99 protein-coding genes (2 of these 99 cut by a window edge) are annotated in these 115343 nt (G+C 63.3%); 46 read left to right on the top strand and 53 right to left on the bottom strand.

What is annotated here, in order from left to right; translation table 11 throughout:
* Positions 1-219 carry the start of a single-stranded-DNA-specific exonuclease RecJ gene (gene recJ / locus AC1RL5_RS07600; RefSeq protein WP_072451195.1) on the bottom strand. Its footprint begins 1491 nt before the window's first position, so 219 of the gene's 1710 nt are visible here — the first part of the coding sequence; its start codon is at positions 217-219; the stop codon falls past the left edge of the window.
* Between the two features lie 57 nt (positions 220-276).
* A complete protein-coding gene (locus AC1RL5_RS07595; protein ID WP_011059467.1) occupies positions 277-819 on the bottom strand; it encodes a YaeQ family protein in 543 nt (180 codons plus the stop codon).
* 219 nt (positions 820-1038) lie between these two features.
* Between AC1RL5_RS07595 and AC1RL5_RS07590 the strand changes: the two genes are divergently transcribed.
* Both AC1RL5_RS07590 and AC1RL5_RS07585 read left to right on the top strand, forming a co-directional pair.
* The gene (locus AC1RL5_RS07590) at positions 1039-2775 is read left to right on the top strand and encodes a hypothetical protein (protein ID WP_207239835.1); all 1737 of its coding nucleotides are present in this window, start codon (positions 1039-1041) and stop codon (positions 2773-2775) included.
* Positions 2776-2843: 68 nt separating this feature from the next.
* Positions 2844-4562, top strand: coding sequence for a tetratricopeptide repeat protein (locus AC1RL5_RS07585; protein WP_093404502.1), 1719 nt, complete (start codon positions 2844-2846; stop codon positions 4560-4562).
* 29 nt (positions 4563-4591) lie between these two features.
* On the opposite strand, the gene AC1RL5_RS07580 is transcribed toward AC1RL5_RS07585, so the two are convergent.
* The 6 genes from AC1RL5_RS07580 to bacA form a co-directional block, all read right to left on the bottom strand.
* A complete protein-coding gene (locus AC1RL5_RS07580; RefSeq protein ID WP_011059464.1) occupies positions 4592-5281 on the bottom strand; it encodes a phospholipase D-like domain-containing protein in 690 nt (229 codons plus the stop codon).
* A gap of 36 nt (positions 5282-5317) precedes the next feature.
* On the bottom strand, positions 5318-10465 hold the full coding sequence (locus AC1RL5_RS07575) for a DNA repair ATPase (RefSeq protein ID WP_072451198.1): 5148 nt from the start codon (positions 10463-10465) through the stop codon (positions 5318-5320).
* Positions 10466-10641: 176 nt separating this feature from the next.
* The gene (locus AC1RL5_RS07570) at positions 10642-12717 is read right to left on the bottom strand and encodes a flotillin family protein (RefSeq protein ID WP_011059462.1); all 2076 of its coding nucleotides are present in this window, start codon (positions 12715-12717) and stop codon (positions 10642-10644) included.
* Between the two features lie 37 nt (positions 12718-12754).
* Positions 12755-13396, bottom strand: a complete 642-nt coding sequence (locus AC1RL5_RS07565; RefSeq protein ID WP_011059461.1) for an OB-fold-containig protein — start codon at positions 13394-13396, stop codon at positions 12755-12757.
* A 66-nt stretch (positions 13397-13462) separates the two neighbouring features.
* Entirely contained in the window at positions 13463-14158 is a 696-nt protein-coding gene (locus tag AC1RL5_RS07560; protein ID WP_123577482.1) for a PspA/IM30 family protein, read from the bottom strand.
* Between the two features lie 15 nt (positions 14159-14173).
* Positions 14174-14794, bottom strand: coding sequence for a biofilm formation regulator BacA (gene bacA / locus AC1RL5_RS07555; RefSeq protein ID WP_011059459.1), 621 nt, complete (start codon positions 14792-14794; stop codon positions 14174-14176).
* A 320-nt stretch (positions 14795-15114) separates the two neighbouring features.
* On the opposite strand from bacA, the gene AC1RL5_RS07550 reads away from it, so the two are divergent.
* A complete protein-coding gene (locus tag AC1RL5_RS07550) occupies positions 15115-16314 on the top strand; it encodes a CaiB/BaiF CoA transferase family protein (RefSeq protein WP_093404520.1) in 1200 nt (399 codons plus the stop codon).
* Between the two features lie 76 nt (positions 16315-16390).
* Positions 16391-17242, top strand: a complete 852-nt coding sequence (locus AC1RL5_RS07545) for a TIGR02285 family protein (RefSeq protein ID WP_065364568.1) — start codon at positions 16391-16393, stop codon at positions 17240-17242.
* Between the two features lie 168 nt (positions 17243-17410).
* Here the strand turns inward: AC1RL5_RS07545 and AC1RL5_RS07540 are convergent, their stop codons facing one another.
* Positions 17411-17698, bottom strand: a complete 288-nt coding sequence (locus tag AC1RL5_RS07540; protein ID WP_011059456.1) for a DUF3509 domain-containing protein — start codon at positions 17696-17698, stop codon at positions 17411-17413.
* A 208-nt stretch (positions 17699-17906) separates the two neighbouring features.
* Between AC1RL5_RS07540 and AC1RL5_RS07535 the strand changes: the two genes are divergently transcribed.
* The gene (locus AC1RL5_RS07535) at positions 17907-18569 is read left to right on the top strand and encodes a response regulator (RefSeq protein WP_093404523.1); all 663 of its coding nucleotides are present in this window, start codon (positions 17907-17909) and stop codon (positions 18567-18569) included.
* On the opposite strand, the gene AC1RL5_RS07530 is transcribed toward AC1RL5_RS07535, so the two are convergent.
* The 6 genes from AC1RL5_RS07530 to xerD all read right to left on the bottom strand — a co-directional run bounded on the left by AC1RL5_RS07530 (position 18566) and on the right by xerD (position 28352).
* Positions 18566-19825 (bottom strand): EAL domain-containing response regulator, encoded by a 1260-nt coding sequence (locus tag AC1RL5_RS07530; RefSeq protein WP_072451201.1) that lies wholly within the window; start codon positions 19823-19825, stop codon positions 18566-18568. The two genes, AC1RL5_RS07535 and AC1RL5_RS07530, sit on opposite strands and share 4 nt — an antisense overlap.
* A gap of 90 nt (positions 19826-19915) precedes the next feature.
* A complete protein-coding gene (locus AC1RL5_RS07525) occupies positions 19916-23518 on the bottom strand; it encodes an ATP-binding protein (RefSeq protein WP_207239833.1) in 3603 nt (1200 codons plus the stop codon).
* Positions 23519-23618: 100 nt separating this feature from the next.
* Positions 23619-25028, bottom strand: a complete 1410-nt coding sequence (gene thrC, locus AC1RL5_RS07520) for a threonine synthase (RefSeq protein WP_011059452.1) — start codon at positions 25026-25028, stop codon at positions 23619-23621.
* Positions 25029-25135: 107 nt separating this feature from the next.
* Complete coding sequence (locus tag AC1RL5_RS07515) at positions 25136-26440, bottom strand: homoserine dehydrogenase (RefSeq protein WP_011059451.1); 1305 nt, start codon at positions 26438-26440, stop codon at positions 25136-25138.
* Between the two features lie 134 nt (positions 26441-26574).
* Positions 26575-27306 carry a thioredoxin fold domain-containing protein gene (locus AC1RL5_RS07510; RefSeq protein ID WP_011059450.1) on the bottom strand — a complete coding sequence of 244 codons (732 nt, stop codon included), beginning with the start codon at positions 27304-27306 and terminating at the stop codon, positions 26575-26577.
* Between the two features lie 149 nt (positions 27307-27455).
* Positions 27456-28352: a site-specific tyrosine recombinase XerD gene (gene xerD / locus AC1RL5_RS07505; protein ID WP_011059449.1), complete on the bottom strand. Its 897-nt coding sequence runs from the start codon at positions 28350-28352 to the stop codon at positions 27456-27458.
* Between the two features lie 107 nt (positions 28353-28459).
* Here xerD and AC1RL5_RS07500 point away from each other — a divergent pair, with 107 nt between their 5' ends.
* The gene (locus AC1RL5_RS07500) at positions 28460-30262 is read left to right on the top strand and encodes a cation:proton antiporter (RefSeq protein WP_065364573.1); all 1803 of its coding nucleotides are present in this window, start codon (positions 28460-28462) and stop codon (positions 30260-30262) included.
* A gap of 69 nt (positions 30263-30331) precedes the next feature.
* On the opposite strand, the gene AC1RL5_RS07495 is transcribed toward AC1RL5_RS07500, so the two are convergent.
* A complete protein-coding gene (locus AC1RL5_RS07495) occupies positions 30332-30745 on the bottom strand; it encodes an acyl-CoA thioesterase (protein ID WP_019094772.1) in 414 nt (137 codons plus the stop codon).
* Between the two features lie 324 nt (positions 30746-31069).
* On the opposite strand from AC1RL5_RS07495, the gene AC1RL5_RS07490 reads away from it, so the two are divergent.
* The gene (locus tag AC1RL5_RS07490) at positions 31070-33196 is read left to right on the top strand and encodes a DUF4132 domain-containing protein (RefSeq protein WP_492589208.1); all 2127 of its coding nucleotides are present in this window, start codon (positions 31070-31072) and stop codon (positions 33194-33196) included.
* A gap of 58 nt (positions 33197-33254) precedes the next feature.
* Here AC1RL5_RS07490 and rplS read toward each other — a convergent pair whose 3' ends face one another.
* From rplS to ffh, 5 genes are all read right to left on the bottom strand, one after another.
* On the bottom strand, positions 33255-33605 hold the full coding sequence (gene rplS, locus AC1RL5_RS07485) for a 50S ribosomal protein L19 (protein WP_009047143.1): 351 nt from the start codon (positions 33603-33605) through the stop codon (positions 33255-33257).
* A 45-nt stretch (positions 33606-33650) separates the two neighbouring features.
* Positions 33651-34424, bottom strand: coding sequence for a tRNA (guanosine(37)-N1)-methyltransferase TrmD (gene trmD / locus AC1RL5_RS07480; RefSeq protein ID WP_019094770.1), 774 nt, complete (start codon positions 34422-34424; stop codon positions 33651-33653).
* Positions 34406-34942 (bottom strand): ribosome maturation factor RimM, encoded by a 537-nt coding sequence (gene rimM / locus AC1RL5_RS07475; protein ID WP_011059444.1) that lies wholly within the window; start codon positions 34940-34942, stop codon positions 34406-34408. The genes trmD and rimM overlap by 19 nt, the downstream gene beginning before the upstream one ends.
* A gap of 5 nt (positions 34943-34947) precedes the next feature.
* Complete coding sequence (gene rpsP / locus AC1RL5_RS07470; RefSeq protein ID WP_007927680.1) at positions 34948-35199, bottom strand: 30S ribosomal protein S16; 252 nt, start codon at positions 35197-35199, stop codon at positions 34948-34950.
* 251 nt (positions 35200-35450) lie between these two features.
* On the bottom strand, positions 35451-36827 hold the full coding sequence (gene ffh / locus AC1RL5_RS07465; RefSeq protein ID WP_072443096.1) for a signal recognition particle protein: 1377 nt from the start codon (positions 36825-36827) through the stop codon (positions 35451-35453).
* A gap of 209 nt (positions 36828-37036) precedes the next feature.
* Between ffh and AC1RL5_RS07460 the strand changes: the two genes are divergently transcribed.
* The 3 genes from AC1RL5_RS07460 to AC1RL5_RS07450 all read left to right on the top strand — a co-directional run bounded on the left by AC1RL5_RS07460 (position 37037) and on the right by AC1RL5_RS07450 (position 40695).
* Entirely contained in the window at positions 37037-37849 is an 813-nt protein-coding gene (locus AC1RL5_RS07460; protein WP_011059442.1) for a cytochrome C assembly family protein, read from the top strand.
* A 9-nt stretch (positions 37850-37858) separates the two neighbouring features.
* Positions 37859-39088 carry a transporter associated domain-containing protein gene (locus AC1RL5_RS07455; protein ID WP_492589206.1) on the top strand — a complete coding sequence of 410 codons (1230 nt, stop codon included), beginning with the start codon at positions 37859-37861 and terminating at the stop codon, positions 39086-39088.
* A 290-nt stretch (positions 39089-39378) separates the two neighbouring features.
* Positions 39379-40695 (top strand): MFS transporter, encoded by a 1317-nt coding sequence (locus AC1RL5_RS07450; RefSeq protein ID WP_011059440.1) that lies wholly within the window; start codon positions 39379-39381, stop codon positions 40693-40695.
* A 77-nt stretch (positions 40696-40772) separates the two neighbouring features.
* Here AC1RL5_RS07450 and purT read toward each other — a convergent pair whose 3' ends face one another.
* The 5 genes from purT to AC1RL5_RS07425 all read right to left on the bottom strand — a co-directional run bounded on the left by purT (position 40773) and on the right by AC1RL5_RS07425 (position 44040).
* Positions 40773-41954 carry a formate-dependent phosphoribosylglycinamide formyltransferase gene (purT, locus tag AC1RL5_RS07445; protein WP_011059439.1) on the bottom strand — a complete coding sequence of 394 codons (1182 nt, stop codon included), beginning with the start codon at positions 41952-41954 and terminating at the stop codon, positions 40773-40775.
* Between the two features lie 93 nt (positions 41955-42047).
* Entirely contained in the window at positions 42048-42515 is a 468-nt protein-coding gene (locus tag AC1RL5_RS07440; RefSeq protein ID WP_015634275.1) for a hypothetical protein, read from the bottom strand.
* Positions 42516-42647: 132 nt separating this feature from the next.
* On the bottom strand, positions 42648-42863 hold the full coding sequence (locus tag AC1RL5_RS07435; RefSeq protein ID WP_011059437.1) for a DUF1289 domain-containing protein: 216 nt from the start codon (positions 42861-42863) through the stop codon (positions 42648-42650).
* The gene (locus AC1RL5_RS07430) at positions 42860-43384 is read right to left on the bottom strand and encodes a gamma carbonic anhydrase family protein (protein ID WP_011059436.1); all 525 of its coding nucleotides are present in this window, start codon (positions 43382-43384) and stop codon (positions 42860-42862) included. Before AC1RL5_RS07430 ends, AC1RL5_RS07435 begins: the two co-directional genes overlap by 4 nt.
* 56 nt (positions 43385-43440) lie before the next feature.
* A complete protein-coding gene (locus AC1RL5_RS07425; RefSeq protein ID WP_011059435.1) occupies positions 43441-44040 on the bottom strand; it encodes a CoA pyrophosphatase in 600 nt (199 codons plus the stop codon).
* 147 nt (positions 44041-44187) lie between these two features.
* Between AC1RL5_RS07425 and AC1RL5_RS07420 the strand changes: the two genes are divergently transcribed.
* The 7 genes from AC1RL5_RS07420 (at position 44188) to nagE (ending at position 52713) form a co-directional block, all read left to right on the top strand.
* Positions 44188-44739 carry an NUDIX hydrolase gene (locus tag AC1RL5_RS07420; protein ID WP_011059434.1) on the top strand — a complete coding sequence of 184 codons (552 nt, stop codon included), beginning with the start codon at positions 44188-44190 and terminating at the stop codon, positions 44737-44739.
* Between the two features lie 48 nt (positions 44740-44787).
* The gene (locus AC1RL5_RS07415; RefSeq protein WP_011059433.1) at positions 44788-45291 is read left to right on the top strand and encodes a L,D-transpeptidase family protein; all 504 of its coding nucleotides are present in this window, start codon (positions 44788-44790) and stop codon (positions 45289-45291) included.
* Between the two features lie 275 nt (positions 45292-45566).
* The gene (locus AC1RL5_RS07410) at positions 45567-46298 is read left to right on the top strand and encodes a GntR family transcriptional regulator (RefSeq protein WP_011059432.1); all 732 of its coding nucleotides are present in this window, start codon (positions 45567-45569) and stop codon (positions 46296-46298) included.
* 27 nt (positions 46299-46325) lie between these two features.
* The gene (nagA, locus tag AC1RL5_RS07405; protein ID WP_072443088.1) at positions 46326-47432 is read left to right on the top strand and encodes an N-acetylglucosamine-6-phosphate deacetylase; all 1107 of its coding nucleotides are present in this window, start codon (positions 46326-46328) and stop codon (positions 47430-47432) included.
* Positions 47413-48435 carry an SIS domain-containing protein gene (locus tag AC1RL5_RS07400; RefSeq protein WP_103289925.1) on the top strand — a complete coding sequence of 341 codons (1023 nt, stop codon included), beginning with the start codon at positions 47413-47415 and terminating at the stop codon, positions 48433-48435. The genes nagA and AC1RL5_RS07400 overlap by 20 nt, the downstream gene beginning before the upstream one ends.
* A gap of 26 nt (positions 48436-48461) precedes the next feature.
* Positions 48462-50984 carry a phosphoenolpyruvate--protein phosphotransferase gene (gene ptsP / locus AC1RL5_RS07395; protein ID WP_072451206.1) on the top strand — a complete coding sequence of 841 codons (2523 nt, stop codon included), beginning with the start codon at positions 48462-48464 and terminating at the stop codon, positions 50982-50984.
* Positions 50985-51006: 22 nt separating this feature from the next.
* Positions 51007-52713, top strand: a complete 1707-nt coding sequence (gene nagE, locus AC1RL5_RS07390; protein ID WP_072451207.1) for an N-acetylglucosamine-specific PTS transporter subunit IIBC — start codon at positions 51007-51009, stop codon at positions 52711-52713.
* Positions 52714-52836: 123 nt separating this feature from the next.
* Here the strand turns inward: nagE and AC1RL5_RS07385 are convergent, their stop codons facing one another.
* Both AC1RL5_RS07385 and purL read right to left on the bottom strand, forming a co-directional pair.
* A complete protein-coding gene (locus AC1RL5_RS07385) occupies positions 52837-53148 on the bottom strand; it encodes a YqfO family protein (protein WP_015634269.1) in 312 nt (103 codons plus the stop codon).
* A 5-nt stretch (positions 53149-53153) separates the two neighbouring features.
* A complete protein-coding gene (purL, locus tag AC1RL5_RS07380) occupies positions 53154-57050 on the bottom strand; it encodes a phosphoribosylformylglycinamidine synthase (protein ID WP_011059426.1) in 3897 nt (1298 codons plus the stop codon).
* Positions 57051-57337: 287 nt separating this feature from the next.
* Between purL and mltF the strand changes: the two genes are divergently transcribed.
* A complete protein-coding gene (gene mltF / locus AC1RL5_RS07375; RefSeq protein ID WP_011059425.1) occupies positions 57338-58798 on the top strand; it encodes a membrane-bound lytic murein transglycosylase MltF in 1461 nt (486 codons plus the stop codon).
* A gap of 66 nt (positions 58799-58864) precedes the next feature.
* Here the strand turns inward: mltF and pdxJ are convergent, their stop codons facing one another.
* From pdxJ to lptF, 8 genes are all read right to left on the bottom strand, one after another.
* Positions 58865-59611, bottom strand: a complete 747-nt coding sequence (gene pdxJ / locus AC1RL5_RS07370; protein ID WP_011059424.1) for a pyridoxine 5'-phosphate synthase — start codon at positions 59609-59611, stop codon at positions 58865-58867.
* Between the two features lie 49 nt (positions 59612-59660).
* Positions 59661-60350: a DNA repair protein RecO gene (gene recO / locus AC1RL5_RS07365; RefSeq protein WP_011059423.1), complete on the bottom strand. Its 690-nt coding sequence runs from the start codon at positions 60348-60350 to the stop codon at positions 59661-59663.
* Between the two features lie 118 nt (positions 60351-60468).
* On the bottom strand, positions 60469-61371 hold the full coding sequence (gene era / locus AC1RL5_RS07360; RefSeq protein ID WP_019094760.1) for a GTPase Era: 903 nt from the start codon (positions 61369-61371) through the stop codon (positions 60469-60471).
* The gene (gene rnc / locus AC1RL5_RS07355) at positions 61364-62053 is read right to left on the bottom strand and encodes a ribonuclease III (RefSeq protein ID WP_011059421.1); all 690 of its coding nucleotides are present in this window, start codon (positions 62051-62053) and stop codon (positions 61364-61366) included. The genes era and rnc overlap by 8 nt, the downstream gene beginning before the upstream one ends.
* Before the next feature lie 216 nt (positions 62054-62269).
* Positions 62270-63124, bottom strand: a complete 855-nt coding sequence (lepB, locus tag AC1RL5_RS07350; RefSeq protein WP_011059420.1) for a signal peptidase I — start codon at positions 63122-63124, stop codon at positions 62270-62272.
* Positions 63125-63129: 5 nt separating this feature from the next.
* Positions 63130-64929, bottom strand: coding sequence for a translation elongation factor 4 (gene lepA / locus AC1RL5_RS07345; RefSeq protein WP_011059419.1), 1800 nt, complete (start codon positions 64927-64929; stop codon positions 63130-63132).
* Positions 64930-65097: 168 nt separating this feature from the next.
* A complete protein-coding gene (lptG, locus tag AC1RL5_RS07340) occupies positions 65098-66159 on the bottom strand; it encodes an LPS export ABC transporter permease LptG (protein WP_011059418.1) in 1062 nt (353 codons plus the stop codon).
* Entirely contained in the window at positions 66152-67270 is a 1119-nt protein-coding gene (gene lptF, locus AC1RL5_RS07335; protein WP_072443082.1) for an LPS export ABC transporter permease LptF, read from the bottom strand. The genes lptG and lptF overlap by 8 nt, the downstream gene beginning before the upstream one ends.
* A 306-nt stretch (positions 67271-67576) precedes the next feature.
* Between lptF and AC1RL5_RS07330 the strand changes: the two genes are divergently transcribed.
* The 5 genes from AC1RL5_RS07330 (at position 67577) to rlmF (ending at position 74227) form a co-directional block, all read left to right on the top strand.
* Positions 67577-69067 (top strand): leucyl aminopeptidase, encoded by a 1491-nt coding sequence (locus AC1RL5_RS07330; protein ID WP_065364580.1) that lies wholly within the window; start codon positions 67577-67579, stop codon positions 69065-69067.
* Between the two features lie 60 nt (positions 69068-69127).
* Positions 69128-69556, top strand: a complete 429-nt coding sequence (locus tag AC1RL5_RS07325; protein ID WP_015634262.1) for a DNA polymerase III subunit chi — start codon at positions 69128-69130, stop codon at positions 69554-69556.
* Between the two features lie 7 nt (positions 69557-69563).
* Positions 69564-70031 carry a DNA polymerase III subunit chi gene (locus AC1RL5_RS07320; protein WP_093404567.1) on the top strand — a complete coding sequence of 156 codons (468 nt, stop codon included), beginning with the start codon at positions 69564-69566 and terminating at the stop codon, positions 70029-70031.
* A gap of 119 nt (positions 70032-70150) precedes the next feature.
* The gene (locus AC1RL5_RS07315; protein ID WP_093404571.1) at positions 70151-72997 is read left to right on the top strand and encodes a valine--tRNA ligase; all 2847 of its coding nucleotides are present in this window, start codon (positions 70151-70153) and stop codon (positions 72995-72997) included.
* A 204-nt stretch (positions 72998-73201) separates the two neighbouring features.
* A complete protein-coding gene (gene rlmF, locus AC1RL5_RS07310) occupies positions 73202-74227 on the top strand; it encodes a 23S rRNA (adenine(1618)-N(6))-methyltransferase RlmF (RefSeq protein ID WP_492589204.1) in 1026 nt (341 codons plus the stop codon).
* Positions 74228-74321: 94 nt separating this feature from the next.
* Here rlmF and AC1RL5_RS07305 read toward each other — a convergent pair whose 3' ends face one another.
* Positions 74322-74603 (bottom strand): HU family DNA-binding protein, encoded by a 282-nt coding sequence (locus tag AC1RL5_RS07305; RefSeq protein WP_003440137.1) that lies wholly within the window; start codon positions 74601-74603, stop codon positions 74322-74324.
* Between the two features lie 394 nt (positions 74604-74997).
* Between AC1RL5_RS07305 and yejK the strand changes: the two genes are divergently transcribed.
* A complete protein-coding gene (yejK, locus tag AC1RL5_RS07300; protein WP_015634258.1) occupies positions 74998-76002 on the top strand; it encodes a nucleoid-associated protein YejK in 1005 nt (334 codons plus the stop codon).
* Positions 76002-76355, top strand: a complete 354-nt coding sequence (locus AC1RL5_RS07295) for a glutaredoxin family protein (RefSeq protein ID WP_011059410.1) — start codon at positions 76002-76004, stop codon at positions 76353-76355. The genes yejK and AC1RL5_RS07295 overlap by 1 nt, the downstream gene beginning before the upstream one ends.
* Before the next feature lie 79 nt (positions 76356-76434).
* On the opposite strand, the gene AC1RL5_RS07290 is transcribed toward AC1RL5_RS07295, so the two are convergent.
* From AC1RL5_RS07290 to AC1RL5_RS07270, 5 genes are all read right to left on the bottom strand, one after another.
* Positions 76435-77370 (bottom strand): glutathione S-transferase family protein, encoded by a 936-nt coding sequence (locus tag AC1RL5_RS07290; RefSeq protein WP_015634257.1) that lies wholly within the window; start codon positions 77368-77370, stop codon positions 76435-76437.
* 87 nt (positions 77371-77457) lie between these two features.
* Positions 77458-77778: a GIY-YIG nuclease family protein gene (locus tag AC1RL5_RS07285; protein WP_011059408.1), complete on the bottom strand. Its 321-nt coding sequence runs from the start codon at positions 77776-77778 to the stop codon at positions 77458-77460.
* A gap of 54 nt (positions 77779-77832) precedes the next feature.
* Positions 77833-78303, bottom strand: a complete 471-nt coding sequence (locus tag AC1RL5_RS07280; RefSeq protein ID WP_011059407.1) for a nuclear transport factor 2 family protein — start codon at positions 78301-78303, stop codon at positions 77833-77835.
* 99 nt (positions 78304-78402) lie between these two features.
* On the bottom strand, positions 78403-79695 hold the full coding sequence (locus tag AC1RL5_RS07275; protein ID WP_492589202.1) for a CynX/NimT family MFS transporter: 1293 nt from the start codon (positions 79693-79695) through the stop codon (positions 78403-78405).
* Positions 79696-79708: 13 nt separating this feature from the next.
* Positions 79709-80368 carry a FadR/GntR family transcriptional regulator gene (locus AC1RL5_RS07270; RefSeq protein WP_065364583.1) on the bottom strand — a complete coding sequence of 220 codons (660 nt, stop codon included), beginning with the start codon at positions 80366-80368 and terminating at the stop codon, positions 79709-79711.
* Between the two features lie 165 nt (positions 80369-80533).
* Here AC1RL5_RS07270 and AC1RL5_RS07265 point away from each other — a divergent pair, with 165 nt between their 5' ends.
* Positions 80534-80845, top strand: coding sequence for a type II toxin-antitoxin system MqsR family toxin (locus AC1RL5_RS07265; RefSeq protein ID WP_072451212.1), 312 nt, complete (start codon positions 80534-80536; stop codon positions 80843-80845).
* The gene (locus AC1RL5_RS07260) at positions 80842-81324 is read left to right on the top strand and encodes a type II toxin-antitoxin system MqsA family antitoxin (RefSeq protein WP_072443073.1); all 483 of its coding nucleotides are present in this window, start codon (positions 80842-80844) and stop codon (positions 81322-81324) included. The genes AC1RL5_RS07265 and AC1RL5_RS07260 overlap by 4 nt, the downstream gene beginning before the upstream one ends.
* A gap of 65 nt (positions 81325-81389) precedes the next feature.
* Here AC1RL5_RS07260 and AC1RL5_RS07255 read toward each other — a convergent pair whose 3' ends face one another.
* From AC1RL5_RS07255 to AC1RL5_RS07240, 4 genes are all read right to left on the bottom strand, one after another.
* Positions 81390-82154 (bottom strand): amino acid ABC transporter ATP-binding protein, encoded by a 765-nt coding sequence (locus AC1RL5_RS07255; RefSeq protein WP_011059402.1) that lies wholly within the window; start codon positions 82152-82154, stop codon positions 81390-81392.
* Positions 82155-82164: 10 nt separating this feature from the next.
* Positions 82165-83262, bottom strand: a complete 1098-nt coding sequence (locus AC1RL5_RS07250; RefSeq protein WP_011059401.1) for an amino acid ABC transporter permease — start codon at positions 83260-83262, stop codon at positions 82165-82167.
* A 10-nt stretch (positions 83263-83272) separates the two neighbouring features.
* Positions 83273-84454 carry an amino acid ABC transporter permease gene (locus AC1RL5_RS07245; RefSeq protein WP_011059400.1) on the bottom strand — a complete coding sequence of 394 codons (1182 nt, stop codon included), beginning with the start codon at positions 84452-84454 and terminating at the stop codon, positions 83273-83275.
* A gap of 65 nt (positions 84455-84519) precedes the next feature.
* Positions 84520-85548, bottom strand: coding sequence for an amino acid ABC transporter substrate-binding protein (locus AC1RL5_RS07240; RefSeq protein WP_011059399.1), 1029 nt, complete (start codon positions 85546-85548; stop codon positions 84520-84522).
* A gap of 476 nt (positions 85549-86024) precedes the next feature.
* On the opposite strand from AC1RL5_RS07240, the gene AC1RL5_RS07235 reads away from it, so the two are divergent.
* The 5 genes from AC1RL5_RS07235 (at position 86025) to AC1RL5_RS07215 (ending at position 91245) form a co-directional block, all read left to right on the top strand.
* Positions 86025-86681 carry an alpha/beta hydrolase gene (locus tag AC1RL5_RS07235; RefSeq protein WP_011059398.1) on the top strand — a complete coding sequence of 219 codons (657 nt, stop codon included), beginning with the start codon at positions 86025-86027 and terminating at the stop codon, positions 86679-86681.
* A gap of 97 nt (positions 86682-86778) precedes the next feature.
* Positions 86779-88275, top strand: coding sequence for an ATP-dependent RNA helicase RhlB (rhlB, locus tag AC1RL5_RS07230; protein WP_015634252.1), 1497 nt, complete (start codon positions 86779-86781; stop codon positions 88273-88275).
* 140 nt (positions 88276-88415) lie between these two features.
* Positions 88416-89369, top strand: a complete 954-nt coding sequence (locus AC1RL5_RS07225; protein WP_072443071.1) for an ornithine cyclodeaminase family protein — start codon at positions 88416-88418, stop codon at positions 89367-89369.
* Between the two features lie 33 nt (positions 89370-89402).
* Positions 89403-90542 carry an NAD(P)/FAD-dependent oxidoreductase gene (locus tag AC1RL5_RS07220; protein ID WP_145712681.1) on the top strand — a complete coding sequence of 380 codons (1140 nt, stop codon included), beginning with the start codon at positions 89403-89405 and terminating at the stop codon, positions 90540-90542.
* Positions 90543-90615: 73 nt separating this feature from the next.
* Positions 90616-91245 (top strand): helix-turn-helix transcriptional regulator, encoded by a 630-nt coding sequence (locus AC1RL5_RS07215; RefSeq protein WP_011059395.1) that lies wholly within the window; start codon positions 90616-90618, stop codon positions 91243-91245.
* Between the two features lie 94 nt (positions 91246-91339).
* Here AC1RL5_RS07215 and AC1RL5_RS07210 read toward each other — a convergent pair whose 3' ends face one another.
* From AC1RL5_RS07210 to moaC, 4 genes are all read right to left on the bottom strand, one after another.
* Positions 91340-92116, bottom strand: a complete 777-nt coding sequence (locus AC1RL5_RS07210; protein WP_019094752.1) for an ABC transporter substrate-binding protein — start codon at positions 92114-92116, stop codon at positions 91340-91342.
* Between the two features lie 218 nt (positions 92117-92334).
* The gene (gene moaE, locus AC1RL5_RS07205) at positions 92335-92787 is read right to left on the bottom strand and encodes a molybdopterin synthase catalytic subunit MoaE (protein ID WP_015634248.1); all 453 of its coding nucleotides are present in this window, start codon (positions 92785-92787) and stop codon (positions 92335-92337) included.
* Between the two features lies 1 nt (position 92788).
* Complete coding sequence (locus tag AC1RL5_RS07200) at positions 92789-93031, bottom strand: MoaD/ThiS family protein (RefSeq protein ID WP_011059392.1); 243 nt, start codon at positions 93029-93031, stop codon at positions 92789-92791.
* Complete coding sequence (moaC, locus tag AC1RL5_RS07195; protein WP_492589200.1) at positions 93028-93501, bottom strand: cyclic pyranopterin monophosphate synthase MoaC; 474 nt, start codon at positions 93499-93501, stop codon at positions 93028-93030. The genes AC1RL5_RS07200 and moaC overlap by 4 nt, the downstream gene beginning before the upstream one ends.
* Positions 93502-93681: 180 nt before the next feature.
* Between moaC and AC1RL5_RS07190 the strand changes: the two genes are divergently transcribed.
* Positions 93682-94128 (top strand): DMT family transporter, encoded by a 447-nt coding sequence (locus AC1RL5_RS07190; RefSeq protein ID WP_093404592.1) that lies wholly within the window; start codon positions 93682-93684, stop codon positions 94126-94128.
* 9 nt (positions 94129-94137) lie between these two features.
* Here AC1RL5_RS07190 and AC1RL5_RS07185 read toward each other — a convergent pair whose 3' ends face one another.
* The 3 genes from AC1RL5_RS07185 to AC1RL5_RS07175 all read right to left on the bottom strand — a co-directional run bounded on the left by AC1RL5_RS07185 (position 94138) and on the right by AC1RL5_RS07175 (position 98035).
* Positions 94138-95055: a LysR substrate-binding domain-containing protein gene (locus tag AC1RL5_RS07185; protein WP_492589198.1), complete on the bottom strand. Its 918-nt coding sequence runs from the start codon at positions 95053-95055 to the stop codon at positions 94138-94140.
* Positions 95056-95169: 114 nt separating this feature from the next.
* Positions 95170-96564 (bottom strand): PhoH family protein, encoded by a 1395-nt coding sequence (locus AC1RL5_RS07180; protein ID WP_011059380.1) that lies wholly within the window; start codon positions 96562-96564, stop codon positions 95170-95172.
* A 346-nt stretch (positions 96565-96910) separates the two neighbouring features.
* Positions 96911-98035, bottom strand: a complete 1125-nt coding sequence (locus tag AC1RL5_RS07175; protein WP_103407899.1) for a polysaccharide deacetylase family protein — start codon at positions 98033-98035, stop codon at positions 96911-96913.
* 211 nt (positions 98036-98246) lie between these two features.
* Between AC1RL5_RS07175 and yaaA the strand changes: the two genes are divergently transcribed.
* The 13 genes from yaaA to AC1RL5_RS07110 form a co-directional block, all read left to right on the top strand.
* Entirely contained in the window at positions 98247-99026 is a 780-nt protein-coding gene (yaaA, locus tag AC1RL5_RS07170) for a peroxide stress protein YaaA (RefSeq protein WP_011059378.1), read from the top strand.
* An 813-nt stretch (positions 99027-99839) separates the two neighbouring features.
* A complete protein-coding gene (locus tag AC1RL5_RS07165) occupies positions 99840-101156 on the top strand; it encodes a nucleotide sugar dehydrogenase (protein WP_072451219.1) in 1317 nt (438 codons plus the stop codon).
* Between the two features lie 142 nt (positions 101157-101298).
* The gene (gene alg8 / locus AC1RL5_RS07160; protein WP_072451220.1) at positions 101299-102780 is read left to right on the top strand and encodes a mannuronan synthase; all 1482 of its coding nucleotides are present in this window, start codon (positions 101299-101301) and stop codon (positions 102778-102780) included.
* 35 nt (positions 102781-102815) lie between these two features.
* Entirely contained in the window at positions 102816-103985 is a 1170-nt protein-coding gene (locus AC1RL5_RS07155) for an alginate biosynthesis protein Alg44 (RefSeq protein WP_011059375.1), read from the top strand.
* 83 nt (positions 103986-104068) lie between these two features.
* A complete protein-coding gene (gene algK / locus AC1RL5_RS07150) occupies positions 104069-105508 on the top strand; it encodes an alginate biosynthesis TPR repeat lipoprotein AlgK (protein ID WP_492589276.1) in 1440 nt (479 codons plus the stop codon).
* A 143-nt stretch (positions 105509-105651) separates the two neighbouring features.
* Positions 105652-107109: an alginate export family protein gene (locus AC1RL5_RS07145; protein WP_072451360.1), complete on the top strand. Its 1458-nt coding sequence runs from the start codon at positions 105652-105654 to the stop codon at positions 107107-107109.
* Positions 107110-107135: 26 nt separating this feature from the next.
* The gene (gene algG, locus AC1RL5_RS07140) at positions 107136-108725 is read left to right on the top strand and encodes a mannuronan 5-epimerase AlgG (RefSeq protein ID WP_011059372.1); all 1590 of its coding nucleotides are present in this window, start codon (positions 107136-107138) and stop codon (positions 108723-108725) included.
* A gap of 11 nt (positions 108726-108736) precedes the next feature.
* Positions 108737-110197 (top strand): alginate O-acetyltransferase, encoded by a 1461-nt coding sequence (locus AC1RL5_RS07135; protein ID WP_093405059.1) that lies wholly within the window; start codon positions 108737-108739, stop codon positions 110195-110197.
* Between the two features lie 8 nt (positions 110198-110205).
* Positions 110206-111330 carry a mannuronate-specific alginate lyase gene (locus tag AC1RL5_RS07130; protein ID WP_072451221.1) on the top strand — a complete coding sequence of 375 codons (1125 nt, stop codon included), beginning with the start codon at positions 110206-110208 and terminating at the stop codon, positions 111328-111330.
* Between the two features lie 210 nt (positions 111331-111540).
* Positions 111541-113106: an MBOAT family O-acyltransferase gene (locus tag AC1RL5_RS07125; RefSeq protein ID WP_053149125.1), complete on the top strand. Its 1566-nt coding sequence runs from the start codon at positions 111541-111543 to the stop codon at positions 113104-113106.
* Positions 113107-113117: 11 nt separating this feature from the next.
* On the top strand, positions 113118-114293 hold the full coding sequence (locus AC1RL5_RS07120) for an alginate O-acetyltransferase (RefSeq protein WP_492589196.1): 1176 nt from the start codon (positions 113118-113120) through the stop codon (positions 114291-114293).
* A gap of 15 nt (positions 114294-114308) precedes the next feature.
* Complete coding sequence (locus tag AC1RL5_RS07115; protein ID WP_011059367.1) at positions 114309-114977, top strand: alginate O-acetyltransferase AlgF; 669 nt, start codon at positions 114309-114311, stop codon at positions 114975-114977.
* 192 nt (positions 114978-115169) lie between these two features.
* Positions 115170-115343 carry the start of a mannose-1-phosphate guanylyltransferase/mannose-6-phosphate isomerase gene (locus AC1RL5_RS07110; RefSeq protein ID WP_072451225.1) on the top strand. Its footprint extends 1278 nt past the window's final position, so the window shows 174 of its 1452 coding nt (coding positions 1-174); it begins with the start codon at positions 115170-115172; the stop codon falls past the right edge of the window.

The following is a 115343-nucleotide window of genomic DNA, read 5'->3' as shown; positions in this document are numbered from 1 at the left end:
GACGATGAGGATGCGCTGGCGCTGGTCCAGGGCGGTCACCAGCAGGTCCACCGCGGCATCGATGCCCTTGAGCTGCTGATACGGGATCAGCCGCGCCAGGCTCTTGTCCAGCTCCTCCACCGACTGCACGCCACGGGCGGCGTAGAGGCGGGTCAGCAGCGGCGGCAGATCGCCGAGAAAGGGCAAGACGGCGGGCAACTCACGGGGTTCGATACGCATGGGCTAACAGCAACTTCTCTGGGGGGACGGTGGATCGTTCAGGGGCAGAGCGGGCGATCAGCCGCGCTCGCCCAGCAGCCATTCCAGCTGCACTTCGTGCTGGCCGCGATCATCGGTGACGAAGATCGTGCCTTCGCTGATCATCACGTCCCACTTGATGACACGCGGCATGTCCTTGGCCAGGGTCTCGAGGACTTCCTGGGGCACGCCGGCGATGTTGAGGTTCTTCAGGTTCTTCACCGCGTCCAGCACCCGGGTCTGCCAGACCCGCAGGCTGCCGTAGGCCAGAAGGCTGGTGCGCTCGGTGCGGCGCGAGCACCAGGTCAGGCGATCGGCGTCCGGCTGGCCGACTTCGATCCAGTGCAGGACGCGGTCATCCAGGCTCTTTTCCCACAGGGCGGGTTCATCCACGTCCGACAGACCCCGACCGAACGACAGGTGCTCGTTGTACCAGAAGGCGTAGGCCAGCAACCGTACGGTCATGCGCTCTTCGGTTTCCGAAGGGTGACGGGCGATGGTCTGCTTGACGCTTTCATAGACCCCACGATCGAGGTCGGTCAGGTTCAGTTCGAATTTGTAGGTGGTGGACGGCTGGGCCATGTGCGGGCTTCTTGAATGTGCGAAAAGGCGGCAAGTCTAACCCGAAACCCGCCGCCCTGCCCGACCGCTGACCGGGCCGCCCCTGTCCTGGATGACATCCGCTGAAACGCATTGGCTGGGTAAAGTCGGTTGCCAGCCCGTGACCATGGCTTTATAACCCCGCGCAAACCGGCTGACGCGCACCGCGCCAGAGCCGCTGTTCAATAGAAAAGGACGTCCATGACCCTCTTTGTCATCCTGCTCGTCATCGTGCTGCTGTTCATCGCACTGATCCTGTACTTGCGCCAGAAATCCGCCGACCAGCAGCAATACCTGGAACAGACCGGCAACCTCACCGCCCAGATCAATCAGACCCTGCTGATGAGCAAGGCCGAGCCGCAACTGGCCCTAGAACTGGCGCTGCAACTGCCAGAGGGCGAGGCGCAGCAGTTGGCCCTGCAACTGGTGGCCAGCGAGCTCTATGTGGCTGGGCACAAGGCCCAGGCCACGGCGATCTACCAGCAACTGCCGCCTCACGCTCGGGAATACGTGCTCAATACCCTGATTGAAACGCTGCTCGACAGCCAGGATACCCAGGCCTGCCTGGAGCTCCTGGAGCACTGGGGCGAATCCCTGCCCAGCTGGCCGCTGCTGCAGGTGCCAATCCTCCAGGCCCGCGGTGAACAGGCGCGCGCCCTGGCCCTGATCGGCGAGCTCGGCGACCCGAAAAACCCTGCGGCCCATGAACGCCAGAGCATCGGCAATCTGCTGATGCTGTCGCGCCTGCAATTTCAGGCGGGCATGCAAGACGCCGCGCTGATCAGCCTCGAACAGGCCTGGGCGAGCTTCCAGCAACCCGGGCAGGAGCGCTATCACACTGTGCTGCGCAGCCTTTTCGACGCCTTCGCCACCCAAGGGCATGCCGAGCGGATTCTGGCCCACTCGGCCGAACTGCCGGCCGAGGAACAGGTGCAGGCGCTGATCGCGCTGTTCGATGCCGGCCAGGTGGAGCCGGCCTTCAGCTTGCTGGCCGACAACGGCACCCTCTACTCCTCGACCTACAGCGACCTGATGGACTCGGCCCTGAAACGCCAGACAACCGAAACCGCCCTGCGCCTGCTGGACCTGACCCCCGAGATGCACCAGCACAGCGTGCTGCTGCAACTGCTCAGCCATCTGGCGGCCCAGGGCCAGACCGCCGAAGCCGAGGCCCTGCTGCAGGCGCGAGCCAGCCACGAGTCGCAGCGTCCGGGGCTGATGCTCAACCTCTGCGATGAGTTGCACCAGGCGCAGCCGCAATGGACCACAGCCCTGCTGGCCCAGGCCCTGCACCTGATCGACGGCTACAAGAATGAACATGAGTTCTACAACAGCTTGCGCATGCAGGCCCTGCAAACCCAGCTACTGATGCAAAGCCACCTGCCAGCTCATCGCCGGGACAGCTGGCTGGTGCGCAGCAGCATCGAGGAAATGCACCGTCTGCGCCAGCAGATGCCCGTTGACGAGCAATTGCTGCATCTGTGCGACCAGGCCAAGCTGCTGCACGCCCTGGACCAGACCGCCCAGGCCAGGTCCCTGCTGGAGCAGGCGGTGCAGCTACTGGATGGCGAGCCGCTGCCGGATGTGGATGAGATGGACGCCCGCTTCTACCTGGAGGACATCGCCAGCGCCTACCTGAACATCGACGATGTACAACAGGCCCAGGCCCTGCAGGACCGGCTCAACGCCGAGGATTCGGGCAGTCGCATCCTGGAAGAGGAACTGCTGCTCAACCATATCCAGCATCAGCGTTACGCCCAGGCCATCGAGGGCCTGAACCTGGGCATCCTGCTCAGCGACAAGAAGCCCCTGTCGCTGCTGTACCAGGACCTGGAAGACCTGCAGCAGCGTGCCCCCGAACGTGCCGGCGAGCTGAAACAGCAACTGATGGCGCGCATTGCCAACGGCCAGATCTGGCTCAGTTCCCAGACCAACTGACGCCCCCGGTTGCGCGCCCTTGGCGGGGCGCGTCACCGGCCAACAGCCGCACCCGAGGAAGATTCATCATGGAAGTACTTGTCATCCTGCTGCTGATTACCGGCGTGATAACGCTGCTGGTGGTCTATGCCAACAAGCGCAGCGCCGGCAATGACCTGGGCATCACCCTGGACGAGGCGGCGCAGATCAATCGCGCGGCGCACCTGAGCGCCATCGAACCGCAAGTGGGCCTGCAACTGGCCCAACGCCTGACGGGCAAAGCCCGGCAACTGGGGCTGTTCCAGATGCCCGCAGCGCTGTACCGACAGGGGCACCCGGAACAGGCCCTGGAAGTACTGGCCGAGCTGGATGAAACCTACCAGCCCATGGCACTGAACCAGTTGCTCGAAACCCTGCTCGACAACGATGGCCCGCAGGCTGTGCTGGGCTTGCTGGAGCGCCTGCATCAACCCCTGCCGTCAGCGCCCTTGCTGCGCATCCCGCTGCTGCTGGCCAAGGGTGAACACGAGCAGGCCCGCGCCTTGCTGGTGACCTTCGGCGTCAACCAGCTGAGCCCGGACTCCCCCGGCGAGCACCGGCAGTTGGCTGCCCTGCAACGCAGCTTGGGCCTGGCCGACGAGGCTGCCATCAGCATCGGCCTGGCCTGGCAACTGCTGCTCAAACAGCCGGTCAACGAACTGGACCCACACGAGATAGAGCAGACCCTGCGCGAGTACCGTGCCCAGGGGCAGGATGCGCAGTTCCCGGCCATGGCCGCGCAATTACCCGGATCGGCTCGGATCATCGTCGTAACCTTGCTCATGGAAACCGGGGAATTCGAGGCCGGGTTCGAACTGCTGGCGCAGGCCCCCGAGCCCGAGGACTACTTCGGCTACCCGCCGCTGCTCAAACTGATACTGGACGCCAACCGCCCGGATCTGGCTCCACGGCTGATCGCCCAGATGCCGGAAAGCTACGCCAGCGATCTACTGCTGAGCCTGTTGAACTGGCATGTCGGGCGCAACGAAATGGCCAAGGCCGAGGCGGCCCTGCAGGCCTGCGCCGTTTCGCCCTCGCAGCGTATCTGGTGCCTGGTCTGCCTGTGGGGCACCTACGTCGAGGAACACTCGCAATGGTGCGCCCATCTGCTGGAACAAGCCTTGCTGACCCTGGAAACCCTGCGTGGCGATGAGCAATGGCCATGGTTGCGCCTGCTGATCCTGGAAACCCAACTACGGGTGCAGGCCGACCTGCCGCGCCTGCGCCGCGACAGCTGGCTGATCCGCAACAATCTGGAGGAAATGGCGCGCCTCAACACCCAGCTCGAATACGCCGATCGACCGATGAAACTGGCCTTGCAGGCCAAGCTGCTGCACGACCTGGAGCAGACCCGGCAAGCCGGTGAACTGCTGGACCAGGCCGTGCAAGCCCTCGACGACAGTCAGAATGCGCCTCTGGATCCAGCGGAAAAAAACTTCTTCCTGGAACAGCTGGCGCTGAGCTACGTCTACATCGACGACCAGGCAAAGGCTGTCGAACTGAAAGCTCGCCTGGAGCAGCAGGCGGCCTACACCCACCAGTTGAGCCAGGCCATGGTGCTCAAGCACATTCACGAGCAACGCTTCGACGAGGCGATTGCCGGGCTGGAACCGAGCAACCTGTTTATCGGCGAAAACCCGGTGCAACAGTTGCACCAGGCCCTGGAAACCCTGCGCCAGAGCGCCCCGGAAAAAGCCCAAGGGCTGTGCCAGAAGTTGATCGACCACCTGGCCGCCGAGAGCGCCTGGGGCCAGCCGAACGCCGCCTGAGGCAGCGTCAAGGCCCGCCGCTGCACGCCTTAACGCGGCGCGTAGCGGCTCCAGAGTTCGTTGAACTCCTTGAGATAACTGGCCACCAGTTGCGGGTGGTCGATCACCAGCAGGTTTTCCTCATTGCCGGTGGTGGCGCTGCGGGTCCAGTTGAAGCTGCCATTGAGCAGGGTCCGGCCATCGAATACGGCGAACTTGTGGTGCATGTGGAACGGCGTGTCGTCGATCCGCACCGGCACCCCGGCCTCGCGCAGCGCGGCGATGTCGCTGCCGACATCGAACTGCTTTTCACTGTCGCTGATCACCCGCACGGCCACACCACGCTGGTGGCAGGCGCGAATTTCGTCGCTCAGTTGATCGTCGGAAATGGTGAACACGCAGATATCCACCGAGATTCGGGCCTGGCGGCACAGGTCGCGGATCTTGCGCCGGCAGTCTTCGCCGGGGCTGAAGTGGGCGCTGGCCATGTCCCGCACCGGGGCGCTGTTGGCGTCCAGGGTCTTGATCACTTGTTCCAGCCACTTCAACGCCGGCAGCACATTGACGCTGTCCGCCAGCGCCAGCTCGCGCACCAGGTCAAAGGCACGGTTACGCATGTAGCGCACCTGGTCCTGGCCCAGTTCGCTGCCCAGTTGACGCAGCTCGTCCCGCTCTTCGTTGCTCAGTTTCAGGTCCAGCACGCTGTCGCGCAGTTGCTGGTCCAGGTGGGCAAAATCCATGTCGTGATCCTTGGCTGTTCGCCGGCAAGCCGGCTCCTACGGTTGGGAGTCCTTGAGGGTCGGAACCTCGCCGTTACTGAGCATCTGGCTCAGTTCGTCGAGGCGCGTGGCAATGTCGCCAATGCGCTGGTGGCTGTGCAGGTCGACATCGATCTTCTTGTGCATGACCTTGAGCAGCGGCAGGAAACTCTGCTCCAGGTGCTCGGAGAGGTTCTCCAGCACTTCACGCATGCCTTGCTGCGGCGCGGGCCGGGCCAGGCCGCGCACGCCTTCCACCAGATCGTTGAGCTGTGCCACGACGCGGGTGCCGACATCGCTGTCGCTGCCGCCCATGGAGCGGTTGCGCACGAAGTCGCGCTTGATCTGGGTCCAGCGTTCGCTCTGCTCCGGGGTCTGGTTACCGCGCAGCTCGGCGAGCTTGAGCAGGTTTTCCTCGGCGCCGGTGGTCAGCAACTGGGATTCGCCCTGGTAGTGGTCGGCCAAGAGTTGCAGGAGCTCGGCGTCGTTCATTACCGCCGAGATCTTCTCGGCCATCTTGTTCATGTTGCGGTAGCTGCCCTGCAACTTGAACGGCGGCTCGCTGCGGTACTGGTCGGCCTGGGCCGCGCTGGCGATGTACTGCTGGTTGACCCGCAGCACCACGTCGCGCACCTGCATCAGGCGTTGCAGGGTGGTGGTGATTTCGTTGATCTCGGCACCGCTGTAGCTGTGGCTCAGTTCGTTGCTGGAGAAGGCCTTGCCCTCGGCCTTGGCGACGAAGCGGTAGACGTCCGCCATGTCGCGGGTGGCCAATGGCGCCAGCACCGGGTTGGAGGTCAGGCCGTTCTCGATGTAACTCAGGGCGAAGGCGTCCTGCATCCCCCCCAGGGTGTCGCCGAGGTTATAGATGTCGGCCCGGTTGGCCAGCATGTCGGGGATCTTGAACACTTCGCCGGACTCGGTGTACGGGTTGCCCGACATCACCACGCAGAACTTCTTGCCGCGCATGTCGTAGGTCTTGGTGCGGCCTTTCCACACGCCTTCGATGCGCCGGGTGCCGTCGCACAGCGAGATGAACTTCTGCAGGAATTCCGGGTGGGTGTGCTGGATGTCGTCGACATAGAGCATCACGTTGTTGCCCATCTCCAGGGCCAGGTTGAGCTTCTCCAGCTCCTGGCGCGAAGTGGCGTCCGGCGCCTGGGCCGGGTCCAGGGAACGAACCTGGTGCCCCAGGGCCGGGCCGTTGATCTTCATGAAGATCAGGCCCAGGCGGTGCGCCACGTACTCCATCAGGGTGGTCTTGCCGTAGCCCGGTGGCGAAATCAGCATCAACAGGCCCATCAGGTCGGTGCGCTTGTTCTCGCCCACGGTGCCCATCTGCTTGGCCAGGTTATCGCCGATAAAGCCCAGGTACACGTCGTTGATCAGCTTGTTGCGCACGAACGAGCTCAGCGGCCGCGGCTTGAATTCGCTCAGACGCAGGGCCGAGCGCTCGCGGCTGATGATGCCCTGGCGCAGCGCCTGGTAACGCTGCAGGCCGGGCAGGAACTGTTCGCGGTGGGCCCGCAGGCGGGCAAAGAAACCGTCCACGGTGAGGGACAGGCTGCGCTCCTGGATGCGCGGGTGTTCGCCCATCAGGTTGCCGACACTGAAACGCAGGTCGACTTCGGTGATGCGCTTGGCAAAGTCTTCCCGCAGCAGCAACAGGGCCACCGCCTCGGGCACGTAGTCGGCCCACTCGGCGAACTCGCCCTCGGCGCACAGGGCCGAGAGCCAGTTCTCGGTCAGCGCCCACTGCGCAGCGGGCCGCTCCACCAGCCGCGCCAGGGCCTGCTGGTAGTCGTCCCACATCCGTGCGCCCTGCAGACGCAGGGTCAGGGCTTCCTGCAGTTGCTTGGCGTATTTGCTGAAAGTGAACTCGATGCGCTCCGCCGCCAGTTCCTGCACCAGGTACTCGGCGGCTTCCGGCAACAGTTCGGCCGGCAGGCTGAAGGCCTGCTGCTGGCGCCAGTCCTGCAGCGCCAGGAAGATTTCTTCCTGCAACTGCAGCAAGCCTTCACGACGCCCGAACAGTTGCTGGATATGCCGGCTGGTACGGGCACGTTCCACCCATTGCCGGGGTTGCGGCTGTTCCTGCTGGCGATCCCAGTAGAGGGTGGCGAAGGCCCGCGCCGCCGCGCCGAAACGCAGCAGGCCGGCGCTGTCGCGCAGGGGCAGCAGTTGCAGGAGGATCGCTGCGGCGTCGTGGTCGTGGATGCCCTTCTCGTAGCCTTCCTTGTAGCGCGGCGCGGCAAAGTCGCGGATCACCCGCGCCAGTTCTTCAGGGTGCGCCAGCAAGGGTTTCAGGCTTTCCAGGCTCAGGCCTTCCTCGCCGCGGTCGGCAGCGTCCAGCACCTGCCCGGCGAGGTATTCGGCGCGGTACAACTGGGCCGATTCCGACTCCAGGGCCACCTGCCAGAAGTCCCGCAGGGCCTCCAGCTCGGGGTCGCGCAGGGGTTCGAGGAAATCCGTGCCGGTGAGGTGCAGGTGCAGTTCGTCGCCCCGCGGCATCAGGGTCAGGTCCAGCTCCTGGGTGTTGACGCTGAAGCGGTGGCGCGGCCCCAGCTTGATGACGTTGCCGCCCTCTTCGAACAGCTCGGTCTTGTCGCGCAGGGCACGCACGGCCTGGTCCCGGGCGCCCTTGAGGCGCGACTCGACATCGTCGGCCTTGACGCTGTCCTTGAGCTCGCGCAGGCGCTCGGCCAGCTCCCGCAGCTTGAGGATCAGCGGGTCGGCGGCGAAGAACGCATTGAGCTCTTCGGCCTGGGTGAACTTGGCGGTGCGCCGGCCGAGGCTATCGAGAATCCGCCGCGCGGCATCCAGCAGGCCCTGGGCCTTGCGCTGGCGCTCGTCGAGCAGCGATTGCTTGTGGGCCTCGAAGGTTTCCAGCAACTCCTCGCGCTTGCCGAGGATGTCGCCGAGGAACTGTTCGTGATCGCCAAATCGACTCTCCAGCTCCTCAAGCTGCACCAGCAAGCGCGACAGTTGCTCATCGCAACGCTCGGGGTCCTGGGCCTGGGCCAGGGCATTGGTGATGCCCTGGCTGAAGAGTTTGAACTGGGCCCCGAACTGGGCCACGGTCTCGGTCGAGCCCAGAGCCTTGCGCCGCTGTTCGGCACGGGCCTTGGCCTGGTTCAGGCGGGCGTAGATCTGCGAGATGGATTCGATGATGCGGGTGCGCTGGGTGGCGTCGTCGATCTGTAGCGAGGCCATCAGGCTCGACAACATGTCCAGATCACCGGCCATGGCTTGCAGGGCGCCCAGGGGCTCGCTGAGCTGGGCCACGGTTTCGGCTTTCTGCGCCTGGGCGTCCAGGGTTTCCAGCTGGGTTACGAAAGGCTGCAAGGCCTGATCGCTGGCGAGGAAGGTCGCAGTGCCGGCGGCGGTGCGCTCCTGAGCCTTGAGCAGCTCGGCTTCCATGGCGTCGATGCGCGCCACGTCGATGTAGCGGTAGTCGCGAATGGTCAGCAGCAGCCCGCGCTGGGCGGTGATGCCGTTCAGCGCATCGACGAAGCTTTGCACCTGATCCCAGCTGTCCACCAGCAGGCTGTCCAGCAGGGCTTTCTGCTTGGCCTCGGCGGCCACCATGGCCTGGTCCGACTGGCGACGGATGCTTTCGACTTTTTCGTATTCGTCGAGCACCAGCTCCGAGGTGGAGGCCACTTCCCGCAGCAGCGGCGCCAGGCCGTCCAGCTCGTCGCTGCCCAGCCAGTGGTACACATCGAACAGGCGCCGGGTGTTCTGGCACAGCAGCGAGTAGCGCTGCACCGACACCGCCGGGGTGTCGATCTCGCGGCACAGGTCGTAGAGGTCGGAAACGCTGCGCACCAGTTCGGCGTTGCCGATGCGCCCGAGGAAACCGCTGCGGGTCGGCTGCCGCGCGGCGTACTCCTCGGTGAAGAACGGTGTCTGCCAGACCTGCATCGGATGGACCCGGGTCGGCTCGTCGCCCTCGGCGGCGAAGATCACCATGCGCCCGTCTTCCAGGCGCGCGTAGCCGTGGCCGAACAGCGGGTTCTGCAACTGGCGGTTGATCATGTTGTAGGTCAGCAGCACCGAGCGGCCCTGCTCCGGGTGGTAGAAGATGTACTGCACATCTTCACCGTTGGGCGAGCGCACCGAGCGCTTGTAGCGCATGCCCTCCATGGACTGCTCGAAGGTCTTGTACTCGCCGCTTTGCAGGTAGTAGCCGCCGGGGAAGATGATCCCGTGGTCCTCCGGCAACTGCACACAGGCCAGGCCGATGGCGTCGATGCGCTCCACCTGGCGGGTCAGGCTGTTGAACACCAGGTAGCGCCACTGCTCTTCGCGGTACGGCAGGACCTTGAGCAGGATCAGGCTGCCCAGGCGGGCGAATTCGATCTGCGAGTCGTCCAGGGACTGGGTCTTGTCCAGCACCTCTTCGCGGTAGATGCCCAGGCCCGATTCGGTGTTGTTCTCGACCTTGATCGTCAGGTCGCCGCCGATGGTCTCGACGAACACCGTGTCGAGGATGTTCAGGTGCGGAAAGCGGCCTTCGACCACCATCTCGCGGGTGGCTTTCTTCCATTCGAAATCGAAGGGTGCCGGCAGGGCGATATCCCGCTCGCCCCGGTTGTCGATGTAACGGACATCACGCCCGTCCACCGAGATCGACCAGCGGAACACCCGCACATCGGTGACCCGCTCGCCGATCTGGAAACTTGCCAGCAGCTTGCCGTCACGGATCGCCAGTTGCAGCAGGCGGGTGTTCTTGTAATAGGTATAAAGCTCGTTGAAATCGTTGAGGAAGCCCTGGGCCGCCAAAAAGCTGCCTTCCAGGGGCACGGGCTCGGCTTCATAGCCTTCGCCCTCTTCCACCAGCCGGTAGAGGGAAAACACGTCAGCGACGCTGGTTTCCTTCTTCAGGCCGATAAAGACGTTGTAGCCGAACAGCAGGCAGTCGCCGACCTGGACGATGTCCCGGGCGATGCAGTTGTTCTCGGTACGGATGCGCACCCGCCCGACCACTTCCATGCGGCTGTTGCCGAACTCGTCGAGACGCCTCTGGTTGAGGTCGTCAGTGGTGGCCCGCAGGCGCTGGCCCTGGTCCAGCAGGCGCTTGTGCAGCACCTCATAGGCGCCGCCTTCGGCGACGGCCTTATCCAATACGTCCTGTGGGGGAGTTGCGACTTGAGCGTCCGACATCGTGGCCTTCCTGGATCTACGGCGGTATGCAAAAAAGCGGGCTCCTCAAACCTGGAGCCCGGCACCTGAAACCAGCCAGCTGAAACCCGCCGCCTGACACCTGCCCTGCAGCCGTCGATAAAAACGACGGCTACAGGATCAGGCGAGGGCTGGCGAATCAGCTGTGGTCAGGCATTTCAGGCTTCGGCAGACGGAGCGTCGGCCTTGCGCGTAACGGCAGCGGCGGCCAGCTCAGCGGCTACGGCCGGAGCGCCCTTGCCATTGAGCAGGCGTGCCAGCACGTCCTGGACCACCGGGCTCTTGCCCACCACGCCCTCGATGGCCTTGCCCACCGACAGCGACTTGGCGAAGGAATTGAAGAAGTCGCCTTCGCCGCCGACGATCTCGATCTTGGCCTTGCTGAGGGCAGCCGACAGCACTTCGGCCTGGTCCTTGGCGATTTCCTTGTTGGCGGCGATGGCGGCCATCGCTTCCTCGAAGTTCTTCTCCAGTTGCATGCGGAACTCTTCGTGGGACCGCGCGCTGTCGCTGAGGGAGTCCAGGGCACCGAACTTCTTGCCCAGGCCTTCGGCCTCGGCGTTCAGGCGCTGCAGCAGCACTTCGGCTTCGGCCGAACCCAGGTCCTTGGTGGCCTTGGCCTTGGCCGCGCCCAACTGTTCTTCGCCACGGGCCTGGGCACCGAGCTTCTCTTCCATGACCTTGGCTTCTGCCAGGCCGTCCTTCTCTTTGGCAGCCGCCTGGGCTTCCATGATGCGGGCGTCGGCCAGGCCTTTTTCCTGCTCGCCACGGGCTTCGGCAATCAGCTGCTCGGTGCGTACGCGAGCCTGGGCCAGGCCTTCTTTTTCCTGGGCCGCTGCGGTGATTTCCAGCACCCGGGCATCGGCCAGGCCAGGCGCGGCGCGCTCGGCTTCCAGGCCTTCGGCCAGGCGTTTCTTGGCTTCGGCCTGCTTGGCCGCGGCTTCCAGTTCGGCCTGGGCCAGGTTGTTGATTTCCACGGCCTTGTGCTTGGAACGGGTCTCGTCGGCTTCGGCCTGCTTCACCTGGCGCACCAGGTCCTGCTCGGCTTCGGCCTGGGCCTGGATCACCACCACTTGCTTGGCGCGCTCGGCTTCGGAGACTTCGCGCACTTCCTTGATCCGCTCTTCCTCCTGGGCCACGGTCTTCTCCACCGCTACCCGCTCACGGATCACTGTGGCGATGTTCTTGCGCTGTTCTTCCAGAGCCTTTTCTTTCTCGATGCGTTGCAGTTCCACTTCACGCTCGCGGGCCACCACTTCCAGGTCCTTGGCGCGGGTGACTTTCTCGACTTCGATGACCACCGCACGCTGGCGGTTCTGCTGGGCCACTTCGACTTCGCGCTGATGGTTCTCGGTGCGCACGTCGATTTCCTGCTGGGACTGAATGCGTGCCTGTTCGGCCTTCAGACGCTCTTCTTCCTTGACCTTGGCAGTCTCGGCTTCCTCGCGAGCACGGATGGTTTCGATCTCGCGCTTCTGCCGGGCTTCGGCATCGGCCTGCTGGCGTTCGAGGGACAGCGAGGCTTCGCGGGTCTCGACGTTCTTCTTCTGGATCGCCAGTTCCTGGTTGCGCTCCAGTTCGTTGGTGATGACGTTCTGCGCCGCGGTCAGCTCGGTGATCTTGCGGATACCCTCGGCGTCGAGAATGTTGCTCGGGTCCAGGGAGTGCTTGGCGGTCTGCTCCAGGTAGTCGATGGCCACGTCTTCCAGCACATAGCCGTTGAGGTCGTTGCCGATGATCTCGATGATGCGGTCGCGGAAGTCCTGGCGGTTCTCGAACAGCTGGACGAAATCGAACTGCTTGCCCACGGTTTTCAGCGCTTCGGAGAACTTGGCGTTGAACAGTTCGTTGACCGCGGCGCGGTCAGAGGCACGGTCGACACCGATGGCCTTGGCCACCTTGAGCACGTCTTCCTGGGTTTCATTGACCCGCAGGTAGAAGGCCACGGTGATGTCGGCGCGCATGTTGTCGCGGCAGATCAGCCCGTCCTTGGCCCGACGGTCGACTTCCAGGGTGATCAGCGAGATGCGCATGAACTCCTTGAGGTGGATGACCGGGTACACCAGGGCACCGGTGAAATGCACCTTGGGGGTCGAGGACATGTCGTTGACAATCAACGCCGTGCCTTGGGGAACCTTGATATAGAAGGCCTTGAACAGGGCCAACAGGCCGAAGACCACCAGGACGACGAGGCCGATCCCGAGCAGGATGGGCAGCAGCGACGGTAAATTCATGCAATCAATCTCCTTTGATTCTTGAGGGAGCCCGGGCTCAGAGGCCGCGAAACTCGTCCTCTGTAATGACCCGATAGGCGTGTTGCGCCTCCAGATACTCCAGTAACACGACGCGATCGCCGCGTTTGAAAGCTCGTGCCTCATCGGCACGCACACGCAGGATCAGGCCCGCGCCGCCGTCCTCGAGCACGGCTTCGCCATGTTCCAGGGTGACTCTGCCGCTGCGTACCACAGCCGTCTGCCCCAGCACCGACTTGCTGCTGGTGGCCTCCATCTTGAGAAACAGCGGGCGCAGCGGACGACAGATCGTCGCGCTGATGGGCGCTGCCAGGAACAATGCGAGCACCGCCAGCAACAGGCCCAGGGGGTAGCGCAGCCAACCCAGGGGCAAGTGGCTGAGCACGTAGAGTTCGGCGAAATAGGTCAGGAACCAGCTGAAGAACATCAGCAGGGTCAGCACCAGGGTGACCGGCACCCCGTTGAGCTTGAACTTGATCAGTAGCCCGGCCAGGCCTTCGCCGGCGTGGGCACTGTCGAGCAGCGAGTCGGCCTCGAAGTCCAGCAGGTCGACTTCAAGCATGCCCATGGCCACCACGGCCCAGTAGATCACGGCCAGGCAGAGCATGAAGCTGAACAGCACTGTGGGGAACGACAACACTGTCTGCAGGAAGATTTCCATTGCTTTCCTATCCCTGAAAAAGCCGGGCAAGGCCAGGCGGCCCCGCCCCTACAACACAACGGTGAATCAGGACTTGCTACGGTCCTTGAGGCGCGCCAGCACACTGTCGGCGCTGGTGCTGCCGGCAACAATCCCGGCTTCACGCAGCTTGGCATCCAGGGCATCGTCCGGGCTGCTGGTATTGGCCAGCTCGGCCGCGGCGTCCATCTTTGCCGCGCGCTCGGCCTGCTTCTGCTTGATCCGCTCCAGGGACTCCACGGCGGTGTGCAGCTTGCTCTGGGAGCCGCCGTAGCGCTGGGCCACGGCCTGCTGGGCCTTCTGCACGCTTTCGGTGGCCTTGACGGTATCCACCTGTTGTTTCAAATGCTTGATATTGCCCTCGGCCTGGGTCACGGCCTTGCGCAACTGCGCGACGCTGGTGGCAAAACCATCGGCCTGCTCACGCTCCACGGCCAAGTCATTTTCCAGGTTGGCGATCTTTTGCGCCACTTCCTGGGCAAGGGTTTCGTTCCCCGCCTCCAGGGCCTTGAGGGCGTAGCTTTCATACTCGGCGACCTTGGCCGCGCTGCCGTTGGCGCGCTCGGCGGCGAGTTTCTGCCGGGCCATGATCTCGGCCAGGGCTTCCTTGGACTTGCGCAGCTCCTGATCGGCGTCGCGGATCTCCTGATCGAGAATCCTCAGGGCCTGGCTGTCCACCAGGGCCTCGCCCGCCTCATTGGCACCACCGCGCAGCGCGGTGAGCAGCTTGCTCCATACGTTCATGTGCATTCCTCCAGGTCAGGCCTGAGCCTTCAGGTAGCCTTCGTAGGCCTCGGTTGCCCTGATCACGTTGCTGGCCAGGGTTTCGATCTCGTAGAGCACGTTGGAGAGAATCGAGGTTGCGCTCAGGGCGCCGTACATCATGTAGTGGCGCTCACCGCCAAAACGGGTTTCCAGGCCGATGCTCGACAGCGGGAACAACTGGCGGCTGAGCAACACTTCCTCGTTGAACGCGGCCACATCGGTCACTTCGCTTTGCGGCCACAGCAGCGCCTCCACCAGGATCTGCTCGCCGGACAGGGCCACGAACAACGGCAGGTCGCCGTATTCGCGCATGGTCACGTGCAAGCTCGGCTCGGCACCCTCCAGCAGTTCAACGCTGGCTTCGCCACTGCTGAACAACTCGGTGGCTACCAGGGCCTGGCACAGCGATCGGGCATTCCAGATCTGCGGCATGCTCATTTCTCCATCCTTTTCCACAGGAGCCAGCCCTTCTGAGGGCTGACGCAGTTTGCGTTCAACCGCCAGCAACGCCTGGGCGTTCTCCGGCAGTATCCAGACTTCCTTTTTCACCAAGCCCTGATCACGCAGGCGCTGGCGGAATAAACGTTGGTAATGGGCTGAGGATTTGTTTTCCATGGCGCAGAGACTAAAACATCACATGTAAGGTTTTCAATTCATCACATGTAAAATTTACAGGCGACATTTGTAACAAGAAATATCAGGAAGATCGCTCGGCAAACAGCCGCAAGGCGTCCATCGCTGCATAGACCCTTTTACAGCTTTCGCAACTGCTCTTTTTTCAAGCGGCGTCATTAAACCCTGCCGCCCAATGGAATGAGAAGCACAATAATCCTTGGCCCGAGCGGGAAATAATCGGCAAAGGCAGGCGTCAGGCGCTGCCTTAATGGCGACCAATGGTCTAGGCTAGGCGGATTTTCCTGCCCAGCGGATGCCCCATGACCAGCCTCAGCAAGCCCCTCGCCGGATTGAAAGTGATAGAACTCGGCACCCTGATCGCCGGCCCTTTCGCCTCGCGCATCTGCGCCGAGTTCGGTGCCGAGGTGATCAAGGTCGAGTCACCCGATGGCGGCGATCCGCTGCGCAAGTGGCGCAAGCTGTATGAAGGCACCTCGCTGTGGTGGTTCGTCCAGGCACGCAACAAGAAGTCCCTGACCCTGAACCTCAAGCACCCGGAAGGCCTGGCGGTGCTCAAGCAACTGCTGGGCGAAGCGGACATCCTGATCGAGAACTTTCGCCCCGGCGTGCTGGAAAAACTCGGCCTGGGCTGGGACGTGCTGCACGCCCTGAACCCCAAACTGGTGATGGTGCGGCTATCGGGCTTTGGCCAGACCGGGCCGATGAAGGACCAGCCGGGCTTCGGCGCGGTGGGCGAATCCATGGGCGGCCTGCGCTACATCACCGGTTTCGAGGACCGCCCACCGGTGCGCACCGGAATCTCCATCGGCGACTCCATCGCTGCCCTGTGGGGGGTGATCGGCGCGCTGATGGCGCTGCGTCACCGCGAGGTCAACGGCGGCCAGGGGCAGGTGGTGGACGTGGCGCTGTACGAGGCGATCTTCGCCATGATGGAAAGCATGGTTCCGGAGTTCGATGTATTCGGTTTCATCCGCGAACGAAGTGGCAACATCATGCCCGGCATCACCCCTTCGTCGATCCACACCAGTGCCGACGACAAGCACGTGCAGATCGGCGCCAACGGCGATGCGATCTTCAAGCGCTTCATGCTCCTGATCGGCCGTGAGGACCTGGCCAATGACCCGGCCCTGGCCAGCAACGACGGGCGCGACACCCGCCGCGACGAACTCTATGGGGTGATCGATCGCTGGGTGGCGTCCCTGCCCCTGGAGCAGGTGCTGGAGCAGTTGAACCAGGCCGAAGTCCCGGCGAGCCGGATCTTCAGCGCCGAGGACATGTTCCACGACCCGCAATTCCTCGCCCGGGAAATGTTCCTCCAGGCCAGGCTGCCGGACGGCAAGGCCTTCAAGATGCCCGGCATCGTGCCAAAGCTCTCGCAGACTCCGGGCTCGGCCGACTGGGTCGGCCCCGAGCTCGGCGAACATTCCAGCGAAGTTCTGGCCGGCCTGGGCTACAGCAGCGAGCAGATCAAGGACCTGCGCAACTCTGGGGCAATCTAAGCTGAAACAGCCGTCTCACACTGCCCCCCCGCAACGGGCCCAGCGACGCCCGAGGCCAGGCCTTGGCCGGTTGACGATGGCGCTCGCGACTTGCCTGCTGTGGCTGCCCTGCGCCCCCGGCCACGCCGGCGAAATGCTCACCTGGCTGCTGCGCGACCTGCCGCCGCTGAATATTTTCGAGGGCCAGCAAAAAGATCGAGGAGTGGTCGACCTGCTGATGCCGCAATTGATTGCCAGCCTGCCGGAGTACCAGCACGAACTGGTACGGGTCAATCGCGCCCGGGGCATGCAGATGTTGCGCGACCCCAGCTTCACCTGTGATCCGGCGCTGATCTGGAACAAGGAGCGTGCGCAATGGGTGGCCTTTTCCATCACCAGCTTTCGAGTGCTGAGCAATGGCCTGGCGATCCGCCGTGCCGACCGTGAACAGATCGCGCACTTCATCCATGACGGCAAGGTCGACCTGCATGGCCTGCTCGACAGTGGCAAGGAACTGATCGGGGTGGTGGCCGAGCGCAGCTACGGGCAACAGCTCGACAACCTGCTGCAGCAGGTTGCTCCGCAGCAGATCCGCGCCCACTACGGCAACGACGCCCTGGGCAGCCTGCTGCAGATGCAGCGCCTGGGACGCCTGCAACTGCTGTTGGGCTACTGGCCGGAAATCCGCTACCAGGCCGTGCAGCAGGGCATGGACCCGCAGGATCTGGAGTTCTACCCGGTCGAAGGCACCAGCAAGTATCAGGAAATCCACGTCGGCTGCTCCGATACCCCGCAGGGCCGCAAAGCCATCACCCGGATCAACCAGGCCCTGCTCAAGCTGCGCGAGGAGCGACTGGTGGAGTTGTATGCCGCCTGGCTGGACCCCGGAATGCGCGATGAATACCGCGCCGATGCCCGGGCCTACTTCCAGGACCTGAAGGACCACTGACAAACGCCGGGCAAAAAGAAACCCCGAGAAGTGGGGAGACGACTCGGGGTTAAACGTGGTCTTTGCAGACCCGTACCAGCAGGCCACAAGCACCGGAGCACAATGCCTGATCCTGCTGATACTGAGTCTGACTGACGGGCCTGGCGGAAGGTTCCGTAAAATTTCAGATCAATTGCGCCGGGCGAACGCCTTGTCTTCGGCGGCATGGCGCAGAGCAGCGATCACGCAGGGTTCGAGCCGGCCTTCGGCGATCAGCACATCACGGTGCAGGCCGTCCACCACATCAGTGAGCAGGCGCTTGTCAGTGAGCTGGGCCCGATTGACCTCACGCTCCACCACGATGGCGCCGGCAGCATTCTTCAAGGTCACCAGGCATTCGCCCCGAGCCCCGCAAGGCGTCAGAGCAACCTGGTAAGGGCTCAGGGCCTCACTCAATAAAAGACTGATACTTTCCATCTAGATCACCACTCAATAGCTCGAATTAAAGGTTCGAAAACAAAAATGCCGGTAGCTTTCTGACATTCAAGTGACCATCGCTCAGAAAAGAAAGTTCGCCACACCTACTGCTGCCGACCTGAGTCAACCGAGCATGCACGGGTAATATGACAGCTGAAAAACGGCCGACCAGGCGCAAACAACGCCGCCCTTGCATTGGAGCTCAGCTTTGAAAGCAACGACGAACAACAAATTGCGCATCATCCTTGCCGACGACCACCCGATCTTCCTCATTGGCCTGCGCGCCGTCCTGGAACAGGACGACAGCCTGGCCATCGTCGGCGAGGCCAGCTCGCCCTCCGCCCTGGCGCAACTGATGCAGGAGATCGAATGCGATGTGCTGGTGACGGATTTCATGATGCCAGCCGAACAGCAGAACGACGGCCTGCGCCTGATCGAACAGCTGCGCCGCCGCCACCCCGACCTGCCCATCGTGGTGGTGACCATGCTCAACCACCCCGGGCTGTTCCGCTCGATCCTCGATCTGGGAGTGAGGGGCCTGCTGAGCAAGGCCAGCCTGGCGGACGAGCTGCCGACCGCCATCGCCCGGGCGCGGCAACACAAGCCCTACATCGCCCAGGCCATCAAGCAGGCCCTGAGCCTGGCCGGCGAAGTGGGGCCGGACCGCCTGGTTTCCAGCGATCAGTTGTCGCCGCGGGAGCTGGAAGTGATCCGCCTGTTGGCCGCTGGCCATGCGGTCGGGGAAATTGCCGCGCAACTCAACCGCAGCAAGCAGACCGTCAGTGCGCAGAAGGTCAGTGCCATGCGCAAGCTCGGCCTGTCCAGCGAAGCCGCGCTGTACATCTACGTGCAGGAGCACGGGCTGTCCTAGGCACACAGGCCCTCAGCGCCAGCCCCCTCAGCACCCCGGTCCAGCGCCTGCGCCAGCCACTGGCGCATCTGGGCAGCGCTCATCGGCCCGGCCAGGAAGCAGCCCTGCAGATGGGCCGCCCCCAGGGCCTTGGCCGCCTTATAGTCGGCCTCGCTCTCGATTCCGGCCACCACCACTCCCAGGGACATGCGCCGGGCCATGTTCATCGCCCCACCGACCAGGGCCACCTTGCGCTCGTCGGCCGCCATGCCCGCCACGAACACCGGGGGAATCTTCAACTCGGTAAAGGGCAGTTCCAACAGGCGCTGCAGGCTGGTGCCGCCGATGCCGAAGTCGCCGATGGACAATTTGCAGCCGATCATCCGCAGACGCAGCAGCGCCTCCACATGGGCGGTATCGGTCTGTAGCCGGGTGGTGTCGATGATTTCCAGGGTCAGCAGCCGGGCGGGCACTTCGAAACGCCTGAGCAAGGCCTCCAACTGACGGGGAAACAGCGGCCGTTCAAGGATGCCGATGGGAATGTTCACTGCCACCGGCAACGAATGGCCCATCACCAGCTTCACCCCGGCCGCCAGCTCCAGGGCCTGTTCCAGCATGTGCCAGGTAAAGATCTCCTGCAGGCCGGCGAACTCGATCAATGGCAGAAACTCCCCGGGCATCAGCAGCCCGCGTTCGGGGTGCTGCCAGCGGGCCAGGGCCTCGACCCCCTGGAGCTCGCCGTGGGGCTGGATGACCGGCTGGAAATGCGCCACGCCGTGGCCCAGGATCGCCGCCAGCCCTTCCTCCTGGGTGACGCTGTCGAGGGAAAACGGCTCCAGCCCGAGCAAGTCCCGCAGCAACGCCTGGTCCGGCGCCGGCGCCCCCTGCCTGGAGTGCTGCTGGTAGGCGGTGAGCAAGTCGCCGATCACCGCCACCGAGGCCGGCTTGGGCAGGCAGCCCAGCACTTTCAGGCCCAGCTCCCGGGCCATGCCGGCCGCCCCCTCCAGCACATCCTCTTCAGCATCGCTGAGGATGATCAGCGCCCGGGCCCGCTCCTGGCGGGCCAGGTCACGGATCAACTCCAGCCCGTCGGCCTGCTCCAGGTACAGGTCGCAGATGGCGATATCCACCGGCCCCTTGCTGTCCAGCGAACGCCGCGCGGCCTCGACACTCTCGGCGGTCAGCACATTGAACACGCCATTGGCGTTGAGCATCTGGTGCAGGGCCATCAGCTGGAACGAGTTATCTTCGAGAATCAGCACTTTAAGCGAATGCATGGGGCAACCTCCGGTACGACGTGCGTGGCAAGTATCCACAACGAGCCGGCAGGTTAATCAGACAATTCCTACGCACACATAGGACAAGTCTTAATCATCCAGGACAGCCTGGATATCACTGCGCAAGCTGGCGATGACCTCCAGCAACAATGGCCAATGACGATCGATGGCCTCGTCCTGGCGCCCCTTGACCAGCCCCTCGAGCTCGATACAGGCCCTGGCCAGGGGCAGGGCATCGATCAGGCAGCACACGCCCTTGAGCCGATGCAGGGTACCCCCTAGGCGTTCCCGGTCGCGGGCCTGGTGCGCCGCTTCCAGCGCCTGCTGCTCCTCGGCGAGGTTGCGCAACAACTCGTGCAGCATGCGTTGCAGCACCTGGTCGTCGGCCTGGGTCATGCTGCGCAAGGTCTGGATGTTGAAGGATGGCGGCGGCAGGAAGCGCGCCAGGGCCTGGGCCAACTGATCCAGGGTTACCGGCTTGACCAGCAGTTGATCCATTCCGGCCTCCTCGCAGCGCTCGCGCTCGTCTTCGAAGGCATTGGCGGTGCAGCCGATCACCGGACAACGCCCGCGCCCTTCCTGTGCCTCGGCCTGGCGTATCGCCTCGGCCAGGGCGTAGCCGCTCATCTCCGGCATGTTGCAGTCGGTCATCACCACGTCGAAGGTGCCGCCACGCCATTGCTGCAACGCCTCCCGGGCATTGTCACAGGCCACTACCCGGTGCCCGAGGAACATCAGTTGCTGGCACAGGACCATGCGGTTGGCGCTCAAGTCATCCACCACCAGCACCTCCATGCTCCGGCTCGGCGGACGTTCCTGCGTCGACGCCGGCCCAGACTCGAAATCGTCACTGACCCGCTCCAGGTACAACTCCAGCGACACCACAGTGCCGACCCCAGGCTCGCTGAGCAGGTGAATCCGCCCGCCCATCAGCTCCACCAGTTGCCGGCAGATACTCAGCCCCAGCCCCGTGCCGCCGTAGGCTGACGAGGTCATGGCATCGGCCTGGACAAAGGGCGTGAACAGCTTGGCCTGCTGCTCGGCGCTGATACCGCGGCCGGTGTCCGCAACGCTGACGCGCAGGCACTCAAGGCCGGACTCGTCAGGCTGGCACTCCACCGTCATCCGCACCTCGCCCTGGGCGGTGAATTTCAGCGCGTTGCTCAACAGGTTGTGCAGTACCTGGCGCAGGCGCGCCGGGTCGAACAGATAACGGCCCTTGGCCCGCTCACTGAACACCAGCTGCAACTGCACGCCCTGGTTGCGCGCCGTGACCTCGAACAACTGCCGGATACTCTCGAAAAACGGCTTGAGGGCGGTGACCTGGGGCACCAGGTGCATATACCCGGCCTCGATCTTGGCCAGGTCCAGGCTATCGCCCATCAGGCCGATCAATTCCTGGGCAGACTGGTAAGCCACCCGCAGGGCTTCGGAAAAGGGCACGCCGCGCAGCCGCGCCTGCTCTTTCTCCAGCTCCAGCAGGCCAAGGATGGCGGTCATCGGTGTGCGGATCTCGTGGCTCATGGTGGACAGGAAAGCCGTCTTCGCCGCGTTGGCCTGATCGGCCGCCTGGCGCGCCTCCACCAGTTGGTTCTCCAGGCGCTTGCGCTCGGTGATGTCGATCCAGCCGCCCAGCAAGCCCTGCAACTGCCCTTCTGCGCTGTAGAACGGCACTGCCCACTGATAGACATCGATAGGGCCATCCCTGGACTCCACCTGTCGGTCGGCGAACACCGACTCACCGGAGGCCAGCAACTGCATGAACTCACCATGCAACTGCTGGGCGGTGGCCGGCGGCAGGATGTCCAGTTCGGTCAGTTGCCGCCCCTGGATCTGCGCCAGGCTGGTGCCCAATTGCTGTTCATAACTCTTGTTGCAGGTGATCAAACGCCCCTGCAGGTCGCGCACGAAAATCGGGTTGGGAATACCGTCGAGCAAGGCCCGCTTGAACACCAGTTGATCATTGAGCCGCTGTTCGGCCAGCAATCGCTGCTGGATCTGGCGCTTGAGTCGACTGTTCCAGGCCAGGGAAATCAGGCCGAACAGCAGCGCTGTGGCAATCGCCCAATACACCCAGTTCGGCACGCGCTGCCAGGCAGGCACCGGCACTGGCGTAGCCCCCAGCCATTTCAGGCGCAGAGCGCTGAGCTCCGCTACCGGCAAGGCTTCCAGTGCCTTGTTGAGAATGCTCAACAGCTCGGGCTGGTCCTTGCGCACGGAAAATTCGTCGGCCGACCAGGTGCCCTCGACACTGCGCCCTACCATCACCCCGGTCTCGGCCGGCCCCAGGGCTTGCACCTCGCTCTGGATAGTCGCCATGGCCTCGCCATTGCTGACCAGGGCCCGGGCCTCTTCATAGCTGGCAACGCTGCGCAGGCGAATGTCCGGGTAGTTGCGCCGGATAAAGCTCTCCAGGGTGTGCCGGGCCGGAAGCACCAGCACCTCCCCCGCCATCTGCCTCAGGCTGCTCAGGCGCCGGTCCTCGGGACGCACCACGAACACCCACGCCGCGCCGCCGAAGGCATGGGAGAAGTTCAGGAACAACCGCCGGTCGTCGCTGGCCGTGAGGGTGGTGTTCATCTGCGCCTGCCCGCTTTCCAGCAGTTCCAGAGTCTGGGCAGTAGTCTGGCTTTCCTTCTGCACGAAATGCAGACCGGTCATGCGCGAGATACGGTTGAGCAGATCGATATTGAGGCCGGTCCACTGGCCTTCCTTGTCCTTGAACACATGGGGCGGGTATTGCTGGGAGGCCACCACCACATGCTGGTGCTGGAGGATCCAGGCCTGTTCCTGGGCGCTGAGCTCGATCGGCTCGGCGAAGTTGCTCGCCCCAAGGCCAGTGGTCCAGCGTGCCTGGATTTCCCGGCGTATGGATTCATCGATGCTTTGCAGGGCCTTTTCCAGCAACTGCGCCAGCAGCACATTGCTGTCGCGGGTGGCGAAGGCAAAGCCGGTGGGCGGCAGGCGGCTTTCCACGTGGATCTGCAACCCCAGGTAGGGACGCAGGGCCTTGTAGGCGCGAACGATCACCTCGTTGCCGATGAAGGCGTCGGCATCCCCCTGCTTCACCGCTTCCAGGCCGCTGTAGAGGTTCGGTGAAAGCATGATCTGGCTGTCGGGATAGGCCGCATGGACCTGGGCGGCATTGGCGTAGCCGTCCAGCAGTACCACCTTCTTGCCCGCCAGGTCGTCACTGGGCTGCGGCTCGTCCCGACGCACCACGACCACCGCCAGGTCCGGCATGTAGTCACTGGTAAAACGCAGCCCCGGCGCCCCGCGCTCATAGCCGTTGGCACTGGTCAGCACATCGATGGCGCCGTTGCGCAGCGCTTCCACCGCCTGCTCGCGCTCGGAAAAGCCCACGACCTCCATGGACGTCCCCAGGCGCTCGCCCACCAGGCTCAGGTAATCGGCGCTGATGCCCTGGTAACGGTTACGGTCGCGAGTGATGTCGATGGGCTGGTAGTCATCGATGGAAATCCCCACCCTTAGGGTCCGGTGGCTTTTCAGCCATCGCTGCTCGGCGGGAGCCAGGGGCAAGGGGTCGAGATCGACAAAGGCCGGCACCAACTTGAAAGACAGGTTCTGAGCGGCGTAGGCAGGTGCCGCCCAAGCGAATATTGCACAGACCAGCACAGGCCCGCACAGCCAGCGCTGGACGGGCAGTTTCCGATAGGTTCGACGGCGAATCATCCGGGCCTCCCGACGTCTTGCGAGCCACACTCATGCCACTGGGGCAAGAAAAAACAAAGCCCGTCAGAAGACGGGCTTGTTAGTCGGCAAAGCCAATGAATCAGAGCGGCTTGCCACGATTGCCGTGCTGGCTGACAAAAGCCTGCACCGCTTTCAGGTCGTTGGCCAGGACCGTGCAGCGCTCTTCACGCTGGAACAGGTCGGACAGGTGCGCCGGCAGCTCCAGAGCCTTGCCGACACCGGCCTTTTCCACCGCATCCGGGAACTTGACCGGGTGCGCGGTGCCCAGGACCACCATGGGTGTATCCAGGCTGCGCCGGCATTCACGGGCGGCCTTGACCCCGATCGCGGTGTGCGGGTCCAGCACTTCGCCGGTCTGGGCGAAGACTTCGGCGATGGTTTCGCAGGTCTGCTCGTCGTTCACCGCCAGGGAGTCGAACAGCTTGCGCGCTTCGGTCCAGCGATCCTGTTCGACGCTGAAACCGCCGCCCTGCTTGAAGCTGTCCATCAAGGCCGCCAGGGCCGCGCCGTTGCGACCGTGCAGGTCGAACAGCAGGCGCTCGAAGTTCGACGAGACCATGATGTCCATGGACGGCGACAGGGTCGCGTGCAGGGTTTCCTTGACGTACTGATTGCCGCTCATGAAGCGGTGCAGGATGTCGTTGCGGTTGGTGGCGACGATCAGTTGGCTGATCGGCAGGCCCATGTTGCGCGCCAGGTAGCCGGCGAAGATGTCGCCGAAGTTGCCGGTGGGCACCGAGAACGCGATGGAACGTGCCGGGCCGCCCAACTGCAGGGCCGCGTGGAAGTAGTAGACGATCTGGGCCATGATCCGCGCCCAGTTGATCGAGTTCACCGCCACCAGGCGAGTGCCCTTGAGGAAGCCCTGGTCGGCGAAGCTGGCCTTGACCATTTCCTGGCAGTCGTCGAAGTTGCCTTCGATGGCGATGTTGTGGATGTTCTCGCCGAGGATGGTGGTCATCTGCCGGCGCTGCACTTCCGATACACGGTTGTGCGGATGCAGGATGAAGATGTCGACGTTGTCGCAACGCTTGCAGCCTTCGATGGCCGCCGAGCCGGTGTCACCGGAGGTGGCACCGATGATCACCACGCGCTCGCCGCGCTTCTCCAGCACGTAGTCCAGCAGGCGACCCAGCAGCTGCAGGGCGAAGTCCTTGAATGCCAGGGTCGGGCCATGGAACAGCTCCAGCACCCACTCGTTGCCGTTGAGCTGGCGCAGCGGCGCAATGGCGTTGTGGGAGAAGGCGCCGTAGGTTTCTTCAAGGATCTTCTTGAAATCGGCGTCCGGAATGCTGCCGGTGACGAACGGGCGCATGACCCGGAACGCCAGCTCGTGATACGGCAGGCCAGCCCAGGAAGCGATTTCTTCCTGAGTGAAACGCGGCAGGTTCTCCGGCACATAGAGACCGCCGTCGCTGGCCAGACCTGCCAGCAGCACATCTTCGAAATTCAGGGCCGGTGCCTGGCCACGAGTACTGATATAGCGCATGGGGACAAACCTTCGGTTTGAGCCTCAAGCCGCAAGCTTCAAGCCTCAAGTCAAAGCCGATCAGCTTCTGACTTGGCGCTTGCCGCTTGCCACTTGCGGCTGCTTCATTAATTCAAATGTTCGACGCGGATACGCACCACCGGGCCAACGACGCCCTGCAGGGCCTCCAGGGCGGTGATCGCATCGTTGATGTGCTGCTCCAGAACACGGTGGGTCAGCAGGATCATCGGCACCAGGCCGTCCTGCTCTTCCACTTCCTTCTGCATGATCGATTCGATGTTGATGCCGCGCTCGGAAAGAATGCTCGCCACCTGGGCCAGTACGCCCGGGTGATCCTTGGCCTGGATGCGCAGGTAGTAGGCGCTCTCGCAGGACTCGATCGGCAGGATAGGATGATCCGATAGCGAGTCAGGCTGGAACGCCAGGTGCGGCACGCGGTTTTCCGGATCACTGGTCATGGCGCGAACCACGTCCACCAGGTCGGCCACCACCGAGGAAGCGGTCGGCTCCATGCCCGCGCCGGCGCCGTAGAACAGGGTCGAACCGGCGGCATCGCCATTGACCATGACCGCGTTCATCACACCGTTGACGTTGGCGATCAGGCGATCGGCCGGAATCAGGGTCGGGTGCACCCGCAGCTCGATACCGGCCTCGGTGCGGCGCGCCACACCCAGGTGCTTGATGCGGTAGCCCAGGGCCTCGGCGTAGTTCACGTCGGCGGTGGTGAGCTTGGTGATGCCTTCGGTGTAGGCCTTGTCGAACTGCAGCGGGATACCAAAGGCGATGGACGCCAGGATGGTCAGCTTGTGCGCGGCATCGATGCCTTCGACGTCGAAGGTCGGGTCGGCCTCGGCGTAGCCCAGGGCCTGGGCTTCGGCAAGCACGTCTTCAAAGGTGCGGCCCTTCTCGCGCATTTCCGAGAGGATGAAGTTACCGGTGCCGTTGATGATCCCCGCCAGCCAGTTGATGCGGTTGGCCGACAGGCCTTCGCGGATCGCCTTGATCACCGGGATGCCACCGGCCACGGCGGCTTCGAAGGCCACGATCACGCCCTTCTCCTGGGCCTTGGCGAAGATTTCGTTGCCGTGCACGGCGATCAGCGCCTTGTTCGCGGTGACCACGTGCTTGCCGTTCTCGATGGCCTTGAGCACCAGGTCACGGGCCACGGTGTAGCCGCCCACCAGCTCGATGACGATATCGATTTCAGGGTTGGTGGCCACGGCGAAGACATCGTTGGTAATCGCAATACCGGTCGTTTGGAACTGCGGCTTTGGCGTACGGGTAGCAATCTGCGCTACTTCGATTCCACGCCCGGCACGGCGGGCAATCTCCTCGGCGTTGCGCTGAAGTACGTTTAGGGTACCGCCACCGACAGTACCCAGCCCACAGATGCCTACTTTGACCGGATTCACTCTGAACTCCCCATAAAACGGCCGACTCTAGGCCGGCCGTGGAATACAGCCGCAAACTGCGCGGCTCTCTATTAATGGCCCGCCGGCTTGGCCGGCGGGCCATGATCGTCAAAGGCTAGCGTGACGATGCAGGATTATTTCGCACCCAGGGCCAGTTTGGCGATCTGCGGTGCCGGCTGGTAGCCGGGAATCACCTGGCCATCGGCCAGAACGATGGCCGGGGTGCCGTTGACACCGATCGACTGGCCCAGGGCGAATTGCTTGGACACCGGGTTGGCGCACTTGGCGGCCTTGATTTCCTTGCCGTCGACCATCTTGTCCATCGCGGCTTTCTTGTCCGCCGAGCACCAGACCGCCTGCAGCTGTTCGTCACCCGGCGAGCCCAGGCCCTGGCGCGGGAACGCCACGTAGCGCACTTCCACACCCAGCTTGTTCAGCTCGGGCACTTCGGCGTGCAGCTTGTGGCAGTACGGGCAGGTGGTGTCGGTGAATACGGTGATGTGGGTCTTGGTCTCGCCAATGGCTGGATAGACCACAGTTTCCGCGACCGGAATGCCGTTGATCAACTTGGAAATGCCCAGGCGCTCGGTTTTTTCGGTGAGGTTGACCGGCTTGCCATCCTTGAGCTGGAACAGGTAGCCCTGGACCACGAACTGGCCGTCGGCGCTGGCGTACAGCACGCGGCTGCCCTTGAGCTTGACTTCGTACAGGCCACCCATGGGGCTGGCGGTAATGCTTTCCACAGGCGTTTCGAGCTGCAGGGTCTCGAGGCTCTTGCGGATGGCTTTCTCGGCACTGTCATCGGCCATGGCAAAAGTGCTGAGCAGCGCCAGGGAGGCGGCGGCAAAAATCTGGGTCAAGCGCATGGGAACTCCTGAAGGCGGGCAAATGGGCCACTCGCAGCGATCACCATGGCAACCGCTCGCAAACAGCCGTTTTGCAAACCGGCAAAGCCTATCACATCTGTTTGCCGGCACCGACTACGGGCGACGCAAAGCACGGCCCGGAAGGCAAATCAACCGCGCGGATGGTGCTTGGCGTGCAGATCCTGCAGCCGGGCGCGGGCCACATGGGTATAGATCTGGGTGGTGGACAGATCGCTATGGCCCAACAGCATCTGCACCACTCGCAAGTCTGCGCCGTGATTGAGCAGATGGGTAGCGAAGGCATGGCGCAAGGTGTGGGGCGACAGCGCCTTGCCGATCCCGGCGACCTTGGCCTGGTGCTTGATCCGATGCCAGAAGGTCTGGCGGGTCATCTGCTCGCCACGCAGGCTGGGGAACAGCACGTCGCTGGGGCGCCCGCCCAGCAGCTCGGCACGGGCATCACGCATGTAGCGCTCGACCCAGACAATCGCCTCCTCGCCCATGGGCACCAGGCGCTCCTTGCTGCCCTTGCCCATGACCCGCAGCACGCCCTGGCGCAGGTTGACCTGCTCCAGGGTCAGGCTGATCAGCTCGGTAACCCGCAGGCCGCAGGCATAGAGCACTTCGAGCATGGCCCGGTCGCGCTGGCCGATGGCCTCGCTCAGGTCCGGCGCGGCCAACAGCGCTTCCACATCCGCCTCCGACAGCGACTTGGGCAACGGACGCCCCAGTTGCGGCATGTCGATCTGCAAGGTGGGATCGATTTCAATCAGCTTTTCCCGCAGCAGATAGCGATAGAAACCACGCACGCCCGAGAGGAATCGCGCTGTCGAGCGAGGCTTGTAGGCTTGCTCCACGCGCCAGGCCAGGTGATCGAGGATCAGCTCGCGCCCGGCCCGCGGCAACTCCAGCCCCTGCTCCTGCAACCAGCCGTTGAACAACGCCAGGTCACTGCGATAGGCGTCGCGCGTGTTGTCGGACAGGCCTTTCTCCAACCACAGGGCGTCGAGAAAACGGTCGATCAGGGGGTGGTCGATGGCAGGCATAAAGACTCGAAAAGCGCGGCCCAGAGGCCAGGCGTAAAAAAATAGTGAACTGCGCGCAGGGTCGCTAGTCTTTCATAGCCAGCCATTTTCAGGAACAGGGTGCATTGATGAGTGAACAACAGATTCTACTGGCCTTCGGCGGCATCGGCGTGGCCGCGCTGGGCTGCCAGTGGCTGGCCTGGAGGCTGAAACTGCCGGCCATTCTCTTTCTGTTGCTCAGCGGCATTCTGGCCGGGCCGATACTGGGCTGGCTCGACCCGCAGGAGATGTTCGGCCCGCTGCTGATGCCCCTGGTTTCGCTGGCGGTGGCGCTGATCCTGTTCGAAGGCAGCCTGACCCTGCACCTCTCCGAGTGGCGCGAGATCGGCAGTGTGGTGCACCGCCTGGTGACCATCGGCGCGCTGTCCACCTGGGCCGTGATCACCCTGGCCACCCACTGGCTGCTGGGCTTCGACTGGATGCTGGCCCTGCTGTTCGGCACCCTGACCCTGGTCACCGGACCGACGGTGATCGTGCCCATGCTGCGGGTAGTGCGGCCCAAGGCTTCGATCGCCAATATCCTGCGCTGGGAAGGCATCGTCATCGACCCTATCGGCGCCCTGCTGGCAGTGGTGGTCTACAGCTTCATCATCGCCAGCGCCGAGGGCGCCGGCCTGAGCCAGAGCCTGCTGACCTTTGGCGGGGTGATCCTGTGCGGCAGTCTGTTCGGCATCGCCGGCGGCTGGGTGCTGGGCAGCATCATGCGCCGCCAGTGGCTGCCGGAATACCTGCACAACCTGGCAACCCTGGCGGCAGTGCTGGGAATCTTCATCGCTTCCAACCAGGTGATGCACGAATCCGGGCTGCTGGCGGTGACCCTGATGGGCATGTGGATGGCCAACATGAAGGGCGTGGATGTGCGGCACATCCTGCACTTCAAGGAAAACCTCAGCGTGCTGCTGATTTCCGGGCTGTTCATCCTCCTGGCGGCACGCCTGGACCTCAAGGCGCTGATAGCCCTGGGCCCGCTGGTGCTGATCCTGCTGCTGGTGATCCAGTTCATCGCCCGGCCACTGAACGTGCTGCTGTCCACGGCCGGGTCGAGCCTCAACTGGCGTGAACGCGCCTTGCTGGCGTGGATTGCCCCACGGGGGATTGTTGCCGCAGCGGTGTCGGCGATCTTCGCCATCCGCCTGGATGAAGCCGGTCATGAGGGGGCATTGCTGCTGGTGCCACTGACCTTTGCCGTGATCATCGGCACCGTGGTCCTGCAAAGCGCCACGGCTCGCCCCCTGGCGCGCCTGTTGAAAGTCGCCGAGCCGGCGCCCAGCGGCTTTCTCATCGTCGGCGCCAACGGCCCGGCACGGACCCTTGGCAAAGCCTTGCAGCAACTGGGCAGCCGGGTGCTGTTGACCGACTCCAGCTGGGAAAACATTCGCGCGGCGCGCATGGAAGGGCTGCCCACCTATTTCGGCAACCCGGCCTCGCAGCACGCCGATGCCCATCTGGACCTGGTGGGCCTGGGCCACTTGCTTGCACTCTCGCCCTCAGGAGAGCTGAACACCCTGGCCGCCATGCGCTTTCGCCACGACTTCGGCCACCAGCGCCTGTTCGCCCTGGCCAACAGCCAGGAAAGCCGGCGCACCGACAAGCACCGGGCCAGCCACGAACACCGCGGCCAGTTGCTGGGCAGCGAGGCCTTGACCTACACCAAGCTGGCCAGCCTGCTGGGCCAGGGCGCGGAGCTGTACAGCACCAACCTGACCGAAGCCTTTGGCTGGGACGATTACCAGGCCCTGCACGGCGAACGCGCCACCCTGCTGTTTGCCCGCGACAGTAGCGGCTGGGTGCATGTCGTCACCCCAGACAGCAGCCTCAAGCCGGCGGCAGGCTGGACGCTGCTGGCCCTGATCCAGCCCGAGTCCCTGTAACGCTCCCCCTTGCAGGAACTGGTTTGCCAGCGAAGAGGCCCGATGGCTTATTCGCCGGCACGCCGGCTCCTACGTCGCAAACCCTGGAAGCACCGGCACCGGGCGCTTGTCATCGTCGATGGCGACAAAGCTGAACAAGCCATGGATGGCCTTTTCCCGACCATCACAGCTCATGCTCTCTACAAACACCTCGACTTCGACCTTGAGGCTGGTGTTACCCACCTTCACCACTCGCCCCACCAATTCGACGATCGAACCTGCGGCAATCGGATGGTTGAAATCAATGCGGTCGGTGGACACCGTCACCAGCGGCAGCCGGCAGAAACGGGTCGCGGCGATAAACGAAACCTCGTCCATCCAGGCCAGGGCAGTGCCGCCGAACAGGGTGTTGTGATGATTGGTGGTGGACGGGAATACCGCCTTGGTCACGCGGGTCACCGAGAGTTCGGTACGGCGCTGGATTTCTTGCTCACGAAGGGTCATCGGACTACTGCCTGAATGGATGGATCCGCGCACGGGCACGCTGCGGGCATGGAACGCCCATGAGCGCTGCAGGGCAGCGACCCAAGGCTTGATGGGAATAATCGGGGCGGCCCGCCTGTGGATAGAACCAGGCCAGGATTGCCGGGAGGATGCGACGCACCCTGGGCGTCCGTGCGGGCTGCACGGATCGGGCGATCACACTTTATTGGGCCGGCGAGTATATCGCCGCCCGGCAGGGGCCGAAAGAACCCGCCAGGGGCCAGAGGCCACAACCGGCGATAAAAAATGCGATTATCCGCGCACTGAAAAAGGAGACCCGCCGCCATGGATGCCCCGCTCGCGCCTTCGCTCGTCGCACACCTGCAACAACGCCTGAACACCGACCGAGTGGATCATCCGAACTTCATCGGCCCGCCGCCCGACATCAGCCCATTGACGCCCGCTCAATTGGGCAGCCTGTGGCCGGCCATCCGCCGGGCCCTGCGCGACCATGCCAACCCGGCGGCACAGCAACTGGCGACCGCGATCGTGCAACAGGCCACGCAACTGGAGCTGAGCCCGGCCCTCGATCAAACCACCCTGCTGGAGGCGCTGCGCAGTTGCGTGAACTGGCAGGAAGCGCTGGAACAATTGGCCTGTTTCAGCGGAACACCGAGCCCCGCCCTGACCGAGGAACTGCGCAGGATCCTTGCGGAACCGGGCCCACAGTGGGCGCTGTACTACCACCAGGCGTACGTGCTGGCGCAATGGGTGGATGAAGAAACCCGCATGGCTCTGCGGCGTTGCGTGGAACAACACTACGCCGATGCGCCCTACGCCCGGCAGGAGTTCGAACTGCTTGGGCAACTGGAGCCTCGCTCACGGCAGGCCCTGGCCGGCAGCGAGTACTGGACCGGCCATCATCACCTGAGCGCCGATCCGGCCAGGGTGCTGATGGATGACGCGGCGTACGTCGAATTCTCACAGCAGATCCTCAATACCGCAGCCCAGCGCCTGGACGCCATCCACAGCGGCGCCACGCCCTATGTGGCCGATGGCGCCTTTACCACCGACGACACTCCGGTGATCGCCCGCGCCGCGCGGGTCGCCCTGCTGCGCGATGCCTCCTGGCTGCCGCCACTGATGGACATTTTGCTGCCCAAGGCCTGCGTCGCCCCGACCCAGGCCAAGACTGCGCCGTCGCAGTCCCTGGCCATCGCCCTGGGGCATTGCATCGAGCAGGTGCCAACCCCGGAAAGCGTGCAGGCACTGCGCAGCGCCCTGGGCCTGGTGCGCCATGCCAGCATCCAGAAAAAACTCGCCCGCAACCTCAAACCTGCCGAACGCGGCCTGGCCCAACGCCCCGAGATAGCCCTGCGCCTGGCCCCCACCAGCACGCCCGGCAAGGCCCAGCACGGGCTTCTGGCCAGTTGCCTGGAATCCGGGCTGTGGCAAGCCTTTGAGTTGTCTTTCAGCGACTGGCAAGCGCAACTGGCGGACTCCGCCGTGGGCTCGCCCTTTGCCCGCTCACTGGTTTGGGTTGCCCATTGCACAGATGGCCAACGCCGCAGCTTCCTGCTGGACGCAAATGCGCAAGCGCTAGACTCCCGGGGCCAACCGCTGAGCCTGGATGCCGGGTGCAGGATTTCGCTATGGCACCCGCTGTCAGCCAACGCCGCAGAGCGCCACGCCTGGCAGGCCCTGATCAGCGAACGCCGGATCGAACAACCGCTGCGCCAAGTGTTTCGCGAGTACTACCTGGCCTCTCAGCAAGAGCTGGAAAGCCACACCTGCCAGGTATTCGCCGGATACAGCCTGTCCATCCGCCCCCTGATCGGCCTGGCCCGCCGCGAAGGCTGGAAGATCGACAGGGACAGCGGCCTGAGCCGGAACCTGGGGGATATCCGGGTGAGCTTTGCGGTGGACGCTGCACTCTATCCGGGGCTGCAGGGGCACTGCCTGTCCGGCAGCGCAAGCTTCGCTCGGCGCACCGATAAACATTGGCAGCCGATGCTGCTGCAGGATGTGCCGCCGCAGGTGTTTTCAGAAGCCTGCCGGGCCATCGACCTGCTGGTGAGCGTCAGCAGTTTCGCCATCGAAGAGCTGGCACAGAGCGCCACCGGCCAGCCCCTGCCGCAAATGCCGGCAGCCCGGCGCGAGCAACGCCTGAACCTGCTGGCCGGGCACAACCTCACCCAGATGGCTCTGATGCGCCAGCACGTGCTGGGCAGGGCTTTCGCCCCACTTATCGAGGAGGGGAAATTGTCGCTGGAGGGGCGCCATGTCCGCATCGGCGACCATGCGGTGCATCTGGCCACCGGGCGCGTGACACGCGATGGCGAACCCGTGGAGATGGCCCTGGCGGCGCAAAGCGGCAAATTGACCGCCCTGCCCTGGCTGCCTTATGACGAGGTACTGCTGGAACGGATCGCCAACACGGTCTGCGCCCTGCTGAACCGCTCCGGGCATTAAATGACAGGCAACAAAAAAGCAGCCCGTAGGCTGCTTTTTTCTGCATCGGAAGCTGGACTTAAGCCAGTTTTTCCTTGATGCGAGCTGCTTTACCCGACAGGTCGCGCAGGTAGTACAGCTTGGCTTTACGCACGTCACCGCGACGCTTGACAGCCATGCTGTCGATCTGCGGGCTGTAGGTCTGGAAAGTACGCTCTACGCCAACGCCGTTGGAGATTTTACGTACGGTGAACGCGCTGTTCACACCGCGGTTGCGCTTGGCGATAACTACGCCTTCGAACGCCTGCAGACGGGAACGATCACCTTCCTTCACTTTCACCTGAACGACAATGGTGTCGCCCGGGGCAAAGGCTGGGATCTCTTTGGTCATCTGCTCTGCTTCGAGTGCAAGGATGATTTTGTTGGTCATGCTGTGCTCCTAAGGTAAATCGTCGGATCTACCATCGATACGTTGTTAACTATCGTCCCGCTCGCGGAGATATTCCTCGAGCAGCTTCTTCTCTTCTCCAGAAAGCGAGCGGCTTTCCAGAAGATCGGCGCGTCGTTCATAGGTCCGACCAAGGGACTGCTGTAAACGCCAACGCCGGATGTGTGCGTGGTTGCCACTTAGCAACACGTCGGGAACACGCTGATCCGCATACACCTCCGGTCGGGTGTAGTGCGGGCAATCCAGCAGACCGTCCGTGAAGGAATCTTCCTCCGCGGAATCCACATGCCCTAAAGCTCCGGGCAGCAGTCGCGTAACCGCATCAATCAGGACCATCGCCGGCAGCTCGCCACCGGAGAGTACATAGTCGCCAATCGACCACTCTTCATCGACATGAGCATCAATAAAACGCTCGTCAATGCCTTCATAACGACCAGCAATCAGGATCAATGCATCCTCATTCGCCAACTCGCGCACCGCCGACTGATTCAGTTGGCGGCCTTGGGGCGACAGGTAGATCACCTTCGCGCCCTCCCCGGCTGCGTTTCTGGCCTGAACCAGTGCATCTTCCAGGGGCTTGATCTTCATCACCATGCCCGGACCACCGCCAAACGGGCGATCGTCCACAGTGTGATGTCGATCCGTGGTGTAGTCTCGCGGATTCCAACAGGTCAGCTGCAACAGCCCCTGTTTCACCGCGCGGCTGGTTATGCCGTACTCGCTGATGGCGGAGAACATCTCGGGAAACAAACTGATCACTTCTACGCGCAAGTTAGCCACGCTTAGAAGTCCGCATCCCATTCCACCTTCATCTCGCCCGCGGCCAGGTCGACGGCCAACACGCATTGCTCGGTATAGGGCAACAGGCGTTCGCGATCATCCAGGCTGCCAGCGCAAGGCTTGACCACCATTACATCGTTCGAGCCGGTCTCCAGCAGGTGATCGATCTTCCCGAGCAGTTGCCCGAGGCCGTCGATAACCTTGAGACCTTGCAGCTGGTACCAGTAGTACTCGCCGTCGGTCAGTTCAGGGAACAGGCTGCGCGGCACGCAGATCTCGTAACCGGCCAGAAGACGAGCTTCCTCGCGATCATCAAGACCCTTGAGCTTTGCGACCAGGAACTTGTCGTTCCCGCGTCCGCTGACCAGCTCAACCTGCTTCACGCTACCTTCGCGCTTGAGCGTCCAGGTTTTGTAGTCCAACAGGTTTTTAATCGGATCAGTAAAGGAAAAGACCTTCACTTCGCCGCGAACGCCATGAACAGAGTAGATTTTGCCGATAACGATCAAATCATCAGCAGGAGCTGGCGTCGCGTTCATAGGGTTCAGGCTGCAGCCTTAGCCGATTCCTTCAGCAACTGAGCAACACGCTCAGAAGGCTGTGCACCAACGCTCAGCCAGTAGGCTACGCGCTCTTGGTTCACGGACAGGCGGACTTCTTGACCACGAGCGATCGGGTTGAAGAAGCCAACTTGTTCTTTGTGCGAACCGTCGCGTGGATTGCGGCTGTCGGTCACGGTCAAGTGGTAAAACGGGCGCTTTTTGGAGCCGCCAAGGGCAAGACGGATTGTTAGCATGTGAACATCGTTCCTGTAGTCGGTGCTGCAAATCTAAATGCACAGCGGGCATGGGTGCCCGAAAGGCCGCATATTCTAAGGAATATCCGGACTTTTGCAAATGACTTTTTCCGGCGCCCGTCGGCTGCCATTCAGATTTGCCATGGAGCTGCCGCAAGCGACAGCGAGTGAGCGCACCCCAATCGAGGGTTTGCCCGGGATTCCACGTCCCCGTGGAAAAAAGCGCCGGCATGACGGCCGGCGCGGATTCTTCAGATCTTCGGCATGCCGCCGCCGGGCAACATACCGCCCATGCCGCGCATCATCTTGGCCATACCGCCCTTGGCGGAGAACTTCTTCATCATCTTCTGCATCTGCTTGTGCTGCTTGATCAAGCGACCGATGTCCTGCACCTGGGTGCCGGAGCCCATGGCGATCCGGCGCTTGCGCGAACCGCTGATCAGCTCGGGGTCGCGGCGCTCGGCCGGGGTCATGGAGTTGATGATGGCTTCCATCTGCTTGAACTGCTTCTCTGCCGCGCCCTGGGCATTGCCCATCTGCGCCAGGTTCACGCCACCGATGTTCGGCAACTTGTCCATCAGGCCGCCGAGACCGCCCATGTTCTTCATCTGCTGCAACTGATCGCGGAAGTCTTCGAGGTCGAAGCCCTTGCCCTTCTTCAGTTTTTTAGCAAGCTTGTCGGCCTTGTCCTTGTCGAGGGTCGCTTCAGCCTGTTCGATCAGGCTGAGCACATCGCCCATGCCGAGGATGCGCGAAGCGATGCGCTCGGGGTGGAACGGCTCCAGGGCTTCGCTCTTCTCGCCCATACCGATGAACTTGATCGGCTTGCCGGTAATGGCCCGCACCGACAGCGCGGCACCACCACGGGCATCGCCGTCGACCTTGGTCAGGATCACACCGGTCAGCGGCAGCGCGTCGCCAAAGGCCTTGGCGGTGTTGGCGGCGTCCTGACCGGTCATGGCGTCGACCACGAACAGGGTTTCCACCGGCTTGATGGCCGCGTGCAGCGCCTGGATCTCGTCCATCATCTCGCTGTCGATGTGCAGGCGACCGGCGGTGTCGACAATCACGACATCGATGAACTTGAGCTTCGCTTCCTTAATAGCCGCTTCGGCGATAGCTACCGGCTTCTGGCTCAGGTCCGATGGGAAGAAGGTCACGCCAATATCATTGGCCAGGGTTTCCAGCTGCTTGATAGCCGCCGGACGGTAGACGTCCGCGGAGACCACCATCACGCTCTTTTTCTTGCGCTCTTTAAGGAAGCGCGCAAGCTTGCCGGCGGTGGTGGTCTTACCCGCACCCTGCAGACCGGCCATCAGCACCACGGCCGGTGGCACTGCGCTGAGGTTCAAATCTTCGTTGGCCGCGCCCATCAGGCTTTCCAGCTCGGCCTGGACGATCTTCACAAAAGCCTGGCCCGGCGTCAGGCTGCGGGACACTTCGGTGCCGACCGCACGCTCCTTCACCGAGTTGACGAAGTCCTTGACCACCGGCAACGCAACGTCGGCTTCGAGCAGCGCCATGCGCACTTCGCGCAGGGTGTCTTTGATGTTGTCCTCGGTCAGCTTGGCCTTGCCGGTGACATGGCGCAGCGTCTGCGAGAGACGGTCGGTTAGGTTTTCAAACATGCTCGATCCTTTCAGGCCCAAGGTAGACCGGGGGTAATGGCGGCCCAGAGCGTAATAAACAGGTGCTCGATGAGCCTGCGGCGTGGGCAGGTCGCGGATTATAGCGAAGACTGTGCGTGGCGGACACCTCGCCGTCTGCTTGCCTGGTCTTTCAGGGCTCTGGGTTCTATGCCAAACTCAGCGACTTTCGGGCCTGCCTAACAGGATTTATGCTCCCCTTGTCACCCAGTTTGCTACCCACCCTCGCCGCCGCCGTCCTTTATGCCGCTGCGACCTTCTACCAAGGCTCCCGCCTGGCCACAGGCGCCAAGGCGAACAAGCGCCTGCTGGTTACGCTCGGCATCCTGGCCTTGCTGGCCCATGCCGCCAGCCTGCTGACCCACTTGCTGACTCCGGTCGGCCTGGGCCTGGACTTCTTCAGCGCCGCCAGCCTGATTGCCGCCGCAGTCATCGCCCTGACCCTGCTGGCCTGCTGGCGCATCCCGGTGGAAAACCTGCTGGTACTGCTGTTCCCGCTCGGCGCCCTGACCGCGCTACTGGCGCAATTCGTCCCCACCGGCACAGTGCCGGTGATCGATGAGGAACCCGGGATCCTCGCCCACATCCTGTTGTCGATCCTGGCCTACGGCATGTTCACCATCGCGGTGTTCCAGGCCTTGTTGCTGCTGGTGCAGGACCATCAGCTGAAGAACAAGCACCCGTCCGGGCTGATCAGGAACTTCCCGCCACTGCAAACCATGGAAAGCCTGCTGTTCGGTTTTCTCTGGGCCGGCTGGACCCTGCTGTCGCTGTCGCTGATCTCCGGCTGGCTGTTCGTCGAGAACCTGTTCGCCCAGCACCTGGTGCACAAGACACTGCTGGCCTGCCTGGCCTGGGTAGTGTTCAGCGTGCTGCTATGGGGCCGCAATCGCCTCGGCTGGCGCGGGCACAAGGCAATTCGCTGGACCCTGGCAGGTTTCTGCCTGCTGATGCTGGCCTACTTCGGTAGCAAGCTGGTTCGTGAATACATCCTGCACATCTGACGACCGGCCATGACCGACTCCCTGCCCACCGGGCCCATGCTCGCGGTAATCGCCCTGCTCATCGTCTGGTCGGGCCTGTTCACCGCTATCGATGCCGCACAGCAGCACCTGATGACCCTGCGCGGCAACTCGCGCAACGGCGACAAGTCCCAGGCACGCCTGGCCTTCCCCAAGGAAAGCCTGATCCTGTGCAATACCCTGTGCCGGGTCCTGGCGGTGATCATCAGCACCCTGCTGGCGCTGTTCTACTGGGCGGAAAATGGCCCCTGGCTGGCCTGCCTGATCAGCACCTGCGCCCTGCTGGTGCTGGCCGAATACCTGCCGCGAGCCCTGGCCGTGCGCTACCCGGAAGGTACCTTGGGCTTTGGCAACAGCCTGCTGCTCATCCCGATGAAAATCGTCTATCCCCTGGCCTGGCTGCTCGACACCCTCAGCCAGTTGCTGCTGCGCCCGTTTGCCCGCAAGGCCGGCGCGGTCAAGCACAGTGACGACGACCCGGCGCTACTGGACGACGAGCCCACGCCACAGGAGCCACATGCCCTGTCCGGCATCCACGCCCTGGACAACATCACCGTCAATGACATCCTGGTGCCCCGCAGCGAAGTGGACGGCATCAACCTGGACGACCCGATCGAGGACATCATCGCCCAACTGCGCCTGAACAGACGCACACGGCTGCCGGTGTTCCACAGCGATATCAACCAGGTCGAAGCGGTTCTCAACACCCGGCAGATCCGTCACCTGCTGCCGGACGCCAGCCTGACCAAGGAGGCCCTGCTGGCGGCCTGCCACGAGCCCTACTTCGTCCCGGAAAGCACCCCGTTGCAGTTGCAACTGCTCAACTTCCACAAGCAGCAACGGCGCCTGGGCATGGTGGTGGACGAATACGGCGAAGTGCTGGGCATCGTCACCCTGGAAGACATCCTCGAAGAAATCGTCGGCGAGTTCGAAAGCGAGCACAGCCTGGACAACCCGCACATCCACCCCCAGGCCGATGGCCGCTATGTGGTGGAAGGTGCGGTATCGATCCGCGAGCTGAACAAGAGCCTGGGCTGGCACCTGCCCAGCGACGGTCCCAAGACCCTCAACGGCCTGGTCACCGAAGCCCTGGAAACCATCCCCGACAGCGCGGTGTGCCTGAAAATCGGCCGCTACCGCCTGGAAATCCTCGAAACCGAGGAAAACCGCGTCAGCCGCGTACTGATCTGGCACACCAGCAGCGTCCCCGCCCGCATCTGATCGCCTGCCGCCGCGGCCAATGGTGCCCCTGAAAGTCGAAAACCTTCTCGCCAGCCCGGCAGCCGCCAAGCCCCTTGTTGAATCGTTAGCGGCCTTTCTATAATCGATCCGCTTACCCAAGCCCTGTGCAGACCCGCGTGCTACCCGCACCCAGCGCAAATCTGCCGATAACCAGCCCTTCTGTTCGACGTCACTCCCATCCCGAGGGACGACCGCGCCAAACCCACATCCCTGGGTGCTCGACCATAATAATTCGCTCCACTGGAGCACAGACTGTCAGGGATAACCGCATGACGACCAGCACCGCCTACAGCACCACCACGCCTGCCCAACCGAGCAATTCCGCCTCGCGGGTGGCCACTGCCAGCTTTATCGGCACCGCCATCGAGTTCTACGACTTCTACGTCTACGCCACCGCCGCCGCACTAGTGATAGGCCCGGTATTCTTTCCCCAGACCTCCGGCACCGCCCAGATGCTCTCGGCGTTCCTGACCTTCGGCATCGCCTTCCTTGCCCGCCCCCTGGGCTCGGCACTGTTCGGCCACTTCGGCGACCGTATCGGACGCAAGTCGACCCTGGTTGCCTCGCTGCTGCTGATGGGCGTGTGCACCACCCTGATCGGCGTACTGCCAGGCTACGCCAGCATCGGCGCCTGGGCGCCCATCCTGCTTTGCGTGCTGCGCTTCGGCCAGGGCCTTGGGTTGGGTGGCGAATGGGGTGGCGCCGCGCTGCTGGCCACGGAGAACGCACCGGAAGGCAAGCGCGCCTGGTTCGGCATGTTCCCGCAGTTGGGCCCCTCCATCGGTTTTCTCGCTGCCAACGGCCTGTTCCTGGCCCTGGCCATGGGCCTGGATGACGAGCAGTTCCGCTCCTGGGGCTGGCGCATTCCCTTCCTGCTCAGCGCCGCCCTGGTGATGGTGGGCCTGTACGTGCGCCTGAAGCTGCACGAAACCCCGGTCTTTGCCAACGCCGTGGCACGCCAGGAACGGGTGAAGATGCCACTGGTGGAACTCTTCAGCCAGTACTGGCTGCCGGTACTGCTGGGCGCCGCGTCGATGGTGGTGTGCTACGCCCTGTTCTACATCTCCACGGTGTTTTCCCTGAGCTACGGCGTCGCGACCCTGGGCTACAGCCGGGAAACCTTCCTCGGCCTGCTGTGCTTCGCCGTACTGTTCATGGCCGCGGCCACGCCTCTGTCGGCCTGGGCCAGCGACCGCTTCGGGCGCAAGCCGGTGCTGATTGTCGGTGGCGTGCTGGCGATTCTGTCCGGCTTCACCATGGAGCCCCTGCTGACCCAGGGTTCCACCGCCGGCGTGGCGCTGTTCCTGTGCATCGAACTGTTCCTGATGGGGGTCACCTTCGCCCCGATGGGCGCCCTGCTGCCGGAACTGTTCCCGACCCACGTGCGTTATACCGGCGCTTCGGCGGCGTACAACCTGGGGGGCATCGTCGGAGCTTCGGCCGCGCCGTTCTTCGCCCAGAAACTGGTGGCGATGGGCGGTTTGAGCTGGGTTGGGGGGTATGTTTCAGGGGCGGCGATCCTGAGCCTGATCGCGGTGCTGTGCCTGAAGGAAACGCGCAATAACGATTTGAATCGGGTCGCTTGAGCGACCGCTTCGCGAGCAAGCTCGCTCCTACAGGTTCAATCCGGACGCTGTAGGAGCGAGCTTGCTCGCGATGCTTTTTACAGCTCGACCACCACCGCTTGCGCAGCGCGGGTCGCCTTGGCCCGGGCGGCTTCGATCGACTCGTCACGCGCCAGGGCTACGCCCATGCGGCGCTGGCCATTGACTTCCGGCTTGCCGAACAGGCGCAGCGCAGTATCCGGCTCGCTCAGGGCGGCACCAAGGTTGGCGAAGGCGGTCTGGGTGGATGTGCCTTCTACCAGGATCACCGCCGAAGCCGAAGGGCCGAACTGGCGGATCAGCGGAATCGGCAAGCCGAGAATGGCCCGCGCATGCAGGGCGAACTGGGACAGGTCCTGGGAAATCAGGGTCACCAGGCCAGTGTCGTGTGGGCGCGGCGACACTTCGCTGAACCACACCTGGTCGCCCTTGATGAACAGTTCCACGCCAAACAGGCCACGGCCCCCCAGGGCCTCGGTGACTGCCTTGGCCACCCGCTCGGATTCGGCCAGGGCCTTGGGACTCATGGCCTGAGGCTGCCAGGATTCCTGGTAGTCACCCTTTTCCTGACGATGGCCGACCGGCGCACAGAAGGTGGTGCCGCCCACATGACGCACGGTCAACAGGGTGATTTCGTAGTCGAAGTCGATAAAGCCTTCGATGATCACCCGGCCCTTGCCGGCACGACCGCCTTCCTGGGCGTAGTCCCAGGCTTTCTGCACGTCGTCGACGCTGCGCAGCAGGCTCTGGCCCTTGCCCGAGGAGCTCATCACCGGCTTGACCACGCACGGGAAGCCCAGGTCTTGCACGGCCCTGGAATAGTCTTCGAAGGTGTCGGCGAAATGGTACGGCGAGGTCGGCAGGTCCAGCTCTTCAGCGGCCAGTCGCCGGATGCCTTCGCGGTTCATGGTCAAGGAGGTGGCCCGGGCGGTGGGGATCACGGTGAAGCCCTCGGCTTCCAGTTCCACCAGGGTCGCGGTGGCGATGGCTTCGATTTCCGGCACGATGAAGTGCGGCTTCTCGGCTTCGATCACGGCCCGCAGCGCCGCACCATCAAGCATGTTGATCACGTGGCTGCGATGGGCCACCTGCATCGCCGGAGCGTTGGCGTAGCGGTCCACGGCAATCACCTCGACACCCAGGCGTTGCAGCTCGATCACCACCTCCTTGCCCAACTCACCACAGCCACAAAGCAAGACGCGGGTCGCGGTTGGCGACAGTGGAGTTCCGATACGAGTCATCTGAAGGTCCTCAAAGGAGCGGATCATCGAGGGCCGAGCGCCAGGCGGGCGACCCATGGGGAGCGGCATTTTACATGAAGCGCGGGCTTTGGCTCAGCCGGCGCACGCCGCTTTGCGCAAACGCCAGGCCATGGCCAGCCAGACCACGGTGACACCGGCGAACTTCGAACCCAGGGCGGTCAGGATCACCCCAGGGGTCAAGGCATCGATCATGCCGAAGAAGATGAAGGTATCCAGGGGAATGCTCAGGGCCGAGCTGATCCACAGACGATCATGCAGGGGCCGCTTGGTGATACTGAACACCAGCCAGTCGATGCATTCCGAGACGGCGAATGCCGTGGCGCTGGCCAGGGCGATGGTCGGATCGGAGGTCACATAGGACAGCACCAGGGCCGCCAGCATCGCGACGATGGCGCCGTGGCCGAAACGAGTCTGCACCATGTCCCGCAGGACAAACACCAACCCGCCCCAGGCCGACCAGATGATGTCCAGATGCGGGGCAGACGAAAAGGCGTAGTTGATCAGCACGACACTGCTGATATAGGCGATCAGGAAGAACATGGGGGCGAAGGGTACCTGTCAGGAAGGTGCACAGGTTACTGCAGGCCCGGGGCTGGGCCAAGAAGCCCTTTCGCCAGCACGCTGGCACCTGCACAAGATTGCAGGAGCCGGCTTGCTGGCGAAACGAGCGGATCAACTTGCCGAGCTGGAGCCGATCATCCACAGCAAGCCGCTGGACTTGGCCCGCTCATGGCACAGGGCCAGGACCGCACGCCGCTCGGCGTTGTCCATGCGGCTCCAGCGGGTGATCTCGTCCACCGTGCGCTGGCAACCGGTGCAGATATCCTGCTCGTCCAGGGCACAGATGCTCACGCAGGGCGAAGCGACGGGTCTTTCAGGGGCTGTCATTGTTCTTGCTCAACCAGGTCTCGGGCATAACGCTGGGCATTATGAACGTAGTGCGCGGCGCTGGCTTCGAGCATTTTCTTCTGCGGCTCGGTCAACTCCCGTACCACCTTGCCTGGCGAGCCCATGACCAGCGAACCGTCGGGGATTTCCTTGCCCTCGCCGATCAGCGAGTTGGCACCGATGATGCAGTTCTTGCCGATCTTCGCGCCATTGAGGATCACCGCGTTGATGCCGATCAGGCTGTAGTCGCCCACGGTGCAGCCGTGCAGCATGGCGTTGTGGCCGATGGTCACGCCGGTACCGATGGTCAGGGGAAAGCCCATGTCGGTGTGCATCACCGTGCCATCCTGGACGTTGCTGTGCTTGCCGATCAGGATCAGTTCGTTGTCCCCGCGCAGCACGGCGTTGAACCAGACGCTGGCTCCCTCCTCCAGCTTGACCTTGCCCACCAGTGTGGCATTCGGGGCAACCCAGCTCTGTGGATGGGTCTCGACTCGGGCGTCGCCCAGGCGGTATTTCATCTTATTGTCCTCATGGCTCAGGCAGCCGCGGGTTTAGGCCATGCAAAGTGATGGCTTCAGGTATCGATATAGTTTTTCGGCGGGCGATGCAGGCTGATTCCGGCGTCGTACAACAGGTTGACCAGCTCGACGATCATGATCGCGGTCAGGCCCCAGATCTTGTACTCGCCAAAGCGATAGCTGGGGACGTACCAGCTGCGCCCCTGGTAATCGATGCGATGGGTATGTTCGCGGGGGTCCTGGCGAAAGAACTCCAGGGGCACGCTGAAAACGGCAGCGATCTCGGCGTCATTGGCCTGGTATTCGACATAGTCGGGAATCACCCCGACGTAAGGCGTGACCTTGATTCCGTGCAGGGAAATCAGCGGGCTCAAAGGCCCGATGACCTCCACCAGCCCCGGCGGCAGGCCGATTTCCTCCTTGGCCTCGCGCAGCGCGGTGAAGATCAGGTCCGGATCTTCCGGATCGCGCCGGCCACCAGGGAAGGCCACCTCGCCGCCATGGGTCGACAGCCCGCTGGCACGCAAGGTCAGTACCAGTTCCGGTTCTTCGCTGCGGGTGATGGGCACCAGCACCGCAGCCTCGGGAAAACGTCGGTCGGTCTCCAGCGTACGCGGCGTGTAGTGGCTTACCCGATGAAGTAGCTCGTCCAGCATGAGGCATCTCGATCTGTTGGCTACCGTGCATCATGCACCAATCCAATCTTCGGCCCAACCCCCGCCCCCGGGCATGTCGCTTAACGACAACTTGCCGACAACGGGGCTGGCGCGCCAAGATAGCCCCAGCCTTTTCGGATACCCCACATGAAATTTTGCAGCCAGTGCGGCAACCCGGTGACCCAGCGCATTCCCGAAGGCGATTCGCGCCTGCGCTATGTCTGCGACCACTGCCAGACCATCCATTACCAGAACCCCAATATCGTCGCCGGCTGCCTTGCCACCTGGGAGGGCAAAGTGCTGCTGTGCCGTCGCGCCATCGAGCCGCGCCTGGGCTACTGGACCCTGCCCGCAGGCTTCATGGAAAACGGCGAGACCATCGAACAGGCGGCCATTCGCGAAACCTACGAGGAAGCCTGCGCCCGGGTGCGCGGCCTGAGCATCTACACCCTGATCGACGTGCCGCACATCAGCCAGGTGCATGTGTTCTTTCGCGCGGAGCTCGCCGACCTGGACTTTGCCGCCGGCCCCGAGAGCCTGGAAGTGCAGTTGTTCGACGAAGCCGATATCCCTTGGTCCGAGCTGGCTTTCCGCACCGTCGGCCGTACCTTAGAATGCTTCTTCGCTGATCGGCGGGCCGCAGCCTTTGAAGTGCGCTCCGAATCCATTCCGCCGCTCTCTCAGCCTGCCATCAGTTAAACAATAAAACGTGCACGGGATCTGTGTGCGCCTGGGGATATCGTGTCAATGCGCTGGTTGCTTGCCCTGCTGTGCTGTTCCGTCGTTGCTGTGTGCCAGGCCTCCACCGTGGAAACCCTGGACGGCAAGGTCATCGAAAAGGTCCTGGTGCTCAAGTCCGCCCATCAACTGCAACTGATCAACGGTGGCAAGCCACTGAAGACCTACCGCATCTCCCTGGGCAAGAAACCAAAGGGTCCCAAGCTCATGGAGGGCGACAAGCGCACCCCTGAAGGCCTCTACTGGCTCGACTGGCGCAAGACCAGCGACCGCTACAACCTGGCCATGCACATCTCCTATCCGAACATCACCGATGCCGCCCGCTCGCGGCGCGAAGGGGTGGACCCGGGCGGCATGATCATGATCCACGGCACCCCGGACACCGAAGAATTCCCGGAGCAGTATTTCCACACCCTGGACTGGACAGACGGGTGCATCGCCATGCGCAACGTCGACATGCGCGAGGTCTGGGGCCTGGTCAAGGACGGCACCATGATCGAGATCCGCCCTTAATTTCCCTTCCGCAAAAAATATTTTTACCCCCGCCAGCTCTTCCACTGCGCCCATACCACTTGGCGACCCGCAAGGGGTCGCCACTCGACGCCATGGCGATGGCAGTCAGACCTGCCTAATACCACTTTAATCATTTACCCTTCAAAGCACCCCGCAAACGCTGGATTTACGCCACCTTCAGCAGACCAGTGGCGTTGACATGGTATCTAAGTGGTATTAGTTTTTCGGCATTACCGGGCGACAACAACCTAATAACCGCATCGGAAAACCTACAGATGAATCACCTCCTGGCCCTGCGCCCCGACGACTCCCAACCCACTCCGCTGTACCTGCAACTGGCTCGCAACCTGGAAGCGGCAATCCATGCCGGCCAGTGGAAAGCCGAGCAGGCACTGCCGTCGGAACGCAACCTCAGCGAATTGCTGGGGATCTCCCGGGTCACCGCGCGCAAGGCCCTGGAAGTGCTCTTCGAACAGGGCTTGATCCGCCGCAGCCAGGGCTCGGGGACCTTCATCACCCCGCGCCTGGAGCAACCGCTGTCGCGGCTCTCCGGCTTCAGCGAAATGCTGCGCCTGAAGGGTTTCGTGCCCGGCTCCCAATGGCTGGAACGCACCCTCACCCCGCCCACCCATGAAGAACTGATCCGCCTCGGCCTGTCGCCCAACGACAAGGTGGCGCGGCTCAAGCGCCTGCGCAAAGCCGATGACACAGTGATGGCCATCGAGATGAGCACCCTGCCGGCCAGCATCATCGCCCAGCCGGAAGCGGTCGGAGATTCGCTCTATGAATACCTCGATGGCATCGGCAAGCCCGTGGTGCGGGCGCTGCAGCACATCCAAGCGATCAATGCCTCGGACGAATTCGCCGCCCTGGTGGGCATCGCCCCCGGCACCGCCATGTTGCTGATGACCCGGGTCGGCTACCTGGAAGACAACACGCCGATCGAGGTCACCGACACCTACTGCCGCAACGACTACTACGACTTCGTCGCTGAACTGCGACGCTGAACCCGCTTCCGGAGCCAGAGAAACGCCATGTCCGAAGACAATATCCTCACGCCCCAAGGCTGGGTCCGCGGCCGTCTGCTGCATCAGGACGGCAAGGTGATCGCCATCGAAGGCAGCCCCTGCAATCCGGCGGACAACGACCTGCCCTACCTGCTGCCCGGCTTTATCGACCTGCATGTGCACGGCGGCGGCGGCAAGGACATCATGCAAGGCCGCGATGCCTTCCAGACCATCACCCGCACCCATGTGCGCTTCGGCACCACCTCATTGCTGGCCACCACCATGACGGCCCCCAGCGAGGAAATCCGCCAGGTCCTGGAGCAACTGGGCAGCTATGCCGAACAGCGCCCCAAAGGCTGCGCCCGAGTGCTCGGCGTGCACCTGGAAGGCCCCTATATCAATCCCGGCAAACTTGGCGCCCAGCCCAACTTCGCCCACACCGCACTGCTGGCGGAAGTGGAGCAGTACCTGGCGCTGGCGCCGATCCGCGTGATCACCATCGCCCCGGAAGTCGCCGGCCACGACGGCCTGATCCGCGAACTCAGCGCCCGCGGCGTGCGCATGCAGATCGGCCACACCCTGGGCAGCTACGAGGAAGGCGTGGCGGCCCTCGCCGCTGGCGCCACCAGTTTCACCCACCTGTACAACGCCATGAGCCCGCTGCATCACCGTGAGCCGGGGATCGTCGGCGCGGCCCTGGCCCACGCCCAATACGCCGAGCTGATCCCGGACCTGCTGCATGTGCACCCCGGCGCCATGCGCGTGGCCCTGCGCTCGATCCCCTGCCTGTACTGCGTTACCGACTCCACCGCAGCTGCCGGCATGCCCGACGGTGAATACAAGCTGGGCAGCCACACCGTGACCAAGTGCCTGGGTGGTGTGCGCCTGGCCGACGGCACGCTGGCCGGCAGCACCCTGACCATGGACCAGGCCCTGCGCAATCTGGTGAAGATCGGCCTGCCCCTGGCCGAAGCCTCGCAGCGCCTGTCGCAATTTCCCGCCGACTACCTCGGCATCCCCCAACGCGGCCGCCTGCAACCTGGCAGCTGGGCCGACAGCGTGCGCCTGGACCGGGCACTCACACTGACCGCCGTCATGGTCGAAGGAGAAGACATTGACTTCAAAAATGCTTGAAGAGGCGCTGTCCTCGCACCTGGCCGCGAGCAACCAGTTGCAGCACCTGGACCCGGCGCTGATCGAGGTCGCCGGCCGCCTGCGCCGCCAGCCGCCACAAGTGGCAATGACCGTGGCCCGAGGCAGCTCCGACCACGCCGCCAGCTACTTCGCCTACCTGACCATGCAGCAAGTGGGTATTCCCGTGGCCTCGCTGCCGATGTCGGTGGTGACCATGCAGCAGGCGCCCCTGCGGGTCAGCGGCCAGGCGGTGTTCGCCTTTTCGCAATCGGGGCAAAGCCCGGACCTGGTAAACAGCGTGCGCCTGCTGCGCAAGCGCGGGGCCCTCAGCGTGGCCATGGTCAACGCGGAAAACAGCCCGCTGGAAGCGGCCAGCGAATTCTTCCTGCCGTTGCACGCCGGCGCCGAGCAGAGCGTGGCCGCCACCAAGAGCTTTATTGCCACCCTCAGTGCCAGCGCGCGACTGATCGGCCACTGGAATGATGACGGACGCTTGCTCGAGGCCGGCCTGGCCCTGCCCGAAGGCCTGCGCCAGGCCGCGACCCAGGATTGGAGCCTGGCCGTCAATGCGCTGCGCGATTGCCAGCGCCTGATGGTGATCGGCCGCGGGGCGGGATTCGCCATTGCCCAGGAAGCCGCGCTCAAGCTCAAGGAAACCTCGGCCATCCAGGCCGAAGCCTTCAGCAGTGCCGAAGTCCGCCACGGCCCCATGGCGCTGATCGACCACGACTATCCGCTGCTGGTGTTCGCCCCCCGCGGCGCCGAGCAGGGCGGCCTGCTGAGCCTGGCCGCCGACATGCGCCAGCGCGGCGCCAAGGTGCTGCTGGCCGCTCCGGACGACATCGGTGAACGGGACCTGACCCTGAGTCGTGCCGAACACCCGGCACTCGACCCGATCCTGGCGATCCAGAGTTTCTACGTCATGGCCGCCGGCCTCGCCCAAGCCCGCAGCATGGACCCCGACCAACCGCGCCACCTGAGCAAAGTGACCCGCACTCACTAAGCCCCATCGCCAACGAGTACTGCGCCATGCACAACAACAATAACGAACTGACGCTCGGTGCCCCGTTAAGCGGGCCAGTGCTAGCACTGCGCAGCGTGCCCGACCCGGTGTTCGCCAGCGGTGCCATGGGCGACGGCATCGCCATCGATCCCCTCAACGACACCCTGCATGCGCCCTGCGCCGGCCAGGTGATCCAGGTCGCACGTACCGGGCACGCAATCACCCTGCGCGCCGCCAATGGGGCCGAACTGCTGCTGCACCTGGGCCTGGACACTGTCGAACTGCAGGGCGAGGGGTTTGCCCTGCTGGTGAAGGAAGGCCAGCAGGTGCGTGCCGGCCAGCCCTTGCTGCGGGTTGATCTGGACCACGTGGCACAGCATTGCCGAAGCCTGATCAGCCTGCTGATCCTGACCAATGGCGAGGGTTTCGACCTGCGCCCGCTGACCCTGTCGACAGTCCAGGTGGGCGAGCCATTGCTGCACATCAGCCGGCGCGCCAACGCGGGCCCGCAGCCGCTGGCGCAAGAGCAATCCGGGCAGCAGGCCAGCGCCCGGATCAAGGTCGCCCATCGCGGCGGCCTGCATGCCCGCCCCGCCGCCCTGGTGCGCCAGACCGCCCTGAGCTTCAACAGCCATTCGCAATTGACCTTCAAGGACAAGAGCGCCCCCTGCACCAGCCTGATTGCCCTGATGAGCCTGGGCATCGGTGAACAGGAAGAAGTGCTGGTCAGTTGCCAGGGCGACGATTGCCAGGATGCCCTGCAGGCGATGCTGCAGACCCTCGGCACCGCGATGGCCGCAGATGCCCATGGCGAAACCCCGGTACCGGCCCCGGCCGCCCAAGGCCCCGTGGAAGACGGCGTGCTGCCGGGCGTCTGCGCCGCGCCGGGCCTGGTGTGCGGACCCCTGGTGCGGCTCAACGCCATGGTCCTGGCGGAGGATCATGGCCAGCATGCACCCGAGCCCCAACGGCAAGCATTGAGCACCGCACTCGACCAGGTGCGCGGGGAAATCCGCCACACCCTGGAGCAGGCCCGGCAACGCCGCGACCAGCAGGAACAGGACATCTTCAGCGCCCACCTGGCGCTGCTCGAAGACCCGACCCTGCTGGACGCCGCCGAAGCCTCCATTGCCCAGGGCCGCGCCGCCACCCATGCCTGGAGCGCGGCGATTACCGAGCAATGCCAGATCCTGCAGCAACTGGGCAGTACGCTGCTGGCTGAACGCGCCAACGACCTGCGGGACCTGCAGCAGCGCGTTCTGCGCGCCCTGCTGGGGGAGGCCTGGCACTATGATCTGCCAGCCGGGGCGATCGTTGCCGCCGAGGAGTTGACCCCTTCCGACCTTCTGCAACTCAGCGCCCAGGGCGTGGCCGGGCTGTGCATGGCCGCCGGCGGCGCCACTTCCCACGTGGCGATCCTTGCCCGGGGCAAGGGCCTGCCTTGCCTGGTGGCCCTGGGCCCGCAAGTGCTGCGCATCGACAGTGGCCGCCAGGTGGTGCTGGATGCCAACGGCGGGCGCCTGGAACTGGAGCCCGACCCGCAGCGCATCGCACAGGTGCAACAGGCCGGCGAAACCCAGCGCCAGCGCCATGCGCTGCAACAGCAAAAAGCCCATGAGCCCGCCCTGACCCAGGACGGCCAGCAGATCGAGGTGGCGGCCAATGTGGCGTCCAGCGATGAAGCCCGGGACGCCCACCAGGGTGGCGCCGACGGCGTCGGCCTGCTGCGCACCGAGTTTCTCTTCGTTGACCGCCAGACCGCCCCGGATCAAGAAGAACAGCGCCAGGCCTATCAGGCAGTGCTCAACGCCATGGGCGACAAGCCGGTGATCATTCGCACCATCGACGTCGGCGGCGACAAACAGCTGGATTACCTGCCCCTGCCGGTGGAAGCCAACCCGGTACTTGGGCTGCGCGGCATCCGCCTGGCCCAGGCGCGCCCTGAGCTGCTGGACCAACAACTGCGGGCGCTGCTCCAGGTCAGCCCCGTGCAACGCTGCCGGGTGATGCTGCCGATGGTCACCGAAGTCGCCGAGCTGCTGCACATTCGCCAGCGCCTGGACCTGTTCGCTGCCGAACTGGGCCTGAGCCAGCGCCCGGAACTGGGGGTCATGATCGAAGTTCCCGCCGCCGCCCTGATGGCCGAGCAACTGGCCGAACACGCCGACTTCCTGTCCATCGGCACCAACGACCTGTCCCAGTACACCCTGGCCATGGACCGTGACCACGCCGGGCTGGCGGCACGGGTCGACGCCCTGCACCCCGCCCTGCTGCGGCTGATCGCCCAGACCTGCGCCGGCGCCCAGCGCCATGGTCGCTGGGTCGGGGTCTGTGGCGCCCTGGCCTCCGATCCCCTGGCCACACCCGTACTCATTGGCCTGGGCGTCAGCGAGCTGTCGGTCAGCCCGCCACAGGTGGGCGAGATCAAGGACCGGGTGCGCCAGCTGGACGCCAGCCAGTGCCGCCAGCTCAGCCAGCCGCTGCTCAACCTGCCCGGTGCCGCCGCAGTCCGTCAGGCCTGCGAACGGCTTTGGCCTCTGCACTCATAACAAGAATTCCAGGAGAGACGCCATGTACCAGTATTTCATCGAGGGCCTGCAACGCCTCGGCCGGGCGCTGATGCTGCCCATCGCTATCTTGCCCATCGCCGGTCTGCTGCTGCGCCTGGGCGACACCGACCTGCTGAACATCGCGATCATCCACGATGCCGGGCAGTCGATCTTCGGCAACCTGGCGCTGATCTTCGCCATCGGTATCGCCGTCGGCTTTGCCAAGGACAACAATGGCACCGCCGGGCTGGCCGGGGCCATTGGCTATCTGGTAATGATCTCGACCCTCAAGGTGCTGGACGCCAGCATCAACATGGGCATGCTCGCCGGGATCATCAGCGGGCTGATGGCCGGCGCGCTGTACAACCGCTTCAAGGACATCAAGCTGCCGGAGTACCTGGCGTTCTTCGGCGGCCGGCGCTTCGTGCCCATCGCCACCGGTTTCACCGCCGTGGGCCTGGGGGTGGTGTTCGGCCTGATCTGGCCGCCGATCCAGCACGGCATCAACAGCTTCGGCCAGTTGCTGCTGGAGAGCGGCAGCTTCGGCGCCTTTGTCTTCGGCGTGTTCAACCGGCTGCTGATCGTCACCGGCCTGCACCACATCCTCAACAACATGGCCTGGTTCATCTTCGGCAGCTTCACCGACCCGAGCACCGGCGCCGTGGTCACCGGCGACCTGACCCGCTACTTTGCCGGCGACCCCAAGGGCGGCCAGTTCATGACCGGGATGTTCCCGATGATGCTGTTCGGCCTGCCCGCCGCCTGCCTGGCGATGTACCGCAACACACCGCCGGAACGGCGCAAGGTAATGGGCGGGATCTTCCTGTCCATGGCCCTGACATCCTTCCTGACCGGGGTCACCGAGCCGATCGAATTCGCCTTCATGTTCCTTGCCCCCCTGCTGTACCTGGTGCATGCCCTGCTCACCGGGCTGGCCATGGCCCTGACCAACCTGCTGAACATCCACCTGGGCTTTACCTTTTCCGGCGGCGCCATCGACATGGCCCTGGGCTGGGGCCGCTCCACCAACGGCTGGAAGGTGTTTCCGGTGGGCCTGCTGTACGCGGTGGTGTACTACCTGGTGTTCGATTTCTGCATCCGCCGCTTCAACCTCAAGACCCCGGGCCGTGAAGACAGCCCCTCCAGCGAAAAGACTGAACTGAGCGTCGACCAGCGCGCCGCAGCCTACATCAAGGCCCTGGGTGGCGCCGGCAACCTGCTTACCGTCGGTGCCTGCACCACGCGCCTGCGCCTGGAGCTGGCAGACCGCAACCTGGCTTCGGACAGCGAGCTCAAGGCCCTGGGCGCCATGGCCGTGGTGCGCCCCGGCAAGGGCGGCAGCTTGCAGGTGGTGGTGGGGCCGCTGGCAGACAGCATCGCCGACGAGATCCGCCTGGCGTCACCCGTTTCGGCCAGGGCTGAGGTGGCACAGGCGCCTGTTGAAGCCCCCCCGCAGGTCGACATTTCCATCCACGAAGCCCAGCAGTGGCTCAACGCCCTGGGCGGTCGGGACAACCTGGTGCAGATGGACTGTGTGGCCCTGACCCGGTTGCGAGTGCGAGTGAACAATAGCCGCAGCCTGTCGGAGCCGGCGCTCAAGGGGCTGGGCTGCCAGGGCATGCGGCGTATGGAGGGGGATGTTTGGCACGTACTGATTGGCGAAAAGGCCGGGGGCTTGCAGGTGGCGCTGACGGGCTTGCTGCACCGAGAGGTCGGCGCGGGTGCTTGAAGGCACTTTCGCCGGCCAGCCGGCTCCTGCAAGGCTCCTGTAGGAGCCGGCTGGCCGGCGAAGGCCCACAAAAAAGCCCGCTGACCGTTGCCGGTTCAGCGGGCTTTGTGTCTGTGGATAACCTCAGAACGCTTCGAGGCGCCAGACTTCATAAGCCGGCGTTTCGTAGGGGTGGCTCTGCTTGAGGGCCAGTACCACATCGCGAATCAGTTCGTCGGCCACCACCAGCTCGACCTTCCACTCCTCCACCCGCTCCACCTGGCCGGTCTGCCCGAGAAACGGCTGGCTGCCGTCCAACGGGCGAAACTGGCCCTGGCCGAGCACCTGCCAGGCGCACTGATCATAGGCGCCAATGCGTCCGCCGCCCGCGGCGAACACAGCGCTCTTGACCGACTCCACATGGCTGGGGGGCACGAAGAAGCTGAGCTTGTACATCAGCCTCAGTTCACCCAAACCCGAGCGTTACGGAACATGCGCATCCACGCCCCATCTTCGTTCCACTCATCCGGGCGCCAGGAGTTCTGCACGGCACGGAACACCCGCTCAGGGTGCGGCATCATGATGGTGACGCGGCCGTCGCGGCTGGTGAGGCCGGTGATCCCGCGCGGCGAACCGTTGGGGTTGGCCGGGTAGCGCTCGGTGACCTTGCCGTGGTTGTCGACGAAGCGCAGGGCCACGCAACCGGACAGGTCGGCTTCCAGCAATGCCTCTTCGCTTTCGAACTCCGCATGGCCTTCACCGTGGGCGATGGCGATCGGCATCCGCGAACCGGCCATGCCCTGCAGGAAGATCGAGTTCGACTCCTGCACCTGGACCATGGCCACCCGTGCTTCGAACTGCTCGGAGCGGTTGCGCACGAAGTGCGGCCAGAACTCGCTGCCCGGGATCAGTTCGTGCAGGTTGGACATCATCTGGCAACCGTTGCACACACCCAGGGTGAAGCTGTCGGTACGTTCGAAGAAGCCCTGGAAGGCGTCGCGGGCGCGGCTGTTGAACAGCGCCGACTTGGCCCAGCCTTCACCGGCGCCCAGTACGTCGCCGTAGGAGAAGCCACCGCAGGCAACCATGCCCTTGAAGTCGTTGAGGTCGACACGACCGGCGAGGATATCGCTCATGTGCACGTCGATGGCGTTGAAGCCGGCGCGGTCAAAGGCCGCTGCCATTTCCACCTGGCCGTTGACGCCCTGCTCACGCAGTACCGCCACCTGTGGACGCACGCCTTTCTTGATGTAAGGCGCGGCGATGTCCTGGTTGACGTCGAAGCCCAGCTTGACGCTCAGGCCCGGGTTGTCTTCTTCCAGTACCACATCGAATTCCTGCTCGGCGCAGTCGGCGTTGTCCCGCAGGCGCTGGATCTGGTAGCTGGTTTCTGCCCACTGACGCTGCAGCAGGCGGCGCTGGCCGGTGAACACGCTTTCGCCGTTGTAGGAGATGCTCACTTCACCGTTGTTGATCGGCTGGCCGATCACGGCCACGCAATCGCCCAGGCCGGCGGCGCTGAACTGGGCCAGCACGTCCGGAGTAGCGTCCTGGCGCACCTGGATCACCGCACCCAGCTCTTCGTTGAACAGGATGGCGGCGATTTCGGCGGTGTTTTCCGCCACGGCGTCGAGGCTCAGGTTCAGGCCGCAATGGCCGGCGAAGGCCATTTCCACGGCGCTGACCAGCAGGCCGCCATCGGAACGGTCGTGGTAGGCCAGCAGGTGACCGTCGGCGTTGAGGCCCTGGATCACCGCGAAGAAGGCCTTGAGGTCTTCCGCATCATCCACGTCCGGTGCCTGGCTGCCGAGCTTGCCGTGGGTCTGGGCGAGGATCGAGGCGCCCATGCGGTTCTGCCCGCGACCGAGGTCGATCAGGATCAGGTCGGTGGTGCCCTTGTCCATGCGCAGTTGCGGGGTCAGGGTCTGGCGAATGTCCGCTACGGGTGCGAAGCCAGTGACGATCAGCGACAGCGGCGAGGTGACGCTCTTGTCCACGCCCTCTTCGTTCCAGCGGGTGGCCATGGACATGGAGTCCTTGCCCACCGGGATGGTGATGCCCAGCTCTGGGCACAGCTCCATGCCCACTGCCTTGACGGTGTCGTACAGGCGCGCGTCTTCGCCCGGGTGGCCGGCAGCGGACATCCAGTTGGCGGAGAGCTTGATGTCGCTGATCTTGTTGATGCGCGAGGCCGCGATGTTGGTCAGCGTCTCACCGATCGCCATGCGGCCGGACGCCGGGGCGTCCAGCAGGGCCAGCGGCGTGCGCTCGCCCATGGCCATGGCCTCACCGGTGTAGACGTCGAAGCTGGTGGCGGTCACGGCCACGTCGGCCACCGGCACCTGCCATGGGCCGACCATCTGGTCGCGGGCCACGAGGCCGGTGATGGTGCGGTCGCCGATGGTGATCAGGAAGCTCTTGCTGGCCACGGCCGGGTGGTGCAGGACGCGCTCGATGCTCTCGGCGATATCCAGGGTGCTTGGATCGAAATCGTCACCCAACTCGTTTTCCCGTACGGCCGAACGGTGCATGCGCGGGGCCTTGCCCAGCAGCACTTCCAGCGGCATGTCCACCGGGCTGTTGCCGAAGTGGCTGTCGGTCACGGTCAACTGTGGTTCGGCAGTGGCTTCACCGACCACCGCGAACGGGCAGCGCTCACGCTCGCAGATGGCCTTGAAACGTTCGAAATCCGCAGCGCCTACCGCCAGGACATAACGCTCCTGGGATTCGTTGGACCAGATTTCGTGCGGGGCCATGCCCGGCTCGTCGTTGGGGATGTTGCGCAGTTCGAAGCGACCGCCACGGCCGCCATCGTTGACCAGTTCCGGGAAGGCGTTGGACAGGCCACCGGCGCCGACGTCGTGGATGAAGCTGATGGGGTTGTTATCCCCCAGTTGCCAGCAACGGTCGATGACTTCCTGGCAACGGCGTTCCATCTCAGGGTTTTCACGCTGTACCGAAGCAAAATCCAGGTCCGCCGAGCTGGTGCCGGTGGCCATGGAGGAAGCGGCGCCGCCGCCCAGGCCGATGAGCATCGCCGGGCCGCCGAGCACGATCAGCTTGGAGCCGACGGTGATCTCGCCTTTCTGCACGTGCTCGTCACGGATGTTGCCCATGCCGCCTGCCAGCATGATCGGCTTGTGGTAACCGCGAACTTCATCGCCACGAGGCGTGGTAATGGATTGCTCGAAGGTGCGGAAATAACCGGTCAGGGCCGGACGGCCGAATTCGTTGTTGAACGCCGCGCCACCCAGTGGGCCTTCGATCATGATGTCGAGGGCGGTGACGATGCGCTCAGGCTTGCCGTACGGCACTTCCCACGGCTGTTCGAAGCCCGGGATCTGCAGGTTGGAAACGGTGAAACCGGTGAGGCCGGCCTTGGGCTTGGCGCCGCGCCCGGTGGCGCCTTCGTCGCGGATTTCGCCGCCGGAACCGGTGGAGGCCCCCGGGAACGGCGCGATGGCGGTCGGGTGGTTGTGGGTCTCGACCTTCATCAGGATGTGCACCGGCTCCTGTACCGCACCGTACTGGCGGGTCTCAGGGTTCGGATAGAAGCGCCCGGCAACCGAACCGACGATGACCGCGGCATTGTCCTTATAGGCGGAGAGCACACCTTCGTTGTGCATCTGATAGGTGTTCTTGATCATGCCGAACAGGCTTTTTTCCTGGCTCTGGCCGTCGATATCCCAACTGGCGTTGAAGATCTTGTGGCGGCAGTGCTCGGAGTTGGCCTGGGCGAACATCATCAGTTCGATGTCGTGGGGATTACGCTTGAGGCCCTGGAAGGCGTTCATCAGGTAATCGATTTCGTCTTCGGCCAGGGCCAGGCCCAGCTCGCTATTGGCCTGCTCCAGCGCAGCACGGCCACCGCCGAGGATGTCGATGGCGGTCAGCGGCTTGGGTTCGGCGTGGCTGAACAGGCCGGCGGCCTGTTCCAGGTTGGCCACCACGATCTGGGTCATGCGGTCGTGCAGGGCGTCGGCGATCAGTTGGGCCTCGGCCTCGCTGAACTCACCGGCCACATAGAAGGCGATGCCGCGCTCCAGGCGCTGGATCTTCGCCAGGCCACAGTTGCGGGCGATGTCGCTGGCCTTGCTCGACCACGGCGAAATGGTGCCGAAACGTGGCAGGACCAGGAACAGACGGCCGGTCGGCTCTTGTACCGGAACGCTGGGGCCGTACTTCAGAAGGCGCGCAAGCACCTGCTGTTCGTCGCCGGTCAGGACGCCGGTGACTTCGGCGAAGTGAGCGAATTCAGCATACAAGCCACTGACAGCCGGTACTTTCTGGCTCAGTTGCTCAAGGAGTTTGCTGTGGCGAAAGGCAGAAAGGGCAGGAGCGCCGCGCAGGATCAACATCTTCGGGACAGCCTCGGGAAGGGGGTGTGCTTTGAGGCCGTGCATTCTAACGTAAACCGCTGGCATCGGCACTCGAAACGCAACCCCCGGGCGCCTCCGGACGTCGGCCCGGGGCCAGCCCCCTATAACAAAGCCTCATCAGGGTCATTGCCGGTGGTTATTTTAAACGTCACATTCAGCGCCCAGGCCCCATTCCTGAGGCCTTCAGCCCGGCTCGACCATCGCTAGCAGACAAGCCCTTCGCTGTCGAGATATGGCGGCCGTTATCCTTTGCGTATACTGCGCCAATGTTTTCCCCTATGGCTTTACGTCCGCGCTGCGCCAAGTGGCTCATCGTTACCGGACTCTTCCTGATGCTCGGCGCCTGTGTTGAGAAACCCAGCACGCTCGAGCGCGTAAAGGAGGATGGTGTGCTGCGGGTGGTCACCCGTAACAGCCCTGCCACCTACTTTCAGGATCGCAACGGTGAAACCGGCTTCGAATACGAGCTGGTGAAACGCTTTGCCGACGATCTGGGGGTGGAGCTCAAGATCGAGACCGCCGACAACCTCGACGACCTATTCGACCAGCTGGGCCAGCCCAAGGGCCCGGTCCTGGCCGCCGCCGGCCTGGTGAGCAGCGAGCAGCGCAAGCAGCAGGTGCGGTTCTCCCACCCCTATCTGGAGGTCACGCCCCAGGTCATCTATCGCAATGGCCGTTCCCGCCCCACCACCGCGCAAGACCTGGTGGGCAAGCACATCATGGTGCTCAAGGGCAGCACCCACGCCGAACAACTGGCGGAACTCAAGCTCAAGTACCCCGGCATCGAATACGAAGAGTCGGACGCCGTGGAAGTGGTGGACCTGCTGCGCATGGTGGACGAAGGGCAGATCGACCTGACCCTGGTGGACTCCAACGAACTGGCGATGAACCAGGTCTACTTCCCCAATGTGCGAGTGGCCTTTGACCTGGGCGACGCCCGCAGCCAGAGCTGGGCCGTGGCCGCAGGCGACGACAACAGCCTGCTCAACGAGATCAACAGTTTCCTCGACAAGGTCGAGAAGAACGGCACCCTGCAACGCCTGAAGGACCGCTACTACGGCCATGTGGACGTGCTCGGCTATGTCGGCGCCTACACCTTTGCCCAGCACCTGCAGCAACGCCTGCCCAAGTACGAGAAGCACTTCAAGGCGTCGGCCAAGCAGGAAAAGCTCGACTGGCGCCTGCTGGCGGCGGTGGGCTATCAGGAATCGATGTGGCAGGCCGAGGTCACCTCCAAGACCGGGGTGCGCGGGCTGATGATGCTGACCCAGAACACCGCCCAGGCCATGGGCGTCTCCAACCGCCTGGACCCCAAGCAGAGCATCAGCGGCGGGGCCAAGTACCTGGCCTATATCAAGGAACAGCTGGACGACAAGATCGAGGAACCGGACCGCACCTGGTTCGCCCTGGCCGCCTATAACGTCGGCACCGGCCACCTGGACGATGCGCGCAAGCTGGCCGAGAAAGAAGGCCTGAACCCGAACAAGTGGCTGGATGTGAAGAAGATGCTGCCGCGCCTGTCGCAGAAGCAGTGGTACAGCAAGACCCGCTACGGCTATGCCCGGGGCGGTGAGCCCGTGCATTTCGTCGCCAACATCCGTCGCTACTACGACATTCTCACCTGGGTGACCCAGCCGCAGCTGGAAGGCGACCAGGTCGCCGAAGGCAACCTGCACGTACCCGGGGTCAACAAGACCAAGCCGCCGGAAGAGAATCCGCCGCTTTAAAAGCATTCGCCGGCCAGCCGGCTCCTACGCAGGTTGTGCAGGAACCGGCTGGCCGGCGAAGGCGATTCAGGCCTTGGCCGCAGCCGCCAGGATCAAGGCCTTCATCTCAGCCACCGCACCTTTGAAACCGACAAACAGAGCGTGGGCCACCAGGGCATGGCCGATGTTCAGCTCGTTGATGCCCTTGATCGCCGCCACCGCCTCGACGTTGTGGTAATGCAGGCCATGGCCGGCGTTGACGATCAGCCCCTGGGCCAGGCCAACAGCAACGCCGTCGACGATACGCTGCAGCTCCTCGGCCACTTCACTGGGCGTCTGGGCATCGGCATAACGCCCGGTGTGCAACTCGATGGCCGGCGCGCCGACCCGCTTGGAGGCCTCGATCTGACGCTCGTCGGCGTCGATGAAAAGGGACACTTCGGAACCGATTTTCGACAGCCGCTCTACCGCCGCCTTGATCCGCGCCTCCTGCCCCGCCACATCCAGGCCGCCTTCGGTGGTGAGCTCCTGGCGGGTTTCCGGCACCAGGCAGATATGTGCCGGACGGATACGCTCGGCAAAAGCCATCATCTCTTCGGTGACGCCCATTTCGAAGTTCATGCGGGTCTGCAGCACATCCTTGAGCAGCAGCACGTCGCGCTCCTGGATATGCCGGCGATCTTCGCGCAGGTGCACGGTGATGCCGTCGGCGCCCGCCTCTTCCGCGTCCAGCGCTGCCTTGACCGGGTCCGGGTAACGGGTGCCCCGTGCCTGGCGCAGGGTGGCAACGTGGTCGATGTTCACGCCAAGAAGAATGCGATTGCTGGTGGTCACGGAAGCGCTCCTGAATAAATGAAGATTCGGCGCACAGCATACGGGGAGACTAAGGCTTGCGAAACAACTCGCGACTGACCAGGGGCCGGCCGCCCAGGTGCACCGCCAGGGCCTGACGCATCAGGCGCTTGGCCGCAGACAGCGCGCCGGGAGCGCTCCAGTCGGCATCGGCCATGGCCAGCAACTCGGTGCCATTGAACAGTCCCGGCTGCAGCAGGAACACCTGCTCCAGCCCGGCATCCACCTGTAGGCGGTACAGGCCGTCGGCAGCGATGGGGGCGCCATGGATGTCGCTGTCCAGGGCAAAGCCGTAGCCCAGGTCATCCAGCAGGCGCCACTCAAAGGCCCGCAGCAGAGGCTCCAGGGGACGGCCTTCGGCCAGGGCCAGCAGCGTGGCAGCGTAGTGGTCGAATACCGCAGGATGGGGATCTTCCGCCGGCAGCAGGCGAATCAACAGCTCGTTCAGATAGAGGCCGCTGAACAAGGCCTCGCCATTGAGCCAGGCGGCAATGCCAGCACTTTCCATGCGCCCGACGTTCTTCAGTTCGCCACGGCCGCGAAACTCGACCTCCAGGGGCACGAAGGGCCGCGCCAGGGTCCCGGCCTTGCCCCGCGCATTGCGCAGGACAGCACGCAGGCGACCTTGGGGGGTAAGAAAATCCACCAGGGCACTGCTTTCGCGGTAGGCGCGGCTGTGCAGGACGTAGGCGAGTTGGCCGACTGGGGCGTTGCTGGACATGGTTGCGGGGGATCTCAGGGGAAGAGAGGGAACCGGGTCCGGAGAAGGGGTTGCAGCTGTTCGCCGGCAAGCCGGCTCCTACAGGAAGGTGCAGGAGCCGGCTTGCCGGCGAAGTGCATCAGAGGTCGCCGTAGCCCAGGGAGCGCAGGGCGCGTTCGTCGTCGGACCAGCCGCCCTTGACCTTGACCCAGAGGTTGAGCATGACCTTGGAATCGAACAGCAGCTCCATGTCCTTGCGCGCCTCCATGCCGATGCGCTTGATCCGCTCACCCTTGTCGCCAATGATGATTTTCTTCTGGCCGTCGCGCTCGACGAGGATCAAGGCATGGATATGCAGGGTCTTGCCCTGCTGCTTGAACTCTTCGATTTCCACGGTGATCTGGTAGGGCAGCTCGGCACCGAGCTGGCGCATGATCTTTTCCCGCACCAGTTCGGCGGCGAGGAAGCGGCTGCTGCGGTCAGTGATCTGGTCTTCCGGGAAGAAGTGGTCGTTCTCCGGCAGGTGCTTGGCGATCAGGCCTTCCAGGGCTTCGAGGTTGTGGCCCTGCTGGGCGGAGACCGGCACGATCTCGGCGTTCGGCAGTTGCTCCTGCAGCCAGGTCAGGTGCGGCATCAGCTCGGCCTTGTCCTCGATGCGATCGGTCTTGTTGATCGCCAGGATTACCGGGCCCTGCACGTACTGCACACGCTCCAGTACCAGTTGGTCTTCGTCGGTCCACTTGGTGCGATCGACCACGAAGATCACCACGTCGACGTCTTTCAACGCCGCCGAAGCGGTCTTGTTCATGTAGCGGTTCAGCGCCTTCTCGTTGCTCTTGTGCATACCGGGGGTATCGACGTAGATCGCCTGGATGGCGCCTTCTGTCTTGATCCCGAGCATGTTGTGACGAGTGGTCTGGGGCTTGCGCGAGGTGATCGCCAGCTTCTGGCCGAGGATGTGGTTGAGCAGCGTCGACTTGCCCACGTTGGGGCGGCCGACGATGGCGACATAGCCACAGCGTGTTGCAGTTGAATCAGTCATGGCCATTCTCCACGCCCAGGGCAATCAGTGCTGCGGCGGCCGCTACCTGTTCGGCAATACGGCGGCTCACACCCTGACCTCGGCTTTTTTCATTCAATAAGGTGACTTCACATTCAACGAAGAATGTCCGGCAATGCGGTTCGCCCTGGATATCCACCACTTCGTAACGTGGCAATTCGCAGGCGCGGGACTGGAGGAACTCCTGCAGCCGGGTCTTGGGGTCCTTGTTGGTGTCCACCAGGGTCAGGCTCTCGAACTCCGAGGCCAGCCAGGACAGCACGCGGTCACGGGCAGTCTCCATGCCGGCGTCCAGGTAGATCGCACCAATCAGGGCCTCCAGGGCATCGGCAAGGATCGACTCACGACGGAAACCGCCGCTCTTCAATTCGCCGGAGCCCAGGCGCAGGTACTCGCCCAGGTCGAAACCACGGGCCAGCACCGCCAGTGTTTCACCTTTTACCAGACGCGCGCGCAAACGCGACAGCTGGCCTTCGCGGGCCTGGGGAAAGCGCTCGAACAGCGCCTCGCCGGCAACGAAGTTGAGAATGGCGTCACCGAGAAACTCCAGGCGTTCGTTGTTGCGCCCGGCAAAGCTGCGGTGAGTGAGGGCCAGCAGCATCAGCTCCTGGTCCTTGAAGGAATAACCGAGCTGACGCTCGAGACGGCTCAAAGAAACGCTCACGGTTTACCCACGCTGGTTTCGTTGCCGAAACTCGCCATCCCAGGGGCCGCGCACGAGGTGCGGGTGGCAATTAACGCTGTGTTCAAATTTACATCCTGAATATCGTTGACTGCATGCTTCTGGCGATAAGGCTGTTACGGGTCGCCCAAGGGCAAGGCCGTTTTATACAAGAGCCAGAAAAGCATTCGGCGCTGTGTTCAACAGCGCCGCGTGTGATTACTTGATCAGGCCAACCCGCGAGAAATTCGGCAGGTGGCTGAGTTTCGGTTCGGGCCAGCTCATCCAGACTGCGAAGGCCTTGCCGACGATATTCTTGTCGGGAACCATGCCCAGCAGGTCCTTGGGAATACTTGGATCGTCCCAGTAGCGACTGTCGTTAGAGTTGTCGCGGTTGTCGCCCATCATGAAGTAGTGCCCGGCCGGCACCACCCAGCGACCGTCCGGGGTTGCCCGGTAACGGCTCATTTCCTTGCGGATCAAGTGCTCGGCGGCGCCCAGTTTTTCCTTGTACAGCTCGGCGCTGCCCAAGGTGCCGGGTTCAGCCCCCACCAGTTGCTCCGCCACCGGCTGACCGTTGACGAACAGGTGCTTGTCACTGGTGTAGCGCACTTCATCACCCGGCAGGCCGACCACACGCTTGATGTAGTTGACGTTCGGATCGCTTGGGTAGCGGAACACCATCACATCGCCGCGCTGCGGATCACCGACTTCGATGACCTTCTTGTCGATCACCGGCAAGCGGATCCCGTAGGAAAACTTGTTCACCAGGATGAAGTCGCCCACATCCAGGGTCGGCTTCATCGAGCCCGATGGAATCTGGAACGGCTCCACCAGGAACGAACGCAGCACCAGGACGATGAACAGCACCGGGAAGAACGACTTGCCGTATTCAACCAGCAGCGGCTCTTTGCTCAGCTTCTCGACCACCACCCCGTCCGGCTGGCTGACGCTGCCCTGATAGTTGGCAATGGCGGCACGCCGGCGCGGTGCCAGGAACACCAGGTCGAGCAACGCCAAGAGACCGCAAACGAAGACAGCGATGACCAGCAACAGCGGGAAATTTAGTGACATAGGACCTAACTATCCAACCTGAGCACGGCAAGGAAGGCTTCTTGTGGAATTTCCACGTTGCCCACTTGCTTCATGCGTTTCTTACCGGCCTTCTGCTTTTCCAACAGCTTGCGCTTACGGCTAACGTCGCCGCCGTAGCATTTGGCCAGTACGTTCTTTCTGAGTGCCTTGACGGTTGTCCGCGCCACAATCTGCCCGCCAATGGCGGCCTGGATTGCCACGTCAAACATCTGCCGAGGAATCAGTTCTTTCATCTTTTCGGTCAGCGCACGCCCTTTGTAGTGGGCGTTGTCACGGTGCACGATCAACGCCAGGGCGTCGACCTTCTCACCGTTGATCAGCACATCCAGTTTCACCAGATTAGCCGACTGGTAACGATCGAAATGGTAATCCAGCGAAGCATAGCCGCGGCTGGTGGATTTCAGGCGGTCGAAGAAGTCCAGGACCACTTCGTTCATCGGCAGGTCGTAGGTCACCTGGACCTGGCTGCCGAGGAACAGCATGTCGTGCTGTACGCCGCGCTTCTCGATGCACAGGGTTATGACGTTGCCCAGGTGCTCTTGCGGCACAAGAATATTGGCCCGCACGATCGGCTCGCGCATGTCTTCGATCGCCGACAGATCCGGAAGCTTGGACGGGTTGTCGACGTAGATCGTTTCACCGTTCTTCAGTTGCAGCTCGAAGATTACCGTCGGTGCGGTGGTGATCAGGTCCAGGTCGTACTCGCGCTCCAGGCGCTCCTGGATGATCTCCATGTGCAGCATGCCGAGGAACCCGCAGCGGAAGCCGAAGCCCAGGGCGTCGGAGCTTTCCGGGGTGTACTGCAGGGAAGAGTCGTTCAGGGTGAGCTTCTGCAGGGCTTCGCGGAAATCCTCGAAGTCGTCGGAGCTGACCGGGAACAGGCCGGCGTAGACCTGGGGCTGGATGCGCTTGAAACCCGGCAGCACTTCAACGTCCGGGGTCGAGCTCAGGGTCAGGGTGTCACCCACGGGCGCGCCGTGAATGTCCTTGATGCCCGCGATGATGAAGCCCACTTCACCGGCCTTGAGGTCGGTGGTGGCGGTGTGTTTCGGGTTGAATACACCAACGCTGTCCACCAGGTGGATCTTGCCGGTGGACTTGACCAGGATCTTGTCGCCCTTCTTCACCCGGCCATGACGTACACGTACCAGGGACACGACGCCCAGGTAGTTGTCGAACCAGGAGTCGATGATCAGGGCTTGCAGCGGGTCTTCGATGTTGCCGGTCGGTGCCGGAATGGTGGTCACCAGGCGCTCGAGCACCTCGTCCACGCCCAGGCCGGTCTTGGCGCTGCAGGTCACGGCGTCGGTGGCATCGATACCGATGATCTTCTCGATCTCTTCCTTGACCCGCTCAGGATCGGCCTGTGGCAGGTCGATCTTGTTCAGCACCGGCATCACTTCCAGGCCTTGCTCGATGGCGGTGTAGCAGTTGGCAACCGACTGGGCTTCGACGCCCTGGCCGGCGTCCACCACCAGCAATGCACCTTCACAGGCCGCCAGGGAACGGCTGACTTCGTAGGTGAAGTCCACGTGGCCCGGGGTGTCAATGAAGTTCAGCTGGTAGGTAATGCCGTCGCGGGCCTTGTAATAGAGGGTGACGCTGTGGGCCTTGATGGTGATCCCGCGCTCACGCTCAAGGTCCATGGAGTCCAGAACCTGGGCTTCCATTTCGCGCTCGGCCAGGCCGCCGCACATCTGGATGAAGCGATCGGCCAGAGTCGACTTGCCATGGTCAATGTGGGCGATGATGGAGAAATTGCGGATATGACTCAAATCACTCACGGATGAACACTCAAAAAGGCTGCAGGCATGGCCCGCCGAAAAATAGCCGGGAATTGTACCTGATACTCGGCACAAGCGTCACGCTCGCCTGTCAGCGTTTGTCAAATGCAAAAACGCCCCGATCCAAGGACCGGGGCGTTACGTCAAGACCCTGGCAAAGCCGCGGAATCAGCCGGCCCGGCGCAACAGCCAGACGCCCGCCACCGCGCAGATACCCGCAGGCACCAGCACCGCGAACAACGGCGAAAAGCCAAATACCAGGCTCGAAGGGCCCAGCAGATCCTGGGCGATGCGGAAGGTGAAACCCACCAGTACGCCGGTGAATACCCGCTGACCCAGGGTCACCGAACGCAGCGGACCGAAAATGAAGGAAATGGCCATCAATACCAGCGCCGCCGTCACCAGCGGCTGCAGGACCTTGACCCAGAACGCCAGCCAGTAGCGACCGTTGTTCAGGCCCTGGTCGGCCAGGTAGTGGATGTAGCCCCACAGGCCGCTGATGGACAGGGATTCCGGCGCCATCACCACGGTGCTCAGCAGTTGCGGGCTCAAGGCCACATCCCAACGTTCGCCGGGCACGCTGATGACTTCGGTATGACCGTCGCGGAAGTAGGTGGTGGTGACATCCGTCAGCTGCCAGTAGTCCTCGTGGAAACGGGCCTGCCGGGCGAAGCTCGACGACAGCATGTGGCGCTGGTCATCGAAGTGGTAGCGGGTCACGCCATAGAGCAGGCCATTGGGCTGCACTGCGTTGATATGGATGAATTCATCGCCCTGGCGGTGCCACAGGCCGTGCTTGGAACTCTGGGCATCGCCGGAACCCTGGGCCAGGGCCCGACTGGCCTGGGCCTGGGTCTCGGTGGCCGGCGCTACGTATTCACCCACCAGCACGCCCACCAGCATCAGCACCAGCATGGGCTTCATGACCGCCCAGACAATACGGCCCACCGATACACCGGCCGCGCGCATGATGGTCAACTCGCTGTTACTGGCCAGGCTGCCAAGGCCGATCAGGCAGCCGATCAGGCCTGCCATCGGCAGCATTTCATAGACCCGACGCGGCGCAGTGAGGGCCACGTAGCTCATTACATCCACCACGGTATACGTTTCGTTGACAGCCCCCATCTCATCGATGAAGGCAAACAGCGAGGCCAGCCCGAGGATGATCCCCAGGACCGCCAGGATAGCCATGAACACACTGCTACCGATGTAGCGATCGAGCTTAACCACGAGCCATCTCCTTCACGCTGCGACGACTCGCCATTTTCAAGCGCATCGGCTCCCAATACATCAGGCCGAGGCCAATCAACAGAAACAGTAGGTGCACCCACCACAGCCCCAAGGCCGGGGAAATCTTGCCCTTCTCCATTGCACCGCGCACGGCGATCAGGATGGTCAGGTAGGCCATGTACAGCAGGATCGCCGGGATCAGCTTGAGGAAGCGGCCCTGGCGCGGGTTGACCCGGGACAACGGCACCGCCATCAAGGTCACGATAAACACCAGCAATGGCAGGGACAGGCGCCATTGCAGCTCGGCACGGGCTCGCAGGTCATCCTTGCCGATCAGGTCAGCGGTGGGCATGGCATCGCGATCGGTGACTTCGTCGCTGACGTCCGGACGCTCCAGCAAAACACCGTAGGTGTCGTACTTGATCACCCGGTAGTTGGCCTCGCCCGGGTTGCCGTCATAGCGATAGCCGTTTTCCAGGATCAGGTAGCGATTGCCGTCGGGGCGAATGTCCTGATGGCCCTTCTCGGCCACCAGCACCGAAATGCCCTCGTCCTTTTTCTGCTGGCCCAGGCGTTTCTCGGAAATGAACACGCCGCCCAGGTTGGTTCGGTCTTCGGACAACTGCTCGGTGTAGGTGACCCGGGTACCGTCGTTGAGCGCCTGGAAGCGCCCCGCCACCAGCGTGTCGAACTCGGTCAGGGCATCCTGCTTGTTCAGCAACAGCTGGAACTGGTTGGCACCCTGGGGCGCCAGGCTCAGGCTCAGCCAGGCCACCAGCAGGGCCACCAGGGCCGCCGGGATCATGGTTATGCCCAACAGGCGTTGCTGGCTCATGCCGGTGGCCGACAGCACGGTCATCTCGCTTTCGAGATAGAGCCGGCCGTAAGCCAGGAGAATGCCGAGGAACAGCCCCAGGGGCAGGATCAGTTGCAAGAAGCCCGGTAGGCGAAACCCCATGATCAGGAACAGCGAGCCCGGATCCAGGGCCCCCGAGGCGGCTTGCGCGAGGAACTTGACGAAGCGCCCGCTCATGATGATGACCAGCAATACCGCGCTCACGGCACTCAGGGTCAGCAGGATTTCGCGGGACAGATAACGAAAGACGATCAAACCAGACACTCCAGGGTTGTCAGGCTAAGGCGGCCGAACAAGCAAACGTATCGAGCCGGCCCCAGACGCAGGGCCGCCGAAAAAAGATGGCGCATTATCCTGTGATTGCGTGCGCCTGTCACGGAGGATGCTCACCCAGCGCTCTAATGCGCCGAAACTGGCCCATGCGAGGGTTGTCAGCCGCGACCGGCGAGGTTCAAACTGGTGGCTTTGTCGTCGGCAGCATGCGGCGTCTTCTTCTATATAGATAAGCTTGGCGCAGGACAGCTTCCTGCGCTCTTTGACCATTTATTCAGGGACCCAGACATGGAACTGGTTGTAAAAAGCGTTAGCCCGGAAACGTTGAAGACCGCCACCCTGGTGGTCGCCGTCGGCGAAGGCCGCAAACTCGGCAGCGTTGCCAAGCAACTCGACGAACTCAGCGGCGGCGCCATCAGCGCCGTACTCAAACGCGGCGACCTGGCCGGCAAGGTCGGCCAGAGCCTGCTGCTGCACGGCGTGGCCAAGCTCAAGGCCGAGCGGGTGCTGCTGGTAGGCACCGGCAAGGACGGCGAACTGGGCGACCGCCCGTTCCGCAAGATCATCAGCGGCGTGCTCACCACCCTCAAGGGCCTGGGCGGCAGCGACGCCGTGCTGGCGCTGGATGAAGTCGTGGTCAAGGGCCGCGACAGCTACGGCAAGACCCGCCTGCTGGCAGAAACCCTGGTGGACGGTGGTTATGTCTTCGACCGCTACAAGAGCCAGAAGGCCGAGCCCCGCGCCCTGAAGAAAATCACCCTGCTGACCATCAAGGCCGCCGAAGCCGAAGTCCAGCGCGGCGTGACCCATGCCCAGGCCATCGCCAACGGCATGGCCTTTACCCGCGACCTGGGCAACCTGCCGCCGAACGTCTGCCATCCGACCTTCCTCGGCGAACAGGCCAAGGCCCTGGGCAAGGAGTTCAAGGGCCTGAAGGTCGAGGTCCTCGACGAGAAGAAGATCAAGGAACTGGGCATGGGCTCGTTCTATGCCGTGGGCCAGGGCAGCGACCAGCCGCCACGCCTGATCGTCATGCAGTACAACGGCGGCAAGAAGTCCGAGAAGCCGTTCGCCCTGGTGGGCAAGGGCATCACTTTCGACACCGGCGGCATCAGCCTCAAGCCGGGCGCCGGCATGGATGAAATGAAGTACGACATGGGCGGCGCCGCCAGCGTGTTCGGCACCCTGCGCGCCGTGCTGGAGCTGAAGCTGCCGATCAACCTGGTGTGCATCCTGGCCTGCGCCGAGAACATGCCCAGCGGTGGCGCCGCGCGCCCTGGCGACATTGTCACCACCATGAGCGGGCAGACCGTGGAGATCCTCAACACCGACGCCGAAGGCCGCCTGGTGCTGTGCGATGCCCTGACCTACTCCGAGCGCTTCAAGCCACAGGCCGTGATCGATATTGCCACCCTCACCGGTGCCTGCGTGGTCGCCCTGGGCGCCCATACTTCGGGCCTGCTGGGCAACAACGACGAACTGATCGGCCAACTGCTCAGCGCCGGCCAGCAAGCCGACGACCGCGCCTGGCAACTGCCGTTGTTCGACGAGTACCAGGAGCAACTGGACAGCCCGTTCGCCGACATCGCCAACATCGGCGGGCCAAAGGCCGGCACCATCACCGCCGCCTGCTTCCTCTCGCGCTTCACCAAGAACCTCAACTGGGCGCACCTGGACATCGCCGGCACTGCCTGGACCAGCGGTGGCAAGGACAAGGGCGCCACTGGCCGTCCCGTCCCCCTGCTGACCCAATACCTGCTGGACCGCGCCAAAGCCTGAAAACCATGACCGCAGGGGGCACCGCATGAAGGCGGCGCCCTCCTCGGCTCAGGAAGCCCAATGACCAAAGTCGACTTCTATATTCTTCCCAGCGCGGACCCTGCGGCGCGCCTGGATTTTGCCTGCAAGCTCACCGACAAGGCCTGGCGCATGGGCCACCGCATCTACCTGCATTGCAGCGATGCAGAGCAACGGGACGAGCTCGATGCCCGCCTGTGGCGCTTCAAGGGCGAAACCTTCGTCCCCCACGGCCCGGCGGAAAGCGAACCCGAAAGCCTGATCGTCCTCGGCCTCGGCCAGGACCCCGGCCCCCACAATGACCTGCTGGTGAACCTGGACCTGAAAGTGCCGGCCTTCGCCCCGCGTTTTGCCCGGATTGCCGAGGTGGTGGTGGAGGACCCCGCTATTCGTCAGGCGGCCCGCGAGAGTTTCCGTTTCTATCGCGAACAGGGCTATCCTCTGCAAGATCACCGTTTACAGCGACTCTGAGCACCCGATGGACACTCCCAATCCGCTGCAAAAGCCCGCGCACCTGCTGGATGACCTCGAGTCGATCCGTAAACTGCTCGGCGATGAAAACCTGCAACCGCCACTGCTGACCGAGACCGTCAGCAGCGAAGTACAGATTCCCCTGCTGTTCGACATGGTGGGCAACCAGCAGCCGGCCGCTGCCCAAGCCGCCCCTGCCGCGCCAGCCCCGGCGCAAGCCGCCGCACCCGCGCCGGCTCAAGCGGCAACACCCGCTCCAGCACCTGCAGCGGCGGCCCCCGTCGCCAAGCCTGCCACCGCCAGCAACAACGCCGATGCCTTGCTGCACCTGGACAGCGAACTGCGCGCCGCCGCACAACTGATCATGCAGGACGTGATCGACGACTTCGCGCCGCATATCGAAACCGAGATCAAGCGTCGCCTCGACGCCCGCCTGGAACGCCTGCTCGCAGCGACCACCAGCGGCAAACCATAAGCCACACGCAAAAGCCGGGCCGGGCCATCTTGTCGCTTGCCGCTGGTGGCTTGCTGCCGCCCCCCTCCGCTATACTTCCCGGCTTTTCCTGAATAAATGCCAATAGGGTCCCGCCGCGCATGGATAAGACCTACCAGCCGCACGCCATTGAAACTTCCTGGTACCAGACCTGGGAGTCCGAGAACTACTTCGCCCCGCAAGGCGCGGGCGACTCCTACACCATCATGATCCCGCCGCCGAACGTCACCGGCAGCCTGCACATGGGCCACGGCTTCAACAACGCGATCATGGACGCCCTGATCCGTTTCCGCCGCATGCAGGGTCGCAACACCCTGTGGCAGCCGGGCACCGACCACGCCGGCATCGCCACGCAAATGCTGGTGGAGCGCCAGATCGAAGCCCAGGGCCAGAATCGCCATGACCTGGGCCGGGAAAAATTCCTCGAGAAAGTCTGGGAATGGAAGGATCAGTCCGGGGGCAACATCAGCCGCCAGATTCGCCGCCTGGGCTCCTCCGTGGACTGGAGCCGCGAGCGCTTCACCATGGACGACGGCCTCTCGGAAGCAGTGAAGGAAGCCTTCGTGCGCTTGCACGAAGACGGCCTGATCTACCGCGGCAAGCGCCTGGTCAACTGGGACACCAAGCTGCACACGGCGATTTCCGACCTCGAAGTGGAAAACCACGACGAGAAGGGTTTCCTGTGGAACCTCAAGTACCCGCTGGCCGACGGCGCCAAGACAGCCGAAGGCAACGACTACCTGATCGTCGCCACCACCCGTCCGGAAACCATGCTCGGTGACTCCGCCGTCGCGGTGAACCCTGAAGACGAGCGCTACAAGGCCCTGATCGGCAAATTCGTCGAGCTGCCCCTGGTGGGCCGCCGTATCCCGATCATCGCCGACGATTACTGCGACCCCGAGTTCGGCACCGGCTGCGTGAAGATCACCCCGGCCCACGACTTCAACGACTATGAAGTCGGCAAGCGCCACAACCTGCCGCTGCTCAACATCTTCGACAAGAACGCCGCCGTACTGCCGGCCTGCCAGGTGTTCAACCTGGACGGCAGCCTGAACGACAGCGTCGACGGCAAGATCCCGGCCGAGTACGTGGGCCTGGACCGCTTCGAAGCACGCAAGCAGATTGTTGCCGCCTTCGACGCCGCCGGCCTGCTGGTGAGCGTCGACGACCACGCGCTGAAAGTGCCGAAGGGCGACCGTTCCGGCACCGTCATCGAACCGTGGCTGACCGACCAGTGGTATGTCTCCACCAAGCCGCTGGCAGAACCTGCCATCGCCGCCGTGGAAGACGGCCGCATCGCCTTCGTGCCCAAGCAGTACGAGAACATGTATTTCTCCTGGATGCGTGACATCCAGGACTGGTGCATCAGCCGCCAGCTGTGGTGGGGCCACCGCATTCCGGCCTGGTACGACGAGTCGGGCAAGGTCTATGTCGGCCGCGACGAAGCGGAAGTACGGGCCAAGCACAACCTTGGCCCGGACGTTGCCCTGCAGCAGGACAACGACGTGCTCGACACCTGGTTCAGCTCGGGCCTGTGGACCTTCTCCACCCTGGGCTGGCCGGAACAGACCGACTTCCTCAAGACCTTCCACCCCACCGACGTGCTGGTCACCGGCTTCGACATCATTTTCTTCTGGGTCGCCCGGATGATCATGCTCACCATGCACCTGGTGAAGAACGAGGACGGCACGCCGCAGGTTCCGTTCAAGACCGTGTACGTGCACGGCCTGGTCCGCGATGGCCAGGGCCAGAAGATGTCCAAGTCCAAGGGCAACGTCCTCGACCCGCTGGACATCATCGACGGTATCGACCTGGAAACCCTGGTGCAGAAGCGCACCACCGGCCTGATGCAGCCCAAACTGCAGAAAGCCATCGAGAAGCAGACCCGCGCCGAATTCGCCGACGGTATCGCCAGCTACGGCACCGACGCCCTGCGTTTCACCTTCTGCTCCCTGGCCACCACTGGTCGCGACATCAAGTTCGACATGGGCCGCGTCGAGGGTTACCGCAACTTCTGCAACAAGATCTGGAACGCCGCGCGCTACGTGCTGGACAAGGGCGAGGACTGCGGCCAGAACGGCGAAGCTTACGAGCTGTCCCTGGCGGACCGCTGGATCATCTCGCAACTGCAGCGCACCGAAGCTGAAGTGACCCGTCAGCTCGACCAGTTCCGTTTCGACCTGGCCGCCCAGGCCCTGTACGAGTTCATCTGGAACCAGTACTGCGACTGGTACCTGGAGCTGTCCAAGCCCGTGCTTTGGGACGAGAACTCGCCAGTTGAACGCCAGCGCGGCACCCGTCGCACCCTGGTGCGCGTGCTGGAAGTGGCGCTGCGCCTGGCGCATCCGTTCATGCCGTTCATCACCGAGGAAATCTGGCAGCGCCTGGCGCCGCTGGCAGGCAGCACCGGCAAAACCATCATGCTGCAGCCTTGGCCGGTGGCCAATGAAGCACGCATCGACCAGGCCGCCGAAGACGACATCGAATGGCTCAAGGGCCTGATGCTCGGCACTCGTAACATTCGCGCGGAAATGAACATCGGCCCGGGCAAGCCCCTGGCCCTGTTCCTGAAGAATGTCAGCGCCGAAGACCAGCGTCGCCTGACCGAGAACGAAGCCTTGCTGAAAAAGCTGGCCCGACTCGAATCCATCACCGTACTGGCTGCCGGCGACGAAGCGCCGCTGTCCGCCACGGCGCTGGTGGGCGAGATGGAAGTGCTGGTGCCCATGGCCGGCCTGATCGACAAGGGCGCCGAACTGGCACGCCTGGACAAGGAAATCCAGCGCCTGCAAGGCGAAGTGCAGCGAGTGGGCGGCAAGCTGTCCAACCCGTCCTTCGTCGACAAGGCCCCGGCCGAAGTGATCGAGAAGGAACGCGCCAAACTGGCCGAGGCCGAACAGGCCCTGGGCAAGCTGGCGGAGCAGCACGCACGGATCTCCAGCCTGTAACGGCGATTCGCGCAGTGTGAAAGAGGGAGGCCGCAAAGGCCTCCCTTTTTTATTGGCGGCAGATCGCTTTCGCTGGCAAGCCAGCGCCTGCCGGTACGCGTTGGTTTGCCAGGAGCCGGCTTGCCGGCGGCGAAGCCTCCCGCCCCAACGCCGCAAGATATGGGACAATGCCCGCCACTTTGAACCACCCCGAATCGATCCCCCATGACCGCCCCCAACACCCCCAAGCCTTCGCGCAAAAAACCCAAGCCTGCCTCCCCGGCCAAAGCCGCCACGCCCCGGGAAAAGGCCAGCCTGCATCCGCGCAATCGTCACCAGGGGCGTTACGACTTCCCACAACTGATCAAGAGCACACCGGAGTTGGGGCAGTTCGTGATCCTCAATCCCTATGGCAAGGAAAGCATCGACTTCGCCGACCCGGCCGCGGTACGGGTGTTCAACCGAGCCCTGCTCAAGGCCTTCTACGGCATCGCCCACTGGGATATTCCGGCGGACTTCCTCTGCCCGCCAGTGCCAGGTCGCGCTGACTATGTGCACTTCCTCGCCGATCTGCTGGCCAGCCACAACCAGGGTGAAATCCCTCGTGGCGCGGCCGTACGGGTACTGGATGTCGGGGTCGGCGCCAACTGCATCTACCCCCTGATCGGCTACAGCGACTACCGCTGGCAGTTCCTCGGCTCGGACATCGACAGCACCGCCCTGGCGGCGGCCAAGGCGATTGTCCAGGCCAACGGCTTGAACATGGCCATCAGCCTGCGCCAGCAGGGCAATCCCAAGCAGATCCTCACCGGCCTGCTGGACAGCACCGAGCGTTTCGACCTGACGATGTGCAACCCGCCCTTCCATGCCTCCCTGGACGAAGCCACCCGCGGCAGCCAGCGTAAATGGCGGGCCCTGGGCAAGGCCGACCCCAAGCGCAAATTGCCGGTGCTGAATTTCGGCGGGCAGGCCCGGGAGCTCTGGTGCGAAGGCGGCGAGATCCGCTTTGTCAGCCAGTTGATCAGTGAAAGCGCCAGCGTCGGCCAACAGGTACTGTGGTTCAGCACCCTGGTGTCGAAGGCCTCTAACCTGCCGGCGATTGAAAGCGCGCTGAAAAAGGCCGGAGCCCTGGAAAGCCAGGTGATGGAAATGTCCCAGGGGCAGAAACAGAGCCGCTTCGTCGCCTGGACCTTCAAGGACAAGGCACAGCAACAGGCCTGGAGCCAGGAACGCTGGATGAGGAAGAACTAAAGAGGCGGGGGATTCAAGGACGATTCACCTTGCGTGAATCGGTGTTACACAAACCGTGCCCGGAAAACTTCTGAGCACGGTTTCACTGCAAGTATTACTTGTTAACAGCGTCGGTCAGGCCTTTAGCCACAACCAGCTTGATAACTTTCTTGGCAGCGATTTCGATGGCAGCGCCAGTCGATGGGTTACGGCCAGTACGGGCAGGACGCTCGGTCACTTTCAGTTTGCCGATACCTGGCAGAGTGATTTCGCCGCCATTTTCCAATTGATCAGCAACGATCTGAGCCAGTTGGTCCAGGGCGTTACGCGCGGTGGTTTTCGGCGCGTCGATAGCTTCAGCGATATCAGCGATCAGTTGGTCTTTAGTAATAGCCATTGTGGTGTTCCTTCCCTATCAAATTCATTTGGATTGCAGAGTGCAGTGTCAGCCATCGAGCCAGATCTTGTGAATCTGGCACCCCGGTTACAACCACGACAGATCGGGGTTATAGATACCGAAATCAGGGTTTGGTTCGACCCGACAAATGCTGAATGCACGCTTAACGCTGAGACATCGCGTAAGACGGGGCAAAACTAGCACACAGACGGGGAAATATCCGCCTCTACCTAGCCATTTGGTCAGCTTTATTGCTCTAAATCGGTAAAAAAATGCATAAGCCTTACCGACGAGCCGTTCATCACCCGGCAAACCGCGCCAAAACCAGCGGGTGCGGTACACTGGGCACTTTTTCGGGGAGCCCGCCCTCCCCCTTCAATCAGCCGAGAAGCCCATGCCGATCCGTCATTGCATCGTCCACCTGATCGACAAAAAACCCGACGGCAGCCCAGCAGTCCTGCACGCCCGTGATTCCGAACTGGCAGAGTCCGCGGCCATCGAGAACATGCTCGCCGACCTCAATGAAAGCTATAACGCCAAACAGGGCAAAGCCTGGGGCCTGTTCCACCCCGAGTCCGGTGCGTTCCCCTTCAGCGGCTGGCTGAAGGAGTACCTGGAAGGCGGCCAGGACTTCACCGCGTTCAGCCGGGTAGCGGTGGAGCATCTGCAGAAGCTGATGGAAGAGTCCAACCTGTCGGTGGGCGGCCACGTACTGTTCGCCCACTACCAGCAAGGCATGACCGACTACCTGGCGATCGCCCTGCTGCACCACAGCGAGGGCGTGGCGGTGACCGACCAGCTGGACGTGACGCCGTCGCGCCACCTGGACCTGGGCCAGCTGCATCTGGCGGCGCGGATCAACATCTCCGAATGGCAGAACAACAAGCAGTCCAAGCAGTACATCTCCTTTATCAAGGGCAAGAACGGCAAGAAGGTCTCGGAGTATTTCCGCGACTTCATCGGCTGCCAGGAAGGTGTCGACGGCCCGGGCGAGACCCGCACCCTGCTCAAGGCCTTCAGCGACTTCGTGGAAAGCGAGGACCTGCCGGAAGACTCGGCCCGGGAGAAGACCAAGACCCTGGTGGACTACGCCAGCAGCCAGGCCAAGCTCGGCGAACCCATGGGCCTGGAAGAACTCTCGGAACTGATCGACGAGGATCGCCCCAAGGCGTTCTACGATCACATCCGCAACAAGGACTACGGGCTGTCGCCGGAGATCCCCGCGGACAAGCGCACCCTGAACCAGTTCCGCCGCTTCACCGGTCGCGCCGAGGGCCTGTCCATCAGTTTCGAGGCCCATCTGCTGGGTTCGAAGATCGAGTACGACGAAGAAGCCGGGACCCTGATCATCAAGGGCCTGCCCACCCAACTGACCGACCAGCTCAAGCGCCGTAACTGATGCTCCAGGGGGTATTGAAGAAGTTCCTGCTGATCCTGCTGGTGGTGGTGACCTACCAGCACTGGGGCAAGATCGAACGGCTGTTCAACCCTTCGGCAATGGTCAGCGAAGAGACCCGCGAGCATGCCCGGGTGGTGCTGTACGCCACCGACTGGTGCGGCTACTGCAAGGCCACCCGGCGCTTTCTCGATCAGAAGGGCATTCCCTTCCGGGAATTCGACATCGAGAAAGACGCCGCGGCACGCCAGGCCTACACCGCCCTGGGCGGTGCCGGGATTCCGATCCTGGACGTAAATGGCACCCTGATCCGCACCTACGATCCCGACGCGATCATGGCCGCGCTGAAGCCCTAGGAGCCGTTTCGCTTGCCAGCGAAGGGGGCGGCCGCTCTGGGAATGCCTTCGCAGGCAAGCCAGCTCCTGCAGATATGCATCACTGGGCCTGGATGCGAAAGCCCAGCCGTGGGAAGTGCACGTGGACCACTCCGGCACGTGGATCTTCACGGCGCAGGATCAGCTCTTCAGTACCGGCGAACAGCAACTCGCCCGCCACCGGGTCGACACCGTAGTCAGTCGCGGCAATCACCACCTGCTGGCCCGCCTTGAAGCCGTTGGGGTCGACGAACTGTTCATCCGGCAGCGCCGCCGGGGTGGCACTGCGCGAGACCTCGAGGGCCTCTTCGGCGCTCATTTCGGTGAAGGAGCCATGCCCGAAACCCAGGACCCGCGCCAGCCAGCCAGCAACCGCCGGGTAGTCGTCCACCAGCGGCGCGGTCACCGGCGTGCCCTTGAGGAACCACAGCGGGTGAGCCAGGGCAATATCGGCAATCGATGGTTGGCCAAACAGGAAGTCCCCGGGCTCGCGCTGCAACTGCTGCTCCAGGCGCGCCATGAGGGTCGGCCACTGATGCTTGGCCACCTCCAGAGGCAGCCGGCTGGCGCTGCCGCCACTGAACAGCCCGGCACGGTCGGCCATGAAGGCCTTGACCGCTTCCGGCGGCAGCTTGCCGAAACGCACGGCTGCGGATTCAGGCTGGAATACCAGGGTCACCGCGTGCTGGAACACTACCGAATCGACCCAGGCGGCGAAGGCCGCACTGATCATTTCCTGGCCTTCGGGAAACAGCGCAGGCGAGGATTTTTCCTGCTCCAGGCGGCGCGCGATCAAGGCCGTGTCGCAATAGATATCCGCGCCGACCTGCAACACCGGGGTCTTGCGATAGCCACCGGTCAGGGCGGTCAGGTCGGGCTTGGGCATCACCGGGGAAATCTTCACCGAGCGCCAGGACAGCCCCTTGAAACCCAGCAGCAAGCGGGCTTTTTCCGCAAAGGGAGAGGTCGGGTAATGGTGGAGAATCAACTCTGACATGCTGGGGTCCGCCGGAAGAGGGAGAGCGCTGAGCTTAGCGCGCAATCCGTGGACGGCCTACAGATCCGGCTGATGAGAACCTATCAGTCAGATTGATGCCGCGGCGGTGGCCGAAGCCACCAGGCATTCCTTGGCACTCTTCCTGAGCTTCTTGATCAACCGCTCCTGGCGCAAGGCTTCGCCCTTGTCCCGGCAAGCCTCGGTATAGACCAGCGCCACCGCCGGGCTGGAGAGAAAGAAACGCGCGCCCTTGCCGCTCTGGTGCTTGGCGAAGCGCTTCACCGGGTCGTCGCTGATACCGCAGTACAGGGCACCGTTGGCCGCCCGCACCAGATACACGAACCAGGGCTTGGCGTCAGTGGCAGGCTGCGCCGTTTCGGCACTGGAGGATGAAAGAGGGCTGGTCACAAAAGGTATCGAGGCCTGTGGATAACAAGCCGCGATCTTAGCAGAGGATGGCTTTCAGCGACCGCTCTGGAAGGCCTTGAGCCCCTTGCGCGCCTGGGCGCGAACAGCATTCTTGAGCAGCGGCGTCCAGCCCAGCAGCAGGCCCTTGGTGCCCAGGGCCTGGCGCGCCCAACGCCACATGTCGAACTGATCGTGATGCTCGCAGATCTTGCCGTCGCGAAACACGAACCGGGCCTGGATATCGTTGATCACCGTATTGCCGGTCTGGCTGAACAGGTAGGTGGCAACCCAGTGCGCGCCGCCGGAATTCGAGTCGGCACGCACCTGATCGAAAGTCAGGGAAAAGTCCTTGGCACGGGAGGTGAGCATGCGCCACATATCGCCGGCATCACGCCCGCGCAACTCGCCGAACGCCGGGTCACTGAACAGCACATCCTCGGTGTAGCAGGCGCTCATGGCCTCGGCATCCAGGCGCTGGAAAGCCTGATAGAACTCGGTGATCAGGGCGCGATGGGCATCACTCATGAACGGACTCCGAAAGGGCAAGGGGGATGCAGCACAATAATCCGCAACCCCGGCGAACACTATCGGCATTTACCGAGCAAATAGCGCAAGCAAGGCCCGTCAGATTCTCTCGCTCTGCACCTGCACATGCAGCGAACGACCGGCGCCCAGCCCGGCAATGATCGCACCGCAGCCCAACACCGCGAAAATCCACCCCACAGCGTTCCAGCCCCCGGTCCAGTCGTGCACCAGGCCCACCGCAAACGGCCCCATGGAAGCCAGGGTGTAGCCGATGCCCTGGGCCATGCTCGACAGGTTGGCCGCCACATGGGGGTCCCGGGAGCGCAGCACGATCAGGGTCAGGGCCAGGCTGAAGGTGCCGCCCTGCCCCAGGCCCAGCAGGACCGCCCAGCCCCACAGGCCCTCGATGGGCGCGTACAGGCAACCGAACAGGCCGCCCAGGGTCATCAGCATGACAATCACGATGGCCAGGCGCTGGTCCTTGCCCCGGGTCGCCAGCCAGGGCGCCGCCAGAGAACTGGCCAATTGCACGATCACCGAACCGGACAGCACCAGCCCGGCCTGGGTCGGGGTCAGCCCACGGCCGATCAGGATCGACGGCAACCAGCCAAACACGATGTACGCCAGGGAGGATTGCAGGCCCATGTACAGGGTTACCTGCCAGGCCAGGCGGTCCCGCAACAGGCCGCGCACGCGAAAGGCCACATGGTGAGCACCGTGCTTGTGCCCGACCTGAGGCAACCAGAACAGGGCCGCCACCAGCGCCGGCACCACCCAGAAGCCCAGCCCCATGGCCCAACTGCCCCCGAAATGCTGGCTCAGAGGCACCGTGGCCCCCGCCGCCATCGCCGCACCCAGGCACAGGGCCATGGTGTAGACCCCGGTCATGGTGCCCGCGTGCCGGGCGAAGTCACGCTTGACGATACCCGGCAGCAGCACCCCGATCACGCCGATGCTGGCGCCGGCCAGGATGCTCCCGGCAAACACTTCGACCTCACCGAAGGAACTGCGCAGCACAATGCCCAGGGCCAGGGTCATGAGGATGCCCAGCACCACCCGCTCGGCGCCGAAGCGCCGGGCCAGCAGCGGCGCCAAAGGCGCGAACAGCCCCAGGCACAGCACCGGCAAGGTAGTCAGCAGCCCGGCCTTGGCGGCCGATAGCCCCAGGTGCTGCGACACATCACTGAGCAGTGGCGCCATGCTCGACAGCGCCGGACGCAGGTTCAGCGCCACCAGGATCAGCCCCAGCAGCAACAGCCAGGGGCGCTGCAGAGGCGGTGGAGCCTGCTGCACCTCTTCATCATCAGCCTCGGCGTCGATCAGCAGCTCTTCGAGCTCGGCGGAACGCCGAGGCGAGGACGGGGTTTTCGCAGGTACCGTTTGATTGGACATGGAGGTCTCGGACTCAGGATTCGTTGATCAGCTGGCGGGAAATGTTCTTGGCCCGTTCGGGGTCGCGTTGCTCGATGGCATCCAGCAGGTGTTGGTGCCGATCGAAGACTTCCTGACGCCTGGGGGTCACGGTCAGGGTCTGGCGCAACTGGGCGCCGACCACGCTGGAGAAATAGCGATACAGCTGGCTGAGGGTCGGGTTGTGGGCGGCGTCCACCAGGCGCTGGTGAAATACCAGGTCGCAGGCGATGTAGCTTTCCAGGTCGCCATGAAAGTGCCCGCCGCTAACGGCCAGCGCATCGCTCAGGGCGTGCAGGTCCTCGTCGGTGCGGCGCAGGGCGGCCAGGCCGACGGCCTCCACTTCCAGAATGTGGCGGGTTTCCCGGGCCTGCTCCAAGGAGCACTGGGACAGTGCCTGGAGCATGTCCAAGGGATCGGCCACCGCCCGCAGGTAACTGCCGTCACCCTGGCGGATCTCGATCAGCCCGGAAAACGCCAGTACCCGCAGGGCCTCGCGCACGGTGTTGCGGCTGATGCCCAGCTCACTGGCCAGTTCCGGTTCGGTGGGCAGGCGCTGGCCCACGACCCAGGCGCCATTGGTGATGCGCAGGCGCAGTTGCTCCAGGGCCTGGTCGACCAGGGAACGTTTGATCAGGGGGGATATTTCGCTCATTGAACTCACTCTTTCATCCAATCATCGGACGAATTGCCTGGCATGGTATTCAGACCTTTCCCAGAGTTCAACGTTTTAGGCGGGTGCAGGCACTTTCGCCATTTCAAACAGGCCTTGACAAAAAACCCTTTAAGGGTAATTTCGAGTCAGCCTCAAGGGTGTCTCATGGAAAAGAAAACACCTCACTATGACCTGTCGCTGATCAAGGCACAGGTCGTTCGGCAAGGGGCGCAAGCCTGCACTCGAAGCGCGTTGCTCTGCGGCAAGGAACTCGGATTGTCCTTGGCGGCCATGCAACGAGTGATAGCCGGACTCCAGGGCAGCATGTTCTACAAATCGATGACCACCTATCACGATCACCGGGTGTGGCAGGACGTGTATTACACCGGCATCGATAACCGGACGCTCTACATCAAGATCACCCAGCGCCCCGGCATAGGGCCTCCAGTGATCTCCTTCAAGGAGGCACAAGCATGAAACGACAACAGTGCTACAGCTGCGGCGCTCCCACCGGCATGCTGGCGTTCGAGCAGCGCAGCGAGCTCATCGACTACCGGCATCTGCAGCGTCACCTCCATGGCCTGGCCGGCTGGGAATGCCAGGAATGCGGTGAAATCGAATTCGACGCACCGAGCGCAGAACGTTACGCCGCCGCGGGCGACCAATTACTGGAGGATTACCGGCAGAGCGTCGCCGCCGACATGAAGCGCATCCGCCGCAAGCTGCACCTCTCGCAGAAGGAAGCGGTCAAACTGCTGTCGGGTGGCGGGCACAATGCCTTTTCCCGTTACGAGCGCGGCGAAGTCAGCGCGCCCCAGCCGCTGTACATGCTGATGCGCTTGTTGGATCGCCACCCGCAGTTGATGAAGGACGTACTGGAGCTCAGCGAGCCGCAACTGGCGCCCTCAGCCTTGAGCGACCAACCCGAACCACAGCTCGGCGCTGCCGGCCGTTGAACGCCGGGCAAAAATAAACCCGGAGCCAGTCCGGGTTTATCGTCAGCGCAGGCCCCGCTGCAGCATCAATGCAGGATCTGGCTCAGGAACAGCTTGGTACGGTCGTTCTGCGGGTTGTCGAAGAAGTCGTTGGGTGCCGCCTGCTCGACGATCTCGCCCTTGTCCATGAAGATCACCCGGTTGGCCACGGTGCGGGCAAAGCCCATTTCGTGGGTCACGCAGAGCATGGTCATGCCGTCTTCGGCCAGGCCGATCATGGTGTCCAGCACCTCCTTGACCATCTCCGGGTCGAGGGCCGAGGTGGGCTCGTCGAACAGCATGATCTTGGGCTTCATGCACAGCGCCCGGGCAATCGCCACCCGTTGCTGCTGGCCACCGGAAAGCTGGCCCGGGTACTTGTTGGCCTGCTCCGGAATGCGCACTCGCTCCAGGTAATGCATGGCGATTTCCTCGGCCTTGCGCTTGGGCATCTTGCGTACCCACATCGGCGCCAACGTGCAGTTCTGCAAAATGGTCAGGTGCGGGAACAGGTTGAAGTGCTGGAACACCATGCCCACTTCCCGACGAATTGCCTCGATCTGCTTGAGGTCGTTAGTCAGTTCCACGCCGTCCACCACGATGCGCCCCTGCTGGTGTTCTTCCAGGCGGTTGAGGCAGCGGATGGTGGTGGATTTGCCCGACCCCGAAGGCCCGCACAGGACAATGCGCTCGCCTTGGCGGACGTTGAGGTTGATGTCCTTCAACACGTGGAACTGGCCGTACCACTTGTTCACACCCTGCATCTGAATAATGCCTTCAGGGCCCACAGGCTTTTTGCTCGCTTGACTCATGGAGATACTCCTAACGCTTGTGGCCTGTGTCCAACTTACGCTCCAGGTGCATGGAGTAGCGGGACATACCAAAACAGAAAATCCAGAACACCAGGGCCGCGAAGACATAGCCTTCGGTGGCCATGCCCAGCCATTTGGGGTCGGCGGCGGCTTGCTTGACGCTGTTGAGCAGGTCGAACAGGCCGATGATGATCACCAGGCTGGTGTCCTTGAACAGGGCGATGAAGGTGTTGACGATGCCGGGAATCACCAGCTTCAGGGCCTGCGGCAGAATCACCAGCCCCATGGCGCGCCAGTAGCCCAGGCCCATGGCCGCAGCCGCTTCGTACTGGCCCTTGGGAATGGCCTGCAAGCCACCCCGCACCACCTCGGCCACATAGGCCGACTGGAACAGGATCACCCCGATCAGCGCACGCAACAGCTTGTCGAAATTCATGCCTTCGGGCAGGAACAGCGGCAGCATCACCGAGGACATGAACAGCACGGTGATCAGCGGCACGCCGCGCCAGAACTCGATGAAGGTCACGCAGACCACGCGGATCGCCGGCAGGTTGGAGCGCCTTCCCAATGCCAGCAGGATTCCCAGCGGCAGTGCCCCGGCGATGCCCACGGTGGCAATCACCAGGGTCAGCATCAGGCCACCCCACTGGCTGGTGGCCACCGTGCTCAGGCCCAGGTAACCGCCGTGCAACAGGCTGTAGGCAATGATCGGGTAACCCACCAGGAAGCACAGCCCGTAGATCGCCTTGCGCGGGAAGCGCGAGATGAACAACGGTGCGGCACCGATCACCGCCAGCCACACGCTCAGGTCCACTCGCCAGCGCAGTTCCACCGGGTAGTAGCCGTACATGAACTGGCCGAAGCGCTGCTGGATGAACACCCAGCAGGCGCCGCCCCTGGTGCAGTCGGCGCGAGAGGTACCGACCCAGTTGGCGTCGAGAATCGCCCAATGCAGCAGCGGCGGCACCACCAGGTAGATCAGGTAGAAGGCAAACAGGGTCAACAGGGTATTGAGCCAGTTGGAGAACATGTTGGCGCGCATCCACGCCAGCACGCCGATACTGCGGCTGGGCGGCGGCATATCGGGCTTGAAGGTATGAGTCGTCATGGGCGCTTCCTCACCGCTCGATCAGCGCAATGCGCTTGTTGTACCAGTTCATCAGCAGGGAAATGCTGATGCTGATCGCCAGGTACACGCTCATGGTGATGGCAATGACTTCAATGGCCTGGCCGGTCTGGTTGAGCACCGTGCCGGCAAACAGCGAAACCATTTCCGGGTAGCCGATACCGGCTGCCAGGGAAGAGTTCTTCGCCAGGTTCAGGTATTGGCTGGTCAGCGGCGGAATGATCACCCGCAGGGCCTGGGGAATGATTACCTTGCGCAGGGTCGGGCCGTTGCGCAGCCCCAGGGAGCGGGCCGCCTCGGTCTGGCCGTGGCTCACCGACTTGATCCCGGACCGCACGATCTCGGCGATGAACGCCGCGGTGTAGACAGTCAGGGCCAGTGTCAGGGCCAGCAGCTCGGGAATCAGCACCCAGCCGCCGACGAAGTTGAACCCCGCCAGCTTCGGCATCTCCCAGTGCACCGGCGAGCCGAAGATCAGCGTGCACAGCGCGGGAATCACCAACAGCAGGCCCAGGCCGCTCCAGAACTTGTGAAAAGGCACGCCGGTGGCCTCAAAGCGCCGGTTGGCCCAGCGGCACATCAGCGCGATGGCGCCGATGGCCAGGACCAGGCTTGCGACAAACGCCCAGAAACCGGGGGCCATCTGCGCCGCCGGCATGTTCAGGCCGCGGCTGCTGACGAAGAACATATCGCCGAAGTTGTGGCTGTTGCGCGGCCCCGGCATGGTCAGGAATACCGCGAAGTACCAGAACAGGATCTGCAGCAGCGGCGGAATGTTGCGGAACACTTCCACATACACCGTCGCCAGCTTGCTGATGATCCAGTTCGGCGACAGCCGCGCCACACCGATGATGAACCCCAGCAGGGTCGCGAGAATCACCCCGATAAAGGTCACCAGCAGGGTGTTGAGCAGGCCGATGACGAACACCCGGGCATAACTGTCCGCTTCGGTGTAGGCAATCAGGTGTTGCGCGATGCCGAACCCGGCGCTGCGCTCGAGAAAGTCGAAACCCGAGGTGATCCCTCGGTGCTGGAGGTTGGTTTGCGTGTTGTCGAACAGAAACCAGCCCAGTGAAACCACCGCCACCAGGGTGATGATCTGGAACAGCCAGGCGCGCACACGGGGATCGCTGAGGCTGAGCCTCTGCTTGGGTGCGCCGATTGTATTTTGCATGAAGTGCCCCAGGAATAATGGAACAGAACATCACCCGGCGGTTGGCCCGCCGGGTGATAGAACCATCAGCGCACAGGTGGTGCGTATTGGATGCCGCCGTTGTTCCACAGCGCGTTCAGGCCGCGGTCGATGGCCAGTGGCGTGCTCTTGCCGAGGTTTTTCTCGAACACTTCACCGTAGTTACCTACTTGCTTGACGATCTGCACCACCCAGTCCTTCGGCAGTTTCAGGTCTTTGCCATATTCACCGTCCGCGCCCAGCAGACGTGCAACATCAGGGTTCTTGGTGGATTTGGCTTCAGCCTCGACGTTCTTCGAGGTGACGCCCGCCTCCTCGGCGTTGAGCATGGCGAACAGGGTCCACTTGACGATGCTGAACCACTCTTCGTCGCCCTTGCGCACCACCGGGCCCAGGGGCTCCTTGGAGATGGTTTCCGGCAGAACGACATAGTCGGTAGGGGTTGCCAGCTTGCTGCGCTGTGCGTAGAGCTGGGATTTGTCGGAGGTCAGTACGTCGCAACGCCCGGACTCCAGGGACTTGGCGCTTTCGTCAGAGGTATCGAAAGTGATCGGGGTGTATTTCAGACCATTGCCGCGGAAGTAGTCCGACACGTTCAGTTCGGTAGTAGTACCGGCTTGAATACAGATAGTCGCACCGTCCAGCTCTTTGGCGCTTTTTACGCCCAGTTTTTTGTTCACCAGGAAACCGATCCCGTCGTAATAGGTGACGCCGGCGAACACCAGGCCCATGCCCGCATCGCGGGAACTGGTCCAGGTGGTGTTGCGCGACAGCACGTCGATCTCGCCGGACTGCAGCGCAGTGAAGCGCTCCTTGGCGTTCAACTGGCTGAACTTGACCTTGGTCGCATCGCCGAACACCGCAGCCGCCACCGCGCGGCAAACGTCGGCATCGATGCCGAGGATCTTGCCGGTGGCATCCGGTACCGAGAAGCCCGGCAAACCGTCACTGACGCCGCATTGCACGAATCCTTTCTTCTGTACTGCATCGAGGGTCGCACCCGCCTGTGCGAAACCGCTCATACCCAGCACCGTTGCTGCCGTGACGGCAGCCAGGGTGGATTTCAACATCTTCATTCAAACCTCCAATTTTGCTCTTGTTGTGTCGGAGCTTGAGTCCTGCCGCACCCTCATGAGGCGCTGTTGACCCGTGTCGGCTTTTTTATGGGGTCAAGCGGCGTAAGACCTTAGCTATGAGTCTAGTAGGAGAAATCCACGTAATAGGGGGCCTACATCTCACCAATCGGCCGAACGGGCTGTAGCCCTTCGCAGTTCGCAAAGCCCGTAGCGGCCAGTGGCGAACCTTCATCAGAGGAGGCTGGCTATCCCATCGCCTGCGGTAGCCTGTTAGTGTTACCGCCGGCGGACAGGGCTTTCACCTGGACTCCTCTTTCTGAGCCATAGCAAAGCCCGTACCACAGTCCCGGCTAAAGCGTTTCAGCCAGTGGTCAACAGTAAAACGTTCAACCGTGCGACATCTTCTTCACCGATCAACCGGGCGCGCCCTTCACTCACGCACTCAATCAGCGCGCACGCACACAAATGGAGCAGCCATGACCGAGCCCTTGATTCTTCAGCCCAGCAAGCCCGCAGATGCCTGTGTGATCTGGCTTCACGGCCTGGGAGCGGACCGTTACGACTTCCTGCCGGTAGCCGAGATGCTGCAGGAAACCCTGCTGAGCACGCGCTTCGTATTGCCCCAGGCGCCGACCCGGGCAGTGACCATCAATGGCGGATATGCCATGCCCAGCTGGTACGACATTCTGGCCATGAACCCGGCCCGCGCCATCAGCCGTGAACAGCTCGAGGAATCGTCTGACGAGGTCATCAGACTGATCGAAGAACAACGCACCAGCGGAATAGACGCATCGCGAATTTTCCTCGCCGGCTTCTCCCAGGGTGGCGCCGTTGTACTGCACACCGCCTTCCTCAAATGGCAGGGTCCATTGGGTGGCGTACTTGCCCTGTCCACCTATGCCCCGACCTTCAGCGATGAACTGCAACTATCGGCCAGCCAACAGCGGATTCCGGTGCTTTGCCTGCACGGCCAGTACGACGAAGTGGTGCAGAACGCCATGGGCCGTACCGCTTATGAGTACCTGAAGCAGCATGGTGTCACCGTGACATGGCAGGAATACCCAATGGAACACGAGGTGTTACCAGAGGAAATCCGCGACATCGGTACCTGGCTGAGCGAGCGCTTGCGCTAGAAAATCCGCGCGCCGTGCCCCCGGCGAGCAACAGACTACGCCGCGCCCGCTTCTTGCATTACACTGGCCGGCGTACATTCCTTAACCAATTGATGAGATGACCGTGCTCAAAGCACTCAAGAAAATCTTCGGTAAAAGCGAGGCTGAGCCGCTCGCGCCAAGCCCCAGTGCCCCCTCCCCCAGTTCCAGCAGCCGTCATGACGGCCGTCAGCCGGAACGGAGCGCACCCGCTACCGCAGCTAAAAAAGAACCGGTGAACACACCGGCCACCCCTTCCGCTCCCAAAGCCCCACGCCAAGAGAAGCCCAAGGCCGAGCAACCCAAAGCTGAGCAGCCGCGTCGCCCGCGCGCGCCGAAACCGCCGGTCAGCACCTGGAAACTCGAAGACTTCGTGGTCGAACCCCAGGAAGGCAAGACCCGCTTCCACGACTTCAAGCTCGCTCCGGAACTGATGCACGCCATCCAGGACCTGGGCTTTCCCTATTGCACGCCAATCCAGGCCCAGGTGCTGGGCTATACCCTGGCGGGCAAGGACGCCATCGGCCGGGCCCAGACCGGTACCGGCAAGACCGCCGCATTCCTGGTGTCGATCATCACCCAGCTGCTGCAGACCCCGCCGCCCAAGGAGCGCTACATGGGCGAACCACGGGCGCTGATCATCGCTCCGACCCGGGAGTTGGTGGTACAGATCGCCAAGGATGCCGCGGCGCTGACCAAGTACACCGGCCTCAACGTCATGACCTTCGTTGGCGGCATGGATTTCGACAAGCAGCTCAAGCACCTGGAAGCGCGCCACTGCGACATCCTGGTCGCCACCCCGGGCCGCCTGCTGGACTTCAACCAGCGCGGCGATGTGCACCTGGACATGGTCGAAGTGATGGTGCTGGACGAAGCCGACCGCATGCTCGACATGGGCTTCATCCCGCAGGTACGGCAGATCATTCGCCAGACGCCCCCCAAGAGCGAGCGCCAGACCCTGCTGTTCTCCGCCACCTTCACCGAAGACGTGATGAACCTGGCCAAGCAATGGACCACCGACCCGGCCATCGTCGAGATCGAAGCCGAGAACGTCGCCAACGCCAACGTCGAACAGCACATCTATGCCGTGGCCGGCGCCGACAAGTACAAGCTGCTGTACAACCTGGTCACCGACAACGGCTGGGAACGGGTGATGGTCTTCGCCAACCGCAAGGATGAAGTGCGACGCATCGAGGAACGCCTGGTACGCGATGGGGTGAACGCCGCCCAGCTGTCCGGCGACGTGCCGCAGCACAAGCGGATCAAGACCCTGGAAGGCTTCCGCGAAGGCAAGATCCGGGTCCTGGTGGCCACCGACGTGGCCGGCCGCGGCATCCACATCGACGGCATCAGCCACGTGATCAACTTCACCCTGCCGGAAGTGCCGGACGACTACGTGCACCGCATCGGCCGGACCGGTCGCGCCGGTGCCGACGGCGTATCCATCAGCTTCGCCGGCGAAGACGACTCCTACCAGCTGCCATCGATCGAAGCCCTGCTGGGCCGCAAGATCAGCTGCGAAATGCCGCCCGCCGAACTGCTGCGCCCGGTGGAGCGCAAGCGCCCGCAAGCCTGACGGCCGGCGCTCCCGCAGCGCCCCGGCAACCTGAAGAAACGCAGCCCGACCACAGGCTGCGTTTTTTTTCGCCTGGATATTGCCCGCCAAAACTAAAAGTCCATAATAGACAAATTAGTTTAAATCCTGGGAGCCTTTGCATGTCCAGCACGCCTTACGTGATTGCCCGCCCCGAGGCCCGTCAATTGCTCGAACGCATCGACGTGCCGCAGATCCTGCGCAAACTGTTCCGCGACCTGGCTGCCGGGCTCGCCGTGCAACCGGCGCAGCAACTGGTGGAGTTTCCCCAGGGGGCCGGCGACTTCATCAATTACCTGGGGGTGCTGGCCGAAGACCGGGTGTACGGGGTCAAGACCTCGCCCTACATCGTCCGTACCGAAGGCGCGCTGGTCACCGCCTGGACGTTGCTGATGTCCATGGACAGCGGCCAGCCGTTGCTGCTGTGCGACGCCGCCGAACTGACCACCGCCCGTACCGCGGCCACCACAGCGGTCGCGGTCGACGCCCTGGCGCCCCCCACAACCCGGCACCTGGCGATCATCGGTAGCGGCGCGGTGGCCCAGGCGCACTTGCGCTATGTGCAGGACCTGCGCCCCTGGCAGAGCATCCGCCTCTACTCCCCGAGCCTGGCGAACAAGCCCGCCGCGGAGCTTGCCCGCCTGCAAGCCCTCGACCCGCGCTTGCAACTGGTGGCCCGGCTTGAGGACGCCACCGAGGGCGCCGACGTGATCATGCTCTGCACCTCGTCCGCCGGACCCGTGCTGGATCCGAGCAGCCTCGGCAAGCCGGCGCTGATCACCTCCATCAGCACCAATGCGCCACGGGCCCACGAAGTGCCGCCCGCGGCCCTGGCACAGATGCAGGTCTACTGCGACTACCGGCGCACCACGCCGGGCTGCGCCGGTGAAATGCTGATCGCCAGCGAACAGCACGGCTGGGACAGTGCGGCGATTCTCGGCGACCTGCCGGAGTTGCTCAGCGAACAGGCCCCGCTCCCGGATGCCGAACGCCCGGTGTTCTTCCGTTCCATCGGCCTGGGCCTGGAAGACATCGCCCTGGCCAATGCCCTGTACCACCTGCGGCGCCCGCAGTAACCACTGCTGCTCGCCCCTATTGCGGAGCTTCGAATGATCCAGGCAGATTTCATCATCATTGGCGGCGGTATCGCCGGAGCGTCCACCGGCTACTGGCTGTCGCCCCATGGCCGGGTGGTTGTGCTGGAGCGTGAATCCCATCCCGCCTATCACTCCACCGGCCGCTCCGCAGCGCTCTATACCGCCGCCTACGGCACCGCCCAGGTGCGCGCCCTGACCCTGGCCAGCCGGGCCTTCTTCGACCAGCCGCCGCAGGGTTTCTGCGAGCACCCGCTGCTGACCCCGCGGGGTGAAATGACCGTGGACTTCAACGGTGATCCGGCCGAGCTGAACAACCAGTACCTGAGCGCCAGGGCCACGGTGCCGGAGATGCAACTGCTGAGCGCCGACGAAGCCTGCGCGCGCCTGCCGATCCTGCGCCGGGAAAAGGTCCATGGCGCGCTCTACGACCCCAGCGCCAGCGATATTGACACCGACGCCCTGCACCAGGGCTACCTGCGGGGCATCCGCCGCAACCAGGGCCAGGTCTGCACCGACCATGAGGTGCTGGGGATCGAGCGCGACAGCCAAGGGCAGTGGCAGGTGCGAACGGCCGCTCAGGCGTTCAGTGCGCCGGTGTTGATCAATGCCGCCGGGGCCTGGGCCGACCACATCGGCACAATGGCCGGAGCCCGCGCCCTGGGCCTGCAGCCCAAGCGCCGCGCGGCTTTCATCTTCGCCGCCGCCGAAGGCCTGGACTTTCACCACTGGCCAATGCTGGTGAGCCTGGATGAATCCTTCTACATGAAGCCCGACGCCGGCATGTTCCTCGGCTCACCGGCCAATGCCGATCCGGTTGAACCCCACGATGTGCAACCCGAAGAACTGGACATTGCCCTGGGTATCCACCAGATCGAAGAAGCCACCACCCTGAGCATCCGTCGTCCAACCCGGACCTGGGCCGGGCTGCGCAGCTTTGTCAGCGACGGCGATCTGCTGGCCGGTTTCGACCTGCAGGTTCCGGGGCTGTTCTGGGTTGCCGGCCAGGGCGGCTACGGTATCCAGACCTCGCCGGCCATGGGCCAGGCCAGCGCCGCCCTGGTGCGAGGTGCCCCCTTGCCGGAACACCTGACCCGCTTCGGCCTCACGCCTGACATGCTCTCCCCGGCCCGCCTCGACCGAACCACCGGTTGAGGCGCCCCCAACGATTGCGGCACACTCCCAGCGCCCGCTGCCGGCGGGCGCTGAAGCTGCCTGGAGTACGACCATGACCTCACCTGCAAAGGACCCTGCCCTGGACAATTTCCGGGCGATTGCCGATGCCATTGCCACCCTGTTCTTCCCCCATGCCGAGGTGGTGCTCCACGACCTGCGTACACAGAAGATCGACTACATCGCCAACAACCTGTCCAAACGCGAAGTGGGCGACGACGCAGCCCTGGAAGACCTGCTCAGTGGCGACCGCGACGAGCGCAACATCGGCCCCTATGAAAAACTCAACTGGGACGGACAGAAGATCCGCAGCCTCAGCAGCGTGCTGCGCGACAGCCAAGGCCAGCCCCAGGCGGTGCTGTGCATCAACCTGAACATCTCGCTGTTCGAAAACGCCAAGGCGGCGCTGGACCTGTTTCTGTCGCCGAGCAAACTGATTCCCCAGCCCGACTCGCTGTTTCGCGATGACTGGCAGGAGCGGATCAACACCTTCCTGCACAACTGGCTGCGCGAGCGCCAGCTGGGGCTGAACCTGCTGACCCGCGATCACAAGCGCGAACTGGTGCTGGCGCTGCACGCCGAGGGCGCCTTCAAGGGCAAGAGCGCCTCCAACTACGTGGCCAACGTGCTGAACATGGGCCGGGCGACGGTGTACAAGCACCTGAAGGAATTGAAGGGACAATAAAGGTTCGCGAGCAAGCTCGCTCCTACGCGGAATTGCACAACACCTGTAGGAGCGAGCTCGCTCGCGAAGGCGTCCTCAAGAACGCCACAATGTCTCAATCCCCATAGATATCCGACTTGAAGTACTTGGCCTGGATCTTCTGATATTCACCATTGGCCCGAATATCATCGATGGCCTTGTTCAACTCGCCCACCAGTTCACTGTTGCCCTTGCGCACGGCAATCCCGGCGCCCTCGCCGACGTACTTCGGATCTTTGAGCTCAGGCCCGACAAAGGCGTAGTCGGCCCCCCGGGGCATCGACAGAAAGTCGGCCAGCGGAATGCTGTCGGCAAAGATCGCGTCCAGGCGCCCGGCCGCCAGGTCCATGTAGATCTCCTCGTTGTTGCTGTAGCGCACCACCTTGATGCCCTTGGGCTCGAACACCTCCGTGGCATAGCGGTCGGTGGTGGTGGAGCGCTGCACGCCCACGGTCTTGCCCTTGAGGCTGGCGTACTGGTCGTCCACCTCGGCGCCCTTCTTCATCACCAGGCGCGACGACGTGAAGTAGTACTTGTGGGTGAAATCCACGGATTTGCGGCGCTCGGCGGTAATGGTCATGGAGGACAGCGCAGCGTCGATCTTCTTCACCTTTAGCGAAGGAATCAGGCCGTCGAACTCGCCCTCGATCCACTCGCACTTGACCTGCATCTGCGCGCACAGGGCATTGCCGATGTCGTAGTCGAAACCACCGATCTTGCCCTCGGCGGTCTTGAAGGCAAATGGCGGGTACGCCGCCTCGATGCCCAGGCGCAGGGTCTTTTCGGCCGCGAACAGGCTGCTGCACGCCAACAGGCTCAAGGCCAGGCCACTGATCAGGGGGAGTTTTTTCATGTTCGTTCTCTCGCGGGTTGTTGTTGGTTTGGCAAGACAGAAAGAAGAGGAGAAACAGGCGACGCTTTATTTGTACTTGTTAATCCATACTGGACTTTTACGTACATATCGTCAACGACGCGCGCAACGACTTATCTCCAGCGGTCGGCGGGAACAGTCGCAGTCGATTGCAGGTTGGATTGCGGCGGGCTCAGGCGCCGCCGGCAAGTATCAGGGGATCAGTCTTTCCAGCGCGCGGCCGCCGCATGGTCGCTGTCGCGACCTTCGACCCAGCGCGGGCCGTCGGCGGTGTTTTCCTTTTTCCAGAAAGGCGCCCGGGTCTTCAGGTAATCCATGACAAAGGCACAGGCATCGAACGCAGCCTGGCGATGGGCACTGGCCGCACCGACAAACACAATGGGCTCGCCCGGCTCCAGGGCGCCGATGCGGTGCAGCACTTCCAGTTGCAACAGCGGCCAGCGCTGCTCGGCTTCGGCGGCGATCTTGCCCAGGGCCTTTTCGGTCATGCCAGGGTAGTGCTCAAGAAACATGCCGTGGACATCCTGCCCATCATTGAAATCGCGCACGTAGCCGACAAAGCTGACCACCGCACCCACCCCGGTATCCGCGGCGTGCATGGCGTTGACTTCAGCCCCGGGATCGAACGCTGCTGACTGCACTCGAATCGCCATCTCAACCTCCGGTCACCGTGGGAAAAAACGCCACTTCGTCGCCGTCTTCCAGGGGTTCGTCCAGCTGGCACAGCTCTTCATTGCGGGCGCACATCAGGTTCTGCTCGGCCAATACCTCGGCCCCGTCCCGGGACAGCAACGCCTGGCGCACATCCTCGACCTGCTGGAACACGCCTTCGATCTCCAGCCCGTCAATGCCCAGGGCCTCGCGGTAGCGAGCGAAAAATTTCACCGAGATCTTCATGCCTGATCCGCCTGGTAATGGCCGCTCTTGCCGCCGAGCTTCTCCAGCACCCGAACACTGTCGATGGTCATGCCCCGGTCCACCGCCTTGCACATGTCATAGATGGTCAGCGCGGCGACGCTGGCGGCGGTCAGCGCCTCCATTTCCACCCCGGTCTGCCCCGATAGCTTGCAACGCGCAACGATGTGCACGCAGTCCTCGCCTTCGGCACTGAGCTCGACCTTGACACTGGTAAGCATCAACGGATGGCACAGGGGGATCAGGTCACTGGTTTTCTTTGCCGCCTGGATCCCGGCGATACGCGCCACGGCGAATACATCGCCCTTGGGGTGACCGCCGCTGACGATCATCTGCAGGGTTTGCGGGAACATGCGTACCCGCGCTTCGGCCACCGCCTCGCGAAAGGTCACGGCCTTGTCGGTGACGTCGACCATATTGGCGCGCCCCTGGGAATCGAGATGAGTCAGCACAGCGTTACTCCTGATCTGGTGGCGGCGATTGTAAACCCGCGGGTCAGTTTTTCGCACGGGGCATCTGCCCGCGCCAAACGGCAATCAGCCCGACGAATATCCCGCATTAGAACAACGAATTGGAGCCCGACGGCGGATAAACGTACAACAGTGCCTACGTTCAAAAAAGGAAGTCGCTCCATGGCCTTGTTCGTTTCGATCCTGCTCAGCCTGCTCGCCGGTTTCGCCGTGCCCCTCCAGGCGGGCACCAACGCCCGCCTGGGCACCCTGCTGGGGCATCCACTGTGGGCCACCGGCGTTTCGCTGCTGGTCAGCCTGCTGGTGCTGGGGAGCCTGCTGCTGTTGATCAAGGTGCCCAAGCCCAATCTCGTGGCCGCACTGCAAGGCCCCTGGTGGATCTGGATGGGCGGCCTGGCCGGGGTGCTCTACATCACCGTGGCGCTGTTGATGGCGCCCCGCCTGGGGGCGCTGAACTTCATCATGGCGGTGATCATCGGCCAGTTGCTGATCTCGCTGATCATCGACTACTTCGGGCTGGTGGGCCTGCCGCGCAAGGACATCAGCCTGCAGAAGCTGATCGGCGTGCTGGTGGTGATCGGCGGTTTCGTCATTACCACCCGGGGCTGAGGGGCCGTCTCAGTCCTGGGCCGCGCTGGCCAGCCGGATCTGCTCACGCAACCAGCGATGCGCCAGGTCATCGCTGAAACGCGAATGCCAGATCTGCACGAACTTGAAGGGCGCAATATTCAGCGGTGGGGTCAAACGCAGCAGCCCGGGCTGCAGCGGGATCTCGTCCAGGGTGCGGCTGGCCACGGTGAGGATCAGGTCGGTGCCGCGGATCAGGTTCGGCGCCGCGCCCCAATGAGGCACGCTGACCGCAATCTGTCGCAGCAGGCCTTCGTCTGCCAGGCACTGATCGACCTCACCATTGAAGCAACCATCCATCGATACCTGCAAATGCGGGCGCGCCAGATAGGTGCTCAAGTCCAGGCTTTGCTCCTCGCCCAAGGTGCTGCCATCCACCAGGCAAGAGAAGGTCTCTTCAAACAGAACCTCCTTGACGATCTCTCCCCCGAGGCTGGGAAACACCCCCAGTGCCAGGTCGATCTGGCCTTGGGCAATCTGCTCGGACATCTGGTGCCGGCTGCCCTGGGTCACCACCAGGCGCATCAGTGGCGCCTCGCCGCGCAGGCGCACCAACAACCGGGGAAGGACAATGGCCGCTGCATAATCCGACATCGTCAGGTGAAAGATCCGCTGGGAGGTGGCCGGGTCGAAATCCAGAGATTTGCCGAGCAAGGTTTCGATCTGGCTGAGAATCTCCCTGAGAGGTGCCTGCAGGCTGCGGGCCAACGGGCTGAGCAGCACGTCATTGCCCTGGCGGATCAGCAGCGGATCATCCAGCATCACCCGCAGCTTGCCCAGGGAATGGCTGATGGCCGGCTGGCTCAGGTGCAGGCGCTCGCCGGTGCGAGTCACATGTTTTTCTGTCAGCAAGGCATCGAGGATTACCAACAGATTCAGGTCGATATTGCGCAGGGAGACGCGAGTCATCCGGTGTTTTCCAACTGGGGAACGCTCGGCGGCGGGAGCGCAGGATAACCCGAGGCCCGGGCCCGGATACAAAACGGGCGACCCGAAGGCCGCCCGTGCTGGAAGCAAATGGCGTTACAGATGGCTCTCCGCGTATTCCGCCAGGATCGAGCGCGGCACCCCTTGCAGGGTGATGTGCACGCCGTTGGGGAAGTCCTTGAAACGTTCGGTGAGGTAGGTCAGGCCAGAACTGGTGGCCGACAGGTAGGGGGTATCGATCTGTGCCAGGTTGCCCAGGCACACCACTTTGGAACCGGCGCCGGCACGGGTGATGATGGTCTTCATCTGGTGCGGGGTGAGGTTCTGGCATTCGTCGATCAGGATCAGGCTCTGCTGGAAGCTGCGGCCGCGAATGTAGTTCAGGGATTTGAACTGCAACGGCACCTTGCTGAGGATGTAGTCGACGCTGCCGTGAGTGTTCTCGTCATCCATGTGCAGGGCTTCGAGGTTGTCGGTGATGGCGCCCAGCCAGGGTTCCATCTTCTCCGCCTCGGTGCCGGGCAGGAAGCCGATCTCCTGGTCCAGCCCCTGCACGCTGCGGGTGGCGATGATGCGCCGGTAGCGCTTGCTGACCATGGTCTGCTCGATAGCGGCGGCCAGGGCCAGGATGGTCTTGCCCGAGCCCGCGGCGCCGGACAGGTTGACCAGGTGGATATCCGGATCGAGCAGCGCGTACAGCGCCAGGCCCTGATAGATGTCCCGCGGTTTCAGGCCCCAGGCTTCCTGGTGCAACAGGGGTTCCTGATGCAGGTCGAGGATCAGCAGCACATCGGCGCGGATTTCCTTGATCCAGCCGACAAAGCCCTGTTCGTCGATGATGAATTCATTGATGTGCACCGCCGGCAGGTTGTCGATCAACTGCACCTGGTGCCAGGTACGGCCATGGTCCTGGCGGGTTTCCACCTTGCTTACGCGGTCCCAGAACGAGCCGCTCATGTTGTGGAAACCATTGGGCAGCAGGGAAACGTCGTCCACCAACTGGTCGGTGCTGTAGTCCTCGGCGGCGATCCCGCAGGCCCGCGCCTTGAGGCGCATGTTGATATCTTTGGTCACCAGCACCACGGGCAGGTCCTTGTTGCGCGCGTGCAGGTCGATCAACTGGTTGATGATGATGTTGTCGTTGAGGTTGTCCGGCAACAGGCTGGTGGGCTCGTTGCGCTTGCTCATGAGGATCGACAGCAAGCCCTTGGGCCCGCTCTTGCCACGCTGGATCGGTACACCCAGCTCGACGTCCTCGGGTGAGGCTTCACCCAGGGTCTTGTCGATCAGGCGGATGGCCTGGCGGCATTCGGCGGCCACGCTGTGATGCCCGCTCTTGAGCTTGTCCAGCTCTTCGAGGACGGTCATGGGGATGGCGACGTGGTGTTCTTCGAAATTCAGTAAGGCGTTTGGATCGTGAATCAATACATTGGTATCGAGTACATAAAGGATTGGCTGGTTGGAAGAAGAGCTACGTCCGTGGTCATCCATACTCGGTCACCTTATGTGGGAGCCAGTCGACGCAATACCATGGGGTATCGCGCCTCGAAGGGCCACCGAATTCACCCGCGGGGGTTCAGGTGACCTGCACACACAAGGAGTCTTGGGAGACGCCACCTGTGTCGCAGGTTTCGGCGGTCTGAGTTCGTAATACTCCAAAAACCGTGACAGGAAAAAGCACTTTGACGCTTTTTTGATGTTTATTTTGCAGAGTGACGAATAGCCCTTGGCGAGTGGCCCGGGCACCGTTAAAGTCGGAAGTCCGCCTGCCTCGAAATCCCGCTGTTTTTCCCCTCTTCAGCCGCCATTTTTCCCTGTTTGCGCAGGCTGTTTCGTTTCAGCGAAATGCATCCTGGCAGTCTTCCCAACCGATGCCGCTCTGCGCGGTCTGGGCCAGCAACCAGGGCAGGCTGCTCTTGACCCCATCCTGCTTGGCATTGAAGGCGATCACCCCGCGTCGCCACAACAGCATCAAGGTCAACACTCTTTGCCCGCTGTCCTCGGCCTTGAGCTTGCCGGCGCCGTCCTGGGCGTCGATGTCCCATAGCGCCACCTGCATGCCCTGGGCATTGAAGAAGCCCTGGGCGTCGGCGCGACGCTGGCCATAGGGCGGGCGGAACAGCGGCACGTAGTTTTCCGGCAGCTTGCTTTTCACCAGGTCGGCGCTGCGCTGGATCGAGTACTGCCAGTCCTGCCAATGGCTGTGGGAACGGAATTCCCACCCCTGGACCCCAACGCACTGCCGGGAATACAGGGATTGCAGGCTGGCCACCGAAGCCTTGTCGAGACGGTTCTGGATATCGTTGCCAAGAACGAAGAAGGTACCGCTGAGGTTGGCCTTGCGCAGGTAGTTGGTGAGCCAGGGCGTGTTGTCCGGCGTCAGGTTGGCGGCGCTGTCGAAGGTCAGCAGAAACAGCCGGTCATTGAGCTCGTCGCCATTGCGCTCGTAGTCGCCAAAGCGCAGCACTTCGCTGCTGGTCTGCGGTGACAGCGCGGCCTTGCGCAGCAATTCGTCCAGGTACTGCTCGTGGAAGGTCCGGCTCGGCTCGCCCCAACGCGCGTAGTAGGAGTCCTGCGCCAGATGGAACTTGCCGGCCTGCTTGCGCAACTGCTGCATGTTTTCCACCAGGTAACAGAAGGACGCGTCCTGATCGCAGCTCTGCTGGGCGAAGTTGTAGTTATCCAGCAGGCGCTGCCACAGATGCTCGCGCAGCTCAGTGATCGCCTCCATATTGATCATCCGCAGGCCCAGGCGCTGCTTCATCGAGGCCTCGTCCCAGGCTTCGCTGATCAGCAAGGCGCGAGCGAAGGTGAGGATCTCGGCCCGCGAGGCGACGTCGAACAGGGTCGGATTGTCGAGCTTTTCCGGCCAGGTACTGCGGTCCAGGGTCGCCACATCATTGGGCGCTGCCAGCACGCTGAAACTCAGAAGCCAGGCCGAGAAAAGAAACGCGATACGCAAAAGGGATGCCTCCAGAACAAAACCCGCGCCGCACTATAGCCGATCTGTGCCAGGAATCAGGGCCCCTTCGCCGGCAAGCCGGCTCCTACAGGCTCGTGCAGGAGCCGGCTTGCCGGCGAACCGCGATCAGCGGTCATGACTATCGCCATCATAGGTGGAGTCCGGGCGCCCGAGCCCCTAGAATCCCCCGACGCCAAAAGGAGACGACCCCATGCTGATGGTGATTTCACCCGCCAAGACCCTCGATTACGAAACACCGCCGGTTACCCAGCGCTTCACCCAGCCGCAATACCTCGACCACTCCCAGGAACTGATCCAGCAACTGCGGGAACTGACCCCGGCGCAGATCAGCGAACTGATGCACGTATCCGACAAGATCGGCGGGCTCAATGCCGCGCGCTTCGGTAGCTGGACCCCGGCCTTCACTCCAGACAACGCCAAGCAGGCCCTGCTGGCGTTCAAGGGCGACGTCTATACCGGACTCAACGCCGAAACCCTCAGCGAGGCGGATTTCGACTACGCCCAGCAACACCTGCGCATGCTTTCCGGCCTGTACGGCCTGCTGCGCCCCCTGGACCTGATGCAGCCCTATCGCCTGGAAATGGGCACCAAGCTGGCCAACGCCCGGGGCAAGGACCTGTATGCCTTCTGGGGCACCCGCATCAGCGAATGGCTGAACGAGGCCCTGGCCGAGCAAGGTGACGACCTGCTGCTGAACCTGGCTTCCAACGAGTACTTCTCGGCGGTCAAGCGCACGGCCCTGAACGCGCGGATCATCAATACCGAGTTCAAGGACCTGAAGAACGGCCAGTACAAGATCATCAGTTTCTATGCCAAGAAAGCCCGTGGCCTGATGAGCCGCTTCGTCATCCAGGAGCGCATCAACGACCCCGCTCAGCTCAAGCAATTCGACGTCCAGGGCTACCGCTTCAGCGCGGAGCAGTCCAAAGCCGACAACCTGGTATTCCTGCGCGACCACGCACCGGAATAAAGCGTTCCCCTGCCGCGCTCGTTTCCAACCGGCGAGCGCGCCAGAATGTGATCATCCGCACATTCCCCGCCTTTAATAAGCCAATTTCTTGGCGCCATAGAACTTTCAGCGTTTTGCCTAACTTTTATTTCACTCGACAGCCCTGATTTTTTTCAGTAGTGGCACCACTTTTTTTATTCGGTAGTGGCACAAAAATATCCCCTCGCTTCAACTCCCCATAACTAAAGGCTCAAACCGTTAGTGCTATCAGTTTGAGAGCAGTGCCATCTTTCTCAATATTTCAAGAAATTTCGAAAAACAGGATGAGCGGGCAGGAACTATGCCTTCAGACACCGCTCATACCACCGGTAACGATTCTCAACGAGGTTGTAGGAGATGACTTACACGGACTCACGAGGAACTAATCAAGTTTCAACATTGATTTGACCAACGAGTCACAAACTTGAACTAAAGGGTAAACAAACGGAGATAAGGCACCTCAACTATCCCCTAACGAGCCAAGGAACAGCTGGCCTTCAAGGCCCTCGAAAACAACTGGAGAGCCCGTACTACGTGGCATCCAGCCATCCACAGGAACGCGGATGGTTTTTCTCGAGAGGCCTGCAGCAGGAGCCGCCGGCAACATTCAAGGGCAAGTCAAAACAACATGGATCGGTTGCGCACAACTTGAGTGCATTTATTTAGTCACTCGGAACTTAGTCTGCCTGCACACGGCACTACAGCGTACCTCGCTGGACTTCCGAGTGCACAACAACAGCTGGCAAACATTAACTCCGGCCATCTAATGGCGTGAATAACACAGAGGTAAATGCGATGCGCATCAGCATATTTGGTTTGGGTTACGTCGGTGCAGTATGTGCCGGTTGCCTGTCCGCACGGGGCCATGAAGTGGTTGGCGTAGATATCTCCAAAGACAAGATCGACCTGATCAACGCCGGCAAGTCGCCGATCGTCGAACCGGGCCTGGGCGAACTTCTGGCGCAAGGAATCCAGACTGCTCGTCTGCGTGGCACCACCAACTTCGCCGAGGCCATTCGCGATACCGACCTGTCGATGATCTGCGTCGGTACCCCGAGCAAGAAGAACGGCGACCTGGAACTGGACTACATCGAATCGGTGTGCCGCGAGATCGGTTTCGTCCTGCGCGACAAGGCCACCCGCCACACCATCGTGGTGCGCAGCACCGTGCTGCCGGGCACCGTGAAGAACGTGGTGATCCCGATCCTCGAAGACTGCTCGGGCAAGAAGGCCGGGGTGGATTTCGGCGTTGCGGTGAACCCCGAGTTCCTGCGTGAAAGCACCGCGATCAAGGACTACGACTTCCCGCCCATGACCGTGATCGGCCAGTTCGACCAGGCCTCCGGTGATGTGCTGCAAGCGCTGTACGAAGAGCTCGATGCACCGATCATCCGCAAGGACATCGAAGTCGCCGAGATGATCAAGTACACCTGCAACGTCTGGCACGCCACCAAGGTCACCTTCGCCAACGAGATCGGCAACATCGCCAAGGCGGTGGGCGTGGACGGCCGTGAAGTGATGGACGTGGTCTGCCAGGACAAGACCCTCAACCTGTCCCAGTACTACATGCGCCCGGGCTTCGCCTTCGGCGGCTCGTGCCTGCCCAAGGACGTGCGCGCCCTGACCTACCGCGCCGGCTCCCTGGACATTGAGGCGCCCCTGCTCAACTCGCTGATGCGCAGCAATGAATCCCAGGTGCAGAACGCCTTCGACATCGTTTCCAGCCATGACAAGCGCAAGGTCGCCCTGCTGGGCCTGAGCTTCAAGGCCGGCACCGACGACCTGCGCGAGAGCCCGCTGGTGGAACTGGCGGAAATGCTCATCGGCAAGGGCTTCGACCTGAGCATCTACGACAGCAACGTCGAGTACGCCCGGGTTCACGGCGCCAACAAGGACTACATCGAGTCGAAGATCCCCCACGTTTCGTCCCTGCTCAACTCGGACTTCGACGCGGTAATCGGCAAGTCCGACGTGATCATTCTCGGCAACCGCGACGAGAAGTTCCGCGCCCTGGCCGAAGACGTGCCCCACGGCAAGCAGGTCATCGACCTGGTGGGCTTCATGTCCAAGGCTACCTGCAGCAAAGGCCGTACCGAAGGGATCTGCTGGTAAGGGTTCGCCAGCCAGCCGGCTCCTACCCCATCCCCGTAGGAGCTGGCTGGCCAGCGATCTGGCCCTCCCAGATCTCCATGCCTGCCTTAACCCCCCTCGGGCCACCCCACAGGCTCGCCCGAGACCTTGATGGACGCAGATTATGCACAGGCTAAAGCACGGCCTGCTTCAGGCCGCCGGTTGGCTGTTCTACTTGAGTTTGCTGATGGGCATGGCCTTGTTGCTGCCCGCCTCGACCTTCGACTCACAGTCCAAGGACTTCATTTTCCTGATTGGCGCCGTGGGCATCTGGCGCTACTCGATGGGTGCCACGCACTTCGTGCGCGGCATGCTGTTTCTCTACGTGGTCTACCCGCACCTGCGGCGCAAGGTGCGCAAGCTCGGCAGCGCGGCGGACCCGTCCCATGTGTACCTGATGGTCACCAGCTTCCGGATCGACGCGCTGACCACCGCCCAGGTCTACGGCTCGGTCATCCGTGAAGCCATCGACTGCGGCTTCCCCACCACCGTGGTCTGCTCGATCGTGGAAATGTCCGACGAACTGCTGGTGAAAAGCCTGTGGGCGCGGATGAACCCGCCGGAGCGGGTCAAGCTGGACTTCGTGCGCATTCCCGGCACCGGCAAGCGTGATGGCCTGGCCTTCGGCTTTCGTGCCATCTCCCGCCACCTGCCGGACAGCCGCGCCGTGGTAGCGGTGATCGACGGTGACACCGTGCTCGGCGAAGGCGTGGTACGCAAGACCGTGCCCTGGTTCCAGCTGTTCGGCAATGTCGGCGGCCTGACCACCAACGAATTCTGCGAAGTGCGCGGCGGCTACATCATGAGCGAATGGCACAAGCTGCGCTTCGCCCAGCGCCACATCAACATGTGCTCCATGGCCCTGTCCAAGCGCGTGCTGACCATGACCGGGCGCATGTCGGTATTCCGCGCCACCGTGGTCACCGACCCGGACTTCATCGCCGACGTGGAAAGCGACTCCCTGCAGCACTGGCGCCTGGGCCGCTTCAAGTTCCTTACCGGCGACGACAAATCCAGCTGGTTCAGCCTGATGCGCCTGGGCTACGACACCTTCTACGTGCCTGACGCGGCAATCAACACCGTGGAGCACCCGCCGGAGAAGAGCTTCATCAAGGCCAGCCGCAAGCTGATGTTCCGCTGGTACGGCAACAACCTGCGGCAGAACTCCCGGGCCCTCGGCCTGGGCATGAAACGCCTGGGGCTGTTCACCAGTGTGGTGCTGTTCGACCAGCGCGTGTCGATGTGGACCTCGCTGCTGGGCCTGACCGTGGCGATCATCGCCAGCTTCAAGTACGGCACTGCCTTCATCCTGGCCTACCTGCTGTGGATCGGCATTACCCGCCTGATCCTGACCCTGCTGCTGTCCTGCTCGGGGCACCGCATCGGCCCGGCCTACCCCTTGATTCTCTATTACAACCAGATCGTCGGCGCGCTGGTGAAGATCTACGTGTTCTTCCGCCTCGACCAGCAATCCTGGACCCGCCAGGACACCAAGCTGACCCGCGACCTGGCCAGTTTTCAACGTTGGTTCAACACCTGGTCGTCTCGGACCATGACCTTCTCGGCCGGCAGCGTGTTCGTCGCTGTCCTGCTGCTGATGGTCTGAACCGCCTTGCCTGAATTAACTAGGAAATCGACTCTATGAACACCGCCGTGAACGTCAATGTAGTGCATGAATCCGAAGCCCAACGCCAGCACGCCCGGGTCAAGATCCCGGCCAAGCTGCGCTTCTTCGGAACCGAGGCCAAGCCTCTTGAAGTGCGGGTCCACGACCTCTCCGCCGGCGGCCTGAGCTTCAACGCCGGGCAGCAGATGCTGACCGTGGGCGAAGTGCACAAGGGCCGCCTGCAATTTGTCATCGACAACCTCGGCCTGGCCATGGACGTCGAGCTGCAGGTCCGCTCCTTCGATCGCCAGAGCGGCCGGGTCGGTTGCCAGTTCCAGAACCTCGAACCCCAGGACATCTCCACCCTGCGCCACCTGATCACCTCGCACCTGGCCGGCGACATCGTCAGCATGGGCGACGTGCTCGCCACCCTGCAGCGCGACAACTTCACCAAGGCGCGCAAGAACAAGGACAGCGGCAGCGGCATGACTCCGCTGGGGCGCCTGCGGGCGGTGACCTTCAGCGCCGGGATCTTCATCGTCGGCCTTGCCGCCTTCGGTTTCATCCTCAAGTCGGTGTACGGCATGTACTTCGTCAGCCACGCCGAGGCCGGCCTGGTCAACGTTCCGGGGATGAACGTCACCATGCCGCGCGACGGCACCGTGCAGAGCCTGGTGCAGACCGATGGCAGCGTCGCCAAAGGCGCGCCCCTGGCCAGCTTCAGCACCAGCATGCTGGACGTGCTCAAGGGCCACCTGGACGAAAACCAGCTGCAACCGGCCAAGGTCGAGGAACTGTTCGGCAAGCAGATGACCGGCACCCTGACCTCCCCCTGCGACTGCACCGTGGCCCAGCAACTGGTGGCCGACGGGCAGTACGCCAGCAAGGGCGACGTGATCTTCCAGCTGGTGCCGCGCAATAGCCTGGCCAATGTCGAGGCGCGGTTCTCCTACCGCCAGTTCGGCGACGTGCGCCCGGGCACCAAGGTCAACTTCCAGATCGCCGGCGAGGATGAAGTGCGCACCGGCACCATCGTCAGCAGCGCCAGTCTCAACAGCAACGACCTGTCCTCCGACATCCGCGTACAGATCAAGCCCGACGCGCCCCTGAGCAGCGCCTTCGCCGGCCGCCCGGTGGAAGTCAGCAGCGACCGCGGCCCGTCGATGAACTGGCTGATCGACAAAGCCATGGCTGCGGGTCTGTAACCATGAGAGTGCCTACCCAGCTCCCTGTAGCCGCTGCCGCAGGCTGCGCCCGGCCGCGCAGCGGACGCCATCCGGCCGACTCGATGCTCCCCGACAACCAGCACGAGCGCTTCGCGCTCGATCGCAGCCTGCGGCAGCGGCTACAGGGTTCGGTATTGCCTTTGGTCGCTGCGCTGGCCCTGGCCGGTTGCGCCGGCCTGCCGGACCAGCGCCTGGCCAACGAGGCCCTGAAGCGCGGCGACACCACCCTGGCCCAGCAGAACTACCGCCAACTGGCAGACCTGGGCTACAGCGAAGCGCAAGTGGGCCTGGCCGACATTCAAGTGGAAAGCCGCGACCCGGCGCAGATCAAGCAGGCCGAGGCCACCTACCGCGCCGCAGCCGACACCTCGCCCCGTGCCCAGGCGCGCCTGGGGCGCCTGCTGGTGGCCAAGCCCGGTTCCAGCGAGGCCGAGCAGCACGAAGCCGAAGGCCTGCTGAAGAAAGCCTTCGCCAATGGCGAAGGCAACACCCTGATTCCCCTGGCGATGCTGTACCTGCAATACCCCCACAGCTTCCCCAACGTCGATGCCCAGCAGCAGATCAGCCAATGGCGCGCCGCCGGCTACCCGGAAGCCGGTCTGGCCCAGGTCCTGCTGTACCGCACCCAGGGCACCTACGACCAGCACCTGGACCAGGTGGAAAGCATCTGCAAGGCCGCCCTCGACAGCACCGACATCTGCTACGTCGAGCTGGCCACCGTCTACCAGAAACGCGGCCAGCCAGAACAGCAGGCCGAGCTGATCAAGCGACTGCAGGCCGGCTACAGCCGTGGCAGCGTCAGTGCCCAGCGGGTCGACAGCGTGGCCCGGGTACTGGGCGATGCCAGTCTTGGCAAGCCGGACGAAAAGACCGCCCAGGCCCTGCTGGAACAGGTCGCCCCCGGCTACCCGGCCTCCTGGGTCAGCCTGGCGCAACTGCTCTACGACTTCCCCGAGCTGGGTGACGTCGACAAGATGATGGAATACCTGGAGAACGGCCGCGCCGCCGACCAGCCCCGGGCCGAACTGCTGCTGGGCAAGCTCTACTACGAAGGCAAGTGGGTGCCGGCGGACGCCAAGGTGGCCGAGGCGCACTTCCAGAAAGCCGTGGGCCGCGAAGTCGCCGCCGACTACTACCTGGGGCAGATCTACCGCCGTGGCTATCTGGGCCAGGTGTACCCGCAAAAAGCCCTGGACCACCTGCTGACGGCTGCCCGCAACGGCCAGAACAGCGCCGACTTCGCCATTGCCCAGCTGTTTTCCCAGGGCCGCGGCACCGCGCCCAACCCGGTCAACGCCTACGTCTTCAGCCAGTTGGCCAAGGCCCAGGACACCCCACAGGCCAACGAACTGGCCCAGCAGCTGGATCAACAACTGCCCCCCGGCCAGCGCGCCGAAGCCCAGCGCCTGCTGCAACAGGAGCAGGCGGTACGCGGAGCCCTGACCCAGAACACGCTGCAACTGCACGCGCTGCAGGAAGAAGACGGCGAGGAATCCCTATGAAGTCCATCCCATTCAACACCGCCCCTGTAGCCGCTGCCGCAGGCTGCGACCAAGCGCGAAGCGCTCGCCACACCGGCCTGCGCGGCCGGGCACACCCCGCCGCCACAACCACAGGCAAGCGCTTGTGCCTGTCGAAACTGGGCATGGCCCTGGGTTTTGCCATGATCTGGTCCACCCCGACCCTGGCGGCCATCACCGACACCAAGAACTTCGGCCTGGAAGTGAAGATCACCGGCCAGTCCGAGGACGATCGCGACCTGGGCACCCAGGGCGGTGGCGACGTCAACGGCATCGGCCTCGACCTGCGGCCCTGGGTCTATGGCGAAAGCGGCAACTGGAGCGCCTACGCCATGGGCCAGGCAGTGGCCGCAAGCGACGTGATCGAAACCGACACCCTGCAACAGTCCGGCGACGACGCCAGCCAGCAGTCCAGCAACGATGACCGCAAGACCAAGAAGAACTACCTGGCCATGCGCGAGTTCTGGGTCGGCTACAGCGGCTTCACCGCCTACCCCGGCGAGCAGTTGAAGTTCGGCCGCCAGCGCCTGCGCAACGATGACGGGCAATGGCGCGACACCAACATCGAGGCGCTGAACTGGACCTTCGACACCACCCTGCTGCGGGCCAACCTGGGGGCCGCCGAGCGCTTCAGTGAATACCGCACCGACCTCAAGGAGCTGGCGCCCAAGGACAAGGACCGCCTGCACCTGTACGCCGACGCCGCCTACCAGTGGACGCCCGGCCAGTGGGTGGGCATCCGCGCCCACCACACCCACGACGACGGCAAGCTCGACTATGCCCAGCCCGGCGTGGCCAGCGACCCGCTGGACAAGAAGGAAAACGGCGACCTGACCTGGCTCGGCCTGGAAGCCAACAGCGACGCCTTTAACTGGCGCAACACCAATACCGTCAACTACTGGGCCAGCCTCACCGGCATGCGCGGCGACCGCGATACGGTCAACCCGCTGAACGCCGATGGCAGCCGCCCGACCCAAGCCAAGCGCGGGGACAACCTCAACGGCTGGGCCACCGACCTGGGCGTGCGCCTGCGCCTTGACCCGAACTGGCAAGTGGGCGCGGCCTATGCCCGGGCCAGCGCCGAGTACGAACAGAACGGCCTGCAAAGCAACCGCTCCAACTACACCGGTACTCGCTCCCGGGTGCACCGCTTCGGCGAAGCCTTCCGGGGCGAAATGAACAACACCCAGAGCGCCACTCTGTTCGGTTCCTGGCAACTGCGCGAGGACTACGACGCCAGCCTGGTCTACCACAAGTTCTGGCGTGTGGACGGCAACAAACCGGTGGGCAGCAACGGCATCAACGCAGTGGACAACAACTACGACGACACCACCGGCGCCCTGCTCAGCAGCACCTCGCTGCCGCTCATGGATGGCAAGAAGGACCTCGGCCAGGAGATGGACCTGGTGGTCACCAAGTACTTCAAGCAAGGCCTGTTGCCCGCGGCCCTGAGCCAGTCGATCGATGAACCTTCGGCCCTGGTGCGTTTGCGCGGTGGCGTGTTCAAGCCCGGCGACGCCTACGGCAAAGAGGTCGACTCCTACATGCACCGCGCCTTTATCGACGTGATCTGGCGCTTCTGATGCAAGCCGCTAAAGGAGTGCCCGACATGCCTACTCAAACTCTCCAGAGCCCGTTGTCCAGAGGCTCCCTGAGCCTCCTGGCCGGCGCCCTGCTGCTGGCCAGCAGCAGCGCCTTCGCCACTGCCGAGACGGCCAAGGCGCCGATCATCGCCAAGGAGCTGCAACAGGCCAAGACCTACACCGTCAGCAGTGCTCCCATCGAGCCCCTGGCCCTGGCCAAGCCGACCCTGCCCGACCTCTCCGGCTACACCGCCGAGGCGGCCGCGGCGAAGATCGTGCGCAGCAAGCCGGGCAAGATCAGCGTGCGCCGGATGATGCAGGAAGACGCCCTTAAGGACTTTATCGGCGGTGACAACAAGATGGCCGAATGGGTGGTGCGCCAGCACGGCATACCCCAGGCGATCTTCATCGACGACGGCTACGTCAACCTCAAGGAACTGGTGGGCAAGCTGCCCAAGCAGTACATCAGCGAAACCGCACCCGGGGTCTACCTGGCCCGCCTGCCCATCGTCGTCGGCCGCCACGGCATCCTGGAAATCGACAAACAGACCCAGGAGCTGCGCCTGTCCCAGGAAGGCGGCTCGTTCCTGGTCAACGATGGCCAGCTGTTCGTGCGAGACACCAAGGTCACGGGCTGGCGCGAAAAGGACAACGGCCCGGCGACCTTCCGCTCGCCCAAGGAATTCCGCCCGTTCCTGCTGGCCTGGGGCGGCACCGAGACTTACATCGTCAACAGCACGATGGCCAGCTTCGGCTACGCCAACTCCAAGTCCTACGGGGTGAGTATTTCCCAGTACACGCCGAACATGGCCAAGGTCCTCAAGCGCCCCGAGCCCACCGGCTGGATCGTCGGCTCGACGTTCTCGGACATGTGGTACGGCTTCTACTGCTACGAGACCCGGGACTTCGTGCTCAAGGGCAACACCTACAAGGACAACATCGTCTACGGCATCGACCCCCACGACCGCTCCCATGGCCTGATCATTGCCGACAACACCGTCCACGGCACCAAGAAGAAGCACGGCATCATCATTTCCCGGGAAGTGAACGACAGCTTCATCTTCAACAACCGCAGCTACGACAACCACCTCTCCGGGCTGGTGATCGACCGTAACAGCGTCAACAACCTGATCGCCTACAACGAGATCTACCGCAACCACACCGACGGCATCACCCTCTACGAGAGTGCCGACAACCTGATCTACGGCAACAAGGTGATCAGCAACCGCCGCCACGGCATCCGCATTCGCAACAGCGTGAACATCCGCCTGTACGAAAACATCGCCATGGCCAACGGCCTGACCGGGGTCTACGGCCACATCAAGGACCTTTCCGACACCGACCGCGACATCAAGCTCGACCCGTTCGACGCCCAGGTCTCGCTGATCGTGGTCGGCGGCGAGCTGGCCGCCAACGGCAGCGGGCCGATGTCCATCGACTCCCCCTTGAGCGTGGAGCTGTACCGGGTCTCCATGCTGGCGCCGACCAAAAGCAGCGGCATCAGCTTCTCCGGGGTCCTGGGCGACCGCCAGGATGAAATTCTCGACCTGCTGGTGCGCCAGCAGAAAGCCGTGTTGATCGACCCCGTCGAACGCCAGACCGAATTGCGGGATTGAGGATGACTTTCATGCACCCACACTGGATCAAACTCCTGGGCCTGTCGGCCCTGACCGCGGGGATTCTCGCCGCCAGCGCCGGCGCCCGTGCCGACGAAACCAGCACCACAAGCGCCGCGCCGAACTTCAAGGCCGAGCCGTGCTGCAACCTGTGCCCGGCCGCCCACGACGCAAAGAACTACGTGACCCGCTACCAGCAGAACTTCACCACCCTGGTGCAAGCCCAGGGCGACTGGCTGTTCCGTACCCAGGAAGATTTGCGCACCGAGTTCAACACCACTCCCGAAGGCTACCGCCGCCTCAAGCAGTTGCACGAAGCCTTCAAGAGCAAGGGCGTGGAACTGGTGGTGGTCTATCAGCCGACCCGCGGCCTGGTGAACCGCAACAAGCTCAACCCGGCGGAGAAAGCCCGTTTCGACTATGACAAGGCGCTGAGCAACTACAAGGCCATGCTCGGGCGCTTCGCGCAGATGGGCTACGTGGTGCCGGACCTCTCGCCGCTGACCAACGAACAACTGCCCGATACCCTGCCGGCCCACGACTTCTACTTCCGCGGCGACCAGCACTGGACCCCTTATGGCGCCCAGCGCACGGCGAAGATCGTCGCCGACAAGGTCAAGCAGTTGCCGGCCTTTGCCGACATTCCACGGCGTGAATTCGAAACCCACAAGTCCGGGCGCATGGGCAAGACCGGCACCCTGCACAACATGGCCGGCCAGTTGTGCGGCACCAGCTACGCCATCCAGTACATGGACCAGTTCACCACCGAGCCCAAGGGCGAGGCTGGCGACGGCGACCTGTTCGGCGACTCCGGCAACCCGCAGATCACCCTCGTGGGCACCAGCCACAGTGGCAAGAACTACAACTTCGCCGGCTTCCTGGAAGAGGCCATCGGTGCCGACATCCTCAACGTCGCCTTCCCCGGCGGCGGCCTGGAAGGCTCGATGCTGCAGTACCTGGGCAGCGACGAGTTCCAGAAGAGCCCGCCGAAAATCCTCATCTGGGAATTCTCGCCGCTGTACCGCCTGGACCAGGAAACCATCTACCGGCAGATGATGGCCCTGCTGGACAACGGCTGCGAGGGCAAGGACGCGCAGATGACCGGCAGCACCACCCTCAAGCCCGGCAAGAACGAATTGCTGGTCAACAGCAAGAACATGGACCTGCGCAACAGCGGTCATCAGGTCGACATCCGCTTCGCCGACACCTCGGTGAAAACCCTGCAAGCCACCCTCTGGTACATGAACGGGCGCCACGAGGACATCAAGATCGAAAAACCGGAAACGTCCGACACCGACGGGCGCTTCGCCTTCGAACTGCGCACCGACGAAGACTGGGCCTCGCAGAACCTGCTGGCGGTCGAGATCCAGGGCCCGGAAGCGGGCACTGCGGGGCAGAAGGTCGAAGCGAAAATTTGCAAACGCAACGTATTCCCGAGCGCCGAGCAACGCACCGCGCAGATCGGGCAATGAGGTTACCTATGCAAAGCACAGACTTGAAACGCTTGTTGATACCCAGCCTGCTGGGGCTGGCCATCGTCACCGGCAGCGCCCAGGCCGCCGCGCCGCTGCGCCCGCCCCAGGGCTATTACGCCCCGGTGGACAAGTTCAAGAGCGGCGACAACAGCGAGGGCTGCGACGCCATGCCGGCGCCCTACACCGGCGCCCTGCAGTTTCGCAGCAAGTACGAAGGCTCGGACAAGGCCCGGGCGACCCTCAACGTGCAGTCCGAACAGGCCTTTCGTGACACCACCGCGGACATCACCAAGATCGAGCGCGGCACCAGCAAGCGGGTCATGCAGTTCATGCGCGATGGCCGTGCTGAACAGCTGGACTGCACCCTCGCCTGGCTCAGCGCCTGGGCCCAGGCCGATGCGCTGATGTCCAAGGACTTCAACCACACCGGCAAGTCCATGCGCAAATGGGCCCTGGGCAGCATGGCCTCGGCCTACCTGCGGCTGAAGTTCTCCGACTCCCACCCCCTGGCCACCCACCAGGAACAGGCACAGAAGATCGAGGCCTGGTTCAGCAAGATGGCCGACCAGGTGGTCAGCGACTGGGACAACCTGCCCCTGGACAAGACCAACAACCACTCCTACTGGGCCGCCTGGTCGGTGATGGCCACCGCCGTGGCCACCAACCGCCGCGACCTGTTCGACTGGGCGGTCAAGGAATACAAGGTCGGCGCCAACCAGGTCGATGCCGACGGCTTCTTGCCCAACGAACTCAAGCGCCAGCAGCGGGCCCTGGCCTACCACAACTACGCCCTGCCGCCGCTGGCAATGATCGCCAGCTTCGCCCAGGTCAACGGCGTCGACCTGCGCCAGGAGAACAACAGCGCCCTCAAGCGCCTGGGCGAGCGGGTGCTGGCCGGGGTCAAGGACCCGGACACCTTCGAAAAGAAGAACGGCAAGCAGCAGGACATGACCGACCTCAAGGTCGACTCGAAATTCGCCTGGCTGGAACCCTACTGCAGCCTCTACACCTGCGCCCCGGAGACATTGGAGCGCAAGCACAAGATGCAGCCGTTCAAGACTTTCCGCCTGGGTGGCGACCTGACCAAGGTCTACGACCCGGCCCATGAAAAGGGCAGCACAAACCCGTAGCACCTGAACCTGTAGCCGCTGCCGAGGTACGAGGCTGCGACGCGGTCCGCAGGACCGCCCCCAGGGGCCGCTTCGCAGCCCATCGCAGCCTCGTGCCTCGGCAGCGGCTACAGAGAGCGTCATGAATGCAGTACGCCTCCCACGTTTTTTCAGTGGGGGGTTTGGGGGGGCTCCGGCCTCTGACTATTGGTTAAACATGGAGAGATCGGGATGGTTTTCTCATCCAATGTGTTCCTGTTCCTGTTCCTGCCGATCTTTCTCGGCTTGTACTACTTGAGCGGGCAACGCTATCGCAACTTGCTGCTGCTGATCGCCAGCTATGTGTTCTATGCCTGGTGGCGCGTGGACTTCCTGGCGCTGTTCGCCGGGGTCACCCTGTGGAACTACTGGATCGGCCTGAAAGTCGGCGCCGCCGGTGTCAGGACCAAACCCGCCCAGCGCTGGCTGCTGCTGGGGGTGGCGGTGGACCTGTGCATCCTCGGCTACTTCAAGTACGCCAACTTCGGCGTCGACAGCATCAACGCCATCATGACCTCCATGGGGCTTGAGCCGTTCATCCTGACCCACGTGCTGCTGCCGATCGGTATCTCGTTCTACATCTTCGAGTCCATCAGCTACATCATCGACGTCTACCGCGGCGACACCCCGGCCACCCGCAACCTAATCGACTTCGCAGCGTTCGTGGCGATCTTCCCGCACCTGATCGCCGGCCCCGTGCTGCGCTTTCGTGACCTGGCGGACCAGTTCAACAACCGCACCCACACCCTGGACAAGTTCTCCGAAGGCTGCACGCGGTTCATGCAGGGCTTCATCAAGAAGGTGTTCATCGCCGACACCCTGGCGGTGGTCGCCGACCACTGCTTCGCCCTGCACAACCCCACCACGGGCGATGCCTGGCTCGGCGCCCTGGCCTACACCGCGCAGCTGTACTTCGACTTCTCCGGCTACAGCGACATGGCCATCGGCCTGGGCTTGATGATGGGTTTTCGCTTCATGGAAAACTTCAAGCAGCCCTACATCAGCCAGTCGATCACCGAGTTCTGGCGGCGCTGGCACATCAGCCTTTCCACCTGGCTGCGGGACTACCTGTACATCACCCTGGGGGGCAACCGCAAAGGCACCCTGATCACCTACCGCAACCTGTTCCTGACCATGCTCCTGGGCGGCCTGTGGCACGGCGCCAACTTCACCTACATCGTCTGGGGCGCCTGGCACGGCATGTGGCTGGCCATCGAAAAGGCCCTGGGCATCAACACCACGCCGCGCAGCCTGAACCCGGTGCGCTGGGCCCTGACCTTCCTGCTGGTGGTGATGGGCTGGGTGATCTTCCGCGCCGAGAACCTGCACGTAGCAGGCCGCATGTACGGCGCGATGTTCAGCTTTGGCGACTGGTCGCTGTCGGAACTCAACCGCGCCAGCCTCACCGGCCTGCAAGTGGCGACCCTGATCCTGGCCTACGCCACCCTGGCGTTCTTCGGCCTGCGTGACCTGTACCGCAACCCGGCGCCGGTCAAGGCCAAGCCCGAGGTCACTACCGCCGCCGACGGCCCGGCCAGCGCCCAGCCCGGCCTGATCAAGGCGGTGCCCGGGGACAACCCCGGCAGCATTCACCAGCCGGGCTACATCGTCGGCACCGAGGCCCAGGTGCAGCCGGCCTACTGGACTGCCGACTGGTCGCGCTACGCCATGCGCGCCCTGGTGCTGCTGCTGTTCATTGCCTCGATTCTCAAACTCTCGGCGCAAAGCTTCTCGCCGTTCCTTTACTTCCAGTTCTGAGGGATCTGCCCATGACCCGCTCATTACGTGTGTTCTACATCGCCCTGTTCCTGCTGACTCTGCTGGTGCTGGGGTTGTGGTCGGCGCGCAGCTTCTTCGGTTTCAGTACCAACAACGACGCCACCGTGCTCAACGGGCGCTGGGCCAAGGCGGTGGAAACCCACTACGACGACCAGTTCCCGATCAAGCGCCTGGGCACCAACCTCTGGGCCGCCCTGGACTTCAAGCTGTTCAACGAAGGGCGCCCGGGAGTGGTGCTGGGCCGTGACCAGTGGCTGTACAGCGATGAAGAGTTCAACCCCGTGGTCAACGAGGAGCTCAACCTGCAGGGCAACTACGCCCTGGTGGAAGGCGTGCGCCAGATCCTCAAGGAGCACGGGGTGAAGCTGGTGATGGCGATCGTTCCGGCCAAGGTGCGCCTGTACCCGGAACACATGGACGAAGTGCGCCCGGCGCGCATCCACGCCAACCTCTACCAGGACTTCCACTCCCGGGTCGCCGCCGACAAGATCCTTGCCCCCGACCTGCTGGGCCCCCTGCAACAGGCCAAGCAACAGGGCCAGCAAGTGTTCCTGCGCACCGACACCCACTGGACCCCCGCCGGCGCCGAGATCGTCGCCCGCCAACTGGCCCTGACCATCGCCGCCAAGACCCCGCTCAGCGGTCAGCCACAACGCTTCGTCACCGAGACCGAAGAGACCGTGGAACACAAGGGCGACCTGCGCCGCTTCCTGCCCCTGGACCCGCTGTTCGAAAACCTGATGCCGGCCGAAGAGCCCCTGCAAAAGCGCGTGACCCGGGCCAGCGAAGAGCAGCCGGCCGCCGACGACGCGCTGTTTGCCGACCGCGAAGTGCCAGTGACCCTGGTGGGCACCAGCTACAGCGCCAACCCCAGCTGGAACTTCGTCGGCGCCCTGAAACAGGCCCTGCACAGCGACGTGCTGAGCTACGCCGAAGACGGCCACGGCCCGATCCTGCCGATGCTCAGCTACCTGAAAAGCGACGACTTCAAGAACAACCCGCCCCAGGTGCTGATCTGGGAATTCCCTGAACGCTATCTGCCTGTGAACAACGAAATCGGCGACGCCGACCCGCAGTGGGTCGCAGAGCTCAAGCAAGCCGGTGCTCGCCAACAGAACGTAGCTGTACTCAACAAATCCGAGACGCCCGACCGGGCGCAAAACTGAAAAGAGGTAACACTCATGACTTTCACTACTACTCCTCGTCGTCTCGCTGCCAAATCCCTGAAAGCTGCCGTATTGGCCGCGGGCCTGGGCCTGCTATCAGCTCCGGTATTCGCCGGTGGCGATGCCGCCCTGTACGGCCCCACCGCGCCCAAGGGCTCGACCTTCGTGCGCCTGTACAACGCCAGCAACAGCGAAGTCAGCGCCACGGTGGGCAGCACCAACGTCAATGACGTCGCGCCCCTGGCCAGCAGCGACTTCAGCTTCATGCCCGGCGGCGACTACACCGCCAAGGTGGGCAGCCAGAGCGTGCCGGTGAAACTGGCCGCCGATCACTATTACACCCTGGTCAACAACGCCAGCGGCCAGCCGCAACTGATCGAAGAACCACCGTTCAAGAACAAGCAGAAATCCCTGGTGCGGGTGCAGAACCTCAGCGACCAGGCCCTGACCCTGAAGACCGCCGACGGCAAGACCGACGTGGTCAAGGCCGTGGCCGCCAAAGGCCGCGGCGAGCGCGAAATCAACCCGGTGAAGGTCAGCTTCGCTCTGTATGACGGCGAGAAAAAGGTCAGCGACCTCAAGCCCGTGGCCCTGGAGCGCGGCGAAGCAGCGGTGCTCTACGTCACCGGCAACGGCAGCAACCTGTCGCCGGTCTGGGTCAAGCGCCCGGTTTCCACCCGCTAATGAATTTCCGGATGCCTTTCCCGTCCCCCTGTAGGAGCCGGCTTGCCGGCGAAGGGGCCCTTGAGGACGCCTTCGCTGGCAAGCCAGCTCCTACACAGGGGCGCGGCGAGCATCCGGGCACGCAACAAAAACAAGAGTGAAACGACAGAACGCAGTAGCTCTAACCCATACGATGTTTGAAGGAGTAACAACATGATTCCGGTGATCTTGTCAGGTGGTAGCGGCTCACGTCTTTGGCCGCTTTCGCGCAAGCAATTCCCCAAGCAGTTCCTCGCCCTGACCGGCGAACACACTTTGTTCCAGCAGACCCTGGAGCGGCTGGTGTTCGAAGGCATGGATACCCCCATCGTGGTCTGCAACAAGGAC

It is taken from the genome of Pseudomonas sp. GW822-FHT06D10 (assembly GCF_058799535.1).
The sequence above is the reverse complement of the archived record's forward strand: the minus strand, read 5'-3'. Positions and strand labels throughout refer to the sequence as shown.

Coding starts and splice junctions, on each gene's coding strand:
- AC1RL5_RS07595 (WP_011059467.1), bottom strand. CDS start 819: ATGGCCCAGCCGTCCACCACCTACAAATTCGAACTGAACCTGACCGAC.
- AC1RL5_RS07590 (WP_207239835.1), top strand. CDS start 1,039: ATGACCCTCTTTGTCATCCTGCTCGTCATCGTGCTGCTGTTCATCGCA.
- AC1RL5_RS07585 (WP_093404502.1), top strand. CDS start 2,844: ATGGAAGTACTTGTCATCCTGCTGCTGATTACCGGCGTGATAACGCTG.
- AC1RL5_RS07580 (WP_011059464.1), bottom strand. CDS start 5,281: ATGGATTTTGCCCACCTGGACCAGCAACTGCGCGACAGCGTGCTGGAC.
- AC1RL5_RS07575 (WP_072451198.1), bottom strand. CDS start 10,465: ATGTCGGACGCTCAAGTCGCAACTCCCCCACAGGACGTATTGGATAAG.
- AC1RL5_RS07570 (WP_011059462.1), bottom strand. CDS start 12,717: ATGAATTTACCGTCGCTGCTGCCCATCCTGCTCGGGATCGGCCTCGTC.
- AC1RL5_RS07565 (WP_011059461.1), bottom strand. CDS start 13,396: ATGGAAATCTTCCTGCAGACAGTGTTGTCGTTCCCCACAGTGCTGTTC.
- AC1RL5_RS07560 (WP_123577482.1), bottom strand. CDS start 14,158: ATGAACGTATGGAGCAAGCTGCTCACCGCGCTGCGCGGTGGTGCCAAT.
- bacA (WP_011059459.1), bottom strand. CDS start 14,794: ATGGAAAACAAATCCTCAGCCCATTACCAACGTTTATTCCGCCAGCGC.
- AC1RL5_RS07550 (WP_093404520.1), top strand. CDS start 15,115: ATGACCAGCCTCAGCAAGCCCCTCGCCGGATTGAAAGTGATAGAACTC.
- AC1RL5_RS07545 (WP_065364568.1), top strand. CDS start 16,391: ATGGCGCTCGCGACTTGCCTGCTGTGGCTGCCCTGCGCCCCCGGCCAC.
- AC1RL5_RS07540 (WP_011059456.1), bottom strand. CDS start 17,698: ATGGAAAGTATCAGTCTTTTATTGAGTGAGGCCCTGAGCCCTTACCAG.
- AC1RL5_RS07530 (WP_072451201.1), bottom strand. CDS start 19,825: ATGCATTCGCTTAAAGTGCTGATTCTCGAAGATAACTCGTTCCAGCTG.
- AC1RL5_RS07525 (WP_207239833.1), bottom strand. CDS start 23,518: ATGATTCGCCGTCGAACCTATCGGAAACTGCCCGTCCAGCGCTGGCTG.
- thrC (WP_011059452.1), bottom strand. CDS start 25,028: ATGCGCTATATCAGTACTCGTGGCCAGGCACCGGCCCTGAATTTCGAA.
- AC1RL5_RS07510 (WP_011059450.1), bottom strand. CDS start 27,306: ATGCGCTTGACCCAGATTTTTGCCGCCGCCTCCCTGGCGCTGCTCAGC.
- xerD (WP_011059449.1), bottom strand. CDS start 28,352: ATGCCTGCCATCGACCACCCCCTGATCGACCGTTTTCTCGACGCCCTG.
- AC1RL5_RS07500 (WP_065364573.1), top strand. CDS start 28,460: ATGAGTGAACAACAGATTCTACTGGCCTTCGGCGGCATCGGCGTGGCC.
- AC1RL5_RS07495 (WP_019094772.1), bottom strand. CDS start 30,745: ATGACCCTTCGTGAGCAAGAAATCCAGCGCCGTACCGAACTCTCGGTG.
- AC1RL5_RS07490 (WP_492589208.1), top strand. CDS start 31,070: ATGGATGCCCCGCTCGCGCCTTCGCTCGTCGCACACCTGCAACAACGC.
- rplS (WP_009047143.1), bottom strand. CDS start 33,605: ATGACCAACAAAATCATCCTTGCACTCGAAGCAGAGCAGATGACCAAA.
- trmD (WP_019094770.1), bottom strand. CDS start 34,424: ATGGGATGCGGACTTCTAAGCGTGGCTAACTTGCGCGTAGAAGTGATC.
- rimM (WP_011059444.1), bottom strand. CDS start 34,942: ATGAACGCGACGCCAGCTCCTGCTGATGATTTGATCGTTATCGGCAAA.
- rpsP (WP_007927680.1), bottom strand. CDS start 35,199: ATGCTAACAATCCGTCTTGCCCTTGGCGGCTCCAAAAAGCGCCCGTTT.
- ffh (WP_072443096.1), bottom strand. CDS start 36,827: ATGTTTGAAAACCTAACCGACCGTCTCTCGCAGACGCTGCGCCATGTC.
- AC1RL5_RS07460 (WP_011059442.1), top strand. CDS start 37,037: ATGCTCCCCTTGTCACCCAGTTTGCTACCCACCCTCGCCGCCGCCGTC.
- AC1RL5_RS07455 (WP_492589206.1), top strand. CDS start 37,859: ATGACCGACTCCCTGCCCACCGGGCCCATGCTCGCGGTAATCGCCCTG.
- AC1RL5_RS07450 (WP_011059440.1), top strand. CDS start 39,379: ATGACGACCAGCACCGCCTACAGCACCACCACGCCTGCCCAACCGAGC.
- purT (WP_011059439.1), bottom strand. CDS start 41,954: ATGACTCGTATCGGAACTCCACTGTCGCCAACCGCGACCCGCGTCTTG.
- AC1RL5_RS07440 (WP_015634275.1), bottom strand. CDS start 42,515: ATGTTCTTCCTGATCGCCTATATCAGCAGTGTCGTGCTGATCAACTAC.
- AC1RL5_RS07435 (WP_011059437.1), bottom strand. CDS start 42,863: ATGACAGCCCCTGAAAGACCCGTCGCTTCGCCCTGCGTGAGCATCTGT.
- AC1RL5_RS07430 (WP_011059436.1), bottom strand. CDS start 43,384: ATGAAATACCGCCTGGGCGACGCCCGAGTCGAGACCCATCCACAGAGC.
- AC1RL5_RS07425 (WP_011059435.1), bottom strand. CDS start 44,040: ATGCTGGACGAGCTACTTCATCGGGTAAGCCACTACACGCCGCGTACG.
- AC1RL5_RS07420 (WP_011059434.1), top strand. CDS start 44,188: ATGAAATTTTGCAGCCAGTGCGGCAACCCGGTGACCCAGCGCATTCCC.
- AC1RL5_RS07415 (WP_011059433.1), top strand. CDS start 44,788: ATGCGCTGGTTGCTTGCCCTGCTGTGCTGTTCCGTCGTTGCTGTGTGC.
- AC1RL5_RS07410 (WP_011059432.1), top strand. CDS start 45,567: ATGAATCACCTCCTGGCCCTGCGCCCCGACGACTCCCAACCCACTCCG.
- nagA (WP_072443088.1), top strand. CDS start 46,326: ATGTCCGAAGACAATATCCTCACGCCCCAAGGCTGGGTCCGCGGCCGT.
- ptsP (WP_072451206.1), top strand. CDS start 48,462: ATGCACAACAACAATAACGAACTGACGCTCGGTGCCCCGTTAAGCGGG.
- nagE (WP_072451207.1), top strand. CDS start 51,007: ATGTACCAGTATTTCATCGAGGGCCTGCAACGCCTCGGCCGGGCGCTG.
- AC1RL5_RS07385 (WP_015634269.1), bottom strand. CDS start 53,148: ATGTACAAGCTCAGCTTCTTCGTGCCCCCCAGCCATGTGGAGTCGGTC.
- purL (WP_011059426.1), bottom strand. CDS start 57,050: ATGTTGATCCTGCGCGGCGCTCCTGCCCTTTCTGCCTTTCGCCACAGC.
- mltF (WP_011059425.1), top strand. CDS start 57,338: ATGTTTTCCCCTATGGCTTTACGTCCGCGCTGCGCCAAGTGGCTCATC.
- recO (WP_011059423.1), bottom strand. CDS start 60,350: ATGTCCAGCAACGCCCCAGTCGGCCAACTCGCCTACGTCCTGCACAGC.
- era (WP_019094760.1), bottom strand. CDS start 61,371: ATGACTGATTCAACTGCAACACGCTGTGGCTATGTCGCCATCGTCGGC.
- lepB (WP_011059420.1), bottom strand. CDS start 63,124: ATGTCACTAAATTTCCCGCTGTTGCTGGTCATCGCTGTCTTCGTTTGC.
- AC1RL5_RS07330 (WP_065364580.1), top strand. CDS start 67,577: ATGGAACTGGTTGTAAAAAGCGTTAGCCCGGAAACGTTGAAGACCGCC.
- AC1RL5_RS07325 (WP_015634262.1), top strand. CDS start 69,128: ATGACCAAAGTCGACTTCTATATTCTTCCCAGCGCGGACCCTGCGGCG.
- AC1RL5_RS07320 (WP_093404567.1), top strand. CDS start 69,564: ATGGACACTCCCAATCCGCTGCAAAAGCCCGCGCACCTGCTGGATGAC.
- AC1RL5_RS07315 (WP_093404571.1), top strand. CDS start 70,151: ATGGATAAGACCTACCAGCCGCACGCCATTGAAACTTCCTGGTACCAG.
- rlmF (WP_492589204.1), top strand. CDS start 73,202: ATGACCGCCCCCAACACCCCCAAGCCTTCGCGCAAAAAACCCAAGCCT.
- AC1RL5_RS07305 (WP_003440137.1), bottom strand. CDS start 74,603: ATGGCTATTACTAAAGACCAACTGATCGCTGATATCGCTGAAGCTATC.
- yejK (WP_015634258.1), top strand. CDS start 74,998: ATGCCGATCCGTCATTGCATCGTCCACCTGATCGACAAAAAACCCGAC.
- AC1RL5_RS07295 (WP_011059410.1), top strand. CDS start 76,002: ATGCTCCAGGGGGTATTGAAGAAGTTCCTGCTGATCCTGCTGGTGGTG.
- AC1RL5_RS07290 (WP_015634257.1), bottom strand. CDS start 77,370: ATGTCAGAGTTGATTCTCCACCATTACCCGACCTCTCCCTTTGCGGAA.
- AC1RL5_RS07280 (WP_011059407.1), bottom strand. CDS start 78,303: ATGAGTGATGCCCATCGCGCCCTGATCACCGAGTTCTATCAGGCTTTC.
- AC1RL5_RS07275 (WP_492589202.1), bottom strand. CDS start 79,695: ATGTCCAATCAAACGGTACCTGCGAAAACCCCGTCCTCGCCTCGGCGT.
- AC1RL5_RS07270 (WP_065364583.1), bottom strand. CDS start 80,368: ATGAGCGAAATATCCCCCCTGATCAAACGTTCCCTGGTCGACCAGGCC.
- AC1RL5_RS07265 (WP_072451212.1), top strand. CDS start 80,534: ATGGAAAAGAAAACACCTCACTATGACCTGTCGCTGATCAAGGCACAG.
- AC1RL5_RS07260 (WP_072443073.1), top strand. CDS start 80,842: ATGAAACGACAACAGTGCTACAGCTGCGGCGCTCCCACCGGCATGCTG.
- AC1RL5_RS07255 (WP_011059402.1), bottom strand. CDS start 82,154: ATGAGTCAAGCGAGCAAAAAGCCTGTGGGCCCTGAAGGCATTATTCAG.
- AC1RL5_RS07250 (WP_011059401.1), bottom strand. CDS start 83,262: ATGACGACTCATACCTTCAAGCCCGATATGCCGCCGCCCAGCCGCAGT.
- AC1RL5_RS07245 (WP_011059400.1), bottom strand. CDS start 84,454: ATGCAAAATACAATCGGCGCACCCAAGCAGAGGCTCAGCCTCAGCGAT.
- AC1RL5_RS07240 (WP_011059399.1), bottom strand. CDS start 85,548: ATGAAGATGTTGAAATCCACCCTGGCTGCCGTCACGGCAGCAACGGTG.
- AC1RL5_RS07235 (WP_011059398.1), top strand. CDS start 86,025: ATGACCGAGCCCTTGATTCTTCAGCCCAGCAAGCCCGCAGATGCCTGT.
- rhlB (WP_015634252.1), top strand. CDS start 86,779: ATGACCGTGCTCAAAGCACTCAAGAAAATCTTCGGTAAAAGCGAGGCT.
- AC1RL5_RS07225 (WP_072443071.1), top strand. CDS start 88,416: ATGTCCAGCACGCCTTACGTGATTGCCCGCCCCGAGGCCCGTCAATTG.
- AC1RL5_RS07220 (WP_145712681.1), top strand. CDS start 89,403: ATGATCCAGGCAGATTTCATCATCATTGGCGGCGGTATCGCCGGAGCG.
- AC1RL5_RS07215 (WP_011059395.1), top strand. CDS start 90,616: ATGACCTCACCTGCAAAGGACCCTGCCCTGGACAATTTCCGGGCGATT.
- AC1RL5_RS07210 (WP_019094752.1), bottom strand. CDS start 92,116: ATGAAAAAACTCCCCCTGATCAGTGGCCTGGCCTTGAGCCTGTTGGCG.
- moaE (WP_015634248.1), bottom strand. CDS start 92,787: ATGGCGATTCGAGTGCAGTCAGCAGCGTTCGATCCCGGGGCTGAAGTC.
- AC1RL5_RS07200 (WP_011059392.1), bottom strand. CDS start 93,031: ATGAAGATCTCGGTGAAATTTTTCGCTCGCTACCGCGAGGCCCTGGGC.
- AC1RL5_RS07190 (WP_093404592.1), top strand. CDS start 93,682: ATGGCCTTGTTCGTTTCGATCCTGCTCAGCCTGCTCGCCGGTTTCGCC.
- AC1RL5_RS07185 (WP_492589198.1), bottom strand. CDS start 95,055: ATGACTCGCGTCTCCCTGCGCAATATCGACCTGAATCTGTTGGTAATC.
- AC1RL5_RS07180 (WP_011059380.1), bottom strand. CDS start 96,564: ATGGATGACCACGGACGTAGCTCTTCTTCCAACCAGCCAATCCTTTAT.
- yaaA (WP_011059378.1), top strand. CDS start 98,247: ATGCTGATGGTGATTTCACCCGCCAAGACCCTCGATTACGAAACACCG.
- AC1RL5_RS07165 (WP_072451219.1), top strand. CDS start 99,840: ATGCGCATCAGCATATTTGGTTTGGGTTACGTCGGTGCAGTATGTGCC.
- alg8 (WP_072451220.1), top strand. CDS start 101,299: ATGCACAGGCTAAAGCACGGCCTGCTTCAGGCCGCCGGTTGGCTGTTC.
- AC1RL5_RS07155 (WP_011059375.1), top strand. CDS start 102,816: ATGAACACCGCCGTGAACGTCAATGTAGTGCATGAATCCGAAGCCCAA.
- algK (WP_492589276.1), top strand. CDS start 104,069: ATGCTCCCCGACAACCAGCACGAGCGCTTCGCGCTCGATCGCAGCCTG.
- AC1RL5_RS07145 (WP_072451360.1), top strand. CDS start 105,652: ATGGCCCTGGGTTTTGCCATGATCTGGTCCACCCCGACCCTGGCGGCC.
- algG (WP_011059372.1), top strand. CDS start 107,136: ATGCCTACTCAAACTCTCCAGAGCCCGTTGTCCAGAGGCTCCCTGAGC.
- AC1RL5_RS07135 (WP_093405059.1), top strand. CDS start 108,737: ATGCACCCACACTGGATCAAACTCCTGGGCCTGTCGGCCCTGACCGCG.
- AC1RL5_RS07130 (WP_072451221.1), top strand. CDS start 110,206: ATGCAAAGCACAGACTTGAAACGCTTGTTGATACCCAGCCTGCTGGGG.
- AC1RL5_RS07125 (WP_053149125.1), top strand. CDS start 111,541: ATGGTTTTCTCATCCAATGTGTTCCTGTTCCTGTTCCTGCCGATCTTT.
- AC1RL5_RS07120 (WP_492589196.1), top strand. CDS start 113,118: ATGACCCGCTCATTACGTGTGTTCTACATCGCCCTGTTCCTGCTGACT.
- AC1RL5_RS07115 (WP_011059367.1), top strand. CDS start 114,309: ATGACTTTCACTACTACTCCTCGTCGTCTCGCTGCCAAATCCCTGAAA.